Below are 83,017 nucleotides of genomic sequence, written 5' to 3'. Positions count from 1 at the left end.
AACACCAGATCCAGAAAAGCCTGGAACACCAGATCCGGAGAAACCTGGAACACCAGATCCAGAAAAACCTGGAACACCAGATCCAGAAAAGCCTGGAACACCAGATCCAGAAAAGCCTGGAACACCGAATCCAGAAAAGCCTGGAACACCAGATCCAGAGATACCTGGAACACCGAATCCAGAAAAGCCTGGAACACCAGATCCAGAGATACCTGGAACACCGAATCCAGAAAAGCCTGAAAAAGAATTACCGAAGACAGGGCAGAAAATGCCTGTGGAACCATATATGGGAGCACTTCTTGTAATGATGAGTTTTGGGTTACTCGTATTAGGTAGAAAACAGCAGAGATAATAAAGGTGAAAAGGTATCCTCAAAGTATTTGAGGATACCTTTTTTAGCATAAAAAAAGCATCTAGCAAAAGAACTAGATGCAAATAAAAACACATGGGAAGACAAAATTCTTCCCGTTTCCCGTATGTAATTATATCAAAAAAATTATAAAAAACTAGCTATATTTAAAATATAATTTTAAAAAAAGTTATATACATAAATAATTGCAATACTCGCAGTTTTATCTTCCTGAAAAAGTTATTTCTTTAGTTCCGAATATTAAGACTAATGTTGATAAATCTTCAGATAATTAGAAATAATGTCCAAAAGGATATATAATATTGCTTAAGAAATAGTTTTAATGGATTACATATATTTCATTTGGTGTATTAATTGAATATCATAATTTTTAATTTTATTAAGCAAGAATCTCGGTTACTTATTGCATTTCTAACATAGGGTGAGAAAGAAAAATACAATAGTGTGGAGGTTTTTATAATGACGTTTGTTCTTAGTAAAATGAGTGGCTTTAGCATAGAAGAAAAGGTACATGAATTTGAATCTAAAGGGTTTCTTGAAATCTCAAATGAAATCTTTTTACAAGAGGAAGAGAATCATCGCTTATTAACACAAGCACAGTTAGATTATTATAATTTGGAAGATGATGCGTACGGTGAATGCCGTGCTAGATCTTATTCAAGGTATATAAAGTATGTTGATTCACCAGATTATATTTTAGATAATAGTAATGATTACTTCCAATCTAAAGAATATAACTATGATGATGGCGGGAAAGTTAGACAGTTTAATAGCATAAATGATAGCTTTTTATGTAATCCTTTAATTCAAAATATGGTGCGTTTCGATACTGAATTTGCATTTAAAACAAATATAATAGATACAAGTAAAGACTTAATTATAGGTTTACATCAAGTAAGATATAAAGCTACTAAAGAAAGACCATCTTTTAGTTCACCTATTTGGTTACATAAAGATGATGAACCAGTAGTGTTTTTACACCTTATGAATTTAAGTAATACAGCTATTGGTGGAGATAATTTAATAGCTAATTCTCCTCGGGAAATTAATCAGTTTATAAGTTTGAAGGAGCCGTTAGAAACTTTAGTATTTGGACAAAAGGTCTTCCATGCCGTAACGCCACTTGGAACAGAATGTAGTACGGAGGCTTTTCGTGATATTTTATTAGTAACATTTTCTTATAAGGAGACAAAATGAGAGAGAATAAAATAATTATGATTTCTGGAGCCAATAGCGGTATAGGTCATGCTTGTATAAAATACTTTTTAGAAAAATCATTTCATGTAATAGCTCTTGATATTAATAATAATAACTTAATAGATTATATGAAAACAGATATGCCTTTGAAAGTAGTGCAAATTGATTTAAGTAATAGCGAAGCGATTCATAATCTTTTTACTCAATTAGATTTAGAAAAGCTTTCTCCTGATATATTAATAAATGCAGCTGGTATTCGAGAGATAACACCTGTTTTACATTTATCCGATGATATGTTTAAAAAAGTAATTGATGTAAATTTAGTAGCCCCATTTATCCTTTCTAGGGAAGTAGCTAAGCGATGGTGTGAATCGAAAATAAAAGGTTGTATTGTGAATATAGCATCGGTTTCTGGATTAATGGCTGAACCAGAGCGAGCTGCTTATGTGGCATCAAAGCATGCCTTAATCGGATTGACTAAACAGATGGCTATGGAATTTGGGAAGCAAAATATAAGAGTAAATAGCATTTCTCCCGGTGTTATTAGAACTGAACTTACAGAAGAATACTTTAGTAATAAAGCCTTGATGTCTATGATAAAAAGTAATCAATCTTTAGATACTTGGGGATTGCCGCAGGATATTGTTTCATGTATTGAGTACTTGATTTCTGATCAGGCCCGCTTTATTACTGGTTCTAATTTTGTAATTGATGGTGGTTGGACTGCAGGGAAAAATTTGTAATTGAGTGTTTTTGAGGAAAAGCACCTGTCCTTTTTTAGGCTGGTGTTTTTCTCACTATAAACCGAGTTTTTATTGGAGGGGGATTAATTTGCTTCAAAAAAGTTTTAAGCAAGAGAAAACGGTACCGGCCTTAAAGATGATAGCATCAATGGTTATCTTTGGATCAGTTGGATTTTTTTCTGTTCAAACAAACTTACCTTCGTTTGAATTAGTGTTTGTAAGGTGTATTTTTGCGACAATATTTTTAAGTGTATGTTGGTTGCTTACAGGGCAATATAAACAAGATAAATGGGAACGAAAAGAAGTTATTCAAGTTTTAATATGTGGTTTTTTCTTAGTATTTAATTGGGTTTTCTTATTTAAAGCCTTTGAAAATATGTCAGTTACAATTGCTATCTCAGTTTATCATCTTGCACCAGTAATTGTACTGTTAATTGGAAGTATCGTCTTTAAAGAAAAATTAACATTAATATCTATCATTTCAATAATTGTGTGTTTTGTGGGAGCTTTATTAATTGCTGGTATCGATGGAAGCTTCTCTTTCGGTTCATTAATGTCTTCAGGTATGATATGGGGATTTCTTGCAGCTCTCTTTTATGCATTTACAACTTTATTTGGTAAAGGGATTAACAAAATGAGTGCGTATGCAATGACATTTTTACAAACATTCTTGGGGATATTTCTTTTAATACCATTTATAGATTTAGATGCTTTTAGTGGCCTCACTCAAAGTAATTGGACATATATTATAGCTACTGGTTTTATTCACACAGGGATAGTGTATTATCTGTTTTTTGATAGTTTACGCCATTTATCTACAAAAACAATCTCAATATTAGTTTTTTTAGATCCGGCAGTGGCAATATTATTAGATACTGTACTTACTGGATTCCGTCCAACTTTAATGCAAATAACAGGAATTCTTTTTATTTTTATTGGCATGACTTTAACATTAAAAAAATCTAAAGATAAAAAACTGAGCCAAAAAGAAAAGCGAATTGAAAGCGATGCTAGTATATCTCAACAATAATGAAATATATTGTGTATAAAACGATAAACCTTGCATGAATCATGCAGGGTTTATTTGGTTCAATATAATTCATATTTATAATATGTAATTTTAAAAACTGAGGTATGTTTTTTAACATGCTTTTGATTCAACTATTTTTATTTGACTATAAATTTACAAAATTGTATATAAAACCTTATTTTTTGATAATATATAAGTAATAAATTCATAGAATTGGAGTGATGAGATGCAGCCGTTAGAAAGGGAGATTCATTCTAATATGCTGAAAGTGTGGAGGATTCACGCTTTAATTGGGGCGGCAGTTATACTAACAGTCGTAATTGCGTATTTCTTTTTTATGATTAACTTTAACTGGTGGGGCTGGTTGTTTGGACTATTAGTAACAGGAGCCATTATATTTATTCCACTTGATTATTTTGTGTTTCCAAATTTACGTCAGCGCTATTATAGTTACAGATTAAATGAAGAAGAGATTGAGATTCAAAAGGGAATGTTCGTTGTAAAACGCGTACTTATTCCGATGATCCGTGTGCAGCACGTAACGATTGAGCAAGGTCCGATTATGAGAAAGTATAATTTAGCAGAATTACACATTTCAACAGCCGCAACGTCTCATAGTATTCCAGGTTTAACGAAAGAAGAAGCAGAACAGCTGAAAAGACAAATTGGAGAACTTGCGAAAGTGAGTGATGAGGATGTATAAGAGGCAACATCCGATCACGATATTGTTAGGTATTAGGGTTGCGAGTTTGTTGCCTTTTATTTTGCTTGTTCTATTTCGCTCAGATGGTGAAGTGGAACCTTGGTATTTATTTCATCTTGTTCTCTTGGCCTTATTATTTATTATGGCTATTTTCTCAGCTATAAAATGGTATTTCAAGGTGTATTGGGTTGAAAATAATATTTTACATATAAAGCATGGTGTGTTTGTTAAGAAAGAAAGCTACTTAAATAAAGAACGTGTGCAAAATGTTAGTACATCTTCTAACATCATTTATCAAATACTTGGACTTACAAAATTAAATATAGAAGTTGCAGGCGGCGGTAGTGAGCCAGAAGTGATGTTAGCTGGTATTAAAGAAGATGAAGCGAAGGGACTAATTGCTTTATTACATAAAGAAAGAAGCGTTGTGGCTGAAGAGGTGCCTGCGGGAGAAGGTAGTAAGACAGTTTATCAGTTAACAGCGAAAGAAATTTTATTCGCATCTATTACATCTGGTAGATTTGGATTAGTGTTTTCTATGTTAGTAATCCTTTACACAGAGTTTAATCAATTTCTACCAGAATGGCTCATCAATAAAGTGGAAGCGTATGTGATGGATAACGGTGTATATGAATTAATCGTTATGGCCGCAATTTTAATGGCAATTTCTTGGATTATTTCAACAGCGGGCTATGCGTTAAAATATGCAAACTTTAAAATTGAGCGAAACGGAAATGAAATTCGAATCGTACAAGGGTTATTTGATAAGAAAGAGTTTGTGTTAAAATTACACCGCATTCAAGCAATTACTGTGAAAGAAGGAATACTTCGCCAGCCTATCGGGTATTGTTCTGTCGAAGTAGAAGTCATTCAAAGTATAGAATCCGCTGGGAATGAAGTGATGCTACATCCTTTTATGAAGAAAAAAAATGTGCAGCAGTTACTCGCATATTTACAGTTGCCGTATGAAATGGAGGAGGAAATCGTTCATTTACCGAAAGCGGCATTGCGCCGTTACATCATCATGGGCTGGATTACAAGTGCTGTGCTCGCTGTGCCAATTGCCGGTGCAAGTATATATTTTAAACAGCATATTGCATTGTTCACTCTTATCCCGCTATGTATCGCATTTACAATACTCGCATACGCTCGTTATACTAGCGGCGGTTATATGATGAAAGAAAACCAATTAACAATGGTATACAGAGGTCTTGCGAAATATACAGGAATCATGCGTAGAAGACATGTTCAAGCAGTGGGGTACAATCAATCGTATTTTCAAAAGAAAGACGAGTTATGTACAGCTGTCGTATCGGTAGCGGGGCATCGTTATAAAGTGAAGCACATGCGAAAAGAGGACACACTTCGTATATATAATTGGTACAAAGAAAAAGGAAACACCGGTGTGTAATGGTGTTTCCTTTTTGTTATTAAATGGATATCTTTAGTCGAATCGTTGATATATTTCAAGATGTGATAGATATATTCGAAAAATCGTTAATATAATTTCACGTACTGTTAGTGTTGTATTACTTTTTAATTAAACTAACACATCAAAAGTAGTCACAAAAGAAGGACGAGAGAAAATACTCTTTTGCTGTTCCGCATGTGGATGCGTTGGAGCTTGTCCTTCTGCTTGTGTGGGACGTTTTTTATGAGCATTTTCGAATGAACGTGATTTTGTCCAGTCTTTAAAGTTTTGCTCTGTTTCCCACATCGTTAAGATGACATATGTATCGTTACTTAATGGGCGTAAAACACGGATCGCTTGGAATCCTGGTTCGTTTTCAATAAGGCCTGCGCGGTTTTTAAAGCGGTTTTCAAATACTGGGCGACCTTCGTCTGTGACAGAAATGTTGTTACAAACGATATAGCCAGGTTGTCCTTTAAATTCGCCGACAGCATCTAGTACGTCATACTGAAGTGAGCCTTCTACAGATTCTTCTGTATTTTCTTTATAAAACATATTTTTTTCATCATTTTTTGCAGTGAAATGTGATTGTTCTAGAGGTGTTTCGTATGAAATAATCGCCTTCATTTTAATGCCCCCTTAATAGTTTGTTTCTATTATATCAACTCTCTTAAAAAACTTCGAAGATTATATACATAAAGATACTTCTTTTTCAAATAATAAATGTACCATCATTTGGAAAGAAGGACGATGTATGAAGAAAGTAAAGTGGACTTTATTAGGCGGCGTCGCAACGTTTGTAGTAGCAATTGTACTCTATAAACTTATCGTGTTAGCTGGTGGCTATATGATGGATGAAAAGCAGCTCGTTTTCCACTCTTCATCACGTATTGTTGACCAGAAAGGAAAAGAAATTACGAAATTATACGTAGAAAATAGGGAACTCGTACCAGTCGAGCAAATTCCGAAGTATGTGCAGCAAGCGTTTGTTGCGGTGGAAGATTCTCGTTTTTATGAGCATCAAGGAATTGATTATCCGTCTATATTCCGTGCTCTGTATAAAGATACGTTAGCTAGAGAAAAGGTAGAGGGCGGTAGTACTATTACGCAGCAACTCGCTAAAAATGTCTTTTTAACTCGTGAAAAAACATTTACGCGCAAATTGAAGGAAGTCGCAATTTCTCTTCAATTAGAGCAAAAATATACGAAGCAACAAATTCTTGAAATGTATATGAATCATATTTATTTTGGTCATGGGGCTTACGGTATTCAAGCGGCAGCAAAGTTGTATTTTAATAAAAATGTTGAGGATTTAACAGTAGAGGAAGGGGCAATGCTTGCAGGCCTTCCGAAGTCACCAAACGGATATTCACCGTACTACTCTGCAGAGAAGAGTAAGGAACGCCGCGATCTAGTGTTGTCACTTATGCATAAACAAGGCTATTTGACTGCAGAAGAAAGCGTTCGTTATCAAGGGAAGACAATTGCTCTATATAAAAATTTAGATGAGAATGAGCTTGCATATATGCCGTATATTGATATGGTCATAGATGAAGCCGCTCGTTTATACGGATTGTCTCATCAAGAAGTACTTCGCGGAGGATATACGTTTGTCGTACCTATGGATGAAAAGATTCAAAAGGTAGCATATAACCAGTTTCAAGATGCAAGGAATTTTCCTGGGAAAGAAGAAGGGGCGCAAGGTGCGTTCTTATTAATGGATAATCGTACGGGAGGGATTAAAGCGGCGATTGGGGGAAGAAAGTACGTCCCGAGAGGATTTAATCGTGTTTTTGCCAAAAGGCAGCCCGGATCTGTTTTAAAACCACTTATCGTTTATGCACCAGCACTAGAAACGAAAAAGTATAATCCGTATTCTTTATTAACAAATGAAAGAAATTCTTTTGAAGGGTATGAACCTCGAAATTATAATCATGAGTATTCAAAAGAAATGACGATGTATGATGCGATTTTAGAGTCGGCAAACGTACCAGCAGTTTCTTTATTAAATGAGTTAGGGGTAGAAGAAGGAAAGCAGTATTTAGAAAAAGGAAATGTCCATATTGCAGATGCTGGTTTAAGTACAGCGCTTGGCGGATTGAAAAATGGCGTTTCAACATTTGATCTTGTAAAAATGTATCGTTCATTTTTAGCAAATGGAAATATTATCGAGCCACACGTTATTGATAAAGTATTAAATAGACACGGTGCAGTCATTGGGGAATCTCCAAAAGTAGAGACGAAAATCTTCTCGAAGCAGACAGCATGGTATATGACGAAAATGTTAGAAGGAGTTGTGAAGGAAGGAACAGCGAGAGTTGGTGTATATAACGGTGCGTTAGCTGGGAAAACAGGTACAACTTCATTGCCAAATGACGATAAGGGAGCAAGAGATATGTGGTTCGTCGGCTATACACCGAACTTAGTAGGCGCTGTTTGGATTGGTTATGACCGCACGGATAAGGAGCATCAGTTGCAAGGAGAAAGTGCATCTGCGACAAAATTATTTAAGAAAATTTTAACGAAGGCTAATGTAGAGCATAAAGAGAAGTTTATGAAGCCTGAAGGTGTGGAAACAATCGGTGCTCCGATTCGGCTGCGAAGAATTGAAGATGTAAAAATGAAACTATCATTTAGCCCTTTCGGTTTATTTAAAGCAAAATTAAGCTGGACGCCACTTCCAGATAACAGAATTATGTACCGAATCTATAGAGTGGAGAATGGAATTCATACGCATGTTAGCACTGTAAACGGTGCTGGAGAATATGAGGAAAAGTTCGTTAACATATTTTCAAAACCGAGCTTTTACGTTGTACCATATAATACACAAACGAATCGCGAAGGAGAAAAGTCAAAAGTAGCTAAACCATAGTTTTTCTCTGTGTTATAATAAGAATGTTGTGAAAATAGTAAGCGTTTTTAAGAATGTTTGTGTCAATTTAATGAACAACGTACATAATATTATGCATTTTGTTTTTACAAGCTGTATAGTAAAAAAAGATAAATATCGAACGTATTCGAAGCATTGGTAAGGAAGGGAGCAAGGGTCTTGGTAAGAACTATAAATGAGACATTTTTAAAAGCATGTAGGGGGGAACGTACCGATTATGTACCAGCATGGTATATGCGTCAAGCAGGTCGTTCACAGCCGGAATATAGAAAGATTAAAGAAAAGTATTCTTTATTTGAAATTACACACAATCCAGAGTTATGTGCTTACGTTACAAAATTGCCGGTTGATCAATATAACGTAGATGCAGCAATTCTTTATAAAGATATTATGTCACCACTCCCTGCAATTGGTGTGGACGTAGAAATTAAATCAGGTATTGGCCCAGTTATCGATAATCCAATCCGTTCTTTACAAGACGTAGAAAAACTAGGGGAAATCAATCCAGAAGATGACGTACCGTACATACTAGATACAATTCGTTTATTAACGACAGAAATGTTAGACGTACCGTTAATCGGTTTTTCAGGAGCTCCATTTACATTAGCGAGCTATATGATTGAAGGCGGTCCATCTCGTAACTACCATAATACGAAAGCGTTCATGTATGCAGAGCCAAAAGCTTGGTTCGCTTTAATGGATAAACTAGCAGATATGGTTATTACATATTTAAAAGCGCAAATTAAAGCAGGAGCAAAAGCAGTTCAAATTTTCGATTCTTGGGTTGGAACAGTAAATGTAGCAGATTATCGCGTATTTATTAAACCAGCAATGGAGCGTATTTTTGCAGAAGTTCGTAAGATGGGTGTACCGATGATTATGCACGGCGTAGGAGCTGCACACTTAGTGAATGAGTGGCACGACTTACCGCTTGATGTAGTCGGCTTAGACTGGCGTTTACCGATTGAAGAAGCACGTGCACGTGGCGTTCATAAGGCGGTACAAGGTAATATGGACCCTTCATTCTTACTTGCACCATGGTCTGTTATTGAAGAACATGTAAAAGGTATTTTAGATCAAGGGATGAAACAGCCGGGTTATATCTTTAACTTAGGTCACGGTGTATTCCCAGAAGTAAATCCGGATACATTAAAACGTTTAACTACATTTATTCATGAATACTCTAAAGGGCAGTTAGCGAAGTAAAGGAGAATTGCTGTATGAAAAAGAAAATTGGTTTGCTTGTAATGGCATACGGAACGCCATATAAAGAAGAAGATATTGAACGTTACTATACACATATTCGCAGAGGAAGAAAGCCAAGTCCTGAAATGCTGGAAGATTTAACAGAGCGTTACCGTGCAATTGGTGGTATTTCTCCTTTAGCTACTATTACATTAGAGCAAGCTAAGAAGTTAGAGAAGCGTTTAAATGAAGTACAAGATGAAGTAGAGTACCATATGTATCTTGGCTTAAAACATATTGAACCGTTTATTGAAGATGCGGTGAAAGATATGCATAACGACGGAATACAAGATGCAATCGCACTTGTTCTTGCACCTCACTATTCTACGTTTAGCGTGAAATCATACGTTGGACGAGCACAAGAAGAAGCTGAGAAACTTGGAAACTTAACAATTCATGGCATTGATAGCTGGTATAAAGAGCCGAAATTCATCCAGTACTGGGTCGATGCAGTGAAGGGTATATATAACGGTATGTCAGATGCAGAGCGTGAAAAAGCAGTATTAATCGTATCTGCACATAGCTTACCAGAGAAAATTATTGCAATGGGCGATCCATATCCAGATCAATTAAATGAAACAGCGGACTATATCGCGCGCGGAGCTGAAGTAGCAAACTATGCAGTAGGCTGGCAAAGTGCAGGAAACACACCAGATCCTTGGATTGGTCCAGATGTACAAGATTTAACGAGAGAACTAAATGAAAAGCACGGTTATACTTCATTCGTATATGCACCAGTTGGATTTGTTGCGGAACATTTAGAAGTTTTATATGACAACGACTTTGAGTGTAAAGTTGTAACGGATGAAATTGGTGCGAAATATTATCGTCCAGAAATGCCAAATGCATCGGACGCATTTATTGACTCTTTAACAGATGTTGTATTAAAGAAAAAAGAATCTGTACTGTAAGAAGAAAGGGGGAGCCTGCTTGAGGAAAAAAGTTGTGATCGTCGGCGGAGGCATCACTGGATTAACAGCAATGTATAACTTACAAAAAAATATTCATGAAAAAAACTTGCCGATTGATACATTACTTATAGAAGCATCGGGTAAACTTGGCGGAAAAATTCAAACCGTTCGAAAAGATGGATTTACAATTGAGCGCGGACCGGATTCTTTCTTAGCACGAAAAGAAAGTGCAGCTAGATTAGTGAAAGAATTAGGTCTCGGCGATGAAGTTGTAAATAATCAAGCCGGTCAATCATTTATCCTCGTAAACAATCGGTTACATAAAATGCCGAATGGATCAATGATGGGAATTCCAACGCAAATTACGCCGTTTCTATTTTCCGGGCTGTTCTCCCCAATTGGTAAACTAAGAGCTGGCTTTGATTTATTAATGCCGAGGTCAAAGCCAGTATCTGACCAATCACTCGGACAATTTTTCAGACATCGTCTTGGAAATGAAGTGGTTGAAAACTTAATAGAACCGTTACTATCGGGTATTTATGCAGGGGATATTGATGAAATGAGCTTAATGTCAACATTCCCGCAAATGTATCAAATTGAGCAGAAACATCGCAGTATTTCACTCGGTATGCGTACGCTCGCTCCGAAAGAAGAGAAAGCTGAACCGAAAAAGGGAATGTTCCAAACAGTGAAAACAGGTTTAGAATCTATCGTAAAATCTCTCGAAGCAAAGATGCATGAAGGTACGATAATAAAGGGAACTCGCATTGAAAAAATTGCAAAACAGGGTGATGGTTATACGATTACTCTTAGTAACGGAAAAGAAATAGAAGCGGACGCCATCGTAGTGGCAACTTCGCATAAAGTATTGCCGTCCATGTTTGCTCAGTACAAGCAGTTTCGTTTCTTCCGTAATATTCCATCCACATCCGTTGCCAATGTCGCACTTGCTTTCCAAAAGTCCGCAATCCAGCGCGATATTAATGGTACAGGATTTGTCGTATCACGAAATAGCGATTACACGATTACAGCATGTACGTGGACGCATAAAAAATGGCCACATACAACGCCAGAAGGAAAAACACTCCTTCGCTGTTACGTTGGACGTGCTGGTGATGAAGCGGTTGTAGAACAAACTGAAGAAGAGCTCGTTCAGCTCGTACTAGAAGATTTAAGAAAGACGATGGATATTACAGAGGATCCAGAGTTTACAATCGTAAGCCGCTGGAAAGAAGCGATGCCTCAATATACAGTAGGCCATAACGAGCGAATGAAAAAGCTCACAACATTTATGGAGAAAGAGTTGCCTGGTATATACTTGGCAGGTAGCTCCTATGCTGGTGCTGGACTTCCAGATTGTATTAATCAAGGTGAGGAAGCTTCAAAGCGTGTATTATCTCATTTGGAGAAAGTAATAGATGCTGAATTAATCGCACAATAAATTATAAGAAACGCCTTCAATCATATTGAAGGCGTTTCGTTTATTATATAAAATACTTATTCGCCAATAAACATATATAAGGTATTTGGCTTTATAACAGCATCTCCTGCATAAATAACCCACTCTGTTAAGTTATCAAAATCTAAATGATAACTATTTCCTTCACTCATATCTTCTATAAAATATGGTTCATTAATGAGTATTCCTTGAATGAAATCTTCCGTAATGTTTTGCATTTCAAACCACATATGTTCACTTTTTCCTTCTTCGTAGGAGACACCAAACTTAGCAAGGAAACGAAAATCTTCATTTGATTGTTCAATGTGAAAAATGTTGCTGAAATACCCGAAAGTATTTTTCGCATTGTAAGCCATACGATCGGTTTCACTATTTGTTTTATAGAACATGAGCCCTGTAGCTTCCTCGTGTTCTTTGAAAAAACTTTCAATATATTCTTCTGAAGTATTAAATTTGAATAAGAGAACGGATGGAGATTGATGGTATTCATCTCGGGCATCCATTCCGCCTAAGAATGTATTTTGTGCATCTATTGGTTGTAGTTTCACTTCTTCATCCTCGATTGAAGATAATTGGTCCATACTCGTTTTATGCCCTATATAAGATAATCCTTTTTCCCACGGAACAGCGACTGTATGTATAGAACCTTGCTGACTATGCGCGATAACGATAGGCTCATTCATAGGGACTTGTCCATTCTCAACGGAATTATTAGCAAATGTTTGAAAGAGATCACCAATGCCGTAGTAGGAAGAAATGCGATTTGGAATAATTAACTCTATTTCAGTTACGCCTGCTCTTAAAAGACCATGTGTATGAAACCAATATTGCGTAGGCTCACCGTCTTTATCGTCTTCATAAACAGAATGAATAACGTACAAGTCAGGAATGTCAGGTAATAATTCATTTTCAACGTGATATTCAATATAGCTTCTAGATATCACTTTCATTGCTGCACTTGAATCGATTACAAATAACAAATCTGGGGCGAGATTCCATAAAAACTGTAACTGCTGGAAAAAGCAGTCCAGTACATCGCCTACAAATAGCGTACGAGTGAAAATTTCAGTGCCGAAAGCCGCATCTTCAAAATTACGATCTACAATTGTAGAATCTTGTCTATTGTACATTTTATATTCTTCTGGGTCGTTCGCCTCATCAATATGCAGTTCATACGGTATGACTGTTTCACCCATATGTAATTCAACAATAAGGCTTGTCTCATCACTATAAACAATTTTTAACTCATCAACTTTAGTAGCGATAGTTTCTAGTCGTTGTTTTAACTGCTCAATTGTAATTCTAGTTGGTATAACAGCAATCATATCTGAAAAATGACGTTCTAATGTTCCATTCATAGCTGCGCGGTATGTTTCTGTTTGCACTTCCATTCAATCACTCCTATTCAAATGAATCCATTTTACATCCCAATCAAATGTCAATATTTTCTGTTTTCTTTCTCTAACATTATAGAGTGCATTTGTAGAAGGTGTAAAATTATTATTTTGTATTATAGTTTGAAAGCTTGTAAATTAAATAAATCTTTTGTAAAATTTGTCGAAAAATAGTTCTATATAACGAATCATTTGTTATGATAGAAATGCTGAGAAAATATGAAATAGAGAGAGGAAAATGGCTGTGAAGAAATTGTTAAGTGTCTTTTTATCATTCTTGCTATTGCTTTCATTTACTGGAACTTTAGCGCAAGCAGAAGAAACTGCTTCTATGTCAGTAGAAAAAGCAATTCAAGTATTTAAGCAGCAAGGGAAAACGAAGGGGATTGTGGAAGGCTATATTGTCGGATATACGCAAAGTTCTTCTAAATATACGAAGGATCCAGCTAAGTTTGATGATACAAACGTAGCAATTGCAGATTCGCCAAACGAAACGAATCCAGACAAAATCATGCCCGTTCAGTTGCCAAAAGGTGATGTGAGAACGGCAGTGAATGTAAAAGATCACCCTGAAAATATCGGGAAGAAAGTTAGTTTGACTGGGACTCTTGAATTATATTTTAGTAACCCAGGTCTAAAATCAGTAACAGCTTATAAGTTTCAAGGTGAAGGACAAAACCGTGTTAGCGACGTAGTAGCTTCACCGAACGGCGGAGAAATTGCTAAAGGAACAGCGGTAACATTAACGACGAATACAGAAGGGGCAACAATCTACTATACGTTAGATGGCTCTAATCCTACTAATAAAAGTGTTCGTTATAATGGACAAATTGTAATGAATGAAAATAGTGTAGTGAAAGCAATCGCGGAAAAAGAAGGGCTTACTTCTTCAGCAATTTCGACATTTTCATTTATTATCGTAAATAATGAACAGGTTCGTATTCATGACATTCAAGGAAAATCACATATTTCTCCTTACAACGGGAAGAAAGTAAACAATGTGGAAGGCGTTGTCACAGCGCTTGATAAAAACGGCTTTTATATAGAAGATAATCAGCCGGATAATGATCCAGCTACTTCAGAAGGTATTTACGTATATAAAAAAGATGCGAATGTAGCAGTAGGAGATCTTATTCAAGTTGATGGAGTAGTAGAAGAATATGTTGGACCAGGATATGCAGAGCGATTTGAAACAGACTTAACGACGACAGAAATTAAGGCGAGTCGCGTTGCTGTAATCGCAAAAAATCAAACTTTACCAGCACCGATTGTACTTGGAGAAAACGGTGTGAAAATCCCGGACCAGATTATTGATAATGATGCATTTGGTTTATTTGATCCAAATGAAGATGCAATCGACTTCTATGAAAGTATAGAAGGTATGCGTGTTACGATGCCAACACCAAAAATTATTACACCTCAGAAAAACGGGAATTTATATGTAACAGTAAAAAATGGTGGAGATAAAATAGTAACACAATATGGGACACCTCTATTAGATGAAAATCAATTAAACCCAGAGCGTCTTTCTGTAAAAGTACCTCGCGATTATGTAGCAAAAGTAGGAGATACTTTCACTGGAGATATAACAGGGGTAGTAGGATATGATTACGGTTCTTTCCGTATTTCGCCAATAACAGAACTGCCAGCTGTAGTGGATGGTGGATTTAAGCAAGTAGGCGCAAATATTCAGCCACGTCTTGATAAGTTAACGGTTGCTACATATAACATTGAAAACTTCTCAGCGAATAAAAAAGAAACAACAGATGAAAAGGTAAAAGCGTTAGCGTATTCTATTAAATACAACTTAAAAATGCCAGATATTATCGGTGTAGAGGAAATGCAAGATAATAACGGATCAATTAATGACGGTACGACAGATGCGTCATTAAGCGCAAAACGTATCATTGATGCAGTTCTAGAAATTCGTGGACCGAAGTATGAGTATGTAGAAATCGCTCCAAACAATAATCAAGACGGAGGAGCACCAGGAGCGAATATTCGCGTCGGCTTCTTCTATAATCCATCACGCGTGAAATTAGCGACGGTACCAAAGTTACTTGATAAAAATGTTGTTCGTATTGGAGACGAAAATCCATTATTTGAAAGTACACGTAAACCGTTAGCGGCAGAATTTACGTTCCAAGGACAAAACATTGTTGTCGTTGCAAATCACTTAAACTCAAAACTAGGAGATGCAACGCCATTTGGAAAAGTGCAGCCGCTCGTATTAAAAAGTGAAGACAAACGAATTCAGTTAGCACAAGAAGTAAATCATTTCGTGCAAGGAATTCAGAAAAAGAATACGAATGCACCAGTTGTCGTGTTAGGTGATATGAACGATTTCGAGTTCTCTAAACCACTAAAAGCACTAGAGGGAACAATCTTAAAAGATATGTTAAACACAGTGCCGAAAGAGAATCGTTACACTTACATTCACGAAGGAAATGCACAAGTGTTAGATCATATTTTAGTAACAAACAACATCGCATCGCACACAATTGTAGATCCAGTGCACTTAAACTCAAACATAATGAAAGAGCACGGACGTGTAAGCGACCATGACCCAGTACTTGCTCAAATTGATTTGAAGAAAGCTTCTTAAAGAAAGGAACGCTTAGGTGACTAAGCGTTCTTTTTTTTTCATTGTTATAGAATAGTATAAAGAGATGATTCCTTTTTTTGTAATCTAATGATAAAATTAATCGAATATTTAGTTTTTTAAGGGGGACAACAATGCAGTTACAAATAAATGGAAAGTTAATGAATCAGCTTGCAATTTTTTTTAGTACGATCGTCATGCTTCAGTTTGTAGCTGATATAACAGGACTTACAAGCAATCTAGATATTACGTATAACTTAATTAATACAGCAGCTTCTTATATAACATTTAGTTTGGCGGTTATTTTTACTTTAATAGGTGCAAGAAGAGAATTAAGTAAATATGCAATTATTTTATTATGTTCAGTGGTAGGTATTAAAGCAATTTATTTTGCGGTGTTCGTTATCTTATGGGGATTGGCAGGTACACCGTAAAGGGGAGGATGATTATATGTAATGATAATAAGAGCGTAATTCTCGATGTTAACTTAGGGAATTACGCTCTTATTCGTTTGATTATTTAGTCTGAAATTGTTTGAAACGCTTTTCTACACCGCTCTCTTCTTTGCAACCTTCTTCTATATTTTTTTCTATCACGTTTTACTCCTTGTATATACATGATTAAGCTAACGAGAAGGAAGAAAGTGCATTGCATCGTTAAAATATACGGAGACATGCCATGCAACGGTTGTTTTGGGTCATATAAATGAAAAGGCGCTCCGCCTATTGTAGGGAATATCGTATTTAGCAGGACGTATGGAATGGAGGCAACTGCAAATGGGAAAAGAATCGCCATATAGTCCTTTTGTGACCACGCAGATGCTGCAAGTCCTAAAAGGGCCATTAAACCTGCAAATAAAAAATTAATTCCGATATATACAGCAATGTAAGTGAGGGGAGATTCGTAATATAAGTTTGCAAACATCCCATTATCATTTATAATGCCTGAACCAGCAGTCGGTTCTCCGTCTGGAATGGTTAATTTGCAAAATAATAACGATAAGATGAATGGAAATGTATAAAGAAATCCGCCACAAAAGAATGTAACGATATATTTCGTTACTGAATAAGGGAACAAAGAAATCCCTTTACTTACAAACGGTTTAAAACCATCTGATTTATCCGAATTGTAACTTGTACTAAAGGGGAAACTAGCAATAACGGGCATTAATAATAAATAAACATCCATTTCATTGTCGCGAAATCCAATCCATTTAACAGCTGTTGTTACAAAGGCATCCGTTCCATCCCCAATGTAACGAATTACATAATAATAATGGTAAATAAAAATAAGAGCTAGTCCACTAAACATAATAATTAAAGAAACACGATTACAAAAAGCTTGCTTTATATTTAAACGAAGCGCACGCATCATGACTGAAAAAGCCTCCACTATTTTGATAAACTTGTCTATTTTCTATATTACTATTAATTGTAAAGATTTTCTTGTTTTTTTATTTGATTATTTGAAAAAGAGGAATTTTGTTGTTGTGAAGTAAGGTTTAGCTGAAAGGGATTTTTCTAAAATATGGTTGACAATTAAGTATTACATTTGTAATCTTAATTATAGATTACAAATGTAATACTTAGGAGTGAAACATACGATGACAAATCAATTACCTAAAATATCTGAAGCGGAATTAGAAATTATGAAAGTACTTTGGTCGAGTTCTCCGCAAACAGCGAATGAAATTATAGAAGAACTGGAAGATGCAATGGACTGGAAACCGAAAACAATCCGCACATTAATTAATCGATTAGTACAAAAAGAAGCCGTTTCTTATCATCAAGATAAAGGGCGAATGTATGCTTATTATCCGTTAGTATCACAAGATAATTATTTGCAAGTGGAAACGAAATCTTTACTAAAGCGTTTTTGCGGTGCAGCGTTTAAACCGTTACTTGTTAATTTTTTAAAAGAGGAAAAATTGTCTTCAGAAGATATTAATGAACTGAAACGCATTTTAGATGAGAAGACAGAGGAGAATAAGAGGAAGGATCGATAAAAATGATAAACACGCTTATAAATGTATACCTTCCTCATTTTTTTGATTGGCTTATAGAAACGTCACTTATGGCCAGCATATTAGTTGGATTTATTTTATGTATAAAAGTTCTATTTAGAAATAAATTAACACCCCGGTGGCAATATATGTTGTGGATCGTATTAATGATAAGACTCCTTTTACCATGGTCGCCAGATAGCTCTTATAGCATTTACTCATTACTTTCCTATAGTTCTAGTGTATCGGAAGTTATTCCAAAAAATATGCCGGCTACTGAGAATATAGTGAACATAGAAAGCGACCGTAAAGTGGAATTGGAATCAAATCCTAAAATGGTGACAAAAACTAGCGAACCGGAAGTAGAAGTCAGTTCGGAAAAACAGACTACATTTTCTTTATACAAACTTGCTTTGTATGTGTGGCTAGCTGGGGTAATTGTATTAGCAGCCATCACGTTTCTTACAAATAGACGGTTATATTCGTACATAAAGAAACAACCGGATATTACGGATGAACAGGTCATTACAGTGTTTGATCGCTGTAAGCAGTCTATGAAAATGAAGAAGGCAGTTTCATTACGTCTAGCAGGAAAGATTGCGAGCCCAACTGTGTTTAGTTTCTTTCGTCCGAAAGTATTACTATCAAAAAAACATATGAAAGTATTAAATGAGCAACAATTACAATATGTCTTTTACCATGAGTTAGCTCATATTAAGAGAAAAGATGTAGCTGTAAATTGGATTATGTACAGTTTAATCCTATTAAATTGGTTCAATCCAATTCTTTGTTACGCCTATTTTTGTATGCGAGAAGATCAAGAATTGGCATGTGATGCATATGCGCTTACTTTCATAGATAAAGAGGAGCAAATTGCATACGGGCATACAATTATTACCCTTCTAGAACATTATTCCTATCAAGTACCAAGCCTAGTAAATTTAAGTAGAAATAAACGAACACTAAAAAGGAGAATCATTATGATTAAAAAATTCCAAAAGAAATCGTATCGTCTTTCTTTACTCGGAGTGATTGCTATAGCAGCTATAGCGGGCGGATTTTTATTAAATGCAAGGATAACTGAGGGAGATGAAAGACAGAAAGAAAAAGTTGTAGAAAAAAAGCAATCTAAAGCGGCATTTGAAAAAGCGATAGAAACAGTATTAGGTACACCGGAGAATGCAAGTAGAGAATGGGGTATGTCAATAACGTCATATAAAAAGAATACAGATTTTTTGTATTTGGCAGAAAAGAATTTTACAAAAGAAGAATTTGAGCAGTATGTTCAATTATTTAAAGAAGCTAAAGAAATTCATAAAAAAGCAATGGTTAATAAAAAAGTACCTGAGAATTATGATAGAGATACAAAGGAATTTAAACGTGAACGTTTGAATAAAGCTGATCAAGAAAGATTAGCTAGTATTGAGAAGAAATTAGTTCCACTTTCGGAAAGGGTGGAGAAGTCTTTAACGTATACTATAGAAGAAGCGAAAGAACATGTACCGTATCAAATTAAGCAGCCGACTTATATACCTGAAGGTTATGAATTAAAGAGGGAATGGGCTGACTCATATTTTGGAAGAGATGTAGAATTAGTTGTTAAATCAGAATATACAAATGGAAAATATGGTTTTACAATTTACCAATCAAGGATTTATGCAGGTGGTAATAAGGATCCACTTCACTACATGATGCCTGGAGAAGAGAATCTAGAAAGTTATAATTTAGACGGGAAAGGAATGGTCTATAATAAATCTTCTCATGGAGAGGGTAAGTTAAAAGGGCTCAAAATGTTTGTACCAGAACACGGAAAGAATAGTGAGTATCAGATTGTCATAGTGAATGATATTTTTACAAGAGATACAAAGATATACGAAGAGATAATCGATGATGAGCTAACTAAGAAAGAAATGGAGAAAATATTACTTTCTATGTCAAAATAATAGACAGTGTTCTTAAACTTTTAGTTTTAAGAACACTGTCTATTTTATTAAATTTCTAGTGGGATCTAGCCAGCAATTATTATGAATATATTCTAGCTTTCCATACAAGTATACTTTTTGATACACTATGGACAGTATGATATAACTTGACTGAAATCTTTTATACTGGAAATAATAAAAAGAGAACTTGTATAGAATGTAAGCGTGTGGTAATATCAAAGATGTACTGATTGACTATATTATCCAATTGGTCATTTTTGGAGGTGATGATGTGGCAATAGATCGAAAACGTTCTATTATTGAGGCTGCAACAAAGTCTTTTTCAGCGTTCGGTTATAAAGCAACAACGATGGATCAAGTAGCGAAGTTAGCGAATGTAGGAAAAGGAACGATTTATACTTTTTTCAAAAATAAAGAAGAGCTATTTGGTGAAATTATTTCTAATTTAATTACAGAAATGAAGCAAGTTGCAGAAAGTGCAATTCGTTCAGATGTTTCATTTTTTGAAAATGTACATAGAGCATTATATAGCATCTTGGAATTTAGAAAAGAACATCAGCTCATGATTAAATTAATTCAAGAAGAGCGCGATATGGGAACGAAAGAAGTACAAGAAGTTATGCAACAAGTTGATGTGGAAATCGTTTCTGTTATTCAATCGTATTTAAAGATTGCGATTGAAAAAGGTGAAATTAGCAAATGTGATCCAGAAATTACAGCATTTATTATGCTTCGTCTATATGTATCGCTTATTTTTGATTGGGAAAAAAATCATGAACCGCTAGAAAAAGAAAAAATTGCAGAGTTATTTGAACTTTATTTACTAAAAGGATTGTCAAACTAAGATAATCCTTTTAATTTTATAAAAAATGACCGAATGAACAATGCGGTCATATATTTAAGTTAAGGGGGGGATATAGAAAAATTATAATCATAATGAGAAAAAGTTGCATAGTAATAAATTCGGGGATAAGGCATATGTATGAACAAGTATAGCCTTTTTGTTTGGGTAAAAATGACTATATGAACATTTTGGTCATTTTATAAAAGGGGGAGAAATTATGAAAGGGAATCAGTTACTTCGGAAAGAGTTCACGGAAATTATAAAAAGTAAAAAAATATTAATTCCAATTATTGCGGTCTTATTCGTACCGATTTTATATGCAGGGATGTTTTTGTGGGCCTTTTGGGATCCGTATAAACAGTTAGATGACTTACCAGTTGCAGTAGTCAATTTAGATAAAGGCGCAGTATTTGATGGGAAACCAATTGAGGTCGGGAAAGGGCTCGTTGATAATTTAAAAGATAATAAAAGTTTTAAATGGGAGTTCGTAAGTGAAAAAGAAGCAAAGAAAGGAATGGAAGGTAGAAAGTATTACATGTTAGTGCGCATTCCAGATGACTTCTCAAGTAACGCTACAACGTTACTAAAAGATAATCCAAAGCCATTAAACTTAGAGTACATTCCAAACGAAAGCTTAAACTTCTTATCTTCACAAATTGGAGGAACAGCCATTGAAAAGATTAAAATTGAAGTATCAAGCACGTTAACGAAAACATATGCAGAGAAAATGTTTGATTCTATTAAAGACGTCTCAAAAGGATTAGCAGATGGAGCGGAAGGGGCAAATAAACTACATGACGGATCAAGTGAATTGCATGATGGTTCAAGTAAAGTGACGGATGGCCTTCATACACTTCAAGGGAAATCTGGGGAGATGAAGGATGGAGTTCAGAAATTAGCAGATGGATCTAATAAATTAGTAGATGGATCAGGCAAAGTAACAAATGGTTTAAATACGTTAAATAGCAAAACAGGTGAGATGCAGACGGGTATAGGGAAATTGCAAGATGGCTCCGGAAAAGTAACAGGCGGTTTAAATACGTTAAATAGCAAAACGGGTGAATTGCGTGATGGATCTGAGAAAGTGACTGGTGGCTTGAACAAACTAGTAAGTAAATCCGGCGAATTACAAACAGGAACAACTAATCTATCAAATGGTATGGGAAAACTTGTTGAAGGGCAAAGTCAATTAGAGAAAGGTTCTCAAGCGATTCAAAAGGGATTGCAGGATTTAAATAGTAACGTACAAAATTCTGCTGCAGGATTAGAGGAAATGCAGTCGAAAGGTCCTTCTATATTGAATGCAGTAAATGAGAAAATAGATGCGGCTGGAGAGAATGTAAATCAGTTAAATGAACTTACGCAATCAACAGCAGGAGATGCCAAAAATGCAGCGCAAGAGGTAGCGAATTTACAAAAGAAAATTGAGAGTTTACCAAAAGAATATCAAGAACAGTTACAACCATTCATAACAAGTGCCGTAAAAAGCACAGCGACAGTTCAGCAAAAAGCTACTGGAGTAGCAGGTGGAACAAATAAATTAAATGAAGAAGTAAAACAATTAAAAGGCGAAATAGATCAAAAAACAAGTGGATTGCAAAATAAATTACCAAATTCAGAAGGAGTAAAAACTCTAGCAGATGGTATTGAGAAACTAACAAATGCTCAAAATGAATTTGTTAGTAAGTTTTATGGATTTGGTGAGGGATTAGATAATGCAAAAATAGGTGCCGATAAATTAAAAGATGGATCAGTTCAATTAATTGATGGGGTAACGCAATTACAAAGCGGATCAGGAAAGGTGACAGCAGGATTAGGTCAATTATCTGCAGGAGTAAATCAATTAGTAGATGGCTCAAGCAAAGTAACAGGTGGTTTAGGTACATTATCCGCAGGAGCAAATCAAATGTCAGGAGGAATAACGCAATTAGTAGACGGTTCAAGCCAAGTAACAACGGGCTTAGGTACTCTAAATGGTGGCCTAAATCAAATGTCAACAGGCTCAACCCAGCTAATCGACGGCGTAAATAAACTAGCAGACGGCTCAGGAAAAGTAACTGATGGACTAGTGAAAGTAAACGATGGTTCAGGTGAACTTGCTGAGAAACTTGGTGAAGGGGCAGAGAAAGCTGGGGAAGTAAAAGGGACAGATAAAACGTATGATATGTTTGCAAGTCCTGTAAAAGTGAAGACAGAGAAAATGGCGGAAGTTCCTAACTACGGAACTGGATTTACGCCGTATTTCTTATCACTCGGTTTATTCGTTGGGGCATTACTATTATCAATTGTATATCCATTACGTGATACAGTTGGCGTTCCGAAATCAGGATTTAGTTGGTTTATTAGTAAGTTCGGCGTGTTACTATCAGTCGGTATTATTCAAGCGATAGTAGCAGATGTCATATTACTATTCGGATTAGGTGTAGAAGTACAAAGCATTCCATACTTCATACTCTTTAGCATCGTTACAAGCTTAGCGTTTATCGCATTAATTCAATGTTTAGTAACAGCATTTGGTGATGCAGGACGTTTCATCGCCATCATCACATTAATTATTCAGCTTACAACGAGTGCCGGAACATTCCCACTAGAATTGATTCCGAAGTTTTTACAACCATTCAATGCTTGGTTACCGATGACATACTCTGTATCTGGATTGAAGGCAGTCGTATCAAGCGGAGACTTTAACTTCATGTGGCAAAACATTGGAATGCTCATGATCTTCATCGTTGTATTATCACTTGGAACAATCGCTTCATTAACTTGGGTGCATAAACGACAATTTAGAAATATTGCTGAAAATCAATCGGTAGAAGCCTAAATAAGGAACATAAAAAAGGTACCGAAATGGTGCCTTTTTTATTGGTCTTTTTTTATCACGCTATTTGTGGGCAGTAAGGCTCCCACCTCAAAATTTGGCTAGAGAAAAGAAGTTAGGTGGGAGATAGACTGCCAATAAACGCCTGATTAGTGTGGGCTAATAATCAGTGAGGCTGAACAAAACACCTACTGATTAAAGTTTCACTTTATAGGCTGAGAAATTTCATTTGTTTTTCTATTTTTACGGAAGAAGTATATAGCAATACTTATAAGGATAATTGTAGCTACAATCCAAACAAATGGACCATATTTTTCAGCAAAAGTATATAGTTTCATGTTGCTGGAAATGTCCTCTTTTGTTTTTCCTATTAGAATTTCAGAGCCACTATAACCTTCAAGTGTATCTCCTTTTTTTATGCCAAAAATAAGAACGTCTGATTTGTTTTCTATTCCGGTGTATCGGTATCCTTTACCTTTAATTGTTAATTGGGTATCATCCTTTTTTAGTGAATAGTCTTCGGCAGAAATATCTTTGCCTGACAGTGTAATTGGTTCCATTGAGAAGCGGATTTCTTTTAATGCAGGAAGAGTCTCATTGTTTAGTAAGAGTTGCTTTGCAATATGCTGCTCAGTATTAATGTTTATCCAATTTGCTTTTCGTCGTTTATATGTATTAATTTCAAGGAGTGCGAATTCTTTATTTTGAAGTTTTTCCTCTGTAATAGGTTGCGCGGTAGTTAATGTTCCTTTTAATAAAATCACACCGTCTTTTGCAGATTGAAAGGAAGTGGTTTCCTTTGTTTTCTTTAATGTATTGATAGTCCCTTTATAATCCTCTTTTCCTAAAAGAACAGCTCCTGTATGTACGGTTAAAATAAGATATAGGATGCTGAATACGATAATAGCTTTTTTCACTATTTCCCCTCCAAAGTATGTATAATTAAATTATAACATAATTTACCATAATGAATTTATTAATTTGAATAAAAAGTTACAGACGTAAAAGTAATAAATACATTAAGAGAAGTGTAGATGAAAGGAGTAAAAATGAAAAAGAAATACAGTTGTAAGAAAGTTGTACAACTGTACTTAAAGTGGATAAAATATTTTCTTCATAATGTAATGGTTGTTTTGTATCCCTTTTTCTCCTTAATTTCATCATATTTCATGTATAGCTAAATAAAAGGACAGGAATTACAACAATTTACAGAGAAACATAGAGTAGAGGGGCTGGTATGATGAAAGGAAATCTTACTTATTATTTTGTCTTAAATCCGCTAATCATATTTCTTGTTTACGCCCTTTCACCTATCTTGTTTCATAAAGAAAAATATATAAATATGAAAGATGCACTAGGAATACTTGTAGTTTACTATGTGCTAATTAGTGGGTATTACTTTATGGATGTTATTAGTAAAAGAATGAAGAAAAACGGTAAAGACAAATAAAGAGTTTTAGTACATAAAAATCGATGGAGGACAACAAAATGACTGAAAGTGAAATGAAATTTAGGGATACGACCATTCGTAACTTTTTTGATAAAGAGGACCGTCTAAAATCGATTCCAGGTCAAAAGAAGAAAAAACTAGTATTGTTAGAGTATTTAATTAGCAAGTTAAATGCGGAGAATCAGTATACGGAAAAAGAAATCAATGCATTCATCAAACAATATCATGACGATTTTTGTACGATTAGACGCGAGTTTATTGTGCAGGGGTTTATGGACAGAGAGGATAATATGTACCGTATAAATGGGAGAGAAGTGTGGACGAAGTGGGAGGAGTTAAAATAATGAATCAGCGAGGGGATCCCCGCTGATTATAAGCCTGTGCTAGTCTTGCTGTTTCTTTGTAGTAAGTCTATGAACGCTTCAACATTCGAACTTGTAATGTATCCAAGCGTTATATATTCATCTTCATAGTAAAATATTATTTTTTTGTCAAAGATTCTTCTCTTCGTTTCTATGGATAGAATTTTTTTATAATCAAATTCGGCAATGAATGTGTTTTTATATTGGCTAAAAAAGAGAAGTCTTCTATTAGTAGCAAGTAACATGCCAGGATACGGGACTTTATGCGTAATCATATAGCCAGTAAGTGAACATTTTAAAGTAGATAAAATCTTTTCTTCTTTATGTAATAGTTGTTTTGCAGCTGTTAAGATTGGATTCATTGCATACATTCCTTTTATTTTGATGTATGAATATTGTATCAAGAGTAAAAAGATTCTCAATATGCAATATTGCATATTGGACGTTTTATAGTTTTAATATTATTTTTTAAAAGAAAAAGTACGAGGTGATTCAATGATACGATTAGCAAAAGAGGCTGATGCAGAAGCAATAATGAACATTAGAAAAGAAATTATATTATCGGAAAATACTACAAAGTTTTTCATAGTATCCCCGAAGAAGTTACCGAATGATATGAATGCAGAAAGAGAAAAGATACGGAAAAGCAATGAGAAAGGAAATCTTTATATCGTGTATGAAGTAGATGGGAAGGTAGTTGGCTTTTTAATTTTCAACCGATATGAACTAGAACGGTTACAACACGCAGGCACAATGGGAATGGGGATTAAAGAGGCGTATTGTAATCAAGGCATCGGCACGAAATTAATTGAATTTCTTATTAGTTGGGCTAAAGGGCAGAAGGGTTTAGAGAAGATTTGCTTAGGTGTAGTTTCTGTTAATGATCGGGCAATTAAAGTGTACAAACGTATGGGTTTTGTAGAAGAAGGAAGACAACGAAAGCAAATTAAATATGAAGATGGATCATATGGAGATGATGTATTGATGGGCTTTTATATTAAATAAAGAATATATGGTATTAAGAAAAGGAATGTACATAACGTAAATTTCTAAAAGCAGTATATTGCCCCTGCATTAACAGACTTTTTCCTATGTATAATATTAATATAGTAAAATCATAACAACCGATATTGCAGTTTCCAATAATATACTATATAATCAATTTAAGAAAACGTTTTCATGCAAAGGGGGAGAATTTCGTGTCGACTATAGAGGACGTGGCGAAATTAGCGGGGTTATCAAGGACAACGGTTTCTAGGGTGATTAATAATCATCCATATGTTTCAGATGAGAAGAAAAAAAGGGTTCAATTAGCAATGAAGCATTTAGGCTTCGTTCCTAATTCTGCGGCGAGAAGGCTTCGTAAACAAAAAACGGAAACAATTGCGGTGCTAGTTCCAAGGATTACAAATCCTTTCTTCAGTAGATTTATTGAAGCAATCGAGATTGCTGCTTCTGAACATAAATATAAACTGATTATTTGTCAAACAAGATATTTACCGGAAAAAGAGATGGAGTATTTACAATTATTATCTACGAAGCAAGTAGATGGGATTATTCTATGTTCACTAGAAAATCCGTGGGAAGATGTAGAGCCATACTTACAGCACGGTCCAATCGTGTTATGTAATGAATATATTGAGGAAGCAAATATTCCAACAGTGAAGTTTGATCATGCGCAAGGAGCATACATAGCTGCGAAGCATGTGTTAGATCAAGGATATCGCAACCTTATTTTTTGCCGTGGTAACGAAACCAAATTAGTTAGCCAGCAGCGAAAAATGGGCTTTTTACGTGCAATAACTGAGAAGAGCCGCCAAGTAGAAGCGATTGATTTTCTTGAAAACGCTTTCTCTTGGGAAGATGGAAAACGAATATTCCATGAAGTATTAAAGGACAAAAAAAATCCTACCGCGATTTTGGCAGGAGGCGATGAGGTAGCAGCTGGAATTATCTCAGAGGCGAAGCACCATAACTGGAGCATTCCAGATGATCTCGCTGTTATCGGTTTTGATAATCAAATATTATCGCAGATTACAGAACCAGGTATTACGACAATTGAACAGCCAATTGATGAAATGGCCCGAAAAGTTGTCGACCTGATGATGGATAAAATCCATACGAAAAATTATCGAAAAAAAGAATTGTATGAGTTTGAACTGGAGCTCTTGGTGAAAGGTTCAACGATGAAGGATAAGATGTTATTAGCCTAGTAGACTATGTCTGCTAGGTTTTTTTATGTTCACAAACTATTATTCTTCGTGAACGCAATCGTCACATTTGTTATGGTATGCTTCGTGTTGCTCATCAATTTCTTTCCCACAGTGCGCACAAGTTTTCGTCGGTAAATTTCTGAAAAACTCCATTGGTTGATCGATCATGTCAATCCCTCCATTTCCATTTCTTACTATCATTGTATTAGTACAAAAAATAAAAGTCAACAACTGTTTTATAACAAAATTGAAAATTAATGAAAAAGTTTAGGAAATGGATTATAGTTAACAATGTAGGATGTAAGTAAAAAACTTTCTCAAGTACGGAGAAAAACTGCATTCCTACTCGGTTTTAGAAAGGATGGATACATATGAAAATGACTGTTGTCGGCTTTTGGGGCGGCTTTCCAGAAGCGGGAGAAGCAACGTCGGGGTATTTGTTTGAACACGATGGTTTTCGTTTACTTGTAGACTGTGGTAGTGGTGTACTAGCACAGCTTCAAAAATATATAACACCATCTGATATAGATGCAGTTGTACTGTCACACTATCATCACGATCATGTTGCGGACATTGGGGTATTGCAATATGCGAGATTAATTACGAGTGCGACAACAAGGCAACTACCGGAATTACCAATATACGGTCATACGTTTGACGAGAATGGATTCCATTCTTTAACACATGAACGACATACGAAAGGAATCGCGTACAATCCAGAAGAAACACTTCAAGTTGGACCGTTCTCGATTTCGTTCTTAAAAACTGTTCATCCTGTTACATGCTTTGCGATGCGTATTACAGCTGGAGATGATGCTGTAGTATACAGCGCTGATTCAAGTTATATTCCTGAATTCATTCCATTCACAAAAGATGCTGATCTTTTCATTTGTGAGTGTAATATGTATGCACATCAAGAGGCTGCAAAAGCAGGGCATATGAATAGTACAGAAGTAGCAAGTATTGCAAAAGATGCGAATGTAAAAGAACTTTTATTAACGCACTTACCGCATACAGGCAACCCATCTGATTTAGTAACAGAAGCAAAACAAATTTTCAGTGGCCATATTACGCTAGCGCATAGTGGCTACGTATGGAACTCATGAGGTGATACGATGTTATTTATTGATAATAAAGGAATTACAGATCCTAGAATAAACTTAGCGATCGAAGAATATTGTGTGAAGAATTTAGATATTAACGAAACATATTTACTGTTCTACATTAATGAGCCTTCGATTATCATTGGTAAAAATCAAAACACAGTAGAAGAAATTAATGCAGATTACGTAAAAGAAAAAGGTATTCATGTCGTTCGTCGTCTATCAGGCGGAGGCGCAGTATATCATGATTTAGGAAACTTAAACTTCAGTTTTATTACGAAAGATGATGGAGACAGTTTCAGCAACTTCAAAAAATTCACAGAGCCTGTAACGAAAGCGCTTAGTAAATTAGGTGTAAATGCAGAACTAAGTGGTCGTAACGACATTTTAGCTGAAGGTAGAAAAATTTCAGGTAACGCGCAGTTCTCAACGAAAGGTCGTATGTTCAGCCACGGTACGTTACTATTTGACTCTGAAATCGATCACGTCGTATCAGCGTTAAAAGTAAAAATGGATAAGATTCAATCAAAAGGTATTAAATCAATCCGTAGCCGCGTTGCGAACATTACAGAGTTCCTAAACGAAGAAATGACGACAGAAGAGTTCAGACAACTTCTTCTAGAAACAATTTTCGAAGGAGAAACAGAAATCCCAACGTACGAATTAACAGAAAATGATTGGAAAGAGATCCACAAACTTTCTGAAGAACGTTACCAAAATTGGGATTGGAACTACGGAAAATCACCGAAGTTCAACTTACAACATTCACACCGCTTCCCAGTTGGACAAGTTGATGTTCGTCTTGAAGTGAAAAAAGGAACAGTAACAGAATGTAAAATTTACGGCGACTTCTTCGGTTCACTAGATGTTCATGATATTGAAGAGCGTCTAACAGGCGTTCAGTTCGATAAAGATGCATTCACTGCAGCTTTAGAAGGCGTAGATATCGCACGCTACTTCGGTAACATTACAACAGAAGATTTCTTACATCTATTCTTCTAAAAATGAGGGAGGCTGCCATAAAGGCAGCCTCTTTCTTTTTATAGTTTTGTCGATATAATTCCATTTACCACAAAATGTATACTTACAGGACATCTGCCTCTTATAAAGGAATATATATATGAAAAGGAGGCGGATCGATATGAAAAGGGTCATACACATTGTAATATTGCTCGGATTCGTCATTGGGATTGCAGCGTGTAACAGTGAAACTTCCTCAAGTCGTACCCTTTTATCTATCGGAAAGCCAGCGCGGGATAATGTTATATATTTTACGCATACAGATAACAAACGAAAGATACAGGATATACAGGACAGGTTTCAAAATAAGGAATGGAAAAGAAATGAAACATTCAGCACTGTTAATAAAACGCCAGATGTCGTCTTATCAATAGATGAAAACAATAAAGGGTTACCGACGTTATATGTTACCGTGTATTTTCATGAAAATGGAGCGGACGTTTTGAATTTGTATGGAGAGTATACGAACTTAAATAAAGAGGAACTTAATAAACTTAGAGAAAAGATGAATGCATATTATCCTAAAATGATTTCTGGTCTAGTTTCATAAATTACTTGCGAACAAAATTCCCTTATCTTTCCAAAGTAAACCAAGAGAAGGTGATCTGTCTATATGCAGTTAATAGAATATCACTTGCCACTTTAATTTTCTTTTAATATAATTAATTTAGAATTTTTAAATATTCTAAATTTTATAAAGGTGGGGTTTTTGTGAATCTCGTTCAATCTTTGGCTGAAACGGCAAAAAAGAAGGGGGATAAACTGGCTTATATATTTATGGATCAGTCGGTCTCATATGACCAATTAAACAAAATGGTCACAAGGTTTTCTAGCAATTTAGCAGAAATGGGCATTGGAAAAGGGGACAATGTCGCATTAGTTGTTGGGAACTCACCACATTTTTTGATCGGTTTATACGGAACAATGAAAGCCGGAGCAACTGTTATTCCAGTTAATCCAATTTATACAGCAGACGAAATGCATTATATTTTACAAAATGGAGATGTAAAAACAATCATCGTACTCGACGTCCTTCTACCTGTTATACAATCTCTTACAACAAGACTTCCTTCATTAGAAAACATCATCATATGCGAAACCTCATCAGATTTTAACCATACAGAAACCGAAAAAATGAAAACGTTTACTAGTTTTGTGGGGGCTGGAGACTTACAATACGAAGGCCCTGAACTAGATGAAGAAGATGTAGCGGTTATCCTATACACTTCAGGTACAACTGGAAAACCAAAAGGCGCTATGTTAACACATAAAAATTTATATAGTAATGCGAATGATGTTGCGTCTTATTTACAATTTACTGCTGACGATCGCGTCGTTGCGGCACTGCCAATGTTCCATGTGTTCTGTTTAACAGTTGCGGTAAATGCACCGATTGTGAACGGGGCAACGATTTTAATGTTACCGAAATTTAGTCCGAAAGAAGTATTCCGTATTTGTCGTACGTACGAACCAACGATCTTTGCTGGCGTACCGACGATGTACAATTATTTATATTTATTTGAAGAAGCAAGCGCAGAGGATGTGAAGACGCTTCGCCTTTGTATTTCTGGTGGCGCATCGATGCCTGTTGCTCTTCTGCAAAACTTTGAAAAACGTTTTAACGTTATTGTTTCAGAAGGATACGGTTTATCAGAGGCATCACCAGTTACTTGTTTCAACCCGCTAGATCGTCCTCGTAAACCAGGATCAATTGGCACAAATATTTGGCATGTAGAAAATAAAATTGTAAATGAACTTGGGGAAGAAGTACCTGTCGGCGCAGTCGGCGAATTAATCGTTCGCGGACCTAACGTTATGAAAGGATACTATAATGCACCAGAAGATACAGCTGCGACATTGAAAGACGGCTGGCTATATACAGGTGACTTAGCGAAAATGGATGAAGAAGGTTACTTCTATATCGTTGATCGTAAAAAAGATATCGTCTTAGTTGGCGGTTATAACGTATACCCTCGTGAAGTAGAAGAAGTATTATATACGCACGAATCAGTAGCGGAAGTTGTTGTAATCGGTGTTCCTGATGAAAACTTAGGAGAAGCAGTGCGAGCTTACGTCGTTCTGAAACAAACGAACGTAACAGAAGAAGAACTAATGCATTACTGTACGTTACATTTAGCGAAATATAAAGTGCCGAAAAGCATTGAGTTTTTAATAGAATTACCGAAGAATACGACTGGTAAGTTGTTAAGAAGAGCATTGAGAGAGAAAGCGATGCAAGTGTAAAAATGAGGCAACCATCTTTGAAGGTGGTTGCCTCATTTTTTTGTGCATTGATTAAGCTGTGGTGCCATATATTTAAAGCTTCATATGACCAACAAGGAGGAGATATACATAGAACAGAAGGGATTAACGCTTACGGCGAGTGCAATATCTTATTTGTGAAATTATGGATGAACTCTGAAAATGATAAGAACGGTAATTTTAATCAAAATGGAGTAATGAACCGTGAATCAATGGCTACGGTGTTAGTAAATGCATATAAATTAGAATGGAATGGAAATAGTAAGTTACCAAAAGAATTTGCTGATTTGAAAAATCATTGGGCTCGAAGTATGCCAATATTTTAGTTTAGTAAGAAAATCCAAATTCCAAGTTGACACATATGAATTACAGAATTAAAATGAAAAGAAATCGAATACAATACATTAGAAGCTAATCAGATAAACTGAAGGCGCACAATGTTCACATTTGTGAATACATTGTGTGCCTTTTTCTATTGTATAAACTAAGGGGGCTTAACGATGAAAAAGTGGGGTAAGACAGCGTTTATGAAAAGTACAGGTGTTTTATTATCAGCAGTTGTACTTTTATCAGGGTGTGGTTCGGCAACATCCACTAGTAATTCTGAAGGAAGTGGAGATAAAAAAACAGTTGAGCTTTTAAATGTTTCTTATGATCCAACGAGGGAGTTATATCAAGATTTTAATAAAGATTTTGCGAAGTATTGGAAAGAGAAGCATGGGCAAACAGTAAATGTAAAACAATCACATGGGGGATCTGGAAGTCAAGCGCGCTCTGTTATTGATGGCTTAGAAGCAGACGTTGTTACACTAGCACTTGCTTATGATATTGATGCCATTAGCAAGAAAAAACAATTAGCAGAAGATTGGCAGAAGCGACTTGCGAATAATTCCACTCCATACACGTCAACAATTGTATTTCTTGTTCGAAAGGGAAACCCGAAAGGAATTAAAGACTGGGATGATTTAACGAAAAAAGGTGTGTCTGTCATTACACCAAATCCAAAAACATCAGGCGGAGCACGTTGGAACTATTTAGCGGCGTGGGGATACGCATTGAAAAAATATAATAATAGTGAAGATAAGGCGAAAGAGTTTGTTAGCCAAATTTATAAAAACGTAGAAGTATTAGATTCAGGAGCGCGCGGAGCAACGACAACATTTGTTGAAAAAGGAATTGGTGACGTATTAATCGCATGGGAAAATGAAGCGTTATTATCTCAAAAAGAGCTTGGAAAAGATAAATTTGAAATTGTAACCCCTTCTATTAGTGTACTTGCAGAACCACCAGTAGCGGTTGTAGATAAAGTCGTTGATAAAAAAGGAACGAAAAAAGTAGCAGAAGGGTATCTTGAATATTTGTACTCAGAAAAAGGACAGGAAATTGCGGCGAAAAACTTTTATCGTCCGCGTAATGAAAAAGTAGCAGAAAAATATGCATCCCAATTTCCGAAAGTTCAATTATTTACAGTAGATGAACTATTTGGTGGTTGGAAAAAAGCACAAGAAAAACACTTTAATGACGGCGGCGTATTCGATAAAATTTATCAAAAATAATGCACTGCTAAAGGGGGATGAGGTGAAAGAGGATGAGGAAGAAGCGTGTTTTACCAGGGTTTAGATTATCGCTTGGATTTACAATGTTGTACATGAGTTTATTCGTACTTATACCACTTTCTATCGTATTTATTCAAACTTCACAGTTAGGTTGGAAGAAGTTCGCTGGGGTTATAACGAACGAGCGTGTGTTGCATTCCTATCAAGTTAGTTTTACAACTTCATTTGCAGCTGCTATTGTAAATGCCATTTTCGGTTTATTAATAGCTTGGGTGCTCGTACGCTACAAATTTCCAGGGAAACGACTATTAGATGGACTTATTGATTTACCGTTTGCACTTCCGACAGCTGTAGCTGGTATTACACTTACAACGCTTTATGCGGAAAATGGATGGATTGGGAAAATATTTAGTCTGTTTCATATAAAAGTAGCTTTTACACCACTCGGAATTATCGTTGCGCTTACTTTTATCGGTTTACCATTTGTCGTTCGAATGGTGCAACCAGTGCTGCAAAATATTGATAAAGAAGTAGAAGAGGCGGCTTCGAGTTTAGGTGCATCCCGCTTGCAAATATTTGTGAAAATCATTTTACCAGAGATCTTTCCCGCTCTTCTTGCCGGTTTTTCACTTGCATTTGCAAGAGCATTAGGAGAATACGGATCTGTCGTTTTCATCGCAGGTAATATGCCGATGAAAACAGAAATTGCACCACTGATGATTATGACGAAACTAGAACAATATGATTACGCGGGGGCAACAGCTGTAGCGACCGTGATGCTTATTATTTCTCTCCTTTTCCTTCTTCTTATTAATATGATTCAAAGCTGGAGTAGAAGGCATGAACTAAAAAATGAATAGGAGGAGAGAAAATGGAACCAACATTATTAGAAAAGAAAATAGTAAAAAGCGTATCAGCTAAAAAAGAATCTAAGCTTGTACCAGGCATATTAATTACGATTACAGTTTTATTTTTATCTCTCTTTCTATTACTGCCACTCATAACTATTTTTCTAAAAGCCTTTGAAAGAGGGATGGATGTATACATTGCCGCTATTACAGATCAAGAAGCATTTTCAGCAATTAGATTAACGCTTCTCGTTGCGTTAATCGTTGTGCCGCTTAATACGATATTTGGGGTAGCGGCCGCATGGCTTATTACAAAGTTTCAGTTTAAAGGAAAACAAGTATTACTCTCTCTTATTGAACTGCCGTTTGCTGTGTCACCAGTTATCGCAGGATTAGTATTCGTTTTACTTTTCACACCGAGGGGTGCTCTTGGCGAATGGCTACTTGAACATGGAGTGAAACTCATTTTCTCTGTACCAGGCATTATTATCGCAACAATCTTTGTAACCCTCCCGTTCGTTGCACGTGAATTAATTCCGATTATGCAGGCGCAAGGGAAAAGTGAAGAAGAGGCAGCTTTATCACTTGGCGCAAGTGGCTGGAAAATGTTTTGGCGCGTTACGCTTCCAAATATAAAATGGGGTCTTTTATACGGCATGATTCTATGTAATGCCCGTGCTATCGGTGAGTTTGGAGCCGTTTCTGTCGTATCAGGTCACGTGCGCGGTATTACGAATACGATGCCGCTTCATATTGAAATTTTGTACAATGAATATCAATTTTCAGCAGCATTTGCAGTAGCGACGTTAATGTCATTAATTGCAGTGTTTACACTCGTTATAAAAAACTGGATTGAATGGCGAATGGAAAAACGACAATAAGAGGGGGATTACGGTGAGTATTCAAATTCAAGGTGTATCAAAGCAATATGGTACATTTCAAGCACTAACAGACATTCATTTGGATATTCCAAAAGGTGAACTTGTTGCCTTATTAGGCCCGTCAGGTTCTGGGAAAACGACGTTATTACGCATTATTGCAGGATTAGAAGAAGCGGATGGAGGCTCTGTTTCATTTGATGGGGAAGATCTAACAGACATTCACGTGAAAAACAGGCAAGTCGGTTTCGTCTTTCAGCACTATGCGCTCTTTAAACATATGAATGTATTTGAGAATGTCGCTTTCGGTTTAAAAGTAAGAAAGAAAAGCTTAAGACCGTCAGCAGAAGCGATAGAAGAAAAGGTAACAGAATTATTAAAGCTCGTAAAAATGGATGGCTTTGCTAAACGTTATCCAGCGCAATTATCTGGTGGACAACGTCAACGTATTGCACTAGCCCGGGCACTTGCAGTCGAACCGAAAATTTTATTACTTGATGAACCGTTCGGTGCACTTGATGCAAAAGTGAGAAAAGAATTACGAAGATGGCTCCGGAAATTACATGACGAATTTCAAATTACGAGCGTATTCGTAACGCATGATCAGGAGGAAGCATTAGACGTTGCAGACCGCATCGTTGTAATGAATGAAGGCTGCATTGAACAAATGGGAACACCGGAAGAAGTATATGAAAACCCAGCAAGTCCGTTTGTATATGACTTTTTAGGAAATGTAAATTTATTTCACGGCCGCGTTCATAAAGGAAAGCTAAATGTAGGGTCGGTCGAACTAGAAGCACCAGAGCATAAGCACGTTTCCAACGTAGACGGAATAGCCTACGTAAGGCCGCATGACTTATCAATCTCTCGTACGAAACAAAGCGTAGATGCAATCCCGGCAAAAGTATCTTATTTTCACGCAGTCGGACCTGTCGTATATGTAGAATTAAAACGAGATGGAACAGATGAGTACTTAGAAGCAGAAATAAGTAAAGAACAGTTCAAGCATCTCAGCATTCAAGCGGGTGATGTTGTATACGTACAGCCGAAAGAAGTGAAGGTGTTTATTCCGGAGGATTTTGTGATTTAAGAGTGTTCACTCTTAAATTACAAAATCTATTAATAAGAAAAGGTCTCCTAAAAGATATTTTAGGAGACCTTTTCTTTGTTTATCGTAATAACTTTTTCTCATATGAAATGTAGTCGGAAGTTTGTATATATAATAGCGGAGCGTGTTCAAACAACTATTTGATACGAGTAGTAATGAAGATATTCTTCCTACGTTCTTACATAAAATTTTTAATTTTGGATATTTGTATCATATGTTTCTGCGACAAACACAAAGTCTACATGCTCTTTATCAATAAAAATACTTGTTTTAGATGGAAGACCTGTTATGGTAGAAACAATATCAACCTCAACAAGGTCAAATCCTACACGATAAGCATCTTCAATTTCAATTCCACCAGTTAGAAAATACAATCCATCCCCAAATGACTTAAATACAAATACATTTTCTTTCAAACTTTTATTATCCATTTCAATCCATTCTTCGTTAATATAAATCTTAAATGTCGTGCACTTTGGAACACACTCGATGTGATGTATCCCTTTATAACTATTAAGCGAAAACATATAGGTATGAGTTTCTTTAAAGTTAATATCTATCCCGTATTTAAAAGCAAAAGTTTTATATACCATTTCATAAAACAATGGCATTACAATATCATCCCATGCGTCATAGGCAAAAGCATGAATTGGTATTAGATGAGGGTATAAACTTACAATCGCTTTTTGAAAATTAAGTAAGATGGTTGTATCTGTAATTTCTTTTAAAGAATCATCTATTTCATGATCATAATCTTTCGAAATTCTGTTATCAATCATATGACAAACTCCTTACATAGTCTTCTATATACTACGTTTTTCTGCATCATCAGTTACGTTCCTTCTTCAACTAAATTGCAAGTTTAACCGATGATTCCAAAAAAGCCCTTGTCTTATTTTATCAATCATTAAATGGGGTGGGATACTACAAGCATTAATGAGAAAAGAAATCGTCTTTTCTTTTTTATGATAGATTTATTTATCTTTAAACTTCAATTATATAATAAAAAAAGTATTCTGTGATTATGTTTAGGAAAATGTTGTTAAATTGTCGGATTTTGCACACGAAATATTCTAAATTTTAAAATTATATTTACTTTACTTTTTCTTTTATTTAAATTTGGAAATGTACAGTTATTAAATGAAAACGGTGCTGGTGTAGATGGTGGATGGCATGATACTCGTCACAATAAAGTTCAAGGAACGAGGGATTGGGTTAATCGTCAAGTTACTTTTAAAACAACAGAACAAACGAGAAAAGTACAAATCTATTTACAAGTAGAAAATGGCGGTTCTGCAACGAGTGGTTCTGTCTGGTTTGATAAGATTCAACTAGAAAAAGGTGAAGTTTCTTCTAGCTTTAACCCAATTGAAAATAGTAGTTTAGAAAATATGGCGGGAAATGGCTGTATGCCAGGTTGGATTCGAGGAGATGGAACAAGTTGTGATCCGAAAGATGTTTCTCAGCAAGAGAGCTTTACGGGACATTCATCTATTGTATTAGAGCGTAGCCAATATGGTGGTTCAGATGTAGGATATGGCAAGCATATCACTATAAATCAGAAAAAAGCAGAACCAATTACGCTAACAGGAATGTCTAAATCAGTAAATGTAGAAAATACTGCACCAGACAAACTCTCTCGAGATTACTCTATTTGGACGGATGTACATTATCAAGATGGTAGTGGGGAAAATTTCCAAGCGAAATTCCCAAGTGGGACAAATGATTGGAATCGTAGTGCGGTTGTAATCCCTGCCACTAAACCAATTAAACGTATGGAAGTTTATCTGCTCTTTAGAAGAGAGAATAAAGGAAAAGTTTGGTTTGATGATATACGCCTATTAGAAGGAAACGCTCTTATAAAAAATGAGTACGACAACGATGGAAATGTTGTTGCTGCGTATGATGAAGAAGGACAGAAAAACACCTTCACATATGATACATCAGGAAGTAAAAAGAGCGAGACAGATGAAAAAGGAAATACCAAACTATATGATTACAATAAAGATAATCTATTAACGAAGGTTACTTTGAAAAATGGTACCTCTGTAAATTATCGTTATGATCATAATGGAAATACAACAGAGAAATCTGTCATGTTTGGCGGGAAGACACAGACACACAAATATGAATATGATGTAGATAATAAAAACACGGTGTATATCGATGCGTTAAACCGTCGTATTGAAAATATGTACGATGAAAATGCAAACAAGATTAAAACAACAATGCCAAACGGCTCTATTTTAGAATCTGTATATGATACAGCAGATCGCGTCGTTGGTGAAAAGCGCAACGGAAAAGATTCATTTACATTTGAACGTGATCAAAATGGACAAGTTACGAAAGTGAAAGACCATGTCAACGGTGTAGAACGAACAAAAACATACGATAAGGCTGACCGCGTTACAAGTGCAACAGATAGCCGAGGCGGAAAAGTTGACTGGGCATACCACGACAAAGTAAACAGTAAGACAGAAAAACTAAAAGAACAAACAGTAACGCAAGGTGGATACACAAATAAAGTATCGTATGACTACAATACGTTAGATCAAAACATTCGTGTGACAGACGGTTCTCAAACGTATCGATTTGATTACGACGATCAAGGAAATGTTCGTACGTATACAGCTGGGAATGGTTCAGGTTCGACGTTTAACTATGACCATACGAATAAAATAAAAGACTTAGTAGTAGGTACATCGAGTGGTAATCTTCTATCTGAACGATATGAATATGACCAAGCAGGCAACCGTACGAAGATTAAACATGAAGGTGCGGGCGGAAAAATAACAGAAACAAACTTTGTATATGACCCGATTAACCAACTATTAAATGAAGCATTACCAAACGGAACAACTAAATCTTACACATATGATGGATTTGGAAATCGTACGAGTGTGAAAGTTGTAGAGAATGGAAAAGAAACAAAGTCTATAGCGGCAACATTCAATGATGGAAATCAGCTTGTAAAGTTCGGAAATGAATCATTAACGTATGATGCAAATGGTAATCGTACATCAGATGGAAAGTACAAGTATACGTGGAACGAAAACGATCAAATTGTAGCTATCACAAAACAAGGTGAGAGCAATGCATTCGCAACGTATAAATACGATGAAAATAATCGTCGTATTGAAAAGAGTGTGAATGGTCAAGTAACACGCTACTTCTATGATGGCGATAGCATTAATCCGTTATATGAGACGGATAGTAGTGGAAATGTTCTTCGTCAATATGTATACTCCACAAGTGGTACACGCTTAGCTATGAAATCAAAAGGGCAAACGCTATACTATCACTACAACCCACGTGGTGATGTAGTCGCGATGACAGATCAAAATAGAGAAGTTGTAGCAACGTATGAATATGATGCATGGGGTAACGTATTAAAAAGTGACGCAAAAGGTATCGCAGCAGACAATCCATTTGGATATGCGGGATACATGTATGATAAAGAAGTTGGTATGTATTACTTGATTGCGAGATACTATAACCCAGACCATGGTGTGTTCTTATCGGTAGATCCAGATCCGGGTGATGAAGATGATCCGGTTACAATGAATGGGTATACGTATGGTGATAATAATCCGGTGATGATGGTGGATCCGGATGGGCATAAAGCATGGAAAAAGAAAGCAAAACGTATTTGGTATGCAACAAAGGCTGGCGCAAAAGCTGGTGGGAAAGCGTGGGTTGATAGTTATCTGAGTATTGGAAAAGGGTTGGCTTTGGGCGCAGGGTATTTTTATGGGTATGCTACAGGTAAACAGAATTATATAAATAAAAATAAGCCGGTCTATAACAAAGCATATGTAAATAAAGCTGCTAGAAAAGCAGGTTTAAAAGTAGGTCTCAAAGCATTTTGGGGCTTTGGATTAATAGAAGATGCTTATGTTTTTGGTTCGGCAGCATACAAAGGGTATAAAAAAGCATATAAAAACTATCGCTAAAATAATAAAAAATTCAGAAAGTTATCTTGGTGAATATGATGATGAATTTTAATAGTGTAGAGAATTTATTTTCGATACTTTTAAAGTATCCAGTACGTATAATTTTAATATGTATTGGAATAGGCTGGATTTTTAAATGTATCAAACAAGGTTACTTATTTTCAGCCGTACTTATGTTAACGATACTTACACTACTTTTTATTGTTACATTTACAAACATATTAGGGTCTGTTTTAAATGGTATTCCTCTTGCTATACAATATGGTGGTGTAGTATTTTTGGTAATACTATCATGTGTTATATTTGATTATGAATCTTCTCGTCAGTAAACTACTCACAACTTATCGTTCTTGCAGACTGTTTTCTATGTATGTGTGTTGGGATAGCCAGTGGGATTTTATAAAAGAAAAGGGGAAGATAATTAGTAAAATGGAGATGGAAATACATTTATTGGTATTTCTGCTGAAAAAGAGACGTTATAGGGTGGTAACGATTTTAGTAGTAAGTCTAATATATAATCATAACAGCCTTTACTCCATATAGGGCGTTCTTGATTAATAAAATTAATTTATTAATCAGAATATCTTTGATAATTATTGGCTGTTGTTTTTGAAAAAGAAAAGTAAATTCAGTGTATCTCAAAATCTAAACAAATAGTTTGATTTTGAGATACACTTTTTTATTTTAAATAAACAGAAAACCTTATGTGTACTTCTGATGCTATGGGAAATAAACTTATACAATTCGGAAACGAATCTTTAACTTATGATGCGAATGGCAATCGTACATCTGATTGAAAATATAAGTATACATGGAACGAAGATGACCAAATTGTAGCGATCACAAAACAAGGTGAAAGCAATGTATTCGTAGGGTAACGCATTAAAGAGTGACGAAAAAGGTATCGCAGCAGATAATCCATTTGGATATGCGGGATACATGTATGATAAAGAAATTGGCATGTATTATCTGATTGCACGTTATTACAATCCAGACCATGGTGTGTCCTTATCGGTGAATCCTGATCCAGTGACGCAAAATGGATATACGTATGCAGAGTAGATCCAGATGGTCATTTAGCGTGGTTTGTTCCAGTAGCTAAGCTTGCTGTAAAGCAGCCATTAAAGTACAAATATAAGAAAACAGTAGCAGGTCAAATCACTGAATATACTTAAATATGCTATAAATCAATCAATTGGTCGTAATGGTATAGGAGTATCATCTAAGGCCATTTTAAATGCCGTTAAAACTGGCGAAAAAGTTATACAAAGTGGTGGTAGAACTAAATCTACTAGTAAACAGGCTGTAGTAGTTTTAAATAAAAAAGGTAAAGTAATTACAACTTTTGCTAAGGGTTCAAAATAAACTGGGAAAGGAGAAGATAAGGTTGTTTAAATTAAATAAAGAGATGCAGATTTTATTGAAACAGACATTAGAATCACAAAATAAACATTTACTATGGTTAAATGTTTATGAAGACTTAAGTATGATAGAAACTGAAAAAATAAATTGAGAGATATTATAGTAGATGAATTAATGGAAAAAGATTTTGATGAACGAGACAATATAAACGATTTGGGAAGAGCATTAGAAGAGCTAATTGATATCTTAGGAAATTTAATACCCTAGAAAATGTTAAGCTGTATTGCAAAGTTTTTAGCAGATGGAAAGTTACGTTAATTACAGAATGAAAGATTATATAACTTTTAACAATGCGCTTAATACGAGTGTAGCTATGATTAGAGAGTTTTGCATGTGTAGAATAACTCCAAAAATATAAGGATATATTCTGAGGGCGTATGATTATATAGTATATTTATTGATTCGAATATTTAAAAGAAGGGGAAACATGGGGAAAATAATAGGGATTATTCTGATTATAGGTGGTATGATTCCATTAATTTATGCAATGATACAAATCTATCGGCAATGGAAAGAAAAAGGACCTTCTTTTGCTCTTAAATCAATAATTTTCCTAGCCGTAAGCATTTTGCTAGATACTGCAACAACTATTATATTGTGTATGGTAACAGTATTCATTGGTATTTGTTTAATCATCTACACATAATAAGTTCAAGAAGGCTAATTTATCGATTGTTACTAATTGGAGGGATTGGATGAACTTCATTTTATATGGATCTAAACATACAGTTTTAGCTTCCGTTTTTGACTCATTTCAAGGTAGGGAAAAAGAGTTTAATTGGCTTATAACAGACATGGAGATTGTCGCACATCAGGAAGAGAAACTTATCCGAGATTATCCTAAAATGTCGCATCCAATAGTTTGGATAGCAGGTGAAGATCTTTCAAATATCGTAAATAAATATAATCCTCAATTTATTTGGGGCGTACTATCTGCGTTTGATAAATCTATAAACATTGATATTAATAATTTGCTTGTAGAGCCCTATGCAAATGGAAACGAAGGACTCTGGGTACCAAGTCCAAATATCCAGCACCCTCAAGCAAAACTTGAAATTGTTTGTTGGGATTCCAGTTTGATGTTGTTATTAAGTAACGATATAAATATTGATGATAAATTTAGAAATTACTTTAAAGAAGCTAGGGATTTAAATGCCTATAATTCGGAATTTTGATTTTAATGGAGACAACATTAATCCGTTATACGAAACAGATATGAAAAAGGGAACGGTATGCGTACTCTACAAGTAGCGTATTATAAGGTGAAAAGCGGATTCTCTATGAGGAGAATTAGATTATTATTGATTTATAAAAACAATTAGGAATAATAAACTTAATATTATTAAATGAGAATAGGATGGGAATAAATATAACTTTGAGAGAAAAGAAGGTGTATTATGGAGTTTACATTCGAAAAGGTTCAACGTATTGAAGATGCAAATATATATCGTGTTAGTAATGTAACTGATATTTATGAAACAGATTTATTTGATGATTATAATCGTAATGTTGATAATTTAAGTTTACTTGTTCAAGAGAGGATTAATCAGTTTATTGTACATAATGAAGAATTTGAAGATTGGACATGTACTTGTTCTAAAGAAATGTTCTTAATTTATGAAGATATCGTAGAGATGCAAAAGGAATTGAATAAACTGGGTGAAGAGTTTGGTGGATATACAGATGGTTGGGGTGCATTTGTGTAATGTCTAATTTATTTATCGTGATAAAATAAATTAGACGAAGTAAAGAAACTATTTATGGAAAGAAGGGCTTATATAAGTTCTTCTTTCTTTGTATATATTAAGATATCTTAGTGATAGAAACGTATATGATATGTGGGCGGGGGGATACCGGTAAAAGCCCGATTGGTAAGGACTAATTAAAGTTTCACTTTATATAGGTTTTGAGAGAGTAAGATATAAGATATATTGTTTGTAGCGGAAATCTTGACGGAAGGGAGTGTGTGATAATTGGCAATGACGGATGAACAATTCGAGAATTATTTTGTTATGTGTTATGACAAATTAGAAAGTAAACAGCAAAAATTCATTTCGGATTATAATATCGATAACTTTGATGAGTATTGGTATGATCAAGATCAATGTATATTACAGTTTAAAAAAAATGGTCAAGTGTTACTTGAATTTAGTGTTGTTTTTATAGGGTCCTGGTCTGGAAAGAGTAACAGTTGGATGTGGTCTTGGGCTAATGAGAATGTGGCTGATTATACAAGAAGTAAGTCTAACTGTTTGAAAGATTTACAAAAGATTACAGGAAGTGAGGTTTTTATAAATCCACTTTTTGAATGCGATCAAGAAATGGCGTATGAGCTAGCAGCCTTTTCCATTGAATATTTAGATGCAGAAGGAATGTATATGGCACCAGGTGAGAGAAGTGATGTATTTATGGCTGTTATGTCACCGCGTGCGTTGTGAGTAAGCATATTAAAAATATAGATAAGGTAGAATGAAAAAGGAGTACAGTTTAATAAATTAATAAAAGGTATCATAGGTCCCTGATGCCATGGTGATAAATTTAAAGGAGTGAATTATATTGCTTGAAGTAAAGTTTTACGATTGGAAAAAAAAACGTCCTAAAAAACATTATTTGCTTGTACATGAAATTAGGATTTTTGAGTTGATTTTCGCAAAGAAAGTTAGCGAGTTTGAGATGGGATTAAAAGAAATTGAGAAAGTTACTGTTTATTGTTTAGCTAAGGAGCACACTGATGTTTCATATAAAGTGAATAGGGCATCGGGTGAAATTAGTATACTGGTTCCTTATGATTTTATGAATTTCTTAACACTGGAATCAGTTGAAGAGAAATACAAAGAGTTTTGCAAATTAGTACGCCAATATGTTGTCCCTGGACTTGAAGAAAACTCTACTCTTTCATCATCTATTGTTAAAGGGTATATAGAGGAGACTTTAGAAGAGATTGTGAAGCAAAACTATGAAGGGATATTTTTAGTTGGGAAGACACCTAAGAAAAGCCCAAGCCGTAAGAAGATAGCCATATTAAAAGGAATTCATCGTGTTAAAGGTTTCCAGCTACGATGTGAAGTGTATGATGAAAAGGGATTAAAGATTCGAGATCAATTATTGGTGGAAGAGGTAGGGAATGAAATGGTGTATGCAAGATTTTTGGGTACATTAAAATGGGAAAGTGAAAATCTAATAGTAGTTCAATCTAAATCCAGTAGTTGGAAAGAAGAAATCTATCTTTAATAACAAGATAGCATTTTATAAAAAAGAATGTTTTTGTGTTGAAGAGATTGCGGATTTTACTTGTATTTGAAAGGAGTAATAATATGGATATTTATGAGTTAGCTAATGGTGTAGATTCAAAAGAAAAACTAGTAGAATTCCTGTTTTATCTTCAAAAAGATTTTAAAGAAAATAAAGATGAGTGGGAGAATATAACGTTAGAATCATTGGAAGCATGGCTAAATGATTGTGATGGTGCTTTTCAAAATAAAGGTGAAGAGATGCCTAAAAATATATCATAGAATTTCATAGCGACGGTATTACTCGCGGGATCTTATTATGAATAAGTAAAAAACGAAGAGTCTAAATAGTCCCTTCGTTTTTTTACTTATTTTTTCTCTACCAATTTTTTATTCTTCCAATCTAGTGTGAATAATTTGTTAAATGTTTTTTGATCAACGTCTTTTACGTTGTTTCCAACCCAGTTTGCAGTTCCGAATGTGTAGCCTGGACGAAGTTGGTAATCGTCGGCGTGTTTTGTATAAGCGACTTGTAAGTTAGATTGATCTGTATTTTTTTCAGAGATAACAACAGCAATCATACCAGGAGAGAAACCGCTATTTGTTAATGCTGGAAGTTGATCCATCGGTATTAAATTACCTTTTGCATCAGATTCATATAGGTATGTGCGAGAGTACATGAAAAGTTGGTTTCCATATAAAGAATGATAGGAGTCACGTGTGTAAATACCCCAGTTTTGATTGTTATATCCGTTAAAGAATACGTTCCACTTTACGTTTTTGTTTGTTTGGTCAATTAAATTTGTTTTATAACTAGTTTGTTTATAGCTTACAGAGTCAGACCAAGTGACTTGACCAGTTGCACCAGCTTCACCGCTAGGGCCATTAGGCGTTACAGAAGCTTTAACAGAGCCACCAAGTTGATAAGATACGCTAGATGTTACAGTCGTTTCTTCTACAGCATTTGTAGGCGCTACGTTAAAGAAACGAGCGCTGTTATCTTGAAGGTTAAATGCAACATCATATTGTGAAGGATAACGTAATGTTGCACTAGCGCCAGGGATTGGGTAGTTATCAATAGGTGCATCACTTATAGTAGGATTTGCTTTTAGAAAACTACCAGTTGTATTAATAACGGCAATCTGTTTATCAGCGCTTGGATCATCGATAAAAGTTACCTTTAAAGACATTGTCATATTATCAGCTTGATCATTATTAAATGTATTATAGCTCGTATGTGTTTTTGCATTTTGCCCGATATCTGTTACAACTTGTGACGTCGTTTGAGCGTAAGTAGCAGGTGTTGAAAGAGTTACAGCACTACTAGCAAAAACAGCGGATAATGCTAAACATTTTAAGTAGGTTTTAGAACGTTTCATACAATCACTTCCTTTTACCTTTGTCGATATATGTCGTATTACATTTATATCGTAACATGAAAATAAAACGGAATGGATGGTTATGCATAATTGCATAGATGAGTTTTGAAGGATAAAGATAATAGAATTTCATCCAACACTTAAGACTCAAAAATGTCCATTACAGCCGTTCTTAAAAATTTTAAGGCAATATGTTTATCAATGTTCTTATTCTGAAGATTGAAGCGCTTAATATTTACGTTATAAGTGCATAACAAGTTATAATAAAAGAAATCAATAAGGAGGCTGGCTGTGAAGAATCTTCGTTATCTTAATATATTTACCATATTAATTATATACACACTACTTATGTTTTACATCGGCTGGAACGGATGGGTTTGGCTTCATGCGGTATTTGGCTGGGAATCTTGGGGATATTATGCTTTCATAGTCGCATTTATTTCATATGCGTACATTCTCGTGCAAGTGTTTAAGTTTTTGCCATTTCTGCGAACGATAGGTTCGATTTGGTTTGCGGTCATACAATATGCGCTTATGTTGTTGCCATTAGCTGATATTATGGTCTTTCTTTTACAGTTTTCAGTAGAGAAAGAAGCGGCAATTATTTGGATAGGGGCGGCTGTGATAGTTGCATTTATCTTTATCTTTGCGTATGGAGTATTTAATGCGTATAGTCCGGTAGTAAGAAAGTACGAGGTGCACATACCGAAAAAGGTAGAGGGGCGTAAAAGTTTACGCATTGCGATGGCTTCTGATATGCATTTCGGTAAACTGTCTGGTGTTTCGCATTTAAAAAGACTTGTTCGTCATGTAAATGAGATGGAACCTGATATTATTTTACTGCCAGGTGATATTATCGATGATCATCCAGGTGTGTTCATTCAAAAGAATATGGGACCAATCATGAAACAAATGAAAGCACCATTAGGCGTATATGGCGTATTAGGAAACCATGAATACTACGGCAGAGCAGTTCCAGAGTTTTTACAAGAGATGGATAAGATTGATATTCGTATTCTTTTAGATGAAGTGATTACAATTAAAGATGACTTTTATCTTGTTGGAAGAAGAGATAAAACAGAGCGAGATCGCCAAAGCTTTGAACAATTAATGAGTACGGTAGATAAATCGATGCCTGTTATCGCAATGGATCACCAGCCATTTGAGTTGAAACAAGCAGCAGCGGCAGGTGTAGATTTATTATTATCCGGTCATACGCACCGCGGACAAATGGCGCCCAATCATATTGTAACGAGAAGAATGTACGAGCTAGACTGGGGATACGCACAAAAAGGCGCGTTCCACGCAATTGTTTCTTCAGGATTTGGATTTTGGGGACCCCCGCTTAGACTTGGTAGTAGGTCGGAGATTGTGCAGGTAGAAGTTACGTTTGAATAGGGGTTATGAAATAGAGAGCTGATGGCTCTCTATTTTTTTCAATAAAAACAAATAACAATAAATATTTATGTTGGTGCTAATTTCATAAAAGAGATACGATTATAAGACTCGATTAAAATAAAGGGGGATTGTAAGTGATCATATCAGATGTACTATACGGAGAATTTGAAGTGGATGTAGTGCTAGAAGAATTAATTTTAAGTAAGCCTATGCAAAGACTAAAGGGAATTCATCAAGCAGGCGCAAGTTACTTAATGAACGAGAAATGGAATGTAACGCGCTTTGATCATTCAGTTGGTGTTATGTTATTAGTTAAAAAACTAGGTGGTTCAGTAGAAGAACAGATCGCTGGTTTACTGCATGACGTATCGCATACTGCTTTTTCCCACGTGATTGATTACGTTTTTGATAATGAAGATGAAAGTTACCATGAAGAGATATTTAGTTCTGTTGTGAAAAACTCAGAAATTCCAGCGATCCTTGCGAAGCATGGTTATAACTATGAAGATATTTTATTAGATGATTCGAAGTGGACATTACTAGAAAGGTCAGCGCCCGAATTATGCGCAGATCGAGTAGATTATACGTTACGAGATATGTATACATATGGGTATATTTCTTTAGAAGAAGTCCATAGTTTTTTAGAGGATGTCATCGCAGTAGAGGGGAAAATGGTCCTTCAAAGTATCGAAATGGCAGAGTGGTTTACAGAAACGTATTACAAAGAAGTAATCGATTTCTTTATGAAACCAATGAATATTTACGGAAATGATATGTTAGCGAAAATGTTAAAGGTAGCTCTTCATAAAAGGATTATTCATGCAGATGATTTTCTTCTTGAAGATGAGGAGCTTATTTCGAAATTGCAGCAATGTAATGATTCAGAAGTCCATGCTTTATTAAGAAAAGTTCATCCGAATGTAAAAGTAAAAGAAGATAGAGACGATTACGATTTGTATCAGAAAAATAAAGTCCGTCTTATTGATCCTCCGTTACTTCGTGAAGGTGAAGTTGTTCAATCGTCTGTCGTATCGGAAAAAATAAAACAGATGAGCGAGGTCGCTTATGAAAAAGCGGTGAGAGGGATGTATGTGAAAGTGATTTCGAATTAAAAAGAAGTAGCGCATCGTTTTTAGAGCGCTACTTCTTTTTTATTAATAATCAAACCAATTCCAAATCTCAATATCTCCAAGAGTCGCATAACGTACGTGCGGGGAGTTTTGTAATTTTAATAACTCTTTCGACGGGCCAGTAATAACAATTCCGTATACTTTTACACCGTTATCCTTTACATATTGATAACGTTTATCTAAGTTCAGCTCTTTTTCAAGAGTCCAAGTAGTTTTACTTACAGTTTTTTTATGCTCAGAAAGAATGCGCATCATTTCGATTACTTCATCTTCTTTTGTCTTCGGTCGTTCTGCTTCACTATCAGGGAGGTTTATATGTTCTGGAAATCCGATAACCTCTCCGCCATGTAGGATGAAATCTTCCTCATCTATTCTCTCTTGTCCTGTGTCTAAAGCGTACCATACAGGAGTTGGTGGCATTTCTTGTGCTTCAAATGTGCTATATAGAATAGATTCTAATTCTTGTAAAGTGTAAAGTTTGTCAAAAGATATCGCTACTTCTGCAACGGTTCCCTCATGTACTTTTGCAAGTGTATCCCACACTTTTTTAGATGGTTCTTTCAAATGATCACCTTGCTTTATTTTCGGATGAACAAAGGAAAGTTTAGAGTAATTCAATTTGTTTGCCCAAGATTTATTTGTAACAGTTACAGACGATAAGAAGCTTTTCGTTGTTACTGTACCGAATTGAACTTCTTTTTTGCCGACAGTTTTAACTAAATTCATTTCATTTTCTGTATGGAAAAAGGGTTTGATTTTTGTACTGCCTCCAGTGGAACGAATATTTGGAATTGTTGCTTCTAGTGCGAGTGCTGGAATCTCATTTACTTCAGCTAACTTTTTCATATTATTGAAGTAAAGAGAAGATGAAAAATGATCGGCAAAATAGATTGCTATACAAACCGCAAGGACAAAACTAACAGTTTGCCAACGTTGTTTCCATTTTATTTTCCAAAACGGGACTGTAAGATTTTGTGGTGGTAGTCTTTTCTTTATTGGTGCATTCTTCAAAAGCAACTCATCTAAGTAAGCTTCACACTCTTCACATGTCTCGATATGATTTTCTAACAGTTCTTGTTCATCATGCGTGAGCGTTCCGTTTTCGTACTTCTCCCATAGTTTATTAAATGCTGCACAACCCATCTGTATCACCCCTCTATGTTTATCGCTTCTTTCCGTCCGCGGTGTAATTCAATTTTCACTTTCGCTAATGAGAGACCGGTCATTTCTGCTATTTCTTTATACGAGAATCCGTAGTAATCTCGTAGTAGTAGGACATTTCGTCTTTCGAGCGGAAGAGAAGATAAACTTTCTAACCAACTAGCGATCTCAAATTTTACGAAATATTCATGTTTTGTACTTGGCACGTTTGGTAAATGGAATTCTTCCACTGTAGTTGTTTTATATTTTTTTTCTTTTCGATACCAATCGATAAAGGCGTTGTAGGCTATTGTAAATAACCACGGCCTAATTTCTTCGCCTTTATAATAATCAATATGGACGAGCATGCGGTAAAAGGTTTCCTGCATGAGATCTTCAGCAAAATGAGAATCTCCGGTTAGGGAGAGAAGATAGCGAAATAAATCATGCATATGATCTGAATAAATGTCTTCTAATGATTGTTTGCGTTTCACTAATTTCCCTCCCTTCATACATAACAACGAAATACATATAAAAAAGTTACAATTTTTTATGGAATTATAGTAAAAAACGTCAAGAATTGGATTGCGTTCTCTTTTATCATAATACATATAAGGCGGGTGAACAGAGATGGAAAGCTATGAAACACAAATTCAAAGGTCAATTGATTATATTGAGGAAGATGTAATGGAAAAACAAACGCTGCGTAATTTAGCTCGCATTGCAGGTTTTTCTGAGTCGCATTTTCACCGTGTATTTCAGGCATTAGTAGGTGATACAGTAATGGAGTATGTTCGAAAGAGGAGGTTAGCCCGGGCAGCTTATCAACTTTCTCATACGGATGAAAAAGTTATTGATATCGCGTTTGAACATGGCTTTCAATCTCACGAAACGTTCACGAGAGCCTTTAAAAAATTATTTCAAATGACACCGAGTGAATATCGAAAACAAGAAATCGAAACACCGATGTATTACAGAGTGAATGTAAAGCAAAGAAAATTAAATCCGTATTTAGGGGGCATACAAATGGAATATCGTATTGTAAATAAACCAGAATTTTTAGTGGCGGGTTATGAATTGAAGACGACAAGTAAAGAAGGGAAAAACCATCAAGACATTCCAGTATTTTGGCAAGAATATTTACAAAAAGATCTTGGGACAACAATTCCCAATCGTAAAGATACGAGCCAATGGGTAGAGCTTGGATTATGTACTGATTTTAATTTAGAAACAGGGGACTTCACTTACATTATCGGAATGGAAGTTACAGACTTTGAAAATGTACCAAATGAAATTGCGAAGCGTACTTTCCCGGCAGCAACATATGCAGTATTTACAACGCCGAAAGTTCCTCATGAAGAAATGGTATCGTCTATTCACCAAACTTGGAATGCAGTATTCTCAGAATGGTTCCCGCATTCAGGCTATGAACATTGCGGCGTTACAGAGTTTGAATTATACGATGAGCGTTGCCACGAAGATAAGAGTGAGTTTGCACAAGTAGAGCTTTGGATACCGGTGAAGAAAAAATAATAGGGTAAGAGCGAATCATTGGGAGATGGTTCGCTTTTTCATAAAGGGGAAATAGGAAAATGTTCAAAAAACTAGAATGTGTATCTATACATACGAAGGATATAGAAAGATCAGTTTCTTTTTATAAAGAAATGGGAATAAAGCAAAACTGGATGATAGAAAGAGAATTAGAAGAAGGGGTTATTTGGACGTTAATAGGATTGAAGTTTCCAGATGAGAAAAGTTCGGAGTTAGTAATAAGCAATCATCCGGATATTAATTTTACGGAAGTCGAAGTATTAGTAGAAGATGTGCAACAAACTTATGAAAGTTTAAAAGATAATAAAGATGTAAAATGGATTCGCGAACCATTTCCAACAGAATCAGGACATGTTGCAGTAATGGAAGCACCTGATGAGAATGTGTTTGTGTTAGTAGGGAAATAGCTGAAATACGGAGTGACCTTTCATAGTGAGTTATGAAGGGTTATTTTTAATTTGTATAGTAGTAGAGGAAGCAGGTTAGTATTGTCGGTTTTTGTCGGTAAGTCGATATATCTAGAAAATCGCTGATATAATTCGAGTTGCGCCGATATATTCAAAAAATCGCCGATATAATTTCATATACCTCTAAAACACCTCAAAAAAACGATCCACATAATTTCAATTACTGTAAAATTATCCCAGGAAAGAAAAAAGACGCCACATAGCGTCTTTCCTACGAACGAAACGGAAATACAAGAATAATCGTCGTTCCTTTTCCGAGTGCGCTATCAACGGAAATTGTTCCGTTATGAGCATGAACGAGCTGTTTTGTAATGGCTAGGCCAAGTCCAGTTCCGATGTTGCTTTCTTCTGTGTTTGTTCCGCGGTAATATCGTTCAAATAGAAGTTCTTTCGTTTTTTCATCCATTCCTTTTCCATCATCTGAAATGGAGAGTGTAAAGGAATTAGCGTTTTGTGATAGTTTTACGATGACAGTAGTTGTTTCATTATTATGTTTTACAGCATTTACTAGTAAGTTTTCGATAATACGCTGGAACCATTTTTCTTCAATGAAATATTGAATTTTATTTGAGCTCGGTACGAATTCAATATTTTGATTTTGGAGTGTTGGATTGTTAATAAATTGCAATAACACTTTTTGAACGAACTGATTGATTTCAACGTTTACGTGTTGGGCAGGAAGGCTGTTATTTTTTAATTGATACGTTAAGCTTAAATCATCAATTAATGTCGTCATATATTGAGATTTCTCTTTCATAACACTACCAAATTGCTGAATATCACGATCAGTCCAGTTATATTGATTCGATTCGAGTAATAATGCGTAGCCATATATAGAGCTAAGTGGTGTTTTTAAATCATGCGTTAGACCGGTAATCCATTCTTCTCGTGTTTGCTGAAGTACTTGCCTCATCGCATCGTTTTTTTTGAGTGTAATAGAAAGGTGTTCTAGTGAACTTGTTACATCTCTAAACAAACGGAATGACCATTTTTCTTTACCAGATCGCCGGAACCTGACAGGTTTTCCTTTTTTACTAATGGGTTCTTCATACTTTCCACCAGCGATATTTTTAAGCCAGCGCATCGCATGTAATAACGGTTTCCCGAATTTATTACCGTACCAAATAGAAAGAATGACTAAATAAACAAATACGATAAGAAGGATTAATCCGCATCCGATGAGAAACTTCTTAGTAAATACATCTTCAATTTCGTCATCTGGATAGTAGTGATCATTTTTCGCAGTCACAACGAGAAGGTTGCCACTATTTGCATCGTAAAAGCTAGACGTGTTTTCTTTATGATTCCACGGTTCTTTTTCATTAAGGGCGATTTGTATTGCTGAAAATGTTTTTTTCTTTCCAGCTGGATAGGCAAAAACCTCTTCGCCATTTTGATTAAATATTTGAAGTGCTGCTTTTTCTTTAGACAGTAACTGTTTTTCTTGATCTGTTAATGTGAACGAATCCATCGTTAAAGAGGAGTGATCCTTTTGAATTGCTGTCAGTAACGCATTGCTTTTTAACATACCACCATAAATAACAAGTACTTTCTTTTCTTCTAATTCAATTTCCCAATATGTAAATTTATAATTACTTTCGATATGATGTTGTATATATGCGACTAAAGATGTCTTCGTATAAGCATTCGGAACATCATTTGGTGTATTAAAGTGGTAGAGGATTTTTCCGTTTTCATCTACAACTTGGAGCCAATCATTTTTCTCCTTTATTAAATCTTGCACTTCAGATTGTAACGAAATATGCCCATCTTCTGAAGAGATGTATCTTGAAATTGTAAAACTATCAGAATCTGGAATATTAGGTTCGTATAAAGTACTAGTAAGAAGAAAAATTAAATAAGTAAAAGCAGCAACTACAGCGATAAGTAATGTAACTAAAACAAAAACGTGTTGCATGATAAATTGAATAATAAGTCGTTTATTAAAATTCATATCGTCACCCTACTTTGTAACGAACTTATAACCAAGCCCGCGAACGGTTTTTATATATTCTGGTTTACTTGGATCGTGTTCAATTTTTTCACGCAGTTTTCGAATGTGGACCATAACAGTGTTGTCATCGCCATTATAGGCAGGTGCTCCCCAAACTTTTTCGTATATTTCCTCTTTCGAAAATACGTAGTTCGGATTCTCGCAAAAGAAGAGTAGTAGTTGAAAGAGTTGAGCGGAACATTCGACAATGTGACCATCCACTGTCAGTTCTGCAGAGTGCTGATCAATTTCAAATCTGCCAAATGAAATCGAGTGTGATTTTTGTTCGTGTGGTACGGTTTGTTTCATATGTCTCCGAAGCTGTGCTTTCATACGTGCTACTACTTCTAATGGATTAAAGGGCTTCGTAATATAATCATCCGCACCGTATGAAAATCCGGATATTTTATCTAAATCAGATGCTTTTGCTGATAGGAAGAAAATTGGACAATCTGTTTGTTGGCGAATGATTGGACAAATATCAAAACCGGATTGTCCAGGAAGCATTACATCTAAAATAATTAAATCGTAATTGTTTTGCTTAGTTAGAGATAAAGCTATTTCAGCTGATGTTGCAGTTGTAATATGAGAAAAACCTTCTTTTTCAAGAATGGTAGTTAGTAATTGTAAAATTGCTGTTTCATCATCAACAAGTAAAATATTTGCTTGGTACATAAAAATCCCTCCTAATTTTCTCGAATATCATATCATCATTTTGTAACTTATGGAATTTTTAAGGAAATTTTAAGGTTTTCTTTCGCAAAAAATTAAGAATCAAATGATATGATAAAAGTAACATAGGGGAGGAGATGAGTGTGAATCCGTTTCAAGTGATGCGAGCTAGATATTTTTTAATTGTATTTGCACTATTAATTTTAATAGCGAGAAGTAGTGGCGATTTGCTAACAAGTATATTTCATATACAAAATTCTTCTTTTATAAATATCCTTATATTCTATATCCTTCCGATCGTATGGATTTTTTATGAGTATAGAAAGCATCGCATTTCATTTTCATTGTTTGTTAATAAAAATGAAACATTTAACTTGGTGCAAGTTTTATACATTACGGTTATGTTGTGCATGTTTAGTTACGGGTATCTTATTTTGTATATGTATAGTTTTGCATGGATTACACCGGACTTTATTATGAATGCATTGCATGAACCGATTATAGATAGTACTGGGGGATATGTATATCAAGTCATTAGGGTCGTATTCATCGCACCAATTATCGGGGAGTTTGTTTTTCGCGGATTTTTACTTCAACGTTTTGCAACAAAATGGGGAACGAGCATAGCGACCATCGTTGTAGCAATATTGTTTGCGTTGTTACATGTTGATTTCCTCGGTGCAGCCATATTCAGCATCGTATTATCAATCGTATATATTCGTACGAAAAGTTTACTCATGCCAATTGCAATACATATGTTAAACAATACATTTATAATGGGTGCGTCTTTTTTAATAAGTAGAGAAAAAATTATGAGTTTTGCCGATTTCTCAAATTATACGACATTCTTTCCTGGACTTATTATTTTTATAACAGGATTAAACTTAGTACTTATCTTTTTATTTGTTAATCGTAAATATTGGAGTAAAGAAGTGCCAGTTATATATGCAGAGCAGGAAAAGAGCTTTTCAGATATAGTGGGGAGTAAATGAGATGAAGAAGACGGTTGAAAAAATATTAAAAGAGATTATAGATGCTACGTCTATTACAGATATGTGTGATAAAAGCGTTTGTCATTGGCTTCAACCTGTAGTAGATACGATTGTGTTTCCAGAGTAGTACTTATTTTCTAGTACTCATTTAAAAGAAAATATTATTTCTCTTCTTATTGTGTTCGGGGTTTTACTAATATTTGGTCTAATTGTAGAAGAAATGATGAAGCGCATCTTCAGAAAGAATGAAGAGAAGTATATGTGGATTCATAAAGTATTCGAGAAAGTAATGGTGGCTTTCCTTTTGTTTTATGGTATGAAAATAATCATTTACTTTATAGCTTTGAAACATCATTAATTCGAAATTTGAAAGGGATGTATAAAATTATATGAATGAAACGATATCATCAAATAAGTTTTTTTATTTGATTTTACTTAGTCTAGTGTTAATAACGACAGTAAATGTTATTTTGCGCTGGGAGGAAGCTTACTTTTTCATGTATTTAGCGCTTCATTTGCTAGGGATTTTATGTATAAGTGGTGGAGTGGTTACTGAAAAAAAGAATGAAGAAAGCGTTAATTATATGTGTGTGATCGGTCTTGTTTTACTTTTAGCTGTACAGGGTATTATGAAATATAGTTCTTTCTCTTTACAAGATTTTAATTTATTAATAGATGTACTTCCTTAAAGAGGCTTTTTATGTTATCTAAAACGCAAGTAGGGTACGTGTGTTGGTTTGTACGTGCGATCCTTATTCCAGATTATGAACTAAAGAAAGTGTTTAAAGATAGGTAAAACTCTTCTTGTGTAGAAGAGTTTTTTTATGTAAATAAAAGGATCTCGAGCAATTCACATAATAAGCTTGTTCTAATTTAGCGTGTACGAACTTACAATAATAATAGACAGGCAGCATAGAGGAGGGAATAGCGTGAGGAAGGTTATCGGTTGGTCGCTTTTTTTGTACGTTGGATTTGCGTTACTTATATATTGGTATTTATTTGGATGGAATCATGAACTTATTCCGGACATGTATAAGGGAACGAGTGCAGATCCAGAAACGTTTATGAGTACGAGAGAGCTTACGCTAAGCCAAGATTATTCGCGCGTGAAAAATTTACTATACTTTTTAGCGACGCCTCTTGAATGGATTATTTTATTATTTGTACTTGTGCTAGGTATTTCAAGAAAGTTTGAGAAATGGTCGAAGGAAACGACTAAAATAAGTGTTTTGCAAGTTGCGATTTATTTCTTTTATTTATCATTATTGACAACAGTGCTTGCCTTACCGATGCAATGGATTGGCCGGAAAGTGTCCGTTGATTACGGCATTTCAACGCAAAGCACACAAAGCTGGATAAAAGATCATGTTATCGGTTTTTGGGAAAGTTATGCGACTATGTTAATTGTAGTTACCGTTCTATTATGGCTTATCCGTAAATTTCCGAAGAGATGGTGGCTCGCAGGATGGGCGCTCTCTGTTCCATTTACAATCTTTTTAACATTCATACAGCCTGTCGTTATTGATCCGCTTTATAACGACTTCTCGACGCTGAAAAATAAAGAATTAGAAACGAAAATTTTAGCGATAGCAGACAAAGCGGATATTCCTGCTAAACACGTATATGAAGTAAATATGTCAGAAAAAACGAATGCATTAAATGCTTACGTAACAGGAATTGGCCCTAACGCCCGTATTGTAATGTGGGATACAACGCTTAAGCAGTTAAAAGATAAAGAGATTTTATTTATCATGGCCCATGAAATGGGGCATTATGTTATGAAGCATATATATTTTGGCGTTGCAAGTTATGTATTGCTATCGTTTATAGGTATGTTTTTAATTAGTCGTATTATAAATATGTGTATTCGCAAATGGGGAGATACATTGCAAATTTCAAAAGTGGCATGTTTCTCCATTTTACCTTTATTTTTCTTAATTTCTTCTATACTCTCATTTGCAGTACAACCAGCAACAAACTATGTTTCACGTATAGAAGAAAGAGCGGCAGATCAATATGCTTTAAATATGACGAAGGACGGAAAATCTGGTGTGAAAACTTTTCAATATTTATCAAAAACAAGTTTAAGCCAAGTGAATCCGCCTGCGTTAGTGAAATTTTTCTTATACACGCACCCACCAATTTTTGAAAGAATTCATACGTTTGAACAATATGAGAAACAAAGAAAAAAGGAGTAGCTATTATGCTACTTTTTTTTATAGAGATATAAGTTTCATATTGGGAATATTTATCATTGCTTTTTATTGCGATTTTGTAAATAATAAGCTATAAAATTCTAAAAATCTATATATAAAGGAATAAAGGTGAAAAAATGTATTTTTTACAAAATTTAAAAGTGAAATATAAATTATTAGCGCTTATTTCATTAGCAGTTTTAGGTATGGTAATTATAAGCAGTGTAGCAATTAATTCTATTAATAAGATTAAGCACGATACAGAGGTTGTAGTAGATGATTATCAATATTCTGCAATTTTATTAGAAGGAATGCTTCGCACACAAAATTCACTAGAATATAACTTATTAGAGTTAATTACGGCATCACAAAATGAAGTGGCAAATAAAGAGGGAATAATTAATAATATTGAAAAGGATCTTAAAAAATATGATTCTTTATTAAAAGAATATGATGATGGTTTTAATTTAAGTAAGCAAGAGGATGAACTGTTTCAGAAGATGAAGAAATCTTTACCAAGTTATAAAGATACATATAAGAAATTATTTGAAAAGGCGAAGGCAACAAACGAGCCGCAAATGGTAAATGAATTTCAGAAGGAATTAAAACCGAAGGGAATAGAGTTAGCTGGTTATGCAGTGGATCTAGAATCGTATGTTTCAAATTTAGCTGACCAAGTATTTAAAGATTCGCAAAAAATGATTGATCGTTCCGTTATTACCTTTATCATTCTTGTAGTAGTTACTACAATCGTTATATGTATAGTAAGTTATATTATTAGCAAGCTTATAGTTGCTCCTTTACAAACGGTTAGTCGTATGATGGAAAGAGCGAAAGAAGGAGATTTAACTGTACATGGTGATTATACTGCTAAGGATGAATTAGGTGTATTAGTAAGTAATTTTAATGAGATGATTGCAGGGCTAAGAACAAATATGCAAGAAGTAGAGAATAATATTCAGCTTCTATTCCAATATGCAGACGGAGTAGCATCTGCGTCAGAAGTATCTAGTAGTGCAGCAAAAAAAATCACTATGGATATTGAAGAAGTCGCAAATGGTGCAGAGAGTCAAATGCAAGCAATGGAACAAACTGCGGGTGCGATGGAAGAGTTGACACAAGGAATGCAGAGTATAGTCAATACATCATCCTCTGTAAATGAATTATCTGCTCAATCAGCATTAGATGCAGAGAGTGGTAACAAATTAATGAAACAAATGATTCAACAGATGGATACAATCCAAAATTCGGTACATAGCGGTGTGAAACAAGTAGAGACTATGAAAGAACAATCAGAAGAAATTGTTAAAATCATTGATGTAATGCAAGGTATTACCTCTCAGATTAACTTATTAGCATTAAACGCCGCAATTGAGGCTGCACGTGCTGGTGAAAGTGGTAGAGGATTTGCAATTGTGGCAGATGAAGTGCGGAAATTAGCAGAACAATCTAGTGATTCTGCAAAACAAATTGAGAATCTTATTACTCAAGTTATGGGAACAACGAACCATACGGTACATATGATGGGGAAAGTAGATAATGAGGTACAGGCAGGTACACAAGTAGTAATGCACACAGAAAAAGTATTTGGAACAATTACAGAAAAAGTACAACAAGTATCTGAGCAAATTCAAACGGTATCTATGTCTACAGATGAAATTGCAGCGAGTAGTGAGGAAATCTCGGCTTCTGTAGAAGACATGGCTCAAATTTCCCAAAGATCATCTGACCGAACTGATAGGGTAAAAGAGTCTATTCAACAGCAAGAAAAATCTGTTCAAGAGATTTCGGTTTCAATTGAACATATGCATAACGCAGCAGGAAAATTAAAACAAATAGTTGCCCAATTTACTCTTCAAAAGTAGTAGCATATTTGAGTGTTAATAAATATAAAAAAAGCATCCTCTTTTAATAAAAAAAGGATGCTTTTTTTATTGCTACTATTCATAGACTTCGGGCATTTTCAAGGCGATGATTTATACATACTAGATTTGTATATTACTTGTTTTTTGACAGTGTAAGAGGTTTATCGACGAGAATTATTTCTGTATTAGTGTTTTTAGATCCTGCTGTTGCCAAACTATTAGACCGGATTTAGATGCAAGTAATAAGGATTATCCTTATATTTGTAGGGATGGCACTAACTTTTCGCAAGGGAAGAGAAGGCGAGTTATCAGTGAAGGGGAATGCTAACTCTGAAATATAAATCATGAATATAGTAACCTCCATTAGGTATTTCCTTTACGCGCCAATAAAGGGAAGTTGTAAAGTGAAAAGGAGTTTATAAAGAGATTGTAGAATGTTTTAGTACATAACACCTTAGAGGTGACAACTTCCTTTTTGAAAAAGAAAGAAGGAGGCATAAAGCAGAAAGGTAGTGGAAATATTTCTTCTAGAAGATTTGCATTTTATCTTACATTCACCAAAAAAGAGTACTCCTGAAACAATGAAATTCATTTTATTTGAATGAAATAGGGAGAGAGGATAATGAAGAAAAAAATATTGGGTGTAATGATGATTGCGACAATGGCAGGAGGTATATTTGCAGGGACGAATGTGACGCCTGTAAAAGCGGAAGAGTATCCACAAATGATTGTGTTTGAAGATGTTCCATACGGATTTTGGGCATATGATGCTATTATGGATTTAGCATATCATAAAATTATATTAGGGTATGGAAACGGGAAGTATGGTGTTGGTGATCTTATAACACGTGAACAAGTAGCTGGGACTATTTACAGAACACTTGAGATAAAAGAAGAAGGATCAGTAGCGAATCCATATAAAGATGTTTCTGATAGTACAACAACTTTTAAAAAGGAAATTTTGGCGTTAACAAAACGTGGTGTTTTTACAGGGGATGGCCAAGGGAATTTTAGGCCGAAAGCACCAATCTCTAGAGCGGAAATGGCTGTCATTTTAAAACGAGCATTTAATTTTGAAACGAAACAAAAACATACATTTAAAGATATTCCAAAAGGCCACTGGGCAGAAGATGCAATTAGTGCGCTACAATCTAATAATGTTGTAAGAGGAACTGGGAATGGCATGTATGAATTAAATCGCCCTGTACCTAGAGAACAATATGCTCAGTTTATTAATAATGCGATTATTAATTATCATTTGAAAGAGGATTGGAAATAGAGTGAAATATGAAAGCACAAATAGAAATATTTGTGCTTTTTTGTTTGTTTAAAAAAGAATTATTATTCGTTTATTTGTATTTTTAATGTTATACATAAGCTTTATAATCAACCCCATAAAAAAGACATGATGTGTAATATGATTCACAAAACCGTCACGAAATGTGTCGAAAAATATATTGTCACTATACCATTTATTCTGTATATTTTTAAAAAAACATATACATATTGGGGAGATAATTTGATGAGCAAAAAATTATTAAAAACAGCTACAGCATTAACAATTATGGGTGGGGTGTTATTCTCAGCAGAGAGTAACAGTGTAAAAGCGGAAAGTGCACCGTTGCAAAAAACAAATACAATTGTATTTAAAGATGTACCAAAAGGACATTGGGCATATGAGGCAATTCATGAATTAGCGGAACAAGAAATTATTTTGGGATATGGCGATGGAATATTCGGTTTTGGGGATAATGTAACACGTGAGCAAGTTGCAGCTTTAATTTACCGTGTGTTTGATATGGAAGAACAAGATGAATATGAAAACCCATATGGAGATATTGATGAAAATTCAACAAGCTTTATCGAGGAGATATTGGCTTTAACGGAAATGGGAATTTTCCAGGGAGACGAGAATGGAAACTTTAGACCGAAGGCGACGTTAACGCGTGCGGAAATGGCACAAGTTCTTACGAATGCTTTTGACTTACAGGCCAAGGGATCTCATAACTTTAATGATGTTTCAGCAAATTCATGGGCAACGAATGCAATTAGTGCAGTACAAACAAATGGTATTACAATGGGAATCGGAGAAGGTAAATTCGGTCCGTCTATGAAGGTAACAAGAGAACAATACGCACAGTTTTTACATAGAGCAATATTGCATGATATGGAACAAGGGCAGTAATAAAGTTTAACTAGTCAAAGTGAAATTTAAAAATAATACAAAAAGGTCGTTGTTGTATAACAGCGGCCTTTTTTGTATGAAATAAAGCACGAAAGAATGGCGTTTTGAAAAAAAATGAAATGAATTTTCAAAAAAAACTTCCTTTTCTGAAGATTTGTTATATAATATAAAACATGAAATCAAATCTGTTATAAAACAGTTTAAGAAGGGGATGCTAATATGTCGACGCAAACTTCACGGGTTACACTCGTTGGAGAAATGTTACCAGCGTACAACGAAATATTGACACCTGAGGTGCTTAGTTTTTTGAAGGAACTACATGAGAATTTCAATGAGCGCCGCATAGAACTTTTACAAAAACGTGTAGAAAAACAAAAGAGAATTGATGCAGGGGAGTTTCCGAAGTTTCTAGAAGAAACAAAACACATACGTGAAGCGGATTGGACAATTGCCAAGCTGCCAAAAGACTTAGAGGATCGCCGCGTAGAGATTACTGGACCGGTAGATAGAAAGATGGTCATTAACGCTTTAAATTCAGGAGCGCATCTTTTTATGGCGGATTTTGAAGATTCGAATGCACCAACTTGGGAAAACGCAGTTGAAGGTCAAATCAATTTACGAGATGCAGTAAAGGGAACGATTTCACATAAAAATGATAAAGGGAAAGAATATAGATTAAATGAGAAAACAGCTGTACTCATTGTACGTCCAAGAGGATGGCATTTAGAGGAAAAGCATATGCAAGTTGATGGGAAGAATATGTCGGGTAGCTTAGTAGATTTCGGCTTGTACTTTTTCCATAATGCGAAAGCTCTTTTAGCAAAAGGAAGCGGCCCATACTTTTACTTACCAAAAATGGAAAGTTATTTAGAAGCGAGATTATGGAATGATGTATTCGTATTTGCTCAAAAATATATCGGCATTCCAAATGGAACGATTAAAGCAACTGTGTTACTGGAAACGATTCACGCTTCGTTTGAAATGGATGAAATTTTATATGAGCTAAAAGATCATTCTGCTGGCTTAAACTGCGGAAGATGGGATTATATTTTTAGCTTTTTAAAGAGTTTCCGTAATCATAATAAATTCTTACTACCAGATAGAGCACAAGTCACGATGACGGCGCCATTTATGCGTTCGTATTCTTTGAAAGTAATTCAAACATGTCACCGCCGTAATGCACCAGCAATTGGAGGAATGGCGGCACAAATTCCGATTAAAAATAATCCAGAAGCAAATGAAGCAGCTTTTGAAAAAGTGCGTGCTGATAAGGAGCGCGAAGCTTTAGACGGTCATGACGGGACTTGGGTTGCCCACCCTGGACTTGTACCGGTTGCAATGGAAGTATTTAATCACATTATGAAAACACCGAATCAAATTTTTAGAAAACGTGAAGAAATATGTGTAAAAGAAAACGATTTACTAGAGGTACCGGTGGGAACGATTACAGAAGAGGGCCTTCGCATGAATATTAGTGTAGGTATTCAATATATTGCATCTTGGTTAAGCGGACGGGGAGCAGCACCCATTTATAACTTAATGGAAGATGCGGCAACTGCTGAAATTTCAAGAGCACAAGTATGGCAATGGATTCGTCATGAAGGTGGAAAACTAAATGATGGTCGTAATATTACGCTTGAATTAATGGAAGAGCTAAAAGAAGAAGAATTAGCAAAAATAGAAAGAGAGATTGGTAAGGAAGCCTTTAAGAAAGGGAGATTCCAAGAGGCGACAACGTTGTTTACAAATCTCGTTCGAAATGATGAATTCGTACCATTTTTAACATTACCGGGTTATGAAATTTTATAAAAAATGAAAAGGGGATGGAACAAATGAAAAACGAAAGAATCGAGAAGTTACAAGAAAGCTGGGAATTAGATGAGCGTTGGAAAGGGATCACACGTCCATATTCGGCAGAAGATGTAATTCGCCTGCGCGGGTCAATTGATATTGAACATACGTTAGCGCGTCGTGGTGCTGAGAAGCTTTGGACATCGCTTCATACAGAAGACTATATTAACGCACTTGGCGCATTAACAGGAAACCAAGCGATGCAACAAGTAAAAGCTGGGTTAAAAGCGATTTACTTAAGTGGTTGGCAAGTAGCAGCTGATGCAAACCTTTCTGGACATATGTATCCAGACCAAAGTTTATATCCAGCGAACAGCGTACCTGCTGTAGTAAAACGAATTAATCAAACGCTTCAACGTGCGGATCAAATTCAGCATATGGAAGGAAGCGATGATACAGACTATTTCGTACCGATTGTAGCAGATGCAGAAGCTGGATTTGGTGGGCAATTAAATGTATTCGAACTGATGAAAGGTATGATTGAAGCAGGTGCATCAGGTGTGCATTTTGAAGATCAATTATCTTCAGAAAAAAAATGTGGCCATTTAGGCGGAAAAGTACTACTACCAACGCAAACAGCAGTACGCAATTTAATTTCTGCACGTCTTGCAGCAGATGTAATGGGAGTGCCGACAATTATCGTTGCAAGAACAGATGCGGATGCAGCTGATTTAATTACGAGCGATATCGATCCTGTTGATAAAGCATTTATTACAGGAGAAAGAACACCAGAAGGATTTTACCGTACGAATGCAGGTCTTGATCAAGCAATTGCGCGTGGTTTAGCGTATGCACCGTATGCAGACCTCGTTTGGTGTGAAACGTCGGAACCAAATTTAGAAGATGCAAAACGATTTGCGGACGCAATTCATAAGGAGCATCCAGGAAAGCTACTTGCATATAACTGTTCACCTTCATTCAACTGGAAACAAAAACTAGATGAAAAAACAATTGCGAGCTTCCAAAAGGAAATCGCATCTTACGGTTATAAGTTCCAATTCGTAACGCTTGCTGGATTCCATTCATTAAATTACGGTATGTTTGAACTAGCACGTGGCTATAAAGAGCGCGGCATGGCAGCATACTCTGAACTACAACAAGCAGAATTCGCAGCTGAAAAACACGGCTACTCTGCAACACGTCATCAACGCGAAGTAGGAACAGGTTACTTTGATGAAGTGGCACAAGTGATTACAGGCGGAACTTCATCAACGACAGCGTTAAAAGGATCTACAGAAGAAGCACAGTTTACGAAATAAAAGGAAGGGGCACCTTTTTGAAAGGTGCCCCTTGTTATTTTCTAAAAGATTCGAAAAGAAATATCGATTTACCGGCAAAAAACGATACTAACTTTTCTTTATTACTAAATCAACTCCACTCAGCTCCATGATCGCGAATAAACTTCATATCTTTCTCGTAATGCTCTAGATGTCCTTCATCAATCATTCTTTGGAAATTCAAGTCGCCTTCTTGTGCTTTTCGTTTCATATATGTACATAACCCTTCTAATCGAAGCAACACCATTCCTAAGTAATCTTCATCCATATTTTTACCATAGGACTGAACGAACAATTTGACTCTCTCTTTAATACGATCTGCATGTTGCGGTGAATCATAATGAACGGCTTCACCGGATTCTGTATAATACACTCTACTTAAAGGCACACAAGTATAAAGTGTATAAGCGATATCCCATAGTCTTGGGCCAGGAGCAGCAACATCGAAATCAATAATCCCTACTGGCTTCTCATTATTAAAAATAATGTTATATATGGCAAAATCATTATGGCATAAAACCTCAATGTTATTTGGCGTGTGATCCATCGGTTTCCAATCATCTAATAAAGGAAAATCACTTACAGCATCATGGTAAAGGCGGAGCATCTTTGCGATTTCTTTTAATACATCATTAGATCGCATATATTCTTTTAAAGGATAATTGCCAGCTTCTCCTTCAATAAAGGATAAAATCTCTCTATCTTTTTCATCTACAGCTAAAAACTTTGGCGCATGATGAAATCCCTTGTTTTCTAAGTGTTGTAATAGCTTATGGATCTTTGCACTATCTGGCTTTAACTCTCGACGAACAGTATTTTTAGAACGATATACGTTCGAAACGTTTCCGCCTGTTAGCTTTTCTTCGTTATCGTAGTTTGACATGTAAAAATTCCCCCTATAATTAAAAAATCCAATTCCAAATAGTGAATAGACCAACAATGGCAGAAAAGAGAAGGGAAGCAAGCAATGCTAGACAGCCAAAAGGGACTAGCTTATCTTGCCATGTTTCTTTATACTCATAAATTAACTCTTCTGCTACTTTCTTCTGCACTGAAGATAAAGGTTGCTCTTTATACAAACTTTTTATATGGTTAGAATCGCCTTTAAACTTTAAAGCACGTGCAATATGATGAGGACTATTTCCCATTGATTTTTCAAATAATAAACATGATTCATGCATAATGTCTGTTTTATGCTCCTCTAGATACCAGTAACGTCCAGCCATTTCTGGATATTGTAATTTATAATAAATATCTCCGAGTTGTTTTCGAAGATGTAATTCATTTGGGTATGTAAAGATGAGGCCATGCAATCTATCTCTTGCTTTTCCAAGATTATTATTTTCAATATCCTCTTCAATTCTTTTTAATGTTTTTCTAGAAATTTTATTGGTCATAAACTCCCCCTTATTTAGAATAGAGATAAGTATATTTTATAAGAAATACTAAAAATTAGAAATTCTATTTTCGAAAAAGATTGTACATTTTATTTTAATGTGCTATGATGATGTCAGTTGAATAGTTAAATTAAGCAATCCATATGTTATCAAGTGCTGGAAACGAACGAGAAAAAGTATGTGAGAACTAGTTTATGTTTCGTATTTGATAATGTGTGGATTCTTTTTTTAGACAGGAAGACTAAAAAATTTAAAATTTGTATTTTCTTAGGAGGAAATAATTATGGCAGTAACAGGACAAGTAAAATGGTTTAACAACGAAAAAGGCTTCGGTTTCATCGAAGTTCCAGGCGAAAACGACGTATTCGTACACTTCTCTGCAATCGAAACTGACGGTTTCAAATCTCTAGAAGAAGGTCAAAAAGTTAGCTTCGAAATCGAAGAAGGTAACCGTGGACCTCAAGCTAAAAACGTAATCAAACTATAATTTTATAGTTGATGATGGAAAAAAGGATGGCTAATGCCATCCTTTTTTTGTTGTGGAGAAAGTTTTTCCAGAGCCTGTTTTTATATCTAAATCTCTTTTTTTATGTTAAAACTGGTGAAAAATCACCGGGAATGCGTATTAGTTTCTGTAGAAGAATTAGTTCAGCAAGAGCATTTGTTGCGTATGATAGTAAATAACTATAAATTTGTATTCTCTGTTGAAATGGGGAAATCTTTTCTAGATAGACCTTGAGTAACATCTTTTTTGTTAGTGTTGTTGTTGGAATTTTGTACGTTTTGAGATGATGTTTCTAACAGTTGTTCTTGTTCCTTACTAGGGGTATTCAGAGCATCTGAGGGGAGGCTATTAACCTGCTGGCTTAATAGATTTTCTTTGTCCATAGTATACAGCTCCTTTTTGGAATTCGATAAAAAGCAATGTAATTATAAATAGCTACTTATATATATTGTGTTTTTGAATGACATTATATACAAAACTTGTATTACAAAGTTAACTAATTAACGAATTGTTAGTGATGGATAAAGATGTGCAAATTTGAAGTTTTTAATAAAAATTAAAAGCGGGTAACAAGTACCAATACTCTTTCTCATGTTTTATATAAGGATCATATTACAAATCAAAAAAGATGTAGAGAACCTTGGAAGAAAATATAGTCGTTTTTTTAGGGGGAAGAAGAATAAATAAAATGATACTACAAATGTAAAAAGGCATTCCATAAAGGAAGGCCTTTTATTGTTCTTGCCCTGATTTTTTCTTCTCACGTTTTTTACATTCTGGACATTTTGATTTACGAAACGGTTTGGCAAAGAATAGCAGAATGAAAAATAAACCAAATATAATACTAGCTGAGTTTTTCACGATAATGACGCTACTATTTTTCATTTGAATCGATGGTTGGATCTCTTTTTCTTCCATAGTGGCCCTCCATATATTGGATTTACATTTTAATTATAGCAAAGTTAATTGTTTTCATGATGTGAAAATAGGAAGGGATAATAAATATTTATAGGTAGTATAAATGCTGTTTTTATAACTTTAAAATTAAATCATTACTATATCGTGATTTTTTTATTTAACAAATGTTTGATAAATGATAAAAAATTGTAAAAAAGCGGAACTTGTAAGCTATTTCCTTTTCATAGATGCTAAAATTATATATGCAGCTGCTAATATAAATGGAAAAAAGGAGATAATGGAGTATGGAAAGTAAAGTGGAACGCTATGTCGAAAATTATGTTGTAACGAAAAATACGATGGCCTTACTTCCTGTTATTCTAAGTGAAAAGAAAATTGTTACGCGAGTCGTTGAAATGAATGATTCTTTTTTTGTATTTCAAAAACCTCTAGATATTATAGAAAGAAGTTGCCGCAAGCATGGCTCTAGTTTCTTAGGCAGAAAAGAAGGAACGAAAGAGTTAACTCATATTACACATAAAGCGCCGATTGCGATTAGTCCAGCAGATCAACTTTATTTTTTCCCTACCTATTCTTACTCTAGAAAAGAGTGCGCTTGGTTGTCTCATTTTTATATTGAAAGTAATAAAGAATTAAAAGATGGAAATCTTATTATTAGATTTATAAATGGCTTTGCTGTGAAATTAGAGATATCAAAAACTAGTTTTGAAAATCAACAAAATCGTACAGCGAAATTACGTACTGAATATGAAGATCGTAGGAAAAAACAAGGGAATCCTTGTTTTAAAGAGGTTGATAAAAAAGAGGAATCAACATTAAGACCCGCTTATGAGAGTGTGTATTTTGTGAAGGAAGGCGAAGTGTGAAAGGATGGGGGAATCCCCATTCTTTTTTGTTTATCCTGTTATTTGTGGGCAGTAAGACCCCCGCCTCAAAATTCAGCGAAAGCAAAGAAGTTAAGCGGGGGATCAACAAAATCCCCACCGATTAAAGTTTCACTTTATCAGTCTTTGTAGGTAAGGCGATATATTAGAAAAACCGAGTTGTAATTGTTATATTTAGAAAATCACCAGTGTAATTTCATTTACCGATAAAAATCGGAAAACCATCTAAATAACAAAACGAACGACATGTCCTGTCGAATATTGATAGATTATCATAGCTAAATAATGAAGGAATTCTTATGAAAGATATGGAAACTTTAATAAATGCATCTCCATATGTCGTATCTACCATTTCCTCTTTCATATAAGCGATGATACAGTAGGGATAGTATTTAGAGTAAAGGGGTAAAGTGTAGAATGGATTTTCAGACAATCAAAGAGTATTTTTCACCAGAAAATATGGATCATATTGTTGAGAGTTATAAAGCGTTCGGACCACTTCTTGGTATTGGTTTACCGATGATAGAGGCGTTGATTCCAGCATTACCGCTTATCGTATTTGTACTGGCGAATGCTGTTGCATTTGGCTTTTGGCTCGGTTTTCTTTATTCATGGCTTGGATCAGTAATGGGTGCATTACTTGTCTTTTTCATCATCCGCCATTTTGGTCGCAGTCGTTTCTTTTCGTTTGTAAATAAGCATGAGAGAGTACGAAAAGCAATGGGGTGGATTGAAAGGAAAGGATTCGCACCGATTTTTGTTATATTTTGTTTTCCGTTTACACCGTCAGCGCTCATAAATGTTGTCGCTGGTTTATCCCGAATTAGTGTAAAACAGTTTGGTCTAGCGTTAGCATTCGGAAAACTTGTGATGATTTTTATTTTAACGTATATCGGTCATGATTTAATGTCATTTATTCATAATCCGGTGAAATCAGTCATTGTAGCGATTGGTATTTTTATTTTATGGTATGTCGGTAAGAAAATCGAAGTAAAGTTAGAACTACATTAAGAATAGTCTTCTTTGTAAAGGAAAGCTTCAGTATTAAAGGATAAGGGGAGAAGCAGATGAAGAAAACTTTGAAAAAAGAAGGCATAGAGTGGATACGAACAATTTTAATTGGTGTATTATTAGCTGTATTTTTTCGAACGTTTTTCTTTTCAACGTATGTTGTAGAGGGGAAGTCAATGATGCCGACATTGCAAGATGGCAATATGCTAGTTGTAAATAAGGTGAGTTATCAAGTTGGGGACTTGAACAGATTTGACGTTGTGGTATTTCATGCGAATAAAAAAGAGGACTATGTAAAGCGGATTATCGGTTTACCTGGAGATCATATTGAATATAAGCAGGATAAGTTATATATAAATGGTCAATTTATTGATGAGCCTTATTTAGAGAAGTATAAGAAAGAGATAAATGGAAGGCAACTAACAGGCGACTTTACATTAGAAGAGTTAACGAAAGAAAAGCTGGTGCCACCCGGGTTTATTTTTGTAGTAGGTGATAACCGGCTCGGGAGCTGGGATAGTAGACACTTTGGCTTTGTAAAAGCTGATACAGTTGTCGGTAAAGTTGATTTGCGATATTGGCCAATTCAAGAGGTGCAAACGAATTTTTCAAAAGGTTGATATAATGAAGTAGAAGTATAGAAAAGACAAACAACTCAGTTTGTCTTTTTTCGTGTACTATAATACAATTATAGTAGCAAACTAACGTTCGTTATGTAAGTGAAAGGTGGGGTTACATGTCACTTCGATTTGTGATTGGTAGAGCGGGAAGTGGAAAAAGTACACTTTGTTTACGCGAAGTGCAAGAAGAGTTAAAACAACGCCCGAGAGGGAAAACAATATTATATCTTGTGCCAGAACAGATGACATTCCAGACGCAGCAGGCGTTAATTGGAAGTGAGGATGTAAGAGGTTCTATTCGGGCACAAGTTTTTAGTTTTTCACGATTAGCGTGGAAGGTACTACAAGAAGTTGGCGGAGCGAGTCGTCTTCATATTGATGAAGCTGGTGTACATATGTTACTCCGTAAAATTGTAGAGTCTCGTAAAGATGGATTATCGGTGTTCCAAAAAGCAGCGGAGCAAAACGGTTTCTTTGAACATCTTGGCAGTATGATTGCAGAGTTTAAACGTTACAATGTAACGCCATCTAACGTATATGAAATGTGGCAACAATTAGATGCGCATAGTAGCAGTGCCGAACAAAAGTTACTAGCGAATAAAGTGTATGATTTACAGTTACTATACGATGATTTTGAACGTGCTTTAATTGGAAAATACTTAGATTCAGAAGACTACCTGCAATTGCTAGTGGAAAAGCTTCCGCAGTCTGAATATGTAAATGGTGCGGAAATTTATATAGACGGGTTTCATTCATTTTCCCCGCAAGAGTTAGAGATTGTAAGACAGCTTATGATTTGCGGAGCGAAAGTTACGATCACGTTAACGATAGATGAAAAAACGTTAGCACAGCCAGTAAATGAACTCGATTTATTTTATGAAACGACGTTAACGTATGAAAAAATAAAACAAGTAGCGCGTGAAGAGAAAATAGAAATTGAAAAAACAATTCCACTTATGGAACAGCCGCGTTTTCATTCTCCAGCATTAGCGCATTTAGAAGCTCATTATGAAGCGCGTCCGAATGAAAAATTTAACGGTGAAGCGAGTGTAACGATTAGTACAGCTGCGAATTTACGAGCGGAGGTAGAAGGTGTTGCTCGTGAAATTCGTAAACTTGTTGCGGATGAAAAATATCGTTACCGAGATATTGCAGTGCTTCTTCGTAATGGGGAAAGTTATTACGATGTGATGCGAACGTTATTTACAGATTACAATATCCCGCACTTCATCGATGAAAAGCGCCCGATGTCACACCACCCATTGGTAGAATGTATTCGTTCTGCACTCGAGATTATTAGTGGGAATTGGCGTTATGATGCGGTGTTCCGTTGCGTGAAAACAGAGCTTTTATATCCATTAGACGTAAGAAAAGAAGTGATGCGTGAAGAAATGGATGAATTTGAAAATTACTGTTTAGCGTACGGTGTACAAGGAAAGAGATGGACTGCTGAAGATCCATGGATGTATCGCCGTTATCGTTCTCTTGATGATACGAACGGGATGATTACAGACAGTGAACGTGAAATGGAAGAGAAAATAAATAGGCTACGTGACGTTGTAAGAACACCTGTTATTCGCATGCAAAAAAGGTTAAAGCGTGCAGGAACAGTTATGCAAATGTGTGAAGCAGTTTACTTGTTTTTAGAAGAACTGGATGTTCCGAAGAAACTAGAAGAATTACGTATACGTGCAGAAGAAAGTGGAGATTTCTTATTTGCGACAGATCATGAACAAGTATGGGAAGAAGTAATGAGCCTTCTTGATACATTTGTAGAGATGCTTGGGGAAGAGAAAATGTCTCTTTCTATGTTTACTGACGTTATGTCGACAGGTCTTGAGGCACTTCAATTTGCTAACATTCCGCCGTCATTAGACCAAGTGTTAATTGCTAATATTGATCACTCCAGGTTATCTGACGTGAAAGCAACGTTTATTATAGGTGTAAATGAGGGTGTCATTCCAGCAGCACCTATGGATGAAGGTATGCTTTCTGATGAGGAAAGAGAAGTTCTTGGTGCGGCAGGGATTGAATTAGCGCCAACGACGAGACAAACTTTGTTAGAAGAACAGTTCGTTATGTATCAAATGGTAACGAGAGCATCTGAGAAGTTATACATTTCATGCCCGCTTGCAGATGAAGAAGGAAAGACGTTACTTGCGTCTAGCTTTATTAAGAAAATAAAAAGAATGTTCCCTAATGTGAAAGATTCATTTATTACGAATGACGTAAATGATTTATCACGTTCAGAACAAATTTCATATGTAGCAACGCCAGAAGTAACGTTATCTTACGTTATGCAGCAACTACAAACGTGGAAGCGATACGGATTTGAAGGGAATTTAGACTTTTGGTGGGACGTATATAATTTCTACGTAACTTCAGATGAATGGAAACAAAAAAGTAGCCGCGTCTTATCAAGTTTATTCTACCGAAATCGTGCGAAGAAACTAAGTACAGCAGTAAGTAGAGATTTATACGGAGATATAATTAAAGGAAGCGTCTCTCGTATGGAACTATTTAATCGTTGTGCATACGCTCATTTTGCGCAGCACGGTTTATCGCTTAGAGAGCGTGATATTTTCAAGCTTGATGCGCCAGACATCGGCGAATTATTCCATGCGGCATTAAAGAAAATTGCGGACAAGTTATTGCGTGAAAACCGCACTTGGGCGGATTTATCCATAAAAGAGTGTGAGCATCTTTCTGTTTTAGTAATAGAAGAAATTGCGCCGTTATTACAACGACAAATTTTATTAAGTTCAAACCGTCATTTCTATTTAAAACAAAAACTACAACAAATCATTTTCCGTACGTCAATCATTCTTCGTGAACATGCGAAGTCAAGCGGATTCGTACCAGTTGATTTAGAGGTGCCGTTCGGTATGGGAGGTACAGGGTCACTTCCGCCGATGGAATTCTCATTACCAAATGGTGTGAAGATGGAAGTAGTCGGCCGTATTGACCGTGTTGATAAGGCAGAAGATGAAAACGGGACGTTCTTACGTATTATTGATTATAAATCAAGTTCAAAAGCGTTAGATTTAACGGAAGTGTATTACGGATTAGCACTTCAAATGTTAACGTATTTAGATGTTGTTACTTCGAATGCACAGACGTGGATGAAAAAAGGCCACGCAGCATCACCAGCTGGTGTATTGTATTTCCATATTCATAACCCAATCGTTGAGATGAAAGGTGACGCATCTGAAGCTGAAATTGAAAAAGAAATTTTAAAGAAATTTAAAATGAAAGGACTCGTATTAGGAGATGCTGACGTTGTTCGTTTAATGGATAACAAACTTTCAACAGGAAGCTCAGATATTATTTCTGCTGGCCTGAAAAAAGACGGTAGCTTTAGTGCGCGTTCAAGTATTGCAAGTGAGCAAGAGTTTAACGTACTGCAAAAATATGTACACCATACGTTTGAAAATATCGGAAAAGATATTACAGAAGGTGTTATCGATATTGCTCCTTATAAAATGGGAAATAAAGCAGCATGTACGTTCTGTAACTTCAAATCTGTTTGTCAATTTGATGAGTCACTTGAAGATAATCAGTTCCGATCGTTAAAAGATATGAAAGATAGCGAAGCGATGGAGAAAATAAGAGAGGAGGTTGGCGGAGAATGATAGAAAATTGGCCTAAAAAACCAGAAGGTAGTCAATGGACAGATGACCAGTGGAAAGCTGTTGTAGCGAACGGACGTGATATTTTAGTTGCGGCTGCAGCTGGATCAGGTAAAACAGCAGTATTAGTTGAACGTATTATTAAAAAGATTATTAATGAAGAGAACCCAGTCGATGTCGACCGCCTGCTCGTTGTAACATTTACGAATGCAGCAGCACAAGAGATGAAAAACCGAATCGGAGAAGCGTTAGAAAAGGTATTAATTGATGAACCAGGCTCTCAACACGTAAGAAAGCAGCTGAGCCTATTAAATAAAGCTTCCATTTCAACAATTCACTCATTCTGTTTACAAGTAATTAGAGGATATTACTACATGCTTGATGTTGATCCTCGTTTCCGTATTGCGAATCAAACAGAAAATGAATTGTTAAAAGAAGAAGTGCTAGATGACATATTAGAAGAAGAGTATGGCATCGAAGATAATACGATATTCTTTGAACTCGTTGATCGTTATACGAGTGACCGTAGTGATGATGACTTACAACGTATGATTTTAGCGCTTCATACAGAATCAAGAGCGCATCCAAATCCGGAAAAATGGCTTGATAAATTAGTAGAAGCATATGACGTAGAAGGAAAGACAATTGAGGATTTAGTATATGCTTCTTATTTATTAGAAGATGTGAAATTCCAGCTTGAAACAGCGGAACAGCATATTCGTAAGGCAACTGAACTCGCAATGCTTCCTGACGGTCCAGCGCCTCGCATTGAAACCCTGCAAGCAGATGTAGCTTTACTTGGAACGCTATCATCAGCTGCTCGTGAGTCGTGGACAAGTTTGTATGAAGCGATGCAAAACGTATCATGGCAAACGTTAAAGCGTATTAAGAAAAGTGATTACAATGAAGATGTTGTAAAACAAGTAGACTCTCTTCGTAATAAAGCGAAAGATGAAGTGAAGAAATTACAGGAAGAGTTATTTAGCCGCAAACCTGAAAGTTTCTTACGAGATTTTCAAGATATGCACCCAGTATTAGAAAAGCTTGTTCAACTTGTAAAAGTATTTACAGAACGTTTCCAAGCGATGAAGCGAGACAAAGGAATGGTCGATTTCACAGATTTAGAGCATTTCTGTTTACAAATTTTAAGTGAACAAAGTGAAAATGGTGAAATGAATCCTTCAGCAGTAGCGCTTCAATATCGTAATAAATTTGCTGAAGTGTTAGTCGATGAATATCAAGATACGAACTTTGTACAGGAATCCATTATTAAATTCGTAACGAAAGATTCTGAGAGTGAAGGAAACTTGTTCATGGTTGGCGACGTAAAGCAGTCAATTTATCGTTTCCGACTAGCCGAACCAGGCTTATTCCTAGGAAAGTATAAACGCTTTACGCAAGAAGGATCGGGCGGCGGAATGAAGATTGACTTAGCGAAAAATTTCCGTAGTCGTCATGAAGTGCTAGCAGGAACGAACTTCATCTTCAAACAAATTATGGGCGAAGAAGTTGGGGAAATCGATTACGATGCTGACGCTGAATTAAAGCTAGGTGCTAGCTATCCAGAAGGTGAAGATGTAGCGGCAGAGCTATTATGTATTCAGCAAACGGAAGAAGAAGTAATAGACGGTGAAGAAGGTGCAGAAGTCGAAAAAGCACAGCTAGAAGCTCGTCTTATGGCGCAGCGTATTAAAGCGATGGTTGATTCAGGTTATGAAGTGTATGATCGTAAAACGGATAGTATGCGCCCTGTACAATACCGTGATTTCGTTATTTTACTCCGCTCGATGCCGTGGGCGCCGCAAATTATGGAAGAGTTAAAATTGCAAGGAATTCCAGTATATGCTGACCTTGCGACTGGTTATTTTGAAGCGACAGAAGTAAATATTATGATGAACGTATTCCGCGTTATTGATAATCCGATGCAAGATATCCCGCTTGCAGCTGTACTTCGTTCACCGATTGTGGGACTAAATGATGAAGACCTTGCGACGCTTCGTGCTCATGGGAAGAAAGGGTCATTTTATGAAGTAATGAGCTCGTTCTTAAAAGGAGCACCGCTTGAAGAAGAGCAAGAACTTCATGATAAATTAGAGTGGTTTTATAATTTACTGCAAGGATGGCGTGAATTTGCCCGTCAACAATCCCTTTCTGATTTAATTTGGAAAGTGTACGGTGAGACAGGTTATTACGACTTCGTTGGCGGTTTACCAGCAGGAAAGCAAAGACAAGCAAACTTACGCGTACTATATGACCGTGCAAGACAATATGAAGCAACATCATTTAGAGGGTTATTCCGCTTCTTACGTTTTATTGAACGTATTTTAGAACGCGGTGATGATATGGGTACGGCGAGAGCCCTAGGTGAACAAGAAGACGTTGTTCGCATTATGACGATTCATAAAAGTAAAGGGCTAGAGTTCCCGGTCGTATTTGTAGCTGGACTCGGTCGTCGTTTTAATACACAAGACTTAATGAAGCGTTTCTTACTGCATAAAGATTTCGGTTTCGGTTCACAATTTATCGATCCGCGTAAACGAATTAAATATACGACATTATCGCAACTTGCAATTAAACGCAAAATGAAAATGGAATTAATCGCGGAAGAAATGCGTGTATTATATGTAGCGTTAACGCGTGCGAAAGAGAAGTTAATTTTAATCGGAACAGTTAAGGATGCAAATAAGGAAATGGAAAAATGGCTTGATGCGAGGGAACATAATGAATGGTTATTACCAGATCACATACGTGCCGGAGCGTCTTGTTATTTAGACTGGATTGCACCTTCATTATATAGACATCGTGATAGTGAAATGCTTCTTGAATTAGGACAAGGAAGCATTCCGGATGAAATTTACGGGTATGACACTAGCTGGAAAGTAGAAGTTGTGGACGGTAACACGCTACTTGCACCAGAGCCAGTTCAAGAAGAGAAACAAGAATTGTTAGAAGCGCTTCGTGAAAAAAAGGCTGTTCCCCTGCAAAGTGAACGGAAAGAAGAAGTGTACGACAGATTAATGTGGAAGTACGGATATGAGGATGCGACATCTCATCGTGCGAAGCAATCTGTTACAGAAATAAAGAGAAATTATCAATCTGAAGAAGGTAGCGATAACGCCTTTATTAAAAAACTACGTGCACCAATTAAAACACGTCCGCGCTTTATGGAGAAAAAAGGGTTAACGTACGCAGAGCGTGGAACAGCAGTCCATGCCGTTATGCAGCATGTAGATTTGAAGAAACCGATTACGGCCGAAACGCTACAAGAACAAATCGCAGGAATGGTAAATAAGGAATTATTAACATTCGAGCAGGCGGAAGAAATAGCAATTGAAAAAGTAATTTCATTCTTTGACAGTGACTTAGGTAAAAGGGTATTAGCGGCAAAAAGTGTAGAGCGTGAAGTACCATTTACGATGATGCTTGCAGCAGAAGAAGCATATCAAGATTGGCAAGGGAAGAGTGAAGAAACGATTCTTGTCCAAGGGGTTATCGACTGCATGATTGAAGAGGAAGATGGCATTACGTTAATCGACTTCAAAACAGATACGATTGAAGGGAAATTCCCAGGCGGATTCGAACAAGCAAAACCAATTTTAGAAGATCGATATAAAGTGCAACTTTCGTTATATGCAAAAGCACTTGAGAAAAGCTTACAACATCCTGTCAAAGAGAAATGTTTATACTTCTTTGATGGGAATCACGTTGTAAATATTGAAGGATAGACGACAGAAAGGGGCTATAAAAAATGACAACGTTAAGAACTTGTGAACAGGGACACGAGTATTATAAAAGTAGCGATTGTCCAACTTGCCCAACCTGTGAGAAAGAGAGAAAACCAAAAGAAGGTTTTCTCTCTCTTCTTTCAGCACCAGCAAGAAGAGCATTAGAGCATCACGGAATTCAAACTGTAGAAGAACTCTCAAAATATAGTGAAAAAGAAATATTAAAACTGCATGGTATGGGACCTGCGTCTTTGCCGAAGCTTAGACAAGCTTTGGAGGAGAGCGGATTATCATTTAAATAAAATGAAATAGTGCCTCTTCACTCCTTACTTGTTTATACTACTATTTGTGAACAGTAAAGCTCTTGCTGATTAAAATTTCATTCTAATAATTTGAATTAGATAAAAGAAAAAAGTAGGAGAATATCTCCTACTTTTTTTACGCTGTTCCAATCTGATCTTGATCCGCCACATCAGAATCAAACGTATTTGTTGCACTAACACCGCTAAAAGTATTCACAACAAACCCAACATTGGAAGCTCCAGATCCATTATAGGCTTTCGTGTTTTCTTTCGGAGACACGTTATAAAAATCTCCTAAGTTGAAAGAGCCGTTACTGTTTTGAACGACGAGATTTCCTACAACCGAAGGCATACCATCCACCTACTTTACTAAGCTTTTTAATTACTATATGAATTATTGCGCGGAAGGTTCATCCGTAATATATTGGCGGATTTGCATAATACGAGAGTTATTAAAAACATAATCAACATTTCCAATTTGAAAGCAACCAGAATTTAAAAGTGTCCGCAATTCAACATTATTAACTTCAATAAAAGGGCATTCATTTACAATGTTTAATTTTACATCTTTCGTTCGTTTTGGAATTGTAATGTGTTCATCTGTAAAGATTTCAAAAGCATCAAAGCGACCTTCTCCCCTTATATAACAAGGAAATTCACGGTGGACGGCAAGAGCTCTACTTTTTAATTCCATTTGGTTTGCATCTCCAACTTGAAATACGGCAGTGATCCCTAAAGAAATAATAGAAACATTTTGGACAATGGACACATGATGCAACATAATTTCTCAGTCTCCTTAACCTGGAGTAGGAGGGACATCTGTTACTAATGGTACAAATGGACCCTCTGTAACTGTTTCAAATGGTGTATCGAGAATAGAAGATAGAATGAGGAGATTTGCATCTCCGATTAAAAAGAGTGCGGACGACGATACACCGTTCATTTTAATCTGCCCGACTTTTAACTCACGGTTTACAACGTTAAGGTTCATACATACTTACTCCTTTCGGAAATTTCCCGGTATGTGCTGAATAAAGGAGAGAAAGGCTTTGTCAATATCTTGTTTCATTGCCTGAATAATGATATCTCGTAAATAATCTGGATCTGTTGAAATACCTTCATGTGATTGAACTTGTGATAAATAATAAGGGAGTCGATGCTCCATCTGTTTTTTTATGTCATCCACCATCATTTGTCGATACATTTCATCAAGCGGTGTTCTCTCTTCTTGTTCAAAATGGACAATACGATTATATGCTTCTTCATCTAAGTATCGATGCATTTCTTGGAGGATACCTTGATAAAAGTCTGGGTTTGTTTCGGTTTCAGGATTTACCTTCAATGTTTCTGTATCCACTTGAAAATCTTCAATTTGTTGTCCTTTTGCTGAAAATGGGTTTAAACCAATATTTAAAGTACCATTTAAATTTTCGACTTTTAATTGATCGAATTTGTATTCCACTTTTCCTACAGAAGAGGAGGGGCGATTTTTTAATTCGTTAAGCTCTTCTTGGAGTTGTCGCACTTGATCTTCTAAATTCAGGATGGCTGCTTGTTGTGTTTGAAGAGCTTGTTGGAGTTGGTGTAAGTAAGTATATATATCTTGATTCATTTGTGAAACCTCCTTTTCAATAGGGAGGGTAAAAATATTCCTGCTATATATTTATGACAAGGATGTCTTAAGAAGAACTATTTGATGGTTTGATAGAAATAATTTGTCCTTTTGCCTGTAATGGGCGAAGTGGCTCCGTAAATCCGCCTGTATTTGAAAATTTAGATAGGGCTTTAATACTTCCGGCAGTACCAATTTGGAATACAGAAGAGGTTGTGATGCTATCAATTTTAATACTGTTGATGATGATACTTTGGTTTACATAAAAATTCAATTCAATTGCCTCCTTTAAGTTGAGCCAATTATCGCTTGATCGATTACATCTGAATCGTTGACAGTCGTTGCACTTTGATAATTGTAGACAGAAACATTATCTCCAACGTTGAAAGAACCGGCCCCGGCGAAAGCACGTGAGTAACTAATAGGCCTAATCGCAAATACATCTCCAATATGAAAAATACCACTTGATCCAATATTGACGATACGAATATGTCCGACCATAGCTGGCATACAAAACACCCTTCGTTTTTAAAATTTTCTTTTCTACTATTGTATGGGCGTTTCCAATAAAATGTGTGTTTTTTTGAAATAAAAGAAACACACGCGTTATTGCGTGTGTGTGTTGAACGTTTGAGTAGGGTGTAAATCCGTATGTACATGACAAATTACATTTAAGAGCCTGTCCAGTTCTTGGCTACAATCCACTGTTCTTTGAGAAGTCATTCCATAGCGTTCAGCAAAATAGATCATTTTTTCACGTTTTTTTTCAATAGCTTGCTCAAACATTGAAATCGGCTCCATCTCTAAATGAAATTTTTAGTATATATGTAGTACATATTATACAAAAAATTCATAAAAAAGAAATGCCTTCGCTAAAAAAAGTAAAATTTCTACATTTTATGCTAAATAATGAATAAGTAACGAATAAGATGCGAGAAGAATATTGTAAAAATTAGCGTGCATGAGAAGGTTTTTTTCTTGCGGATGCGAATACAATTAAAGGGTATGAGTTTTAGGATGGAGAGTGGAAATATTGCGTTTTGTAACGGCGAAGAAAGAAGAAAAGGTATTTGTAGGTATTGTGGATGAAGAAGAAGAAAAGGTATTACACTTAAGAGAAGCGCAAAGACAAAAAGGGGAAAAGGTTACAATCCCCATTACAATGTTAGAGTGTATTGAAAGAGGGACTGAATGTTTTGAGAAAGTATGTGAAATTGTAAATTGGGCAAAAGAGAACGGGGAAGCGGCGTATTATCCGTTAACAGAGGTGAGAATATTAGCGCCGATTCCAAGGCCAAGAAAGAATATTTTGTGCGTTGGAAAAAACTATCGTGAGCATGCGGTAGAAATGGGCGGAGTAGAGTCTATTCCAGAAAATATAATGATCTTTACGAAAGCACCAACAACAGTTATTGGCATAAATGAGCAAATTAATGGTCACCCTCACGCAACGGACGAACTAGATTACGAAGGAGAACTAGCTATCATTATTGGTAAGCGAGGGAAGCAAATTAAAAAAGAAAAAGCGCTTGAGCATGTTTTTGGTTATACGATTATAAATGATGTAACAGCTCGAGACATTCAAAGAAAACATAAACAGTTTTTCCTTGGGAAAAGCTTCGATACATTTTGTCCGATGGGACCGTATTTAATTCATAAATCGGTGGTTGAAACGCCGAATGCATTACACATTGAAACGGTAGTAAATGGAGAAGTAAGGCAAACTTCCAACACAAATAAAATGATTTTTTCAATAGAAGAAATTATTTCAACGATAAGCAAAGGAATGACTTTAGAACCAGGCGATATTATCGCAACAGGAACGCCGGCTGGTGTCGGAAAAGGTTTTACACCACCGAGGTTTTTACATGCTGGTGATGAAGTGGTCATTACAGTGGAAAGAATTGGTACTTTGCGAAATGTAGTGAAATGAGAAAAGAGCTATCTTGTATAAAGATAGCTCTTTTCTATGGTCTCGGATTATAGAGATAATCGATAACGGCAAAAGTGTAAAGACCAATTAATGCAAGTGTACAAATGCCAAATAATATAACCGCAAGTGCGCTTTTTTCTCGTCCAAATCCAATAATAGTAAGAATAACAGCAGTCCAAAATGATGCTTTCAGTAGTGTGAGTGTAGTAGGAGTTGAGTAATGAAGCCATGTTGTGGAAAGTAGGAAACTAAAGAATGTAACTAAAATAAACGCTGTAGCTAAATAGTTAATATGTTTACCATATCTTAGTAGCATATCGCACCTCCTTTATGAATTTAAAATACAGAAAATTACAATTTTATCTTAATATAATTGAATATAAAAAGAAAGAGGTTGTCCCAACATGTTGGACAACCTCTCTATTATTACGATAATACAGCTTTAATTTTTTGGAATGCCCACTCTAAATCTTCTTCAGAGATTACTAGAGGTGGTGCGATACGAATTACGTTTTCGTGTGTTTCTTTACATAGTAGACCAGCTGCTTTTAGTTGTTCACAGTAAGGACGAGCTGGCTCGTTTAATTCGATACCGATGAATAAACCTTTACCGCGAACTTCAGTGATCATTGGGTTATCAATTTCTTTTAATTGCCCAACTAATTTTTCTCCTAATTGAAGAGAACGCTCTGTTAATTTTTCTTCTTCTAAAACTTCAAGAGCTGCGATAGAAACAGCACATGCAAGTGGGTTACCGCCGAATGTAGAACCATGAGAACCTGGCTCAAATACACCTAAAATGTCGCGGTTTGCTGCAACACAAGAGATCGGGAACACACCGCCACCAAGGGCTTTACCAAGTATGTACATGTCAGGAGTTACATCGTCCCAGTCACAAGCGAATACTTTACCAGTACGACCTAAGCCTGTTTGGATTTCATCTGCTACGAATAAAACGTTTTCTTTTTTACATACTTCAAGAGCTTCTTTTAAGTAACCAGCTGGTGGGATGTTAATTCCTGCTTCACCTTGAATTGGCTCTAAAATGAATGCTGCTGTGTTTGGTGTAATTGCGGCTTTTAATGCTTCTAAATCACCGTAAGGAATTACAACGATGCCAGGAAGCATTGGACCAAATCCACGCTTGTACTCTTCATTTGAAGACATAGAAACAGAACCCATTGTACGTCCGTGGAAGTTATCTTCACAAACGATGATTTCAGCACGGTTTGCTTCTACTTTCTTCACATCATAAGCCCAGCGACGAACTGTTTTAATTGCAGTTTCAACAGCTTCAGCACCTGTATTCATTGGAAGTACCATTTCTTTATTAGTTAGTTTCGCAACTTTTTCGTACCAAGGACCTAATTGATCGCTATGGAAAGCACGAGAAGTTAACGTAACACGATTAGCTTGGTC

General features: G+C 35.6%; 81 protein-coding genes and 5 pseudogenes (1 of these 86 running past the window's edge). 60 read left to right on the top strand and 26 right to left on the bottom strand.

Translation table 11 applies throughout. The features are described from left to right. The 6 genes from H6481_RS16940 to H6481_RS16915 all read left to right on the top strand — a co-directional run. On the top strand, positions 1-352 hold a 352-nt coding region (locus H6481_RS16940; protein WP_182812445.1), incomplete at its 5' end, for an LPXTG cell wall anchor domain-containing protein. 477 nt (positions 353-829) lie between these two features. After that, a complete protein-coding gene (locus tag H6481_RS16935; RefSeq protein ID WP_023521378.1) occupies positions 830-1,567 on the top strand; it encodes a 2OG-Fe dioxygenase family protein in 738 nt (245 codons plus the stop codon). Next, a complete protein-coding gene (locus tag H6481_RS16930) occupies positions 1,564-2,310 on the top strand; it encodes an SDR family oxidoreductase (RefSeq protein ID WP_001208940.1) in 747 nt (248 codons plus the stop codon). The genes H6481_RS16935 and H6481_RS16930 overlap by 4 nt, the downstream gene beginning before the upstream one ends. Positions 2,311-2,398: 88 nt before the next feature. Then, the gene (locus tag H6481_RS16925) at positions 2,399-3,340 is read left to right on the top strand and encodes a DMT family transporter (RefSeq protein ID WP_065482472.1); all 942 of its coding nucleotides are present in this window, start codon (positions 2,399-2,401) and stop codon (positions 3,338-3,340) included. 226 nt (positions 3,341-3,566) lie between these two features. Continuing rightward, positions 3,567-4,043: a PH domain-containing protein gene (locus H6481_RS16920; RefSeq protein WP_001182719.1), complete on the top strand. Its 477-nt coding sequence runs from the start codon at positions 3,567-3,569 to the stop codon at positions 4,041-4,043. After that, positions 4,036-5,454 carry a PH domain-containing protein gene (locus H6481_RS16915; protein WP_075720109.1) on the top strand — a complete coding sequence of 473 codons (1,419 nt, stop codon included), beginning with the start codon at positions 4,036-4,038 and terminating at the stop codon, positions 5,452-5,454. Before H6481_RS16920 ends, H6481_RS16915 begins: the two co-directional genes overlap by 8 nt. A gap of 129 nt (positions 5,455-5,583) precedes the next feature. On the opposite strand, the gene hmoB is transcribed toward H6481_RS16915, so the two are convergent. Then, complete coding sequence (hmoB, locus tag H6481_RS16910; protein WP_182812442.1) at positions 5,584-6,081, bottom strand: heme-degrading monooxygenase HmoB; 498 nt, start codon at positions 6,079-6,081, stop codon at positions 5,584-5,586. A 127-nt stretch (positions 6,082-6,208) separates the two neighbouring features. Between hmoB and H6481_RS16905 the strand changes: the two genes are divergently transcribed. From H6481_RS16905 to hemY, 4 genes are all read left to right on the top strand, one after another. Beyond that, a complete protein-coding gene (locus tag H6481_RS16905; protein ID WP_000756303.1) occupies positions 6,209-8,326 on the top strand; it encodes a PBP1A family penicillin-binding protein in 2,118 nt (705 codons plus the stop codon). Between the two features lie 177 nt (positions 8,327-8,503). After that, positions 8,504-9,550: a uroporphyrinogen decarboxylase gene (gene hemE, locus H6481_RS16900; protein WP_065482486.1), complete on the top strand. Its 1,047-nt coding sequence runs from the start codon at positions 8,504-8,506 to the stop codon at positions 9,548-9,550. 14 nt (positions 9,551-9,564) lie between these two features. Beyond that, positions 9,565-10,500: a ferrochelatase gene (gene hemH, locus H6481_RS16895; protein WP_182812439.1), complete on the top strand. Its 936-nt coding sequence runs from the start codon at positions 9,565-9,567 to the stop codon at positions 10,498-10,500. A gap of 19 nt (positions 10,501-10,519) precedes the next feature. Further along, the gene (gene hemY / locus H6481_RS16890) at positions 10,520-11,941 is read left to right on the top strand and encodes a protoporphyrinogen oxidase (RefSeq protein WP_182812436.1); all 1,422 of its coding nucleotides are present in this window, start codon (positions 10,520-10,522) and stop codon (positions 11,939-11,941) included. Positions 11,942-11,997: 56 nt separating this feature from the next. Here the strand turns inward: hemY and H6481_RS16885 are convergent, their stop codons facing one another. Then, positions 11,998-13,350, bottom strand: a complete 1,353-nt coding sequence (locus tag H6481_RS16885; RefSeq protein WP_023521385.1) for a DUF4026 domain-containing protein — start codon at positions 13,348-13,350, stop codon at positions 11,998-12,000. A gap of 241 nt (positions 13,351-13,591) precedes the next feature. Here H6481_RS16885 and H6481_RS16880 point away from each other — a divergent pair, with 241 nt between their 5' ends. Together H6481_RS16880 and H6481_RS16875 are read left to right on the top strand one after the other, a co-directional pair. Continuing rightward, positions 13,592-15,958 carry a DUF6359 domain-containing protein gene (locus tag H6481_RS16880; protein ID WP_182812433.1) on the top strand — a complete coding sequence of 789 codons (2,367 nt, stop codon included), beginning with the start codon at positions 13,592-13,594 and terminating at the stop codon, positions 15,956-15,958. 131 nt (positions 15,959-16,089) lie between these two features. After that, on the top strand, positions 16,090-16,389 hold the full coding sequence (locus H6481_RS16875) for a hypothetical protein (RefSeq protein ID WP_001176841.1): 300 nt from the start codon (positions 16,090-16,092) through the stop codon (positions 16,387-16,389). An 85-nt stretch (positions 16,390-16,474) separates the two neighbouring features. Here H6481_RS16875 and H6481_RS16870 read toward each other — a convergent pair whose 3' ends face one another. Beyond that, positions 16,475-17,329, bottom strand: coding sequence for a hypothetical protein (locus H6481_RS16870; RefSeq protein ID WP_182812431.1), 855 nt, complete (start codon positions 17,327-17,329; stop codon positions 16,475-16,477). Between the two features lie 229 nt (positions 17,330-17,558). Here H6481_RS16870 and H6481_RS16865 point away from each other — a divergent pair, with 229 nt between their 5' ends. The 4 genes from H6481_RS16865 (at position 17,559) to H6481_RS16850 (ending at position 23,565) form a co-directional block, all read left to right on the top strand. Then, positions 17,559-17,960: a BlaI/MecI/CopY family transcriptional regulator gene (locus H6481_RS16865; protein WP_000184509.1), complete on the top strand. Its 402-nt coding sequence runs from the start codon at positions 17,559-17,561 to the stop codon at positions 17,958-17,960. Between the two features lie 2 nt (positions 17,961-17,962). Further along, positions 17,963-19,900 (top strand): M56 family metallopeptidase, encoded by a 1,938-nt coding sequence (locus H6481_RS16860; RefSeq protein ID WP_182812428.1) that lies wholly within the window; start codon positions 17,963-17,965, stop codon positions 19,898-19,900. 271 nt (positions 19,901-20,171) lie between these two features. After that, positions 20,172-20,744, top strand: coding sequence for a TetR/AcrR family transcriptional regulator (locus H6481_RS16855; protein ID WP_000963381.1), 573 nt, complete (start codon positions 20,172-20,174; stop codon positions 20,742-20,744). A 217-nt stretch (positions 20,745-20,961) separates the two neighbouring features. Beyond that, positions 20,962-23,565 carry a YhgE/Pip domain-containing protein gene (locus H6481_RS16850; protein WP_182812425.1) on the top strand — a complete coding sequence of 868 codons (2,604 nt, stop codon included), beginning with the start codon at positions 20,962-20,964 and terminating at the stop codon, positions 23,563-23,565. Between the two features lie 200 nt (positions 23,566-23,765). Here H6481_RS16850 and H6481_RS16845 read toward each other — a convergent pair whose 3' ends face one another. Next, positions 23,766-24,479 carry a hypothetical protein gene (locus H6481_RS16845; RefSeq protein ID WP_000709140.1) on the bottom strand — a complete coding sequence of 238 codons (714 nt, stop codon included), beginning with the start codon at positions 24,477-24,479 and terminating at the stop codon, positions 23,766-23,768. Between the two features lie 320 nt (positions 24,480-24,799). On the opposite strand from H6481_RS16845, the gene H6481_RS16840 reads away from it, so the two are divergent. Beyond that, the gene (locus H6481_RS16840) at positions 24,800-25,012 is read left to right on the top strand and encodes a hypothetical protein (RefSeq protein ID WP_002182535.1); all 213 of its coding nucleotides are present in this window, start codon (positions 24,800-24,802) and stop codon (positions 25,010-25,012) included. Positions 25,013-25,050: 38 nt separating this feature from the next. Next, entirely contained in the window at positions 25,051-25,356 is a 306-nt protein-coding gene (locus tag H6481_RS16835) for a DUF2087 domain-containing protein (protein WP_182812422.1), read from the top strand. 26 nt (positions 25,357-25,382) lie between these two features. On the opposite strand, the gene H6481_RS16830 is transcribed toward H6481_RS16835, so the two are convergent. Next, on the bottom strand, positions 25,383-25,736 hold the full coding sequence (locus H6481_RS16830) for a PH domain-containing protein (RefSeq protein WP_182812419.1): 354 nt from the start codon (positions 25,734-25,736) through the stop codon (positions 25,383-25,385). Between the two features lie 133 nt (positions 25,737-25,869). Here H6481_RS16830 and H6481_RS16825 point away from each other — a divergent pair, with 133 nt between their 5' ends. Continuing rightward, complete coding sequence (locus H6481_RS16825; protein ID WP_000620019.1) at positions 25,870-26,379, top strand: GNAT family N-acetyltransferase; 510 nt, start codon at positions 25,870-25,872, stop codon at positions 26,377-26,379. Positions 26,380-26,573: 194 nt separating this feature from the next. Then, positions 26,574-27,587: a LacI family DNA-binding transcriptional regulator gene (locus H6481_RS16820; RefSeq protein WP_000103709.1), complete on the top strand. Its 1,014-nt coding sequence runs from the start codon at positions 26,574-26,576 to the stop codon at positions 27,585-27,587. Positions 27,588-27,626: 39 nt separating this feature from the next. Here H6481_RS16820 and yhfH read toward each other — a convergent pair whose 3' ends face one another. Further along, a complete protein-coding gene (gene yhfH, locus H6481_RS16815; RefSeq protein ID WP_000567010.1) occupies positions 27,627-27,755 on the bottom strand; it encodes a protein YhfH in 129 nt (42 codons plus the stop codon). Between the two features lie 203 nt (positions 27,756-27,958). Here yhfH and H6481_RS16810 point away from each other — a divergent pair, with 203 nt between their 5' ends. The 9 genes from H6481_RS16810 (at position 27,959) to H6481_RS16770 (ending at position 36,344) form a co-directional block, all read left to right on the top strand. Then, positions 27,959-28,693 (top strand): MBL fold metallo-hydrolase, encoded by a 735-nt coding sequence (locus tag H6481_RS16810; protein ID WP_182812416.1) that lies wholly within the window; start codon positions 27,959-27,961, stop codon positions 28,691-28,693. 9 nt (positions 28,694-28,702) lie between these two features. Next, positions 28,703-29,692 carry a lipoate--protein ligase gene (locus tag H6481_RS16805; RefSeq protein ID WP_000897285.1) on the top strand — a complete coding sequence of 330 codons (990 nt, stop codon included), beginning with the start codon at positions 28,703-28,705 and terminating at the stop codon, positions 29,690-29,692. A gap of 139 nt (positions 29,693-29,831) precedes the next feature. Then, positions 29,832-30,260, top strand: a complete 429-nt coding sequence (locus H6481_RS16800) for a hypothetical protein (RefSeq protein WP_000832166.1) — start codon at positions 29,832-29,834, stop codon at positions 30,258-30,260. Positions 30,261-30,421: 161 nt separating this feature from the next. Continuing rightward, on the top strand, positions 30,422-31,954 hold the full coding sequence (locus H6481_RS16795; RefSeq protein ID WP_182812413.1) for a fatty acid--CoA ligase family protein: 1,533 nt from the start codon (positions 30,422-30,424) through the stop codon (positions 31,952-31,954). Positions 31,955-32,121: 167 nt separating this feature from the next. Next, positions 32,122-32,298, top strand: coding sequence for a hypothetical protein (locus H6481_RS29135; protein ID WP_002195255.1), 177 nt, complete (start codon positions 32,122-32,124; stop codon positions 32,296-32,298). Between the two features lie 174 nt (positions 32,299-32,472). Continuing rightward, positions 32,473-33,528 (top strand): sulfate ABC transporter substrate-binding protein, encoded by a 1,056-nt coding sequence (locus H6481_RS16785; protein WP_000758702.1) that lies wholly within the window; start codon positions 32,473-32,475, stop codon positions 33,526-33,528. Positions 33,529-33,560: 32 nt separating this feature from the next. Then, positions 33,561-34,388, top strand: a complete 828-nt coding sequence (gene cysT, locus H6481_RS16780) for a sulfate ABC transporter permease subunit CysT (RefSeq protein ID WP_182812410.1) — start codon at positions 33,561-33,563, stop codon at positions 34,386-34,388. A gap of 11 nt (positions 34,389-34,399) precedes the next feature. Then, positions 34,400-35,257, top strand: coding sequence for a sulfate ABC transporter permease subunit CysW (gene cysW / locus H6481_RS16775; RefSeq protein ID WP_071731579.1), 858 nt, complete (start codon positions 34,400-34,402; stop codon positions 35,255-35,257). 13 nt (positions 35,258-35,270) lie between these two features. After that, positions 35,271-36,344, top strand: a complete 1,074-nt coding sequence (locus H6481_RS16770; protein ID WP_063546756.1) for a sulfate/molybdate ABC transporter ATP-binding protein — start codon at positions 35,271-35,273, stop codon at positions 36,342-36,344. A 209-nt stretch (positions 36,345-36,553) separates the two neighbouring features. Here H6481_RS16770 and H6481_RS16765 read toward each other — a convergent pair whose 3' ends face one another. Beyond that, positions 36,554-37,141 carry a hypothetical protein gene (locus H6481_RS16765; protein WP_097987112.1) on the bottom strand — a complete coding sequence of 196 codons (588 nt, stop codon included), beginning with the start codon at positions 37,139-37,141 and terminating at the stop codon, positions 36,554-36,556. Positions 37,142-38,137: 996 nt separating this feature from the next. On the opposite strand from H6481_RS16765, the gene H6481_RS16760 reads away from it, so the two are divergent. The 9 genes and pseudogenes from H6481_RS16760 (at position 38,138) to H6481_RS16720 (ending at position 45,249) form a co-directional block, all read left to right on the top strand. Further along, a complete protein-coding gene (locus H6481_RS16760; protein ID WP_259347372.1) occupies positions 38,138-40,315 on the top strand; it encodes an RHS repeat-associated core domain-containing protein in 2,178 nt (725 codons plus the stop codon). Between the two features lie 692 nt (positions 40,316-41,007). Further along, positions 41,008-41,406, top strand: a pseudogene (locus tag H6481_RS16755) (RHS repeat-associated core domain-containing protein); the annotation flags it as partial. Positions 41,407-41,702: 296 nt separating this feature from the next. Beyond that, positions 41,703-41,944, top strand: a pseudogene (locus H6481_RS29130) (hypothetical protein). A 220-nt stretch (positions 41,945-42,164) separates the two neighbouring features. Next, a complete protein-coding gene (locus tag H6481_RS16750; protein WP_043936595.1) occupies positions 42,165-42,383 on the top strand; it encodes a hypothetical protein in 219 nt (72 codons plus the stop codon). Between the two features lie 49 nt (positions 42,384-42,432). Beyond that, complete coding sequence (locus tag H6481_RS16745) at positions 42,433-42,912, top strand: hypothetical protein (RefSeq protein ID WP_016082555.1); 480 nt, start codon at positions 42,433-42,435, stop codon at positions 42,910-42,912. Positions 42,913-43,134: 222 nt separating this feature from the next. Continuing rightward, the gene (locus H6481_RS28850; RefSeq protein ID WP_050842816.1) at positions 43,135-43,443 is read left to right on the top strand and encodes a ribonuclease E inhibitor RraB; all 309 of its coding nucleotides are present in this window, start codon (positions 43,135-43,137) and stop codon (positions 43,441-43,443) included. Between the two features lie 267 nt (positions 43,444-43,710). Continuing rightward, positions 43,711-44,175, top strand: coding sequence for a DUF6882 domain-containing protein (locus H6481_RS16730; protein ID WP_098852321.1), 465 nt, complete (start codon positions 43,711-43,713; stop codon positions 44,173-44,175). Positions 44,176-44,293: 118 nt separating this feature from the next. Beyond that, positions 44,294-44,968 (top strand): hypothetical protein, encoded by a 675-nt coding sequence (locus H6481_RS16725; protein ID WP_000895165.1) that lies wholly within the window; start codon positions 44,294-44,296, stop codon positions 44,966-44,968. 83 nt (positions 44,969-45,051) lie between these two features. Next, positions 45,052-45,249 carry a hypothetical protein gene (locus H6481_RS16720; protein WP_069355186.1) on the top strand — a complete coding sequence of 66 codons (198 nt, stop codon included), beginning with the start codon at positions 45,052-45,054 and terminating at the stop codon, positions 45,247-45,249. An 86-nt stretch (positions 45,250-45,335) separates the two neighbouring features. Here H6481_RS16720 and cytK2 read toward each other — a convergent pair whose 3' ends face one another. Together cytK2 and H6481_RS29125 are read right to left on the bottom strand one after the other, a co-directional pair. Next, complete coding sequence (cytK2, locus tag H6481_RS16715; RefSeq protein ID WP_000830633.1) at positions 45,336-46,346, bottom strand: beta-channel forming cytolysin CytK2; 1,011 nt, start codon at positions 46,344-46,346, stop codon at positions 45,336-45,338. Positions 46,347-46,489: 143 nt separating this feature from the next. After that, a pseudogene (locus H6481_RS29125) lies at positions 46,490-46,603 on the bottom strand (TetR family transcriptional regulator); the annotation flags it as partial. A gap of 34 nt (positions 46,604-46,637) precedes the next feature. Here H6481_RS29125 and H6481_RS16705 point away from each other — a divergent pair. Then, on the top strand, positions 46,638-47,744 hold the full coding sequence (locus H6481_RS16705) for a metallophosphoesterase (protein ID WP_071731581.1): 1,107 nt from the start codon (positions 46,638-46,640) through the stop codon (positions 47,742-47,744). Between the two features lie 134 nt (positions 47,745-47,878). Continuing rightward, positions 47,879-48,856 carry an HD domain-containing protein gene (locus tag H6481_RS16700; RefSeq protein WP_097961928.1) on the top strand — a complete coding sequence of 326 codons (978 nt, stop codon included), beginning with the start codon at positions 47,879-47,881 and terminating at the stop codon, positions 48,854-48,856. Positions 48,857-48,898: 42 nt separating this feature from the next. Here the strand turns inward: H6481_RS16700 and H6481_RS16695 are convergent, their stop codons facing one another. Together H6481_RS16695 and H6481_RS16690 are read right to left on the bottom strand one after the other, a co-directional pair. Then, entirely contained in the window at positions 48,899-50,017 is a 1,119-nt protein-coding gene (locus H6481_RS16695) for an anti-sigma factor (protein ID WP_182812407.1), read from the bottom strand. A gap of 5 nt (positions 50,018-50,022) precedes the next feature. Then, positions 50,023-50,526, bottom strand: coding sequence for an RNA polymerase sigma factor (locus tag H6481_RS16690; protein ID WP_182812404.1), 504 nt, complete (start codon positions 50,524-50,526; stop codon positions 50,023-50,025). Positions 50,527-50,644: 118 nt separating this feature from the next. Here H6481_RS16690 and H6481_RS16685 point away from each other — a divergent pair, with 118 nt between their 5' ends. Both H6481_RS16685 and H6481_RS16680 read left to right on the top strand, forming a co-directional pair. Next, positions 50,645-51,547, top strand: a complete 903-nt coding sequence (locus H6481_RS16685) for an AraC family transcriptional regulator (protein ID WP_000446842.1) — start codon at positions 50,645-50,647, stop codon at positions 51,545-51,547. 59 nt (positions 51,548-51,606) lie between these two features. Beyond that, on the top strand, positions 51,607-51,972 hold the full coding sequence (locus H6481_RS16680; RefSeq protein WP_182812401.1) for a VOC family protein: 366 nt from the start codon (positions 51,607-51,609) through the stop codon (positions 51,970-51,972). Positions 51,973-52,243: 271 nt separating this feature from the next. Here H6481_RS16680 and H6481_RS16675 read toward each other — a convergent pair whose 3' ends face one another. Both H6481_RS16675 and H6481_RS16670 read right to left on the bottom strand, forming a co-directional pair. Further along, complete coding sequence (locus H6481_RS16675) at positions 52,244-53,986, bottom strand: HAMP domain-containing sensor histidine kinase (RefSeq protein WP_001010445.1); 1,743 nt, start codon at positions 53,984-53,986, stop codon at positions 52,244-52,246. A 9-nt stretch (positions 53,987-53,995) separates the two neighbouring features. Next, entirely contained in the window at positions 53,996-54,700 is a 705-nt protein-coding gene (locus tag H6481_RS16670) for a response regulator transcription factor (protein ID WP_029442109.1), read from the bottom strand. A 140-nt stretch (positions 54,701-54,840) separates the two neighbouring features. On the opposite strand from H6481_RS16670, the gene H6481_RS16665 reads away from it, so the two are divergent. The 10 genes and pseudogenes from H6481_RS16665 (at position 54,841) to aceA (ending at position 65,044) form a co-directional block, all read left to right on the top strand. After that, positions 54,841-55,689, top strand: coding sequence for a type II CAAX endopeptidase family protein (locus H6481_RS16665; RefSeq protein WP_182812398.1), 849 nt, complete (start codon positions 54,841-54,843; stop codon positions 55,687-55,689). A gap of 1 nt (position 55,690) precedes the next feature. Then, positions 55,691-56,047, top strand: a pseudogene (locus H6481_RS16660) (hypothetical protein). A 31-nt stretch (positions 56,048-56,078) separates the two neighbouring features. Next, entirely contained in the window at positions 56,079-56,378 is a 300-nt protein-coding gene (locus tag H6481_RS16655; protein ID WP_016082517.1) for a DUF2101 family protein, read from the top strand. A gap of 240 nt (positions 56,379-56,618) precedes the next feature. Further along, positions 56,619-57,887 (top strand): M48 family metallopeptidase, encoded by a 1,269-nt coding sequence (locus H6481_RS16650; protein ID WP_001233328.1) that lies wholly within the window; start codon positions 56,619-56,621, stop codon positions 57,885-57,887. A gap of 134 nt (positions 57,888-58,021) precedes the next feature. Next, a complete protein-coding gene (locus H6481_RS16645; protein WP_182812395.1) occupies positions 58,022-59,749 on the top strand; it encodes a methyl-accepting chemotaxis protein in 1,728 nt (575 codons plus the stop codon). 60 nt (positions 59,750-59,809) lie between these two features. After that, a pseudogene (locus tag H6481_RS28845) lies at positions 59,810-60,090 on the top strand (EamA family transporter); the annotation flags it as partial. Between the two features lie 281 nt (positions 60,091-60,371). After that, positions 60,372-61,028: an S-layer homology domain-containing protein gene (locus H6481_RS16635; RefSeq protein WP_000727104.1), complete on the top strand. Its 657-nt coding sequence runs from the start codon at positions 60,372-60,374 to the stop codon at positions 61,026-61,028. Positions 61,029-61,166: 138 nt separating this feature from the next. Then, positions 61,167-61,934: an S-layer homology domain-containing protein gene (locus H6481_RS16630; RefSeq protein ID WP_113304420.1), complete on the top strand. Its 768-nt coding sequence runs from the start codon at positions 61,167-61,169 to the stop codon at positions 61,932-61,934. A gap of 219 nt (positions 61,935-62,153) precedes the next feature. Continuing rightward, positions 62,154-63,743 carry a malate synthase A gene (gene aceB, locus H6481_RS16625; RefSeq protein WP_182812392.1) on the top strand — a complete coding sequence of 530 codons (1,590 nt, stop codon included), beginning with the start codon at positions 62,154-62,156 and terminating at the stop codon, positions 63,741-63,743. Positions 63,744-63,766: 23 nt separating this feature from the next. Beyond that, on the top strand, positions 63,767-65,044 hold the full coding sequence (gene aceA, locus H6481_RS16620; RefSeq protein ID WP_000787346.1) for an isocitrate lyase: 1,278 nt from the start codon (positions 63,767-63,769) through the stop codon (positions 65,042-65,044). Between the two features lie 109 nt (positions 65,045-65,153). On the opposite strand, the gene H6481_RS16615 is transcribed toward aceA, so the two are convergent. Both H6481_RS16615 and H6481_RS16610 read right to left on the bottom strand, forming a co-directional pair. Further along, positions 65,154-65,945: a phosphotransferase gene (locus H6481_RS16615; RefSeq protein WP_182812389.1), complete on the bottom strand. Its 792-nt coding sequence runs from the start codon at positions 65,943-65,945 to the stop codon at positions 65,154-65,156. Between the two features lie 19 nt (positions 65,946-65,964). Then, positions 65,965-66,459: a DUF6584 family protein gene (locus H6481_RS16610; RefSeq protein ID WP_006924944.1), complete on the bottom strand. Its 495-nt coding sequence runs from the start codon at positions 66,457-66,459 to the stop codon at positions 65,965-65,967. A gap of 283 nt (positions 66,460-66,742) precedes the next feature. On the opposite strand from H6481_RS16610, the gene cspA reads away from it, so the two are divergent. Further along, a complete protein-coding gene (gene cspA, locus H6481_RS16605; RefSeq protein ID WP_000301519.1) occupies positions 66,743-66,946 on the top strand; it encodes an RNA chaperone/antiterminator CspA in 204 nt (67 codons plus the stop codon). A 197-nt stretch (positions 66,947-67,143) separates the two neighbouring features. On the opposite strand, the gene H6481_RS16600 is transcribed toward cspA, so the two are convergent. Together H6481_RS16600 and H6481_RS16595 are read right to left on the bottom strand one after the other, a co-directional pair. Next, complete coding sequence (locus H6481_RS16600; RefSeq protein WP_182812386.1) at positions 67,144-67,347, bottom strand: hypothetical protein; 204 nt, start codon at positions 67,345-67,347, stop codon at positions 67,144-67,146. 349 nt (positions 67,348-67,696) lie between these two features. Next, positions 67,697-67,882 (bottom strand): hypothetical protein, encoded by a 186-nt coding sequence (locus H6481_RS16595; RefSeq protein WP_000391373.1) that lies wholly within the window; start codon positions 67,880-67,882, stop codon positions 67,697-67,699. A 284-nt stretch (positions 67,883-68,166) separates the two neighbouring features. Between H6481_RS16595 and H6481_RS16590 the strand changes: the two genes are divergently transcribed. The 6 genes from H6481_RS16590 to H6481_RS16565 all read left to right on the top strand — a co-directional run bounded on the left by H6481_RS16590 (position 68,167) and on the right by H6481_RS16565 (position 78,053). Continuing rightward, positions 68,167-68,748: a competence protein ComK gene (locus H6481_RS16590; protein ID WP_000444443.1), complete on the top strand. Its 582-nt coding sequence runs from the start codon at positions 68,167-68,169 to the stop codon at positions 68,746-68,748. A 435-nt stretch (positions 68,749-69,183) separates the two neighbouring features. Continuing rightward, entirely contained in the window at positions 69,184-69,777 is a 594-nt protein-coding gene (locus H6481_RS16585) for a TVP38/TMEM64 family protein (protein WP_000347517.1), read from the top strand. A 56-nt stretch (positions 69,778-69,833) separates the two neighbouring features. Further along, complete coding sequence (gene lepB / locus H6481_RS16580; protein ID WP_023521412.1) at positions 69,834-70,397, top strand: signal peptidase I; 564 nt, start codon at positions 69,834-69,836, stop codon at positions 70,395-70,397. Positions 70,398-70,513: 116 nt separating this feature from the next. Next, a complete protein-coding gene (gene addB / locus H6481_RS16575) occupies positions 70,514-74,029 on the top strand; it encodes a helicase-exonuclease AddAB subunit AddB (protein WP_078993510.1) in 3,516 nt (1,171 codons plus the stop codon). Continuing rightward, positions 74,026-77,751, top strand: coding sequence for a helicase-exonuclease AddAB subunit AddA (gene addA / locus H6481_RS16570; protein ID WP_182812383.1), 3,726 nt, complete (start codon positions 74,026-74,028; stop codon positions 77,749-77,751). The genes addB and addA overlap by 4 nt, the downstream gene beginning before the upstream one ends. A 23-nt stretch (positions 77,752-77,774) precedes the next feature. Beyond that, on the top strand, positions 77,775-78,053 hold the full coding sequence (locus H6481_RS16565; protein WP_095691238.1) for an RNA polymerase alpha subunit C-terminal domain-containing protein: 279 nt from the start codon (positions 77,775-77,777) through the stop codon (positions 78,051-78,053). A 136-nt stretch (positions 78,054-78,189) separates the two neighbouring features. Here the strand turns inward: H6481_RS16565 and gerPF are convergent, their stop codons facing one another. From gerPF to H6481_RS16530, 7 genes are all read right to left on the bottom strand, one after another. Beyond that, positions 78,190-78,405: a spore germination protein GerPF gene (gene gerPF / locus H6481_RS16560; protein ID WP_001141570.1), complete on the bottom strand. Its 216-nt coding sequence runs from the start codon at positions 78,403-78,405 to the stop codon at positions 78,190-78,192. Positions 78,406-78,447: 42 nt separating this feature from the next. Beyond that, on the bottom strand, positions 78,448-78,834 hold the full coding sequence (locus H6481_RS16555) for a spore germination protein GerPE (protein ID WP_182812380.1): 387 nt from the start codon (positions 78,832-78,834) through the stop codon (positions 78,448-78,450). 15 nt (positions 78,835-78,849) lie between these two features. Next, the gene (gene gerPD, locus H6481_RS16550; protein ID WP_001052807.1) at positions 78,850-79,044 is read right to left on the bottom strand and encodes a spore germination protein GerPD; all 195 of its coding nucleotides are present in this window, start codon (positions 79,042-79,044) and stop codon (positions 78,850-78,852) included. A gap of 6 nt (positions 79,045-79,050) precedes the next feature. Continuing rightward, positions 79,051-79,665 carry a spore germination protein GerPC gene (gene gerPC / locus H6481_RS16545; protein ID WP_182812378.1) on the bottom strand — a complete coding sequence of 205 codons (615 nt, stop codon included), beginning with the start codon at positions 79,663-79,665 and terminating at the stop codon, positions 79,051-79,053. 67 nt (positions 79,666-79,732) lie between these two features. Then, the gene (gerPB, locus tag H6481_RS16540; protein WP_182812374.1) at positions 79,733-79,939 is read right to left on the bottom strand and encodes a spore germination protein GerPB; all 207 of its coding nucleotides are present in this window, start codon (positions 79,937-79,939) and stop codon (positions 79,733-79,735) included. 14 nt (positions 79,940-79,953) lie between these two features. Further along, positions 79,954-80,175, bottom strand: coding sequence for a spore germination protein GerPA (gene gerPA / locus H6481_RS16535; protein ID WP_001111187.1), 222 nt, complete (start codon positions 80,173-80,175; stop codon positions 79,954-79,956). A gap of 96 nt (positions 80,176-80,271) precedes the next feature. Further along, complete coding sequence (locus H6481_RS16530; RefSeq protein ID WP_000462857.1) at positions 80,272-80,451, bottom strand: aspartyl-phosphate phosphatase Spo0E family protein; 180 nt, start codon at positions 80,449-80,451, stop codon at positions 80,272-80,274. 247 nt (positions 80,452-80,698) lie between these two features. Here H6481_RS16530 and H6481_RS16525 point away from each other — a divergent pair, with 247 nt between their 5' ends. Next, positions 80,699-81,598, top strand: coding sequence for a fumarylacetoacetate hydrolase family protein (locus tag H6481_RS16525; protein ID WP_001213080.1), 900 nt, complete (start codon positions 80,699-80,701; stop codon positions 81,596-81,598). A gap of 34 nt (positions 81,599-81,632) precedes the next feature. On the opposite strand, the gene H6481_RS16520 is transcribed toward H6481_RS16525, so the two are convergent. Together H6481_RS16520 and rocD are read right to left on the bottom strand one after the other, a co-directional pair. Next, positions 81,633-81,914 (bottom strand): hypothetical protein, encoded by a 282-nt coding sequence (locus tag H6481_RS16520; protein WP_000926859.1) that lies wholly within the window; start codon positions 81,912-81,914, stop codon positions 81,633-81,635. Between the two features lie 110 nt (positions 81,915-82,024). Continuing rightward, a protein-coding gene (gene rocD / locus H6481_RS16515) for an ornithine aminotransferase (RefSeq protein ID WP_000616660.1) crosses the window boundary here: on the bottom strand, positions 82,025-83,017 show its 3' portion. The gene runs 198 nt beyond the window's last position; the window shows 993 of its 1,191 coding nt (coding positions 199-1,191); the start codon falls outside the window, past its right edge; the stop codon is at positions 82,025-82,027.

The organism is Bacillus sp. ME78 (assembly GCF_903970865.1).
GTDB classification, from domain to species: Bacteria; Bacillota; Bacilli; order Bacillales; family Bacillaceae_G; genus Bacillus_A; species Bacillus_A cereus.
The sequence above is the reverse complement of the archived record's forward strand: the minus strand, read 5'-3'. Positions and strand labels throughout refer to the sequence as shown.

Coding starts and splice junctions, on each gene's coding strand:
- H6481_RS16865 (WP_000184509.1), top strand. CDS start 17,559: ATGACAAATCAATTACCTAAAATATCTGAAGCGGAATTAGAAATTATG.
- H6481_RS16720 (WP_069355186.1), top strand. CDS start 45,052: ATGGATATTTATGAGTTAGCTAATGGTGTAGATTCAAAAGAAAAACTA.
- cysW (WP_071731579.1), top strand. CDS start 34,400: ATGGAACCAACATTATTAGAAAAGAAAATAGTAAAAAGCGTATCAGCT.
- H6481_RS16675 (WP_001010445.1), bottom strand. CDS start 53,986: ATGAATTTTAATAAACGACTTATTATTCAATTTATCATGCAACACGTT.
- H6481_RS16835 (WP_182812422.1), top strand. CDS start 25,051: ATGACTGAAAGTGAAATGAAATTTAGGGATACGACCATTCGTAACTTT.
- H6481_RS16565 (WP_095691238.1), top strand. CDS start 77,775: ATGACAACGTTAAGAACTTGTGAACAGGGACACGAGTATTATAAAAGT.
- lepB (WP_023521412.1), top strand. CDS start 69,834: ATGAAGAAAACTTTGAAAAAAGAAGGCATAGAGTGGATACGAACAATT.
- gerPA (WP_001111187.1), bottom strand. CDS start 80,175: ATGCCAGCTATGGTCGGACATATTCGTATCGTCAATATTGGATCAAGT.
- H6481_RS16690 (WP_182812404.1), bottom strand. CDS start 50,526: ATGAAGGGAGGGAAATTAGTGAAACGCAAACAATCATTAGAAGACATT.
- gerPF (WP_001141570.1), bottom strand. CDS start 78,405: ATGCCTTCGGTTGTAGGAAATCTCGTCGTTCAAAACAGTAACGGCTCT.
- cspA (WP_000301519.1), top strand. CDS start 66,743: ATGGCAGTAACAGGACAAGTAAAATGGTTTAACAACGAAAAAGGCTTC.
- H6481_RS16840 (WP_002182535.1), top strand. CDS start 24,800: ATGATGAAAGGAAATCTTACTTATTATTTTGTCTTAAATCCGCTAATC.
- H6481_RS16885 (WP_023521385.1), bottom strand. CDS start 13,350: ATGGAAGTGCAAACAGAAACATACCGCGCAGCTATGAATGGAACATTA.
- hemH (WP_182812439.1), top strand. CDS start 9,565: ATGAAAAAGAAAATTGGTTTGCTTGTAATGGCATACGGAACGCCATAT.
- H6481_RS16935 (WP_023521378.1), top strand. CDS start 830: ATGACGTTTGTTCTTAGTAAAATGAGTGGCTTTAGCATAGAAGAAAAG.
- H6481_RS16785 (WP_000758702.1), top strand. CDS start 32,473: ATGAAAAAGTGGGGTAAGACAGCGTTTATGAAAAGTACAGGTGTTTTA.
- H6481_RS16685 (WP_000446842.1), top strand. CDS start 50,645: ATGGAAAGCTATGAAACACAAATTCAAAGGTCAATTGATTATATTGAG.
- H6481_RS16630 (WP_113304420.1), top strand. CDS start 61,167: ATGATTCACAAAACCGTCACGAAATGTGTCGAAAAATATATTGTCACT.
- H6481_RS16760 (WP_259347372.1), top strand. CDS start 38,138: ATGGAAGTTTATCTGCTCTTTAGAAGAGAGAATAAAGGAAAAGTTTGG.
- H6481_RS16595 (WP_000391373.1), bottom strand. CDS start 67,882: ATGGAAGAAAAAGAGATCCAACCATCGATTCAAATGAAAAATAGTAGC.
- H6481_RS16875 (WP_001176841.1), top strand. CDS start 16,090: ATGCAGTTACAAATAAATGGAAAGTTAATGAATCAGCTTGCAATTTTT.
- H6481_RS16880 (WP_182812433.1), top strand. CDS start 13,592: ATGGCTGTGAAGAAATTGTTAAGTGTCTTTTTATCATTCTTGCTATTG.
- H6481_RS16530 (WP_000462857.1), bottom strand. CDS start 80,451: ATGTTTGAGCAAGCTATTGAAAAAAAACGTGAAAAAATGATCTATTTT.
- H6481_RS16635 (WP_000727104.1), top strand. CDS start 60,372: ATGAAGAAAAAAATATTGGGTGTAATGATGATTGCGACAATGGCAGGA.
- H6481_RS16745 (WP_016082555.1), top strand. CDS start 42,433: ATGAACTTCATTTTATATGGATCTAAACATACAGTTTTAGCTTCCGTT.
- H6481_RS16750 (WP_043936595.1), top strand. CDS start 42,165: ATGGGGAAAATAATAGGGATTATTCTGATTATAGGTGGTATGATTCCA.
- H6481_RS16645 (WP_182812395.1), top strand. CDS start 58,022: ATGTATTTTTTACAAAATTTAAAAGTGAAATATAAATTATTAGCGCTT.
- H6481_RS16655 (WP_016082517.1), top strand. CDS start 56,079: ATGAATGAAACGATATCATCAAATAAGTTTTTTTATTTGATTTTACTT.
- H6481_RS28850 (WP_050842816.1), top strand. CDS start 43,135: ATGGAGTTTACATTCGAAAAGGTTCAACGTATTGAAGATGCAAATATA.
- H6481_RS16555 (WP_182812380.1), bottom strand. CDS start 78,834: ATGTTGCATCATGTGTCCATTGTCCAAAATGTTTCTATTATTTCTTTA.
- H6481_RS16805 (WP_000897285.1), top strand. CDS start 28,703: ATGTTATTTATTGATAATAAAGGAATTACAGATCCTAGAATAAACTTA.
- aceB (WP_182812392.1), top strand. CDS start 62,154: ATGTCGACGCAAACTTCACGGGTTACACTCGTTGGAGAAATGTTACCA.
- H6481_RS16915 (WP_075720109.1), top strand. CDS start 4,036: ATGTATAAGAGGCAACATCCGATCACGATATTGTTAGGTATTAGGGTT.
- H6481_RS16600 (WP_182812386.1), bottom strand. CDS start 67,347: ATGGACAAAGAAAATCTATTAAGCCAGCAGGTTAATAGCCTCCCCTCA.
- H6481_RS16920 (WP_001182719.1), top strand. CDS start 3,567: ATGCAGCCGTTAGAAAGGGAGATTCATTCTAATATGCTGAAAGTGTGG.
- H6481_RS16695 (WP_182812407.1), bottom strand. CDS start 50,017: ATGGGTTGTGCAGCATTTAATAAACTATGGGAGAAGTACGAAAACGGA.
- H6481_RS16670 (WP_029442109.1), bottom strand. CDS start 54,700: ATGTACCAAGCAAATATTTTACTTGTTGATGATGAAACAGCAATTTTA.
- H6481_RS16860 (WP_182812428.1), top strand. CDS start 17,963: ATGATAAACACGCTTATAAATGTATACCTTCCTCATTTTTTTGATTGG.
- H6481_RS16830 (WP_182812419.1), bottom strand. CDS start 25,736: ATGAATCCAATCTTAACAGCTGCAAAACAACTATTACATAAAGAAGAA.
- hmoB (WP_182812442.1), bottom strand. CDS start 6,081: ATGAAGGCGATTATTTCATACGAAACACCTCTAGAACAATCACATTTC.
- H6481_RS16610 (WP_006924944.1), bottom strand. CDS start 66,459: ATGACCAATAAAATTTCTAGAAAAACATTAAAAAGAATTGAAGAGGAT.
- H6481_RS16810 (WP_182812416.1), top strand. CDS start 27,959: ATGAAAATGACTGTTGTCGGCTTTTGGGGCGGCTTTCCAGAAGCGGGA.
- H6481_RS16870 (WP_182812431.1), bottom strand. CDS start 17,329: ATGATGCGTGCGCTTCGTTTAAATATAAAGCAAGCTTTTTGTAATCGT.
- addB (WP_078993510.1), top strand. CDS start 70,514: ATGTCACTTCGATTTGTGATTGGTAGAGCGGGAAGTGGAAAAAGTACA.
- cytK2 (WP_000830633.1), bottom strand. CDS start 46,346: ATGAAACGTTCTAAAACCTACTTAAAATGTTTAGCATTATCCGCTGTT.
- H6481_RS16585 (WP_000347517.1), top strand. CDS start 69,184: ATGGATTTTCAGACAATCAAAGAGTATTTTTCACCAGAAAATATGGAT.
- H6481_RS16615 (WP_182812389.1), bottom strand. CDS start 65,945: ATGTCAAACTACGATAACGAAGAAAAGCTAACAGGCGGAAACGTTTCG.
- H6481_RS16590 (WP_000444443.1), top strand. CDS start 68,167: ATGGAAAGTAAAGTGGAACGCTATGTCGAAAATTATGTTGTAACGAAA.
- gerPC (WP_182812378.1), bottom strand. CDS start 79,665: ATGAATCAAGATATATATACTTACTTACACCAACTCCAACAAGCTCTT.
- yhfH (WP_000567010.1), bottom strand. CDS start 27,755: ATGATCGATCAACCAATGGAGTTTTTCAGAAATTTACCGACGAAAACT.
- H6481_RS16825 (WP_000620019.1), top strand. CDS start 25,870: ATGATACGATTAGCAAAAGAGGCTGATGCAGAAGCAATAATGAACATT.
- gerPD (WP_001052807.1), bottom strand. CDS start 79,044: ATGAACCTTAACGTTGTAAACCGTGAGTTAAAAGTCGGGCAGATTAAA.
- H6481_RS16520 (WP_000926859.1), bottom strand. CDS start 81,914: ATGCTACTAAGATATGGTAAACATATTAACTATTTAGCTACAGCGTTT.
- H6481_RS16930 (WP_001208940.1), top strand. CDS start 1,564: ATGAGAGAGAATAAAATAATTATGATTTCTGGAGCCAATAGCGGTATA.
- H6481_RS29135 (WP_002195255.1), top strand. CDS start 32,122: ATGAACTCTGAAAATGATAAGAACGGTAATTTTAATCAAAATGGAGTA.
- H6481_RS16850 (WP_182812425.1), top strand. CDS start 20,962: ATGAAAGGGAATCAGTTACTTCGGAAAGAGTTCACGGAAATTATAAAA.
- H6481_RS16765 (WP_097987112.1), bottom strand. CDS start 37,141: ATGATTGATAACAGAATTTCGAAAGATTATGATCATGAAATAGATGAT.
- H6481_RS16800 (WP_000832166.1), top strand. CDS start 29,832: ATGAAAAGGGTCATACACATTGTAATATTGCTCGGATTCGTCATTGGG.
- aceA (WP_000787346.1), top strand. CDS start 63,767: ATGAAAAACGAAAGAATCGAGAAGTTACAAGAAAGCTGGGAATTAGAT.
- H6481_RS16680 (WP_182812401.1), top strand. CDS start 51,607: ATGTTCAAAAAACTAGAATGTGTATCTATACATACGAAGGATATAGAA.
- cysT (WP_182812410.1), top strand. CDS start 33,561: ATGAGGAAGAAGCGTGTTTTACCAGGGTTTAGATTATCGCTTGGATTT.
- H6481_RS16905 (WP_000756303.1), top strand. CDS start 6,209: ATGAAGAAAGTAAAGTGGACTTTATTAGGCGGCGTCGCAACGTTTGTA.
- addA (WP_182812383.1), top strand. CDS start 74,026: ATGATAGAAAATTGGCCTAAAAAACCAGAAGGTAGTCAATGGACAGAT.